The organism is Verminephrobacter aporrectodeae subsp. tuberculatae (genome assembly GCF_026127385.1).
Lineage (GTDB): Bacteria > Pseudomonadota > Gammaproteobacteria > Burkholderiales > Burkholderiaceae_C > Acidovorax > Acidovorax aporrectodeae.
This window is the reverse complement of the sequence record NZ_QZCX01000002.1, coordinates 1,375,137-1,490,479: the sequence shown is the minus strand read 5'-3', so window position 1 is coordinate 1,490,479 and position 115,343 is coordinate 1,375,137. Positions and strand designations below refer to the sequence as shown.

Sequence of the window (115,343 nt, the reverse complement as noted above, 5' to 3'; positions counted from 1 at the left end):
TTTTCCGCCCTTGCTGCAAGCCACCAGGGTCACCGGGGTGTACGGCGCATTTCCGGGGTTGCTTTCTGCCGTCGGGCTCAGGATGAAACGGGTCGACGTCACAGCGGATTGCGTACTGTCCGCGATGCCATCGCCATTGCCGTCACCAACCGCGTTCAAGGAACCGGCGATTCCGGGAGCATCGTCTTCCACGACATCGACTATGTTGTCGCGGTCAGTGTCCTTGCTCTTGTCCAGCCCTCCGAGTGGGTGTGCGGACCGGGTATCGATCGTGTAGTTATCGCTACTGGCTTGGCCCACTCCGGCGTTGCCTGCGGCGTCGCTCACCCCCGTCATCTCCATGCGGATCACATTGCTCGCGGCGTTGACGTTGGCCGTGGGCGTAAAGACCGCCGTCCAGGTGATTCCACCGTCGGTGCTGCTCAGTTGACCCAGCGTTCCGTTGGCGTCGCTCAGGTCGATGTCCCTGGCATCAAAATCATCGACCGCTTCGCTAAAGGTGAAGGTGACGATGGTGGCCTCGTCAAGCGTCAGGGAGGTGTTGGCCAGCGTAATGCTGTTGAGCGTGGGCCCCGTGGTGTCGGCTAGTCCGGGCGCCAGTCCCGTTCCAGGCGCCGGTGCTGGTCCAGGGGTCAGCCCCGCTCCAACCACCGGTCCCGGCCCAGGCGCCGGTGCCGGTCCAGGGGTCAGTCCCGCTCCAACCACCGGTGCCGGTCCAGGCGCCGGTGCCGGTCCAGGCTCCGGCATCGTGGATTCGCCAGTTGGAAAGCTGTCCACTCTTTGGTTCACCATGCCGCCCGCAGCATTGCCTGCCGTGTCCAGCGTGGCGCTATCACCACCGGCCATGCGGGATGTGTGGGGGGCGTAGGAAACAGTCACCGTCTGGCCATACTCCACGGCAGAGGTCAGCATCAGCGTGACCGTTTTGGCCGTTGCGTTCACGGAGACTTCGGTAACGGAGTTGACCACGCCGTTCACGAGCACCGTGAAGGCTCTGGTGGGCGCCTTGTGGTTTGCGTCCAGCGCAGTCTCTTCGGTGTAGGTAAACACCAATTGGTTTCCCTTCACCTTGGCGCTGTGCAGCACAGGCGCAATGGTGTCGACGACGTAGTTGGCACTGGCGAGGCCGTTGACGACGATGGCCGCGTTGTTGACTTCATCCTTTACGTTGTCGAGGTTGCGCACGCGAATGGTGTTGCCGATCACCGTGGTATTGGCCGCCGGGGTCAGGGTGCCGGTCCAGATCCGACCGTCGGGACTGCGCGTCAGCGCGCTGAGCGCGCCATTGGGCACGGTCAGGTGGTCCTTGGTAAAACCATCAACCGCTTCGCTAAAGCGGATGGTGACAGTGGCCTGGTCGCCGATTTTCAGCGCGGTGTCGTCGATCGTGATACTGAGCAGTTCGGGCGCCGTGCGGTCCAGGATGTAGGCAGCGCTGCTGGCGCTGGTCTGCAATGCATTTCCCGCCAGGTCGCGCACGCTGGCTGTGGCGGCGTTGAGCCTGATGTAGAAGTCTTTCCCTTTCTCGCCCGTAGCCGTCGGGGTCAGTGTGGCGGTCCAGGTCCTTCCGTCGGCGTTGGCCCTGAGATTGCTCAGCGTGCCATTGCCCACTGCGAGGTCTTCGAGCTCAAATCCAGTGACTCTCTCGCTGAACGCGATCGTGACCTCGGCCGTTTCTCCTGCTGCCAGCCGGTTGTCGCTGAGCGTAATGGTCGCCGTGGGCACCGTGTTGTCTACGCTGTAGCTCAGACCGGGCACGGTTACCGTATCAACGCCTGCGTTGCCCGCAACATCCATCACCCCTGCAAGGTTCACCGTGATGCCGTTGCCCGCGGCTGTTCCTGTGCCTCCGGCTATCGTGATCTCCCACGTGTCGCTGCTGCCGTCGGCGCCAGGGCTCACTGCGGTCACCGCGCTCACGCTGCCGCCGCCTGTGACCAGAGTCACGTCGTCCGTGCCAAAGCCCTTGACCGCTTCGTTGAATTTGATCGTGACGCTCGTCGTCGGCTGGTTTGGTCCAAGCACCGTATGGCTGATCGTTGGGTCGCTGGCGGCCAGTTGCGGTGCCATGCGATCCAGGGTGTATGCGGCGCTGCTGACGTTGGTCTGCAATGCGTTGCCCACCAAGTCGCGCACATTCGCTGTGGCGGCATTGAGCGTGACGTTGAACTCGGTTCCTTCGACGCCCGTGGCCGTTGGGGTCAGCGTGGCGGTCCAGGTCCGGCCTCCGTCGCTGCTGCTGAAATCGCTCAGCGTGCCGTTGCCCACGGTAAGGTCGCTGCGATCGAAACCGCTGACTTTTTCGCTGAATTGAACGGTGACCCCGAGCGTTTCTCCGATCGCCAGTCGGTTGTCGCTAAGCGTGATCGTCGCCGTGGGTACCGTGTTGTCTACGCTGTAGCTCAGGCCCGGCACGGTTACCGTGTCAACGCCTGCGTTGCCCGCAATATCGCGCACCCCCGCAAGGTTCACCGTGATGCCGTTGCCCGCGGCTGTTCCTGTGCCTCCGGCTATCGTGATCTCCCACGTGTCGCTGCTGCCGTCTGCGCCAGGGCTCACTGCGGTCACCGCGCTCACGCTGCCGCCGCCTGTGGCCAGGGTCACGTCGTCCGTGCCAAAGCCCTTGACCACTTCGCTGAATTTGATCCTGACGCTCGTCGTTGGCTGGTCGGGTCCAAGCGCCGTATGGCTGATCGTTGGGTCGCTGGCGGCCAGTTGCGGTGCCACGCGGTCCAGGGTGTATGCGGCGCTGCTGACGTTGGTCTGCAATGCGTTGCCCACCAGGTCGCGCACGTTGGCGTTCGCGGCATTGAGCGTGACGTGGAACTCGGTTCCTTCGGCGCCCGTGGCCGTCGGGGTCAGCGTGGCCGTCCAGGTCCTTCCGTCAGCGTTGGCCCTGAGATTGCTCAGCGTGCCATTGCCCACTGCAAGGTCTTCGAGCTCAAATCCAGTGACTCTCTCGCTGAACGCGATCGTGACTTCGGCCGTTTCTCCTGCTGCCAGTCGGTTGTCGCTTAGCGTGATCGTTGCCGTGGGCACCGTGTTGTCGATGCTGTAGCTCAGGCCCGGCACGGTTACCGTATCAACGCCTGCGTTGCCCGCAATATCGCGCACCCCTGCAAGGTTCACCGTGATGCTGTTGTCCACAGATGTCCCTGTGCCCCCGGCTATCGTCACCTGCCAGGTGTCGCTGCTGCCGTCTGCGCCCGGGCTCACTGCGGTCACCGCGCTCACGCTGCCGCCAGTCAAGGTTACGTCGTCTATGCCAAAGCCCCCGACCGCTTCGCTGAATTTGATCGTGACGCTCGTCGTCAGCTGGTCGGGTCCAAGCGCCGTATGGCTGATAGTTGGGTCGGCGGCCAGCTGCGGTGCCATGCGGTCCAGGGTGTATGCGGCGCTGCTGACGTTGGTTTGCAATGCGTTGCCCACCAGGTCGCGCACATTCGCTGTGGCAGCATTGAGCGTGACGTGGAACTCGGTTCCTTCAGCACCGCTGGCCGTCGGGGTCAGCGTGGCCGTCCAGGTCCTTGCGTCGGCGTTGGCTCTGAGATTGCTCAGCGTGCCATTGCCCACTGCAAGGTCTTCGAGCTCAAATCCAGTGACTCTCTCGCTGAACGCGATCGTGACCTCGGCCGTTTCTCCTGCCGCCAGCCGGTTGTCGCTTAGCGTGATCGTCGCCGTGGGCACCGTGTTATCTATGCTGTAGCTCAGGCCCGGCACGGTTACCGTGTCAACGCCTGCGTTGCCCGCAACATCCATCACCCCTGCAAGGTTCACCGTGATGCCGTTGCTCGCGGCTGTTCCGGTACCCCCGGCTATCGTCACCTGCCAGGTGTCGCTGCTGCCGTCTGCGCCCGGGCTCACTGCGGTCACCGCGCTCACGCTGCCGCCAGTCAAGGTTACGTCGTCTATGCCAAAGCCCCCGACCGCTTCGCTGAATTTGATCGTGACGCTCGTCGTCAGCTGGTCGGGTCCAAGCGCCGTATGGCTGATCGTTTGGTCGCTGGCGGCCAGTTGCGGTGCCACGCGGTCCAGGGTGTATGCGGCGCTGCTGACGTTGGTCTGCAATGCGTTGCCCACCAGGTCGCGCACGTTGGCGTTCGCGGCATTGAGCGTGACGTGGAACTCGGCTCCTTCGACGCCCGTGGCCATTGGGGTCAGCGTGGCCGTCCAGGTCCTTCCGTCGGCGTTAGCCCTGAGATTGCTCAGCGTTCCGTTGCCCACTGCAAGGTCTTCGAGCTCAAATCCAGTGACTCTCTCGCTGAACGCGATCGTGACCTCGGCCGTTTCTCCTGCCGCCAGCCGGTTGTCGCTTAGCGTAATGCTTGCCGTTGGCACCGTGTTATCTATGCTGTAGCTCAGGCCCGGCACGGTTACCGTGTCAACGCCTGCGTTGCCCGCAATATCCATCACCCCTGCAAGGTTCACCGTGATGTCGTTGCTCGCGGCTGTTCCGGTTCCCCCGGCTATCGTTACCTGCCAGGTATCGCTGCTGCCGTCTGCGCCAGGGCTCACTGCGGTCACCGCGCTCACGCTGCCACCGCCTGTGGCCAGGGTCACGTCGTCCGTGCCAAAGCCCTTGACCGCTTCGCTGAATTTGATCGTGACGCTCGTCGTCGGCTGGTCGGGTCCAAGCGCCGTATGGCTGATAGTTGGGTCGGCGGCCAGCTGCGGTGCCATGCGGTCCAAGGTGTATGCGGCGCTGCTGACGTTGGCTTGCAATGCGTTGCCCACCAGGTCGCGCACATTCGCTGCGGCAGCATTGAGCGTGACGTGGAACTCGGCTCCTTCGGCGCCCGTGGCCGTCGGGGTCAGCGTGGCCGTCCAGGTCCTTGCGTCGACGTTGGCCCTGAGATTGCTCAGCGTCCCATTGCCCGCTGCGAGGTCTTCGAGCTCAAATCCAGTGACTCTCTCGCTGAACGTAATCGTGACCTCGGCCGTTTCTCCTGTCGCCAGCCGGTTGTCGCTGAGCGTGATGGTTGCCGTGGGCACCGTGTTATCTACGCTATAGCTCAGGCCCGGCACGGTCGTCGTACCAACGCCTGCGTTGCCCGCAATATCGCGCACCCCTGCAAGGTTCACCGTGATGCCGTTGCTTGCGGCTGTTCCTGTGCCCCCGGCTATCGTCACCTGCCAGGTGTCGCTGCTGCCGTCTGCGCCCGGGCTCACTGCGGTCACCGCGCTCACGCTGCCGCCAGTCAAGGTTACGTCGTCTATTCCAAAGCCCCCGACCGCTTCGCTGAATTTGATCGTGACGCTCGTCGTCGGCTGGTCGGGTCCAAGCGCCGTATGGCTGATAGTTGGGTCGGCGGCCAGCTGCGGTGCCACGCGGTCCAGGGTGTATGCGGCGCTGCTGACGTTGGTCTGCAATGCGTTGCCCACCAGGTCGCGCACATTCGCTGTGGCGGCATTGAGCGTGACGTTGAACTCGGTTCCTTCGGCACCCGTGGCCATGGGGGTCAGCGTGGCCGTCCAGGTCCTTCCATCGGCGTTGGCCCTGAGATTGCTCAGCGTCCCATTGCCCGCTGCAAGGTCTTCGAGCTCAAATCCAGTCACTCTCTCGCTAAACGCAATCGTGACCTCGGCCGTTTCTCCTGCCGCCAGCCGGTTGTCGCTTAGCGTAATGCTTGCCGTTGGCACCGTGTTATCTATGCTGTAGCTCAGACCCGGCACGGTTGCCGTGTCAACGCCTGCGTTGCCCGCAATATCCATCACCCCTGCAAGGTTCACCGTGATGCTGTTGCTCGCGGCTGTTCCGGTTCCCCCGGCTATCGTCACCTGCCAGGTGTCGCTGCTGCCGTCTGCGCCCGGGCTCACTGCGGTCACCGCGCTCACGCTGCCTCCGCCTGTGGCCAGGGTCACGTCATCCGTGCCAAAGCCCTTGACCGCTTCGCTGAATTTGATCGTGACGCTCGTCGTCGGCTGGTCGGGTCCAAGCGCCGTATGGCTGATCGTGTGGCCGCTGGCGGCCAGCTGCGGTGCCACGCGGTCCAGGGTGTATGCGGCGCTGCTGACGTTGGTTTGCAATGCGTTGCCCACCAGGTCGCGCACATTCGCTGTGGCAGCATTGAGCGTGACGTGGAACTCGGCTCCTTCGGCGCCCGTGGCCGTCGGGGTCAGCGTGGCCGTCCAGGTCCTTCCATCGGCGTTGGCTCTGAGATTGCTCAGCGTCCCGTTGCCCACTGCAAGGTCTTCGAGCTCAAATCCAGTGACTCTCTCGCTGAACGCGATCGTGACCTCGGCCGTTTCTCCTGCTGCCAGTCGGTTGTCGCTGAGCGTAATGCTTGCCGTGGGCACCGTGTTATCTATGCTGTAGCTCAGGCCCGGCACGGTTGCCGTGTCAACGCCTGCGTTGCCCGCAATATCCATCACCCCTGCAAGGTTCACCGTGATGCCGTTGCTCGCGGCTGTTCCTGTGCCTCCAGTTATCGTCACCTGCCAGGTGTCGCTGCTGCCGTCTGCGCCCGGGCTCACTGCGGTCACCGCGCTCACGCTGCCGCCGCCTGTGGCCAGGGTCACGTCATCCGTGCCAAAGCCCTTGACCGCTTCGCTGAATTTGATCGTGACGCTCGTCGTCAGCTGGTCGGGTCCAAGCGCCGTATGGCTGATCGCTTGGTCGCTGGCGGCCAGTTGCGGTGCCATGCGGTCCAGGGTGTACGCGGCGCTGCTGACGTTGGTTTGCAATGCGTTGCCCACCAAGTCGCGCACATTCGCTGTGGCGGCATTGAGCGTGACGTTGAACTCGGCTCCTTCGGCGCCCGTGGCCGTTGGGGTCAGCGTGGCCGTCCAGGTCCTTGCGTCGGCGTTGGCCCTGAGATTGCTCAGCGTCCCGTTGCCCACTGCAAGGTCTTCGAGCTCAAATCCAGTGACTCTCTCGCTGAACGTAATCGTGACCTCGGCCGTTTCTCCTGTCGCCAGCCGGTTGTCGCTGAGCGTGATGGTTGCCGTGGGCACCGTGTTATCTACGCTATAGCTCAGGCCCGGCACGGTCGTCGTACCAACGCCTGCGTTGCCCGCAATATCGCGCACCCCTGCAAGGTTCACCGTGATGCCGTTGCTTGCGGCTGTTCCTGTGCCCCCGGCTATCGTCACCTGCCAGGTGTCGCTGCTGCCGTCTGCGCCCGGGCTCACTGCGGTCACCGCGCTCACGCTGCCGCCAGTCAAGGTTACGTCGTCTATTCCAAAGCCCCCGACCGCTTCGCTGAATTTGATCGTGACGCTCGTCGTCGGCTGGTCGGGTCCAAGCGCCGTATGGCTGATCGCTTGGTCGCTGGCGGCCAGTTGCGGTGCCATGCGGTCCAGGGTGTACGCGGCGCTGCTGACGTTGGTTTGCAATGCGTTGCCCACCAAGTCGCGCACATTCGCTGTGGCGGCATTGAGCGTGACGTTGAACTCGGCTCCTTCGGCGCCCGTGGCCGTTGGGGTCAGCGTGGCCGTCCAGGTCCTTGCGTCGGCGTTGGCCCTGAGATTGCTCAGCGTCCCGTTGCCCACTGCAAGGTCTTCGAGCTCAAATCCAGTGACTCTCTCGCTGAACGCGATCGTGACCTCGGCCGTTTCTCCTGCCGCCAGTCGGTTGTCGCTGAGCGTGATCGTCGCCGTGGGCACCGTGTTATCTATGCTGTAGCTCAGGCCCGGCACGGTTACCGTGTCAACGCCTGCGTTGCCCGCAATATCGCGCACCCCTGCAAGGTTCACCGTGATGCCGTTGCTCGCGGCTGTTCCTGTGCCCCCGGCGATCGTCACCTGCCAGGTGTCGCTGCTGCCGTCTGCGCCCGGGCTCACTGCGGTCACCGCGCTCACGCTGCCTCCGCCTGTGGCCAGGGTCACGTCATCCGTGCCAAAGCCCTTGACCACTTCGCTGAATTTGATCCTGACGCTCGTCGTTGGCTGGTCGGGTCCAAGCGCCGTATGGCTGATCGTTTGGTCGCTGGCGGCCAGTTGCGGTGCCACACGGTCCAGGGTGTATGCGGCGCTGCTGACGTTGGTCTGCAATGCGTTGCCCACCAGGTCGCGCACGTTGGCGTTCGCGGCATTGAGCGTGACGTTGAACTCGGCTCCTTCGGCGCCCGTGGCTGTCGGGGTCAGCGTGGCCGTCCAGGTCCTTGCGTCGGCGTTGGCCCTGAGATTACTCAGCGTGCCATTGCCCGCTACGAGGTCTTCGAGCTCAAATCCAGTGACTCTCTCGCTGAACGCGATCGTGACCTCGGTCGTTTCTCCTGCCGCCAGTCGGTTGTCGCTGAGCGTAATGGTTGCCGTGGGCACCGTGTTGTCTACGCTATAGCTCAGGCCCGGCACGGTTGCTGTACCAACGCCGGCGTTGCCCGCAACATCCATCACCCCTGCAAGGTTCACCGTGATGCCGTTGCTCGCGGCTGTTCCGGTACCCCCGGCTATCGTCACCTGCCAGGTGTCGCTGCTGCCGTCGGCGCCCGGGCTCACTGCGGTCACCGCGCTCACACTGCCGCCAGTCGAGGTTACGTCGTCTATTCCAAAGCCCCCGACCGCTTCGCTGAATTTGATCGTGACGCTCGTCGTCGGCTGGTCGGGTCCAAGCGCCGTATGGCTGATAGTTGGGTCGGCGGCCAGTTGCGGTGCCATGCGGTCCAGGGTGTATGCGGCGCTGCTGACGTTGGTCTGCAATGCGTTGCCCACCAAGTCGCGCACATTCGCTGTGGCAGCATTGAGCGTGACGTTGAACTCGGCTCCTTCGGCGCCCGTGGCCGTCGGGGTCAGCGTGGCGGTCCAGGTCCTCCCATCGGCGTTGGCCCTGAGATTGCTCAGCGTGCCATTGCCCACTGCAAGGTCTTCGAGCTCAAATCCAGTGACTCTCTCGCTGAACGCGATCGTGACCTCGGCCGTTTCTCCTGCTGCCAGCCGGTTGTCGCTTAGCGTAATGCTTGCCGTTGGCACCGTGTTATCTATGCTGTAGCTCAGGCCCGGCACGGTTGCTGTACCAACGCCGGCGTTGCCCGCAACATCCATCACCCCTGCAAGGTTCACCTTGATGCTGTTGTCCACAGATGTTCCGGTGCCCCCGGCTATCGTCACCTGCCAGGTGTCGCTACTGCCGTCAGCTCCAGGGTTCACTGCCCTTACCTCGCTCACGCTGCCGCCAGTCAAGGTTACGTCGTCTATTCCAAAGCCCCCGACCGCTTCGCTGAATTTGATCGTGACACTCGTCGTTTGCTGGTTAGGTCCAAGCGCCGTATGGCTGATCGTGTGGCCACTGGCGGCCAGCTGCGCCGCCATGCGGTCCAGGGTGTATGCGGCGCTGCTGACGTTGGCTTGCAATGCGTTGCCCACCAGGTCGCGCACATTCGCCGTGGCGGCATTGAGTGTGATGTGGAACTCGGTTCCTTCGACGCCCGTAGCCGTCGGGGTCAGCGTGGCCGTCCAGGTCCGGCCTCCGTCGCTGCTGCTGAAATCGCTCAGCGTGCCGTTGCCCACGGTGAGGTCGCTGCGATCGAAACCGCTGACTCTTTCGCTGAATTGAACGGTGACCCCGAGCGTTTCTCCGATCGCCAGCCGGTTGTCGCTTAGCGTAATCGTCGCCGTGGGCACCGTGTTATCTACGCTATAGCTCAGGCCCGGCACGGTCGTCGTACCAACGCCGGCGTTGCCCGCAATATCGCGCACCCCTGCAAGGTTCACCGTGATGCCGTTGCTCGCGGCTGTTCCTGTGCCCCCGGCTATCGTCACCTGCCAGGTGTCGCTGCTGCCGTCTGCGCCTGGGCTCACTGCGGTCACCGCGCTCACACTGCCGCCAGTCAAGGTTACGTCGTCTATTCCAAAGCCCCCGACCGCTTCGCTGAATTTGATCGTGACGCTCGTCGTCGGCTGGTCGGGTCCAAGCGCCGTATGGCTGATAGTTGGGTCGGCGGCCAGCTGCGGTGCCATGCGGTCCAGGGTGTATGCGGCGCTGCTGACGTTGGCTTGCAATGCGTTGCCCACCAAGTCGCGCACATTCGCTGTGGCAGCATTGAGCGTGACGTGGAACTCGGCTCCTTCGGCGCCCGTGGCCGTCGGGGTCAGCGTGGCCGTCCAGGTCCTTCCGTCGGCGTTGGCCCTGAGATTGCTCAGCGTCCCATTGCCCGCTGCAAGGTCTTCGAGCTCAAATCCAGTGACTCTCTCGCTGAACGCGATCGTGACTTCGGCCGTTTCTCCTGCCGCCAGCCGGTTGTCGCTGAGCATGATGGTTGCCGTTGGCACCGTGTTGTCTACGCTGTAGCTCAGACCGGGCACGGTTACCGTATCAACGCCTGCGTTGCCCGCAATATCCATCACCCCCGCAAGGTTCACCGTGATGCCGTTGCTTGCGGCTGTTCCTGTGCCCCCGGCGATCGTCACCTGCCAGGTGTCGCTGCTGCCGTCGGCGCCCGGGCTCACTGCGGTCACCGCGCTCACACTGCCGCCAGTCAAGGTTACGTCGTCTATTCCAAAGCCCCCGACCGCTTCGCTGAATTTGATCGTGACGCTCGTCGTTTGCTGGTTAGGTCCAAGCGCCGTATGGCTGATCGTTTGGTCGCTGGCGGCCAGTTGCGGTGCCACGCGGTCCAGGGTGTATGCGGCGCTGCTGACGTTGGCTTGCAATGCGTTGCCCACCAAGTCGCGCACATTCGCTGTGGCGGCATTGAGCGTGATGTGGAACTCGGTTCCTTCGGTGCCCGTGGCCGTCGGGGTCAGCGTGGCCGTCCAGGTCCTTCCGTCGGCGTTGGCCCTGAGATTGCTCAGCGTGCCATTGCCCACTGCAAGGTCTTCGAGCTCAAATCCAGTGACTCTCTCGCTGAACGTAATCGTGACCTCGGCCGTTTCTCCTGCTGCCAGCCGGTTGTCGCTTAGCGTAATGCTTGCCGTTGGCACCGTGTTATCTATGCTGTAGCTCAGGCCCGGCACGGTTACCGTGTCAACGCCTGCGTTGCCCGCAATATCGCGCACCCCTGCAAGGTTCACCGTGATGCCGTTGCTCGCGGCTGTTCCGGTACCCCCGGCGATCGTCACCTGCCAGGTGTCGCTGCTGCCGTCTGCGCCCGGGCTCACTGCGGTCACCGCGCTCACGCTGCCGCCAGTCAAGGTTACGTCGTCTATTCCAAAGCCCCCGACCGCTTCGCTGAATTTGATCGTGACACTCGTCGTTTGCTGGTCAGGTCCAAGCGCCGTATGGCTGATAGTTGGGTCGGCGGCCAGCTGCGGTGCCATACGGTCCAGGGTGTATGCGGCGCTGCTGACGTTGGCTTGCAATGCGTTGCCCACCAGGTCGCGCACATTCGCTGCGGCGGCATTGAGCGTGACGTTGAACTCGGCTCCTTCGGCGCCCGTGGCCGTCGGGGTCAGCGTGGCCGTCCAGGTCCTTGCGTCGGCGTTGGCCCTGAGATTGCTCAGCGTCCCATTGCCCGCTGCGAGGTCTTCGAGCTCAAATCCAGTGACTCTCTCGCTAAACGCAATCGTGACCTCGGCCGTTTCTCCTGTCGCCAGCCGGTTGTCGCTGAGCGTGATGGTTGCCGTGGGCACCGTGTTATCTACGCTATAGCTCAGGCCCGGCACGGTTGCCGTGTCAACGCCGGCGTTGCCCGCAACATCCATCACCCCTGCAAGGTTCACCGTGATGCCGTTGCTCGCGGCTGTTCCTGTGCCCCCGGCTATCGTCACCTGCCAGGTGTCGCTGCTGCCGTCTGCGCCCGGGCTCACTGCGGTCACCGCGCTCACGCTGCCGCCGCCTGTGGCCAGGGTCACGTCATCCGTGCCAAAGCCCTTGACCACTTCGCTGAATTTGATCCTGACGCTCGTCGTTGGCTGGTCGGGTCCAAGCGCCGTATGGCTGATCGTTTGGTCGCTGGCGGCCAGTTGCGGTGCCACACGGTCCAGGGTGTATGCGGCGCTGCTGACGTTGGTCTGCAATGCGTTGCCCACCAGGTCGCGCACGTTGGCGTTCGCGGCATTGAGCGTGACGTGGAACTCGGCTCCTTCGGCGCCCGTGGCCGTCGGGGTCAGCGTGGCCGTCCAGGTCCTTCCGTCAGCGTTGGCCCTGAGATTGCTCAGCGTGCCATTGCCCACTGCAAGGTCTTCGAGCTCAAATCCAGTGACTCTCTCGCTGAACGCGATCGTGACTTCGGCCGTTTCTCCTGCTGCCAGTCGGTTGTCGCTTAGCGTGATCGTTGCCGTGGGCACCGTGTTGTCGATGCTGTAGCTCAGGCCCGGCACGGTTACCGTATCAACGCCTGCGTTGCCCGCAATATCGCGCACCCCTGCAAGGTTCACCGTGATGCTGTTGTCCACAGATGTCCCTGTGCCCCCGGCTATCGTCACCTGCCAGGTGTCGCTGCTGCCGTCTGCGCCCGGGCTCACTGCGGTCACCGCGCTCACGCTGCCACCGCCTGTGGCCAGGGTTACGTCGTCCGTGCCAAAGCCCTTGACCGCTTCGCTGAATTTGATCGTGACGCTCGTCGTCAGCTGGTCGGGTCCAAGCGCCGTATGGCTGATCGTTTGGTTGCTGGCGGCCAGCTGCGGTGCCATGCGGTCCAGGGTGTATGCGGCGCTGCTGACGTTGGCTTGCAATGCGTTGCCCACCAGGTCGCGCACATTCGCTGTGGCAGCATTGAGCGTGACGTGGAACTCGGCTCCTTCGGCGCCCGTGGCCGTCGGGGTCAGCGTGGCCGTCCAGGTCCTTCCGTCAGCGTTGGCCCTGAGATTGCTCAGCGTGCCATTGCCCACTGCAAGGTCTTCGAGCTCAAATCCAGTGACTCTCTCGCTAAACGCGATCGTGACCTCGGCCGTTTCTCCTGCTGCCAGCCGGTTGTCGCTGAGCGTAATGCTTGCCGTAGGCACCGTGTTGTCTACGCTATAGCTCAGGCCCGGCACGGTTGCTGTACCAACGCCGGCGTTGCCCGCAACATCCATCACCCCTGCAAGGTTCACCTTGATGCTGTTGTCCACAGATGTTCCGGTGCCACCGGCTATCGTCACCTGCCAGGTGTCGCTGCTGCCGTCAGCTCCAGGGTTCACTGCCCTTACCTCGCTCACGCTGCCGCCAGTCAAGGTTACGTCGTCTATTCCAAAACCCCCGACCGCTTCGCTGAATTTGATCGTGACGCTCGTCGTTTGCTGGTCAGGTCCAAGCGCCGTATGGCTGATCGTGTGGCCGCTGGCGGCCAGCTGCGCCGCCATGCGGTCCAGGGTGTATGCGGCGCTGCTGACGTTGGTCTGCAATACGTTGCCCACCAAGTCGCGCACATTCGCCGTGGCGGCATTGAGTGTGATGTGGAACTCGGTTCCTTCGACGCCCGTGGCCGTTGGGGTCAGCGTGGCGGCCCAAGTCCGGCCTCCGTCGCTGCTGCTGAAATCGCTCAGCGTGCCGTTGCCCACGGTGAGGTCGCTGCGATCGAAACCGCTGACTCTTTCGCTGAATTGAACGGTGACCCCGAGCGTTTCTCCGATCGCCAGGCGGTTGTCGCTAAGCGTGATCGTCGCCGTGGGCACCGTGTTATCTATGCTGTAGCTCAGGCCCGGCACGGTTACCGTATCAACGCCTGCGTTGCCCGCAATATCGCGCACCCCTGCAAGGTTCACCGTGATGCCGTTGCTCGCGGCTGTTCCTGTGCCCCCTGCTATCGTCACCTGCCAGGTGTCGCTGCTGCCGTCTGCGCCCGGGCTCACTGCGGTCACCGCGCTCACACTGCCGCCAGTCAAGGTTACGTCGTCTATTCCAAAGCCCCCGACCGCTTCGCTAAATTTGATCGTGACGCTCGTCGTTGGCTGGTCAGGTCCAAGCGCCGTATGGCTGATAGTTGGGTCGGCGGCCAGCTGCGGTGCCATGCGGTCCAGGGTGTATGCGGCGCTGCTGACGTTGGTCTGCAATGCATTGCCCACCAGGTCGCGCACATTCGCTGTGGCAGCATTGAGCGTGACGTTGAACTCGGCTCCTTCGGCGCCCGTGGCCGTCGGGGTCAGCGTGGCCGTCCAGGTCCTTCCATCGGCGTTGGCTCTGAGATTGCTCAGCGTCCCGTTGCCCACTGCAAGGTCTTCGAGCTCAAATCCAGTGACTCTCTCGCTAAACGCAATCGTGACCTCGGCCGTTTCTCCTGCCGCCAGTCGGTTGTCGCTAAGCGTGATCGTCGCCGTGGGCACCGTGTTATCTATGCTGTAGCTCAGGCCCGGCACGGTCGTCGTGTCAACGCCTGCGTTGCCCGCAATATCGCGCACCCCTGCAAGGTTCACCGTGATGCTGTTGTCCACAGATGTTCCGGTTCCCCCGGCTATCGTCACCTGCCAAGTGTCGCTGTTGCCGTCTGCGTCCGGGCTCACTGCGGTCACCGCGCTCACACTGCCACCGCCTGTGGCCAGGGTCACGTCGTCCGTGCCAAAGCCCTTGACCACTTCGCTGAATTTGATCGTGACGCTCGTCGTCAGCTGGTCGGGTCCAAGCGCCGTATGGCTGATCGTTTGGTTGCTGGCGGCCAGCTGCGGTGCCACGCGGTCCAGGGTGTATGCGGCGCTGCTGACGTTGGCTTGCAATGCGTTGCCCACCAGGTCGCGCACATTCGCTGCGGCGGCATTGAGCGTGACGTGGAACTCGGCTCCTTCGGCGCCCGTGGCCGTCGAGGTCAGCGTGGCCGTCCAGGTCCTTGCGTCGGCGTTGGCCCTGAGATTGCTCAGCGTCCCATTGCCCGCTGCGAGGTCTTCGAGTTCAAATCCAGTGACTCTCTCGCTGAACGTAATCGTGACCTCGGCCGTTTCTCCTGTCGCCAGCCGGTTGTCGCTGAGCGTGATGGTTGCCGTGGGCACCGTGTTATCTACGCTATAGCTCAGGCCCGGCACGGTCGTCGTACCAACGCCTGCGTTGCCCGCAATATCGCGCACCCCTGCAAGGTTCACCGTGATGCCGTTGCTTGCGGCTGTTCCTGTGCCCCCGGCTATCGTCACCTGCCAGGTGTCGCTGCTGCCGTCTGCGCCCGGGCTCACTGCGGTTACCGCGCTCACACTGCCACCGCCTGTGGCCAGGGTCACGTCGTCCGTGCCAAAGCCCTTGACCACTTCGCTGAATTTGATCGTGACGCTCGTCGTCAGCTGGTCGGGTCCAAGCGCCGTATGGCTGATCGTTTGGTCGCTGGCGGCCAGCTGCGGTGCCATACGGTCCAGGGTGTATGCGGCGCTGCTGACGTTGGTTTGCAATGCGTTGCCCACCAAGTCGCGCACATTCGCTGTGGCGGCATTGAGCGTGATGTGGAACTCGGTTCCTTCGGTGCCCGTGGCCGTCGGGGTCAGCGTGGCCGTCCAGGTCCTTCCGTCGGCGTTGGCCCTGAGATTGCTCAGCGTCCCATTGCCCGCTGCGAGGTCTTCGAGCTCAAATCCAGTGACTCTCTCGCTGAACGCAATCGTGACCTCGGCCGTTTCTCCTGCCGCCAGTCGGTTGTCGCTAAGCGTGATCGTCGCCGTGGGCACCGTGTTATCTATGCTGTAGCTCAGGCCCGGCACGGTCGTCGTACCAACGCCTGCGTTGCCCGCAATATCCATCACCCCTGCAAGGTTCACCGTGATGCCGTTGCTCGCGGCTGTTCCGGTACCCCCGGCGATCGTCACCTGCCAGGTGTCGCTGCTGCCGTCTGCGCCCGGGCTCACTGCGGTTACCGCGCTCACACTGCCACCGCCTGTGGCCAGGGTCACGTCGTCCGTGCCAAAGCCCTTGACCGCTTCGCTGAATTTGATCGTGACACTCGTCGTTTGCTGGTCAGGTCCAAGCGCCGTATGGCTGATCGTGTGGCCGCTGGCGGCCAGCTGCGCCGCCACGCGGTCCAGGGTGTATGCGGCGCTGCTGACGTTGGTCTGCAATACGTTGCCCACCAGGTCCCGCACATTGGCGTTCGCGGCATTGAGCGTGACGTGGAACTCGGCTCCTTCGGCGCCCGTGGCCGTCGGGGTCAGTGTGGCCGTCCAGGTCCTTCCGTCAGCGTTGGCCCTGAGATTACTCAGCGTGCCATTGCCCACTGCAAGGTCTTCGAGCTCAAATCCAGTGACTCTCTCGCTGAACGCGATCGTGACCTCGGCCGTTTCTCCTGCCGCCAATCGGTTGTCGCTGAGCGTAATGGTTGCCGTGGGCACCGTGTTATCTACGCTGTAGCTCAGGCCCGGCACGGTCGTCGTACCAACGCCTGCGTTGCCCGCAATATCCATCACCCCTGCAAGGTTCACCGTGATGCCGTTGCTCGCGGCTGTTCCTGTGCCCCCGGCGATCGTCACCTGCCAGGTGTCGCTGCTGCCGTCTGCGCCCGGGCTCACTGCGGTCACCGCGCTCACACTGCCACCGCCTGTGGCCAGGGTCACGTCGTCCGTGCCAAAGCCCTTGACCACTTCGCTGAATTTGATCGTGACGCTCGTCGTCAGCTGGTCGGGTCCAAGCGCCGTATGGCTGATCGCTTGGTCGCTGGCGGCCAGTTGCGGTGCCATGCGGTCCAGGGTGTACGCGGCGCTGCTGACGTTGGTTTGCAATGCGTTGCCCACCAAGTCGCGCACATTCGCTGTGGCGGCATTGAGCGTGACGTTGAACTCGGCTCCTTCGGCGCCCGTGGCCGTTGGGGTCAGCGTGGCCGTCCAGGTCCTTGCGTCGGCGTTGGCCCTGAGATTGCTCAGCGTCCCGTTGCCCACTGCAAGGTCTTCGAGCTCAAATCCAGTGACTCTCTCGCTGAACGCGATCGTGACCTCGGCCGTTTCTCCTGCCGCCAGTCGGTTGTCGCTGAGCGTGATCGTCGCCGTGGGCACCGTGTTATCTATGCTGTAGCTCAGGCCCGGCACGGTTACCGTGTCAACGCCTGCGTTGCCCGCAATATCGCGCACCCCTGCAAGGTTCACCGTGATGCTGTTGCTCGCGGCTGTTCCGGTTCCCCCGGCTATCGTTACCTGCCAGGTATCGCTGCTGCCGTCGGCGCCCGGGCTCACTGCGGTCACCGCGCTCACACTGCCACCGCCTGTGGCCAGGGTCACGTCGTCCGTGCCAAAGCCATTGACCGCTTCGCTGAATTTGATCGTGACGCTCGTCGTCAGCTGGTCGGGTCCAAGCGCCGTATGGCTGATCGTTTGGTTGCTGGCGGCCAGCTGCGGTGCCACGCGGTCCAGGGTGTATGCGGCGCTGCTGACGTTGGCTTGCAATGCGTTGCCCACCAGGTCGCGCACATTCGCTGCGGCGGCATTGAGCGTGACGTGGAACTCGGCTCCTTCGGCGCCCGTGGCCGTCGGGGTCAGCGTGGCCGTCCAGGTCCTTCCATCGGCGTTGGCCCTGAGATTGCTCAGCGTGCCATTGCCCACTGCAAGGTCTTCGAGCTCAAATCCAGTGACTCTCTCGCTGAACGCAATCGTGACCTCGGCCGTTTCTCCTGCCGCCAGTCGGTTGTCGCTAAGCGTGATCGTCGCCGTGGGCACCGTGTTATCTATGCTGTAGCTCAGGCCCGGCACGGTTACCGTGTCAACGCCTGCGTTGCCCGCAATATCGCGCACCCCTGCAAGGTTCACCGTGATGCTGTTGCTCGCGGCTGTTCCGGTTCCCCCGGCTATCGTTACCTGCCAGGTATCGCTGCTGCCGTCGGCGCCCGGGCTCACTGCGGTCACCGCGCTCACACTGCCACCGCCTGTGGCCAGGGTCACGTCGTCCGTGCCAAAGCCATTGACCGCTTCGCTGAATTTGATCGTGACGCTCGTCGTCAGCTGGTCGGGTCCAAGCGCCGTATGGCTGATCGTTTGGTTGCTGGCGGCCAGCTGCGGTGCCACGCGGTCCAGGGTGTATGCGGCGCTGCTGACGTTGGCTTGCAATGCGTTGCCCACCAGGTCGCGCACATTCGCTGCGGCGGCATTGAGCGTGACGTGGAACTCGGCTCCTTCGACGCCCGTGGCCGTCGGGGTCAGCGTGGCCGTCCAGGTCCTTGCGTCAGCGTTGGCCCTGAGATTGCTCAGCGTGCCATTGCCCACTGCAAGGTCTTCGAGCTCAAATCCAGTGACTCTCTCGCTGAACGCAATCGTGACCTCGGCCGTTTCTCCTGCCGCCAGCCGGTTGTCGCTGAGCGTAATGGTTGCCGTTGGCACCGTGTTATCTATGCTGTAGCTCAGGCCCGGCACGGTTGCTGTACCAACGCCGGCGTTGCCAGCAATATCCATCACCCCCGCAAGGTTCACCGTGATGCCGTTGCTCACGGCTGTTCCTGTGCCTCCAGTTATCGTCACCTGCCAGGTGTCGCTGCTGCCGTCTGCGCCCGGGCTCACTGCGGTCACCGCGCTCACGCTGCCGCCAGTCAAGGTTACGTCGTCTATTCCAAAACCCCCGACCGCTTCGCTGAATTTGATCGTGACGCTCGTCGTTGGCTGGTCGGGTCCAAGCGCCGTATGGCTGATCGCTTGGTCGCTGGCGGCCAGTTGCGGTGCCATGCGGTCCAGGGTGTATGCGGCGCTGCTGACGTTGGTTTGCAATGCGTTGCCCACCAGGTCGCGCACATTCGCTGCGGCGGCATTGAGCGTGACGTGGAACTCGGCTCCTTCGGCGCCCGTGGCCGTCGGGGTCAGCGTGGCCGTCCAGGTCCTTGCGTCGGCGTTGGCCCTGAGATTGCTCAGCGTCCCGTTGCCCACTGCAAGGTCTTCGAGCTCAAATCCAGTGACTCTCTCGCTGAACGCGATCGTGACCTCGGCCGTTTCTCCTGCCGCCAGTCGGTTGTCGCTGAGCGTGATCGTCGCCGTGGGCACCGTGTTATCTATGCTGTAGCTCAGGCCCGGCACGGTTACCGTGTCAACGCCTGCGTTGCCCGCAATATCGCGCACCCCTGCAAGGTTCACCGTGATGCCGTTGCTCGCGGCTGTTCCTGTGCCCCCGGCGATCGTCACCTGCCAGGTGTCGCTGCTGCCGTCTGCGCCCGGGCTCACTGCGGTCACCGCGCTCACGCTGCCGCCAGTCAAGGTTACGTCGTCTATTCCAAAGCCCTTGACCGCTTCGCTGAATTTGATCGTGACGCTCGTCGTCGGCTGGTCGGGTCCAAGCGCCGTATGGCTGATCGTTTGGTTGCTGGCGGCCAGCTGCGGTGCCATGCGGTCCAGGGTGTATGCGGCGCTGCTGACGTTGGCTTGCAATGCGTTGCCCACCAGGTCGCGCACATTCGCTGCGGCGGCATTGAGCGTGACGTTGAACTCGGCTCCTTCGGCGCCCGTGGCCGTCGGGGTCAGCGTGGCCGTCCAGGTCCTTGCGTCGGCGTTGGCCCTGAGATTGCTCAGCGTCCCATTGCCCGCTGCGAGGTCTTCGAGCTCAAATCCAGTGACTCTCTCGCTGAACGTAATCGTGACCTCGGCCGTTTCTCCTGCTGCCAGCCGGTTGTCGCTGAGCGTGATCGTCGCCGTGGGCACCGTGTTATCTATGCTATAGCTCAGGCCCGGCACGGTTACCGTGTCAACGCCTGCGTTGCCCGCAATATCGCGCACCCCTGCAAGGTTCACCGTGATGCTGTTGCTCGCGGCTGTTCCGGTTCCCCCGGCTATCGTTACCTGCCAGGTATCGCTGCTGCCGTCGGCGCCCGGGCTCACTGCGGTCACCGCGCTCACGCTGCCGCCAGTCAAGGTTACGTCGTCTATTCCAAAGCCCCCGACCGCTTCGCTGAATTTGATCGTGACGCTCGTCGTTTGCTGGTTAGGTCCAAGCGCCGTATGGCTGATCGTTTGGTCGCTGGCGGCCAGTTGCGGTGCCACACGGTCCAGGGTGTATGCGGCGCTGCTGACGTTGGCTTGCAATGCGTTGCCCACCAGGTCGCGCACATTCGCTGTGGCAGCATTGAGCGTGACGTGGAACTCGGCTCCTTCGGCGCCCGTGGCCATGGGGGTCAGCGTGGCCGTCCAGGTCCTTCCGTCGGCGTTGGCCCTGAGATTACTCAGCGTGCCATTGCCCACTGCAAGGTCTTCGAGCTCAAATCCAGTGACTCTCTCGCTGAACGCGATCGTGACCTCGGCCGTTTCTCCTGCCGCCAGTCGGTTGTCGCTGAGCGTAATGGTTGCCGTGGGCACCGTGTTGTCTACGCTGTAGCTCAGACCCGGCACGGTTGCCGTGTCAACGCCTGCGTTGCCCGCAATATCGCGCACCCCTGCAAGGTTCACCGTGATGCCGTTGCTCGCGGCTGTTCCTGTGCCCCCTGCTATCGTCACCTGCCAAGTGTCGCTGTTGCCGTCTGCGTCCGGGCTCACTGCGGTCACCGCGCTCACACTGCCACCGCCTGTGGCCAGGGTCACGTCGTCCGTGCCAAATTCCTTGACCACTTCGCTGAATTTGATCGTGACGCTGGTCGTTGGCTGCACGGGCCCAAGCGCCGTGTGGCTGATCGTGTGGCCGCTGGCGGCCAGCTGCGGCGTCACACGGTCCAGGGTGTACACGGCGCTTCTGGCGAAAGGCCAGAGTGCGTTGCCCACCAAGTCACACACGGCGCCGTAGTTGGTCCCCATCCAGATGTGGAAGTCGGTCCCTTGCTCTCCGGTGGCAGTCGGGGTCAGTGTGGCAGTCCAGGTCAGGCCGTCGGCACTGGTTCTGAGATTGCTCAGACTGCCGTCGTCCGCCAAGATTTGGGAGAGGTTAAAGCCGGTGACTCTTTCGCTGAATTGGACAGTGACCTCTGCTGTTTCTCCGGCCGCGAGCCGGTAGTCGCTGAGTGTGATGGTGGCGGTGGGCGGTATGTTGTCGACGTCGTAGCGGATGCCGGGGACGGTCGCCGTCCTCACGCCCGCGTTGCCCGCGACATCGATCACACCACGGAGGTTCACCCTGACGCTGTCGTCGTTCTTCGCAGCAACGCCTCTCGCCGGGGCCTGTATCGTGACCCGCCAGGTGTCGCTGCGGCCGCCGGCGCCGGGGTTCACGGCGGTCACTTCGCTCACGCTGCCGCCGCCTGGCTCCAGGATCACGTCTTCCGTGCCAAAGCCCTTGACCGCTTCGCTGAATTGGATGGTGGTGATCGCTGGCTGGCCGGGACCGATGAGGGTATGGTCGATCGTGTGGCCGGTGGCGGCCAGTTCGGGCGGTGTGGTGTCTGGTGTCTCGTTGCGCACCGGCGAATTCGTGAAGCTGGCCGCGTCGTTGCCGGCAGCGTCCTGCGTGGCGCTGGTGTCGTCGCCGGTCGTGGGGTCGGCGTAGGAGACGCTGACCGTATCACCATGCGCCACGGCGCTGCTCAGCGTCAGCGTCACGGTCTTGGCCGCTGTGTTCACGGTGACGGTGGTGACGGCGTTGGCGTTGGCGTTGGCGTTGGCGTTGGTGCGCACCGTGAAGGCATTCGGAGCCGCCTTGTTGATCGCGTCCAGCGTGGTCACTTCGGTGTAGGTCAGCACCAGTTGGCGACCATTGACCATGGCGCTCGCGAGCGCGGGCCGCACGGTGTCGACGCTGTAGTTGCTGCTGCTGACGATGCCGTCCAATGCACCCGGTGCGTCTGCGGGGGCCTCGCCCGAGTTGCCCGCCAAGTCGGTCACCTGGAACATTTCCAGGGTGATTTCATTGTCGCGCGCCGTGGTGTTGGCTGCCGGGGTCAGGGTGAAAGTCCAGGTCCGGCCGTCGGTGCTGCGGGTCGGTGCGCTGAGCGTGCCATGGGACGCACTCACGGCGTTTTCCACGCCTTCCACGGCTTCGGTGAAGGTGATGCGGACAGTGGCTGTCTCCCCCTGTCTGAGGGTGGTGTCGGCAGTGTCGGAGTAGATGATCGTGATGCCGTCCGGGGCCAGTTGGGGCAACGTGGTATCGATGCTGTAGACGGCCTGGATGCTGCTCGTTGGTTCCGCGGCCGTATTGCCTGCAAGGTCCTGTACACCCACGAGATTTCTCACGCGGATGATGTTGTTATGCGCCGTGGCCACGTCATTCGGTGTCAGGTCGGCGAGCCAGATGGGCTTGTCGATCTGGCGCCGCAGGTTCGTCAGCCTGCCGTTCTCCACGGCAACGTTGCCCGCAGTGAGGCCGAACACTTCTTCGCTGAAGATGAACTTGACGGTGGTCATTTCGCCCCGTCTGAGGGTGTTGCGTTCGATCAAGATGTTCATCAACCGGGGCGCGTCGGTGTCTGGTGTCTCGTTCTCCACGTCCCGTGCCGTGAAACTGGCCGCTTCGTTGCCCGAAGCGTCCTGCGTGGCGTTGACGTCGTCGCCGGCCGTGGGGTCGGTATAGGCGACAGTGACACTATCGCCATGCACCACGGCCGCGGTCAGCGTCAGCTTGACGGTCCCAGCTATTGCGTCCACGGTGACGGCGGTGACGGCGTTGGCGCTGCCATTGACGCGCACCATGAAGGCGCTCGGCTCCGCTTTGTGGGTCGCGTCCAGCGGGAACGTATCGGTGTAGCGCAGCACCAACTCGCTTGCGTTGACCTCGGCGCTCTCCAGCACGGGCGCCGTGGTATTGCGTGTCACGTTTCCCACTGTCCGTGCCGTGAGACTGGTCGCGTCGTTGCCCACAATGTCCTGCGTGGCATTGGCGTCGTTGCCGGCCGTGGGGTCGGTGTAGGCAACAGTGACACGATCGCCATACGCCACGGCCGTGGTCAGCGTCAGCTTGACGGTCCTGGCCATTGCGTCCACGGTGACGGCAGTGACGGCGTTGGCGCTGCCATTGACGTGCACCGTGAAGGCATCGGGAGCCGCTTTGTTGCGCGCGTCCAGCAGGGACGTGTCGGTGTAGCGCAGCACCAACTGGATTCCGTTGACCGTAGCGCTCTCGAACACGGGCGCCACGGTGTCTCGTGTCTCGTTTTCCACGACCTGGGCCATCAAGCTGGCCGCGTCGTTGCCCGCAACGTCCTGCGTGGCGTTGACGTCGTTCCTGCCCGTGGGGTCGGTGTAGGTGACACTGACCCTGTCGCCATGCGCCACGGCTCTGGTCAGCGTCAACGTGACGGTCTTGGCCACCGCGTCCACGGTGACGGTGGTGACGGCGTTGGCGCTGCCATTGGCGCGCACCGTGAAGGCATTCGGAGCCGCTATGTTGTACGCATCCAGCGGGGACGTGTCGGTGTAGCGCAGCACCAACCGGGTTCCGTTGACCGTGGCGCTCTCGAGCACGGGCGCCATGGTGTCTGGTGTCTCGTTTGTCACGCCGTGGGGCGTCAAGCTGCCCACGTCGTTGCCCGCAATGTCTTGCGTGGCGCTGACGTCGTCGTCGTCCGTGGGGTCGGTGTAGGAGACACTGACCACGTCACCATGCGCCACGGCTCTGGCCAGCGTCAACAGGACGGTCTTGGCCGTTGCGTCCACGGTGACGGTGGTGACGATGTTGGCGCTGCCATTCACGCGCACCGTGAAGGCATTCGGGTCCGCTTTGTTGCGCTCGTCCAACGGGGACGTATCGGTGTAGCTCAGCACCAACTGGTCGCCGTGGACCGTGGCGCTCGCGAACACAGGCGCCGCGATGTCTGTGGTCCTGTTTTCCACTGGCCGTGCCGTGAAACTGACCGCGTCGTTGCCCGCAGCGTCCTGCGTGGCGTTGGCGTCGTTGTTCGCCGTGGGGTCGGTGTAGGTGACGGCGACCACATCGCCATACACCGCAGCCGTGGCCAACGTCAAGGTGACGGTCTTGGCCGTTGCGTCCACGGTGACGGCGGTGACGGCGTTGGCGTTGCCATTGACGCGCACCGTGAAGGCATTCGGGTCCGCTTTGTTCCCCGCGTCCAGCGTCGACGTGTCGGTGTAGCTCAGTACCAATTGGTTGCCGTTGACCGTGGCGCTCGCGAGCACGGGTACCGCGGTGTCTGGTGTTTCGTTTTCCACGGGCCGTGCCGTGAAACTGGCCGCGTCGTTGCCCACGGCGTCCTGCGTGGCGTTGATGTCGTCGCCGGTTGCGGGATTGTTGGAGACAGGTGTCGTGGGGTCGGTGTAGGCGACAGTTACCACATCACCGTGTGCCACGGCTCTGGACAGTGTCAGCGTGACGGTCTTGGCCACGGCGTTCACGGTCACGGTGGTGACGAGCGTCGCAGCGTTCCCGATGAGCACCGAGAAGGCACCGGGTGGCGCCTTGTTCGTCGCGTCCAGCGTGCTTGCTTCGGTGTAGTAGAGCACCAACTGCTCACCGCTGACCGTGGCGCGCTCGAACACGGGTCGCACGGAGTCGACTATGTAACTGGGGTTGGTGAAGTCGTTGGCGAGTGCAGCGGTTTGTCCTGCCTCATTCCTCACACCGATGAGGTTGCGTACGATGATGGTGTTGCCGTCAGCGGTGACGCCGCTTGACGGGCGCAGGCGGCCTATCCAGATCCGGGAGTCATCGGGAATCCGCATCAGGCTGGTGATGTAGCCATTGGGCACGATCAGGTTGCGCAAGGAGAAGCCGTCCACCGCTTCGCTGAAGGTGAAGGTAATGACAGGCCGGCTGCCGATTTTCAGCACGGTATTGTCGATCTCAATGCTGAGCAATCGGGGCGCCGTGGCGTCTGGTGCCATGTTGTTGCTCACCGACCAGGCCGAGAAACTCCCCGCGTCGTTGCCCTGCTGGTCCTGCGTGGCGTTGGCGTCGTCATTCGCCGAGGGGTCGGTGTAGGAGACGCTGACCGTCGCGCCATATTCCACGGCACGGGTCAGCGTCAGCGTGACGGTCTTGGCCACGGCGTCCACGGTGACGGCGGTGACGGCGTTGGCGGCGCCATCGACGTTCACCTCAAAATTTGCGCCGACCGCTGTGTGGGCCGCGTCCAGCGGGTTGGCTGCGGTGTAGTTGAGCACCAACTGGTTGCCGTTGACCGCGGCGCTGCTCAGCATGGGCCCCGTGCCGGCTGGTGTGTCGTTTCGCACCGGCTGGGCCGTGAAACTGGCCGCGTCGTTGCCGACAGCGTCCTGCGTGGCTCTGCTGTCGTCGCCGGTCGTGGGGTCGGCATAGGAGACGGTTACCGTATCGCCATGCCCCACCGGGCGGGCCAGCGTCAGCGTGACGGTCTTGGCCACGGCGTTCACGGTGACGATGATGACCGCGTTGGCGGTATTCCCAACGAGCACCGTGAATGCGTCGGGGGTCGCCTTTTGGTTTGTTTCCAAACCGAACGAGCTGGCTTCGGTATAGCTGAGCACCAACCGGTTTCTATTCACCGTGGCGCCGTTCAGCACCGGCCTCTCGGTGTCGATGATGTAGTTTTCGCTGCTGAAATCTCTGGCGAGCGTGGCGTTGTTCCCGGCAGCGTCTCGTACGCCGTCGAGATTGACCACGCTGATGGCGTTCGTCTCAGCGACGATGTTGGCCGTCGGGGTCAGTCGGGCGTTCCAGATCTGGCCGCCACCACGGGAACGCAAATCGCTGAGCGTGCCATTGGGCACGGTCAGGTGCGCTACGGTGAGGCCGGTCACCGGTTCGCTGAACTGGAGTTCGACATCGAAAACCTCGCCGATCGCCGCAGCGGGGTGCATGATCAAGAGGCCGTTCCTGATGCGCAGCAACTGGGGCGGCGTGGTATCTGCCTGGGTGTCGCGGCTCACCGGACTGGTATGGGTGTCGTTGTTCATGGTGCTTTTGTTTGTTCGGTAAGGACCTCTGGATTCCGCTTTGGCGCCGCATGCCAGCCAGGGATGGGGCGCCCGCGGCGTGCCGTTGCCCCATGACCCAGTGCGCGCAGCGATGCCTGGGGATTGGTGTCGTTCGACCCGTCAGGGGCGGTCGGCCGCGTCGGACGACTTCCCGACACGGGGGCTGCGCCGCAGCGGATGCGGCGTGCCGGGTCAGCCAAGCGATTCGCCGATTGCAAGGGGAGCCACCGGTACGTCAAGCTGTTTGTCAGACATCTGCTTTCAACTCATACAGTTGTAGATACAAATAGGATGTAGCATATTTTTCCCCGTCACCCTGTACAAAATAGTCAACTTGCCAAGGTTTTTGCTTGCTCTCATCGCCTAGTCATTGGGCAGGTGCCAGGCCCGGGACACCGGGGACCATGAGTTGGTGTGAAAACGCGGGGCGTATCGCTCCTCGGAAGACTCCGAGCGTCGCCTTGGCGCGACAGGCCACCGGCGGGCGGGCGGCTGGCCCTTATCGGCCCGGCGCGTGGCGGAGTGGGGGCGGTCCCTGGCATGGCCAAGCGACGCTCCAACCTGTCGTAGCGCTGAGCTTCAGAAGCCGGGGCGCATGCAGGCGTAGCGCGGTGAGCAGGGATTTTTGCGAGGGCGCTGGCCCCGGCGCGCAGGAATACTTGCGGGACGCAAGCGGTGGTGGACGATCCCGCACCCGCGCCGCGCCTATCGAGGGGGCTCGGGTCGTGCTTGCACAGGCTGGGTCCGTCAGCACCCGGTGTGTTCGGGCCACATGTCCGGTCAGGCTGCTACGGCAAGAGGTTGGGCAACCAGCCGCACGCCGAGCGCGGTGCAAACACGGCTAATGGTCTCGAAACGCGGCTCGCTTTCATGCCGCAAAGCCCTGTACAGAGCTTCTCGCGTGATGCCTGCGGCCTTGGCGATTTCCGTCATGCCGCGAGCGCGGGCGATATCGCCGAGCGCGGCGGCCAGCAGGCCGGTATCGTTTGCTTCAAGAATGTCGGTCAGGTATGCCGCCATGGCTTCCTCGCTGTTCAGATATTCACTGGCGTCAAACACGGGCAGTTTGTCCACATCGATGATGCGTTGCTTCTTGCTCATTGCCGTTTCTCCTGTAATTTCTTCAGCATCGCGGCCAGTTCCTTGGCACGCTTGATATTTGCATCAACGTGGCCGAGGCCAAGCCGGGGGTGTCCCGTTCGACCATCTACCGCCCGGTCAAGGAAAGCCCGCTTGATCTGGCGCAGATCGACAAGCGTTCCAGCGGCATCACGGCCGACAGCACCCACACTATGATTGCGCGGAACAAGGCCCCCCGCCAACACCATGGTGCTGGCACATCCACGCAGCAAGTACCTGAAATCAAAAAGAAAACGCTTGAACCATGAAGATTGCCACCTGGAACGTGAACTCCCTGACGGTGCGCCTGCCCCAGGTGCTGGCCTGGTTGGCCGCGCACCCGGTGGACGCGCTGTGCCTGCAGGAGCTCAAGCTCAGCGACGACAAGTTTCCGCACGCCGCGCTGAAGGAGGCGGGCTACGAGGCGGCCGCGTTCGGGCAAAGGACCTACAACGGCGTCGCGATCCTGAGCCGCCACCCGTTGCACGCGGTGGTGCGCAACATCCCGGCCTTTGGCGACGAGCAGGCGCGCACCATCACGGCCACGCTGGACCTGCCCACGGGGCCGCTGCGCCTGCTGAATGCTTACTTCGTCAACGGGCAGGCGCCTGGCTCGGAAAAATTTGCCTACAAGCTGCGCTGGTTGCAGGCGCTGCAGGACATGGTGCGCGCCGAACTGGCGGCGCACCCGCGGCTGGTGCTCGCGGGCGACTTCAACGTGGCGCCGCAGGACCGCGACTCCTTCGACCCCGAGGGCCTGCGCGAGACCATTCACCACACCAGCGAAGAGCGCGCGCATTTCCAGGCCCTGCTGGCGCTGGGGCTGACGGACGCCTTCCGCATGTTCGAGCAGCCCGAGAACAGCTACTCGTGGTGGGACTACCGCATGCTGGGTTTCCAGAAGAACCGGGGCTTGCGCATCGACCATATTCTGGTGAGCGATGCGCTGCGCAGCAGCGTGAACGCCTGCGTGGTGGACCGCGCCCCGCGCAAGAACCCGCAGCCCAGCGACCACGCGCCGGTGGTGCTCAGCCTGCATTGAGAACTGCGGGTCTCAGGTTCCGCCCGACAGGGCCTGCGCGGGCCGCCTGCCTCAGGTGATCAAGACTTTCAGCCCCAGGCCGATCAGCACGGTGGCAATCACCAGGCGTGCCGCGATGACCATGGATTTGCTCGTGCCCATGCGCCTGCGGTAGCGATCGAAGCCGACGATGAGCAGCGCATACCAGCCGAACGCGAAGGAGGCGTGAATCGTCACCAGCAGCAGGGACTTCGCGTATACCGATTCGTTCGGATCGATGTACTGGGGAAAGATGGCGAGGTAGAACAGCCCGACCTTGGGGTTGAGGGCATTCGTCATGAAGCCCTCGAACAAGGCTCCCTTGGTGGAGTGCGTCGCTGCCGCGGTGGGTGCCGCCGCACTCTCCCTGCCCGCCGCGCGCCATGCCATGCGCAGGTTCATCGCGCCCAGGTAGATCAGGTAGGCGGCACCGAGCGCTTTCACGGCGGTGAATAGCGCGGGTGCCTGCCTGAGCACCAGCGTCAGGCCGATGACCGAGCACAGGGCGTGGAAGTAGAACGCTGCCGCGATGCCGAAGAGGTTGCCGAAACCACCCCGCCAACCCCGCGCCGCGACCGACTGAAGAATGACCGCGAGGTTCGGCCCGGGCGTGAGGACCATCATGGCCACCACGGCCAGGTAGGTCAGGATCGAGGCTTGTTCCATTTTTTTCGTGATGCGCGCCGGGCCGGCGCCGATGAGCAGGTCGCCGAACCGCCGCGCGTCCGCCGGCTCACTCCCCCTGGGCCTGGGCGCTCAGCACCTGCCGGAGTTCCCCGGACTCGTACATCTCCAGCATGATGTCCGACCCCCCGATGAACTCCCCCTTCACGTAGAGTTGCGGAATGGTGGGCCAGTGGCTGTATTCCTTGATGCCCTGGCGGATCGCGTCGTCTTCGAGCACGTTCACCGTGGTCAGGCCCTTGGGGTCCACGCCGCAGGCCTTGAGGATCTGGATGGCGCGGCCCGAAAAGCCGCACATGGGGAAGCTGGCGTTGCCCTTCATGAACAGCAGGATTTCGCTGGATTTCACGAGGCTGTCTATGCGTTGCTGGGTGTCGTTCATGGGGAATTCTCCTGGAATGGGGTCTGGGCGGCCGGGGCAGCCGCGCTGCCCGGGACGGGTGCGGTGGATTATTTCATTGTCTGGCCCGCAGGCCACTGCCCGCCGGTGCAGCGGGCGATGCCGGCGAGGTCGTTGCGGCTTTGCACCAGGGAAAAGCCCCGGGCCGTGAGCAGGGCGCGCACGGCGGCGGCCTGGTCGTAGCCGTGCTCGAGCAGCAGCCAGCCTCCGGCTGCGAGATGCTCGGGGGCCTGGGCCACGATGGCGCGGATGTCGTGCAGGCCGTCCGCGCCGCTGACCAGGGCCTGCAGGGGTTCGTGCTGCAGGGCCGCGAGGTGCGGGTCCTGCGCGCGGACGTAGGGCGGGTTGGAGACAATGGCGTCGAACCGGCCCCGGGTTGCGCGCAGCCAGTCGCCCTGCGCGAACTGCACGGGCAGGCCGAGCCGCCCGGAATTTGCCCGGGCGACGGCCAGCGCGTCGGCGCTGGCGTCCACGGCGAGCACCCGGGCGCCGGGGCAGTGTTGGCGCAGAGCCAGCGCGATGGCGCCGCTGCCGGTGCCCAGGTCCACGATGCGCGGCGCGGACAGGGGGGCGATCACCTCGCGCGCCCAATCGACCAGGGTTTCGGTGTCCGGGCGGGGGTCGAGCACGCGCGCGTCCACCTCCAGCAGCAGTCCGTAGAACGTTTTGTGCCCGGTCAGGTAGGCCACGGGCTCGCCCCTTGCGCGGCGCTGGCACAGGGCCAGGAAGCGCGCGTGCGCGGCGGGGTCGAGCGCGTCCGTGTCGTGCGCGAGCAGCCAGGCGCGGCCGGCGTCGGTGCGGCCCAGCGCGTGCAGCAGCAGCCACTGCGCGTCGATGCGCTCGAGGCCCAGCGCGCGGGCCTGCGCGAGCGCCTGCGCCAGGGTCGCAGGGGGCGCGGGCGTTTCTTCAGGCACCGGCGCCCCGCTCCAGTTCTTGCAACTGCTCGGCCTGGCGTGCGTGGGCCAGCGCCTGGAGCAGTTCGCCGAGATCGCCTTCGAGCACCTGCTGCAGCTTGTACAGCGTGAGGTGGATGCGGTGGTCGGTGATGCGCCCTTGCGGGAAGTTGTAGGTGCGGATGCGGTCGCTGCGCTCGCCGCTGCCGACCAGCCCCTTGCGCAGCGCGGCCTGCCGGGCGGCGCGCTCGCTGCGCTCCTTTTCCTGGATGCGCGCCTGCAGCACTTGCAGCGCCCGGGCCTTGTTGCCGTGCTGGCTGCGGCCGTCCTGGCACTCGGCGACGATGCCGGTGGGCAGGTGCACCACGCGCACGGCAGAGTCGGTCTTGTTGATGTGCTGGCCGCCCGCGCCGCTGGCGCGGAAGGTATCGATGCGCAGTTCGGCCGGGTTGAGCGCGATGGCCTGCGCCGCGTCCGGCTCGGGCATCACGGCCACGGTGCAGGCGCTGGTGTGGATGCGGCCCTGCGTCTCGGTCGCCGGAACGCGCTGCACGCGGTGGCCGCCGGATTCGAACTGGAGCGCGCCGTACACCTGCTCGCCTTCGATGCGCAGAACGGTCTCCTTGCAGCCGCCGAGCTCGGCCGCGCTCTCGCTGAGCACCTCGACCTTCCAGCCGACGCTCGCAGCGTGGCGCGTGTACATGCGCGTGAGCTCGCCGGCGAACAGGGCCGATTCGTCGCCGCCCGTTCCGGCGCGGATTTCCAGAAAGGCGTTGCGCGCGGCGTCCGGGTCCTTGGGCAGCAGCAGGCACTGCAGCGCGTCCTGCAATTGCTGTAATTCGGCCAGGCTGCTTGCGATTTCCTCCTGCGCCATTTCGGCCAGGTCGGGGTCGGCGAGCATCTGGCGCGCGCCGGCGAGGTCCGCCTCGCGCTGCAGATAGCGTGCGTAGCGGCCCGCGACCTGCGTGACTTCGGCATGCTCGCGCGCGATGGCGCGGTACTGCGCCATGTCGGCCATGATGTCGGCGCGCGAGAGCAGAAAATCGAGTTCGGTCAAACGCCGGGCATGGCGCTCAAGCTGGTTTCTGAGAAAGGGTTTCATGCGGGGAATCCATGTTGCTACTGAATTCGTAGCCAATGCTGCGGGATATTCAAGCGCTGCCCGCCGATCAGAGCCCATCAGGCGCGCCGGCGCGGGCGGAATCAGGGGAGCGCTACAGGCCGTTCTTGCTTTGCGCGCGCAGGAACAGGCGCGCGACGGTCTGCGCCGTCTGCGCGCGCACCTGGGCGTCGCTGGCGCGCAACTCGGCCAGCGTGCCGTGCAGCATTTTCTGCGCCATGCCGCGCGCCAGGGCATCGAGCACGGCGTCCACGCCCTCGCCCCGGGCGAGCCGCTTCTTGGCGCGCGCGATCTCGGCGGCGCGCCAGGTGTCGGTCTGCGCGTTGAGCTGCTGGATCAGCGACAGCACGCCGTCCACGGGGCTGCGCTGGTCCATCCAGTGCATGAAGCTTTGCACCCGCGCGTCGATGATCGCCTCGGCCTGCGCCACGGCGGCCTGGCGGCTGGCCTGCGCGGTCTGCACCACGCCCGCCAGGTCGTCCACGGTGTACAGGTAGACGTCGCCCAGGGCCTTCACTTCGGGCTCGATGTCGCGCGGCACGGCCAGGTCAACCATGAACATGGGCCGGTGGCGGCGCTTTCTGAGCGCACGCTCCACGGCGCCCAGGCCGATGATCGGCAGGCTGCTCGCGGTGCAGCTGACGACGGCGTCGAACAGGTGCAGGCGCTCGGGCAGATCGGCCAGGCGCAGCGCCTCGCCGCCAAAGCGCGCGGCGAGCTTTTCGCCGCGCTCGAGCGTGCGGTTCGCGACGCTCATGCCCAGGGGGTTCTTGGCCGCAAAGTGCGTGGCGCACAAACCGATCATCTCGCCCGCACCGATGAACAGCACGCGGATTTGGCTGAGGTCTTCAAACAGCTGGCCCGCGAGCCGCACCGCAGCCGCGGCCATGCTGATGCTCTGCGCGCCGATGGCGGTGCTGCTGCGCACCTCCTTGGCCACCGCAAAGCTGCGCTGGAAGAGCTGGTTCAGCGTGGTGCCCAGGGCGCCGGCGGTTTCCGCGGCGCGCACCGCGTCCTTCATCTGCCCCAGGATCTGCGCCTCGCCGAGCACCATGGAGTCGAGTCCGCTGGCGACGCGAAACGCATGGCGGGCGGCCAGGCCGTCCTGCAGGGCGTAGGCATGCGCGCGCAGCAGCGTGGGGCTCACGCCGCCGCTGTGGGCCAGCCAGCCGAGCGCATGGTCGATGGCCGACTGCCCGCCCGCGGCGCAATAAACCTCGGTGCGGTTGCAGGTGGAGATGATCGCCGTCTCGACCCCGGGGTGGCGGCTGGCGCTACCGAGCGACTGGCGCAGACCCTGCAGCGTGGGGGTCAGCTGATCGAGCGCAAACGCGAACCGGCCGCGCAGATCGAGCGGCGCGGTGGTGTGGTTGATTCCGAGGGCCCAGACTGCCATGGTGCGCGATTATAAAATCGCCAACCCGCCCGGCCGCTCCCGTCCCGTCAGGCCCTGATGGGCATCCGTTTCATGACGCTTCTGAACGTTCTCAACCACCTGCTCAACTTCGTCGCCCCCGCGGCCGCGCTGGCCTTGCTGCTGCCGCTCGCGGGGCGATGCATCCGGTTCAGGGCGCCCGCGGCGCTTGCGTGGAGGCGCCGCGCAGCCATCGTTTTCCTGGTCGGCGTCGCCACCTTGGTCGCCGGCCTGATGCTCTGGGGGCACGACGGCAAGATGCCGACCTACGCCGCCCTGGTGCTCGCCTGCGCGAGCTGCGAGTGGGTTTTGCTGCGCGGCTGGAAGCGCTGAGCCCGCGTGCGTATATTCGGCGCATGATCCGCCGTGCGTCACCACCCGCTTGCGCCCCACCCGTGCTACCCCGCCTCACCCGGGCCCAGGCCCCGCTCACGCACCTTGTGGAGGTGGTCAACGAGCAAGGCATGCACGAACAGGTGCAGCTTCCCGCGGAGCGGCCGCTCACGATCTATGTGGACCGGCGCGAGCTCGTCACGCTCATGACGCTGGGCGCGCGGCCCGAACTGCTGGTGCTCGGCTATCTGCGCAATCAGCGCCTGCTGGAATCCGTTTTCGACGTCGAATCCGTGACGGTCGATTGGCAGGTACAGGCCGCCGCTGTGCGCACGCGCCACGGCATGGCGCGCATGGAGGAGCGCACCGCGCGCAAGGTGGTGACCACGGGCTGCGGGCAGGGCAGCATGTTTGGCGGGTTCATGGACGCGGTGGAGCACATTGCCTTGCCCGCAGCGCGCCTGACGCAGGGCCAGCTCTACGCAATAGTCAACGCCATCCGCATCGAGGAGAGCACCTACAAATCTGCGGGCTCGGTGCACGCCTGCGCCCTGTTCCGGGGCGAGGAGTTGCTGATCTTTGTCGAAGACGTGGGACGCCACAACGCCATCGACACCATTGCAGGCTGGATGTGGATGCATTCCGGAGCGGGCGGCGCCGACGCCAACCCGGCAGGGCAGCTGCCCATGTCGGGCGCGGACAAGGTGTTCTACACCACGGGCCGGCTGACCAGCGAAATGATCATCAAGTCGGCGCAGATGGGCGTTCCCATCGTGGTCTCGCGCAGCGGCATGACGCAGATGGGCCACACGCTGGCGCAGCAGCTCGGTCTGTGCGCCATCGGGCGCGCAACCCACCGCCGCTTTGTCTGCTACAGCGGGGCGCACCGGCTCGTATTGCAGCCCGAACTGGCGCGGCCGCCGATCGTTCCTGCCGCGGACTGACCGGGTGGTCGCCGCCCGGATGGCCAAATGCACCAAGCTCAGGTAGCTGTTGCACCAAGTTGCGGGTTATGGCCCGCGGCGAAGGGGGCTGGATCGCTACGATGCGCGCATGAACGATCTGAACGCCGGTAGCGTCCTGGCTGAGGACGCGCAAGCCGAGAGTCCCGCAAGCGCACAGCCGCCCGACCGCCTGCCCCTGCGGGTCTGGGTGCGCGAAAGCCTGCGCACCACGCTGTTCCTGCCACCACGCACGGCGACCGCGAGCCCGACACCGGTGCAGTTGCTGGTTCTGGTCCTGTGTGGCCAAGCCCTGTTGCTGGCCTCTACCCGGCTCCTGGTAGCGGGCCCGGCCCTGTTCGAGCTGAGCGAATGGCTCGCGCCGATGTGGAGCGCTGTGCCGATGCTGTGGATCGCGTGGTGGGCCATGGCGCCGGCGCGCTCGCCCGGCCAGCCAGTTCCGCTGGGCAGGCTGGTCGCTTGGTATGCGTTTTGGATTTGGACCTCGCTGGCGCCCATGCTGATATATCCGCCGGTGTTTTCCGTAGTGCGGTGGTATGGGGACGTGGACCGGATCGTTATCCAGGTGGTCTACTGTGTGCTCGTCGCGTGGACGTTCGGAATCGTGGTGCGGATGAGCATGCTGTTCATCCGCTCGCTTGCACGCACGCTGGTCTTTGCCGTGGTGCTGGCTGCGGTCACCTGGGTCAGCCTGCGGCAGTTCTGGTATTCGCCGTGGCATACGGATCACGAGGCCGTGGCCAAAGCATCCACGCAGTCCGGTGATGCAGAGGAGGCGTTCGATTGGATAGCGCTTTCGCAGTCGGTGTTTGAAGAGCAGCAGGCGCTGTGGAAGCGCCAGATCGATGCGCTGCCGGCGCAGCGCCCGGACTTGGTCGATGTCTATGGCCTGGTGTTCTCCCCGTACGCCGAGGAAAACGTGTTCCGCCGCGAAAGCAGCATGGTCAGCGCGTTGCTGCAGGAGCGCTTCGACGCCCAGGGCCGTGTGCTCCATCTGCTCAACCACGCAGCCACCGCCGCCACCCACGTCTGGGCCACGCCAGAGAATCTGGAGCGGGCGATTGCCGCCCTGGGTCAGCGCATGGACCGGGAGCAGGACCTGCTCGTGGTCTACCTGACCTCGCACGGCGCGCGCAACCACGAACTGACGGCCGCGCACGGGACGCTGAAGGTCGATCCCGTGACGCCCGCGATGCTGCGCGCAGCGCTCGACGCGGCGGGGATCCGCAACCGCGTGATCGCCGTATCCGCCTGCTATTCGGGCGGCTGGATCGAGCCCCTGGCAACCGATTACAGCCTGATCATGACGGCATCGGACGCCACGCACACTTCCTACGGCTGCGGCAACGGCTCGAAGCTCACCTATTTTGGCCGGGCCGTTTTCGACGAGCAATTGCGCCAGACGCATTCGTTCACCAAGGCCTTTGCCAACGCCGTCCCGCTGATCCAGCAGCGTGAGCGCGAAGCGCGCAAGGACGATGGTTTTTCCAACCCGCAGATCCACGTGGGCGCGCAGATCGCCCCGATGTTGCAGGCGCTCGAGCAGCGCCTGGACGCGGCCCCCGTCAGCAGCGCGAGCGACGCCAAACCCTGAGCACATGAACGATCTGAACGCCGGCAGCGTCCTGGCCGACGCGCAAGCCGAGAGTCCCGCAAGCGCGCAGCCGCCCGATCGCCTGCCCCTGTGGGTCTGGATGCGCGAAGGTCTGCGCGTCGCGCTGTTCCTGCCGCCGCGCACGGCGACCGCGAGCCCGACACCGGTGCAGTTGCTGGTTCTGGTCCTGTTCCACAGCACCCTGTCGTTGACGGCTGCCTGGATTCAGGCGACGGGCCCGGTCCGCTTCAACCTGCACGGCTGGCTCGCGCCGATGTGGAGCCCTTTGCTGATGCTGTGGGTGGCGTGGTGGGCCATGGCGCCGGCGCGCTCACCCGGTATACCGACCCCTTCGGGCAGGCTGGCCGCCTGGTATGTCTTGTGGGTTTGGGCCTCGATACTGCCCTCGATGCTGTACTCGCTGGTGTGGCTCGCACTGCGCTGGCATGGGGGCGTGGGCAGTATCGCCTACTGGGTGGTCTACGGTGTGGCCACTGTGTGGGGACTCTGGGCCCTGGCGCGGATGAGCGCGCGCTTCATCCGCTCGTTTGCGCGCACGCTGACCCTTTTCGTGGTGCTGGGTGCAGTCAGCGGGATGCGCCTATGGCAGCTTTGGAGTTTGCCATGGCACTCGCCCTGGCTGCCGGACCACCGGGCCGTGGCCGAGGCATCCGCGCAGTCCGGTGATGCCAAGGATGATTCCGCGTGGATGGCGCTTTCGCAGTCGGTGTTTGAAGAGCAACAGGCGCTGTGGAAGCGCCAGATCGATGCGCTGCCGGCGCAGCGCCCGGACCTGGTCGACGTCTATGGCCTGGTGTTCTCCCCGTACGCCGAGGAAAACGTGTTCCGCCGCGAAAGCAGCATGGTCAGCGCGTTGCTGCAGGAGCGCTTCGACGCCCGGGGCCGTGTGCTCCATCTGCTCAACCACGCAAAAACCGCCGCCACCCACGTCTGGGCCACGCCAGAGAATCTGGAGCGGGCGATTGCCGCCCTGGGCCAGCGCATGGACCGGGAGCAGGACCTGCTCGTGGTCTACCTGACCTCGCACGGTGCGCTGGACCACGAACTGACGGCTGCGCTCGACCCGCTGGAGGTTGCCTCGGTGACGCCCGAGATGCTGCGCGCCGCGCTCGACGCGGCGGGGATCCGCAACCGCGTGATCGCCGTGTCCGCCTGCTATTCGGGCGGCTGGATCGAGCCCCTGGCGACCGATTACAGCCTGATCATGACGGCATCGGACGCCACGCACACTTCCTACGGCTGCGGCAGCGGCTCGAAGCTCACCTATTTCGGCCGGGCCGTTTTCGACGAGCAATTGCGCCAGACGCATTCGTTCACCAAGGCCTTTGCCAACGCCGTCCCGCTGATCGCGCAGCGTGAGCGCGAAGCGGGCAAGGACGATGGTTTTTCCAACCCGCAGATCCACGTGGGCGCGCAGATCGCCCCGGTGTTGCAGGCGCTCGAGCAGCGCCTGGACGCGGCCCCCGTCCGCAGCGCGAGCGACGCCAAACCCTGACCCCGAACCGCATGCGCTGCCCGGGCGTTCGCCGGGTGCCACGAACCTGACTACGATGCGCGCCATGAACCTGAATTTCTTGCGCCTCGGCGGGCGCACCCTGGTACGTGACCTGCGCGCGGGCGGCTTGCGGCTGCTCATCGTTGCGGTCGCCCTGGCGGTTGCCGCGCTCACCGCGGTGGGCTTTTTTGCCGACCGCCACCAGCGGGGGCTGCGCAACGGTGCCCTGCAACTGCTCGGCGGGGACGCCGTGGTGGCGAGCGACCACCCCACCCCCGCGGCCTTCGTCGAGCGCGCCCGGGCCCTGGGCTTGCAGTCGGTGAGCATGCTGGGCTTTGCGACCATGGCGCGCGCCAGCGACGCGCAGGGCGGCGCGAGCCGGCTGGTGGCGCTCAAGAGCGTGCAACCCGGCTACCCCCTGCGCGGCAGCCTCACGGTGGCCGATTTCCCCGGGGCGCCGGGGCAGAGCACGCGCAACATTCCTGCGCCCGGGCAGGTGTGGGTGGACGCGCCGCTGCTCGACGCGCTGAACCTCGCCGTGGGCGACCCCTTGCTGCTCGGCGACGCGCAGCTGCGCATCGCGCGCATCATCGTCACCGAGCCCGACCGGAGCACCGGCTTCATTGGCTTTGCCCCGCGCGTGATGCTCCACGCGCACGATCTGCCCGCGACCGGCCTGGTGCAACCCGCGAGCCGTCTGTCCTACCGCTTTGCCGTGGCGGGGCCGGCGCCGGCCGTCCAAACGTTCAGCGAATGGGCGGAGGCGGAAGCGAAGAAACCCGGGGTGCATGGACTGCGCCTGGAGTCGGTCGAGAGCGGCCGCCCCGAAATGCGCCAGGCGCTCGAGCGCGCGGAAAAATTCATGAACCTGGTCGCCCTGCTCGCCGCGCTGCTGTCCGCGGTTGCCGTGGCGCTGGCCGCGCGCAGCTTTGCTGCCGCGCATCTGGACAGCGCAGCGTTGCTGCGCGTGCTTGGCCAGAGCCAGCGCAGCATCGCCGGTGCGTACACCACCGAGTTTGCGCTCGTCGGCCTGATCGCCAGCGCCTTGGGCGCGGCGCTGGGCTACCTCGCGCACCACGCCTTTGTGCTGCTGCTCGCGGGCCTGATCGGCCCCGACCTGCCGCCGCCCGGCCTGTGGCCCCTTGCGCTGGGCCTGGGCATGGGGCTCACGCTGCTGCTCGCGTTCGGCCTGCCGCCGGTGCTGCAACTGGCCCGGGTGCCGCCGCTGCGGGTCATCCGGCGCGACCTGGGCGGGCTCAAGCCGGCGTCGCTCGCGGTGCTGGCCGCGGGAGTCGCCGGGTTTGCGGGCCTGCTGCTGGTGGTGAGCCGCGACCTGGTGCTGGGCCTGACGGCAGTGGGCGGATTCGCCGGCGCCGCGGCGCTGTTTGCCGGGCTCTCGTGGGTGGCGCTCAGGCTGCTGCGCAGGGGCGTGAACGAGCGCACCGCGCCGCGCTGGCTGGTGCTCGCGACCCGGCAGATTGCGGCGCGCCCGGCCTACGCCGTGCTGCAGGTCAGCGGCCTGGCCCTGGGCTTGCTGGCGCTGGTACTGCTGGTGCTGCTGCGCACCGATCTGATCAGCGGCTGGCGCCAGGCCAGCCCGCCGGATGCGCCGAACCGCTTCGTCATCAACGTGATGCCCGAGCAGTCGCAGGCCTTCCGGCAGGCGCTCGCGGACGGCGGGGTGGCGCGCTACGACTGGTACCCCATGGTGCGGGGCCGGCTGATTGCCGTGAACGGCAAACCCGTTGACCCCGGCAGCTACGCCGACGAGCACGCCGGGCAGTTGGTGGCCCGCGAGTTCAACCTCTCGAACGCGCTCGAGCAGCCCGCGCACAACCCGATCGTCGCGGGGCGCTGGACGCCCGGCGAAGAAGGCGCCGTGAGCGTCGAGGAAGGCCTTGCCAAGACGCTGGGTCTGCACCTGGGCGACCGCCTGCGCTTCGACATGGGCGGCGTGCAGAACGAGGCCCGCATCACCAGCCTGCGCAAGGTGGACTGGGGGTCCATGCGCGCGAACTTCTTCGTGATGTACCCCGTGGCGGCGCTCCGGGACGTGCCGCTGACCTACCTCGCGGCGTACCGCGCGCCCGCCACACCGGGGTTCGACAACGCGCTGGTGCGCCAATTCCCGAACGTCACGAACGTGGACATGAGCGCCACCATCGACCAGTTGCAGCGCGTTCTGGAGCAGGTCGTCCGGGCGGTGGAATTCCTGTTTGCCTTCACGCTCGCCGCCGGGCTGGTGGTGCTGTTTGCCGCCGTCAGCGCCACGCGCGAGGAGCGCGCGCGCGAGTACGCGATCATGCGCGCCGTGGGCGCCCGCGCCAGCCTGCTGCGCCAGGTGCAGCGCGCCGAACTCGCCGGCGTCGGCCTGCTCGCGGGCTTTCTCGCGAGTGCCGCGGCGCTGGCCGTGGGCTGGGCGCTGGCGCGTTTCGCGTTTGGCTTCAGCTGGAACATCAGGCCCTGGGTGCCGCTGGCTGGCGCCGCCGCCGGGGCCGTGCTCGCGCTGGCAGCCGGCTGGTGGGGGCTGCGCGCGGTGCTGCTGCGCCCGGTGGTGGACACGCTGCGCCGCTGCACCGAATAAGCCGAAGGCGCGATCGGGCGCGCTCAACCGCCCGGGTGGCGCACGCCGTACTGCAGCTTCATTCCCAGAATCGTTCCGGCCAGCGCGAGCGTGATGCTGTTGGACGCGACGATGGGCCAGGCGGCCAACGTGACCCCATAGATCAGCCACAGCACCAAGCCCGCCGTGAACACGCTGTACATGCCCAGCGAGATGCCGCTCACGTCGCGCGTGCGAAAGGTGTGCAGCGCCTGCGGAACGAAGCTGCAGGTCGTGAAGGAAGCGGCCAGATAGCCAATCAGTTCAGAGGTTTGCATGAAGCGGCTCGTGAGGGATGCGGTCCGGGGTCGTGCGGATTATCACCAGTCGCATGCGCTGCACGCCGCCGGGGAGTCGCCAAGGATGCGTTTATGCCGACTGCCTCAGGACCAGCGCCGGCGCTTGGACGAAGCGCCGCACCCGGGTGCCGGGCGCCTTGATGCGGGCCAGCAGGAGCTGCGCCGCTTCGGCGCCGATCACTTCGGACTTGACATCGACCGTGCTCAGCGGCGGGTTCGAGTGCGCCGAGTCCAGGATGTTGTCAAAACCGACGAGCGCAAAGTCGGTCCCGGCGCGCAGTCCGCAGTCCCCCAGGGCCGAGAGCGCACCGAAGGCGGTCAGGTCGTTGTAGCAGACGGCGGCTTTCACGCGCTTGTGGTTACTGAGCAAATGCAGCATGGCGGCGTGGCCGCCCTCGCGCGTGGGCGGGGACGTCACGATCAGGTCCGGGTCGAAGCCGACGCGGTGCGCGTGCAATGCGTCCTTGTACCCGTCGAGGCGCTGCTGAAGGACCGGGCCCGTGACGCCGCCCAGGAAGGCCACGTGCTCGTGCCCCCTGCCGATGAGGTGGTTCATTGCGTAGCGGACGCCGGCGCAGTTGTCGGACCCGGCGAAGTCGTAGCTTCCGACCCCCAGCGTGCGCACCATCACGACCATCGGGATGCCCCATGACTTGACGGTCCTGGGCAGCGAGGCCGGCGTTGCGAGCGCCGGGCAGATGGCAATGCCGGCAACGCCCTGCTCGCGCAAGACGGTCAGCAGGCGCTGCTGCCGGTTCAGGTCCTCGTTGGTATGCGCCATGAAGACGGTGTAGCCAGCGTCCGCAAGCCTGCGCTCGAGCCCCACGAGGACTTCGACGAAGAATGAATTCCTCAGGTCATTGATGACGACGCCAATGGTGTTCGACGACTGTCTGCGCAGCTCTGCTGCGCGCCGGTTGTAGACGTAGCCGATTTTGCTCGCGGCCGTGCGCACCCGGCGCGAGGTCTCCGCCGAAATGAGCTCGCTGCCGCGCAGCACCAGCGACACGGTGGACTTGGATACGTTGGCCGCAGACGCGACGTCGAGGATGGTCGCGGCCCGAAAGCCTGGCGTTTGCTTGCTCATGGCGTGCGTGTCATTTCCTGCAGGAGGCGGCGGCCCTTTCTCCAACTGACTGCTTGTGCGAAGCGTCGAAGAGAACGTTTTGGATCGTTCCAACAGTTTATCCTGATTGCGACATTCCGTGTGCATCGCCGGGGCGCTGCCTGCGGCCTGGCAAGGCGCGTTGCGTGGCGTCCCTCTGGCCATGCGCCATGGGAAACCGGACACAGGGAGCGCCCTGCCCCACGCCCTGCCCTGCTCCCGGCTAGCCTGATTCCTGGCGGGTTGGGTGCTCCTTTTTTCGCCATTTTTCTTACCCCTCTTGTCAGTGCTTACCCCTGGTTTCCGATTTTCCGGAGGATTGTTGTTGACATCCAATGGGAACGTTCCAATAATCCATTAAACCGTTCCAATAAGCCAGTGCATGAACTCGGAAAAGACCCCGGAGAACCCCGCACCCCCCATCGGCTGGGGACTCATCGGAGCCAGTACCATCGCCGCCGAGCACATGCTGGGAGCCATCCGCGCACAGGCCGGCCACGAGGTCGTCGCGGTAATGAGCAGCAGCGCGCAGCGCGGCCGTGAGTACGCGCGCAAGAACGCCATCGCTTCGGTTCCCGAGTCGCTGGACGCGCTCTTGGCGAACCCGCAGGTGCAGGCCGTCTACATCAGCACGACGAACGAGCTGCACAAGGCGCAGGTGCTTGCCGCCGCCGCTGCGGGCAAGCACGTGCTGTGCGAGAAACCCCTGGCGCTGACCGTGGCCGACGCGCACGAGATGCTCGCCGCCTGCCAGGCAGCCGGCGTGGTGATGGCGACGAACCACCACCTGCGCAACGCGGCAACGCACCGCAAGATGCGCGAGCTGATTGCGCAGGGGGCCATCGGCAGACCGCTGTTCGCGCGCGTTTTCCACGCGGTCTACCTGCCCGCGCATCTGCAGGGCTGGCGCCTGGAGCGGCCGCAGGCCGGCGGCGGGGTGATTCTGGACATCACCGTGCACGACGCGGACACGCTGCGCTTCCTGCTCGGCGCCGAGCCGGTCGAGGTGGTTGCCCTGTCGCAATCGACGGCGCTGGCCAAGCAGGGTCTGGAAGACGGGGTCATGGCCGTCGTGCGCTTCGACAACGGGGTGCTGGCGCAGATCCACGACGCCTTCAGCGTCCGGCACGCGCAGACCGGAATCGAGATCCACGGCGAATCCGGCTCGCTCGTCGGCCGCAACGTCATGACCCAGCACCCCGTGGGCGAGGTCGTGCTGCGCGATGCCCGCGGCGAAACCCTGCTGCCCATCGCGCACGAGAACCTCTACGTGCGCGGCGTCGCCGCGTTCTGCGCCGCAATGCGCGGGGACGGCCCGCCCGCAGCCAGCGCCGAGGACGGGGTCCGTTCGCTGGCCACCGCCGTGGCCGTGCTGCACGCCTGCAAGACGGGCCAGCGCACGCCCGTGATCCTTTGACCGTGACAGGGCGAGCAACGTGAGCAAGCTCATCGAGCCGGAACAGGCTGCCGCGCTCGTGCGCGACGGCGACATCGTCAGCATCAGCTCTTCCAGCGGTCTGGGCTGCCCCGACAAGGTGCTCGAGGCCATTGGCGCGCGCTTCGAGAGAGAAGGCGCGCCAAGAAACCTCACCGCCCTGAGCCCCATCGCCGCCGGCGACATGTACGGAATCCGGGGGATAGACCACTTGGCCCGGCCGGGGCTGCTGCGGCGCATTCTTGCGGGCTCCTATCCCAGCGGCCCGTCTTCGCTGCCCATGCCCGCGATCTGGCGCATGATCGAAGGCGACACGGTCGCGGCCTACAACATTCCCAGCGGAATCCTGTTCGACATGCACCGCGACGCGGCCGCCAGGCGCCCCGGTGTCTTGACGCAGGTGGGCATGGGAACCTTCGCCGACCCCGCGCAGCAGGGCTGCGCGATGAACGCCAGCGCAGCGGCGCAGCCCGTCGTGCGCAAGGAGCGTTTCGACGGCCGCGACTGGCTGTACTTTCCCGCCGTCGTCCCGCAGGTGGCGATCATCCGCGCGACCACGGCGGACGAGCGCGGCAACCTGACTTACGAGCACGAGGGCGCACTGCTCGGCGGGCTCGAGCAGGCGCTTGCCGCGAGGAACAACGGCGGTATCGTGATCGCGCAGGTCAAGCGGCAAGTCCTGGATGGAACGCTGCGTCCGCACGACGTGCGCGTGCCCTGCAATCTGGTGGACTACATCGTCCTCGACCCCGGGCAGATGCAGACCACCCAGACGCTCTACGACCCCGCGATCAGCGGCGAGATTTTTCAGCCACTGGCGCACTTCGCGCCGCAGCCCTGGGGCGCGGAGAAGGTCATCGCGCGCCGCGCGGCGTTGGAACTCAGGGCGGGCCACGCGGCCAACCTCGGCTTCGGCATTTCCGCGAACGTGCCGCGCATTCTTCTGGAAGAGGGCCTGCACGGCGCGGTCACCTGGGTCATCGAGCAGGGCGCCGTCGGCGGCATGCCGCTGCTGGGCTTTGCGTTTGGCTGCTCCGCGAACGCCGACGCCATCATGCCCTCGCCGCAGCAGTTCAGCTACTTCCAGGGCGGCGGCTTCGATATCGCGCTGCTGTCGTTCCTGCAGGTCGATGGCAACGGCAGCGTGAACGTCTCCAAGCTCGGCGCGAAGCCCTATCTGACCGCCGGCTGCGGGGGCTTCGTGGACATTACCGCGCACGCCCGGCGGATCGTTTTTTCCGGCTTCTTCACCGCCGGCGCGCGGCTCGAAGTCGGCGGCGGCAGGCTGCGCATCGTGCAGGAAGGCCGCACGCGCAAGTTCGTCCGCAGCGCCGAGCACATCACCTTCAGCGGTCTGCTCGGGCGCGAGCGCGGGCAGCAGGTGTGCTACGTCACCGAGCGCTGCGTCGTCGTTTTGCGCGACGGCGCGCTGGTGGTCACGGAAATCGCTCCCGGCGTCGATCTGCAAAGGGACGTGCTGGACCAGGCGGAAGTGCCGCTGCAAGTCGCCGACGACCTGCGGCCCATGGACGCCGCCCTTTTCATGGAGCAGCCCATGGGGCTGGTGCTCCAGACTGCCGGGGTGCGCCGTGGTGGATGAGAGCGTCCAGATCGCCATCGACGCGCAGGTGGCGACGGTCACCCTGAACCGTCCGCAGAAGCTCAACACGCTCACGCCCACGATGCTCGACGCGCTCGAGGGCGCGGCGCGCAGGCTTGAGGCCGACCGCAGCGTGCGCGCCGTGGTCCTCACGGGAGCGGGCGAGCGGGCGTTCTGCGCCGGCGCCGACGTCCATGCCTGGGCCGCGCTCGGGCCGCTCGACATGTGGCGCAGCTGGGTGCGCCGCGGGCACCAGGTTTTTGACCAGTGGGCGCGCCTGCGCCAGCCGGTGATCGTGGCGCTCGGCGGGCACGCCTTCGGCGGCGGGCTGGAACTGGCGGTCGCGAGCGACGTCCGGATTGCCGCCGAGGGCGCCCAATTTGCGCTGCCCGAGGCAAGCATCGCCACCTGCCCCGGCTGGTCGGGAACCCAGCGCCTGGTGCGCCTGATCGGCCCGGGGCCGGCGAAGTACCTGGCCCTGAGCGGGGAGCGCCTGGACGCCGCCGGCGCGCTGCGCTGCACCCTGGTGCACGAGGTCGTCGCGCAGGGGACTGCGCTCGCGCGCGCGCAGCAGCTGGCGCGCCAGATGTGCGCCAGGGCGCCCGTGTCCATGCAACTGAGCAAGCAACTCATCAACGCGGCCGCAGGGGAGGACGCTGCGGCCAGCATGGAGGCCATGGCCGGAGCCCTGGCGGCCTTTACCGACGACGCCAAAGAGGGTGTCCTGAGCTTCCGGGAGAAGCGCGCGCCCCACTACACCGGGAACTGACTCCCGCCCCATGGAACGGACATGAACGCAAGAACGAATCAGGAATCCCCCTACCAGGGCCGGCTGCTCATCGATGGCCAGTGGTGCGACGCGGCCGACGGGGCCCGGCTCGAGCGCCGCTCCCCGGCGCACGACCAATTGGTCGCGGTCTACGCGCAGGCCGGCGTGCAGGACGCGCAGCGCGCCGTCGCCGCCGCGCGGCGCGCCTTTGACCAGGGACCGTGGCCGCAGATGAAGGGCGCCGAACGCGCGCGCATCCTGCGCCAGGTGGCCGACACCATCCTGGCGCGCAAGCAGGCGCTGGCGCGCATGGAGTCGCTGGAGAACGGCAAGCCGCTGGCGCAGTCGCTGGCCGAGATCGAGGGCGCGGCCGACCTGTGGCAGTACGCAGCCAGCCTGGCGCGCACCCTGCACGGCGACAGCTACAACACGCTGGGCCAGGCGACGCTGGGCGTGGTGCTGCGCGAGCCCATCGGCGTGGTGGGGATCATCACCCCCTGGAACTTCCCGTTCCTCATCGTCAGCCAGAAGCTGCCGTTCGCCCTGGCCGCGGGCTGCACCTGCGTGGTCAAGCCCGCGGAGGTGACCTCCGGCACCACGCTGATGCTCGGCGAGATCCTGCTCGAGGCCGGCGTTCCGGCCGGCGCCGTGAACATGCTCGTGGGCGAGGGCAGCGTGGTCGGCGAAGCGCTGGTCACGCATCCCGACGTGGACATGCTCTCCTTTACCGGATCGACGGCCGTGGGCAAGCAGGCGCTTGCGCAGTCGGCCGCCACGCTCAAGAAGGTCGCGCTGGAGCTCGGCGGAAAGAATCCGCAGATCATTTTTGCCGACTGCGACTGGGAGGCCGCGGTGGATGCGGTGGTCTACGGCGTCTTCTTCAACGCCGGCCAGTGCTGCAACAGCGGCAGCCGCATCCTGGTGCAGGACGCGATTGCCGAGAAGTTCTCGGCGGCGGTCGTCGAGCGCTCCCGGCACGTGCGTGTCGGCGACCCGTTTGCCGAGGGCACGCAGGTGGGCGCGATCACGACGCACAAGCAGTTGGCGAGCATCCTCGCGCACATCGAGGGCGCGCGCAGGGACGGCGCGCAGCTGGCGCTCGGCGGCGCACGCATGAACCGCCCGGGCCTGTACATCGAACCCACGGTGCTCACCGGCGTGACGCGCGATATGGCGATTGCCAAGCAAGAGGTGTTCGGCCCCGTGCTCTCGGTGCTGCGCTTCGGCACGCTGGCCGAGGCCATCGAGCTCGCGAACTCCACGCTCTACGGCCTGTCCGCGGCCGTGTGGAGCCGGGACTTCGATACCTGCCTGACGGCGGCGCGCCGCATCCGGGCCGGAACGGTCTGGGTGAACACATTTCTCGAGGGTCATGCGGAGCTCCCCTTCGGGGGTTACCGCGAGAGCGGCATTGGCCGCGAATTGGGTCGACTTGCCACGGAGGACTACACCGAAACGAAAACCCTGCACATGCACCTGGGCGCACGCGCCGACTGGTATCTGGCGCAAGCCTGAGCCGCTTCCCTTGAGCCTTTCCTGTTCCATTCCATTTCATTCAGAGAGACCGTCATCATGAAAAAACAAATTCTTGGACTGAGCATCGCAACCGCCTTCGCACTTCCCGTCGCCGCGCAGCAGAGCGTCGAGGTCCTGCATTGGTGGACCTCGGGCAGCGAGGCGGCGGCGTTGAGCGTCCTCAAGGACAATTTGGAGAAGCAGGGCGTGAAGTGGAACGACATGCCGGTCGCCGGCGGCGGCGGCGAGGCCGCGATGACCGCGGTGCGCGCGCGCGTGACCTCGGGCAACCCGCCGACCGCCGTGCAGATGATGGGCTTTGACCTGTCGGACTGGGCCAAGCAGGGGGTTCTGAGCGACCTCAACGAGCTGGCCATGAAACAGGGCTGGGACAAGGTGGTGCCGGCCGCGGTGCAGCGGTTCTCGAAGTTCAACGGCAAGTGGATCGCCGTGCCCGTGAACCTGCACTCGACGAACTGGATCTGGGCGAACAAGGAGGTGCTCACCAAGGCCGGCGTCATGACCGAGCCCATGACCTGGGACGAATTCATCGCCGCGGCGGAAAAGGTGCAAAAAGCCGGCTTCATCGCCATCGCGCACGGCGGCCAGCCCTGGCAGGACGCCACGGTGTTCGACGGCGTGGCGCTGGCCACCGGCGGCCCCGACTACTACCGCAAGGCCTTCGTCGAACTCGACCCCAAGGCGCTGAACTCGCCGACCACGGAGAAGGTCTTCGAGCGCATGGCGCAGCTGCGCCGATTCGTGGACAAGGACTTTTCCGGGCGCGACTGGAACGTTGCCTCCGGCATGGTCATCAGCGGCAAGGCGGGCTTTCAGATGATGGGCGACTGGGCCAAGGGCGAATTCATCAACGCCAAGAAGATCCCGGGCAAGGATTTCCTGTGCTTTCGCACGCCCGGCAGCCAGGGGAGCGTGTCCTTCAACACCGACCAGTTTGCGATGTTCAAGGTCGGCGGCGACAAGGGGGCGGCGCAGATCAAGCTCGCCAGCGCGATCATGGATCCCGCGTTTCAGACCGCGTTCAACGTCGTCAAGGGTTCCGTTCCCGCGCGCACCGACGTGCCCGACACGGCTTTTGACGACTGCGGCAAAAAGGGCATGAAGGACCTGGCCGAGGCGAGCAAAAAGAACACGTTGGTGGGGTCGATCGGCCATGGCCACGCGGTTCCGGCGTCGATCAAGAACGCGTTCTACGACGTCATCACGCGCCACTTCAACGGCCAGATCGACAGCAAGAAAGCCGTCGCGGAAATGCTTTCCGCGGCCAAGAACTAAAGCCGGCTGCACCCGGACGGGGAACACTCCGCGTCCGGGTCATGGAGAGACGGTCATGAAAGCGCAACTGCTGCCCCGGTTATTGATCACCCCGAGCGCCCTGCTGGTGCTGGTCTGCGTCTACGGCTACATGATGTTCACGTTCTATCTGTCGTTCACGAACTCGACCATGATGCCGAGCTACGCGATGGTCGGGACGGCGAACTACCAGCGCCTGCTGGGTTTGGAGAACTGGTGGGTGGCGGTCTCGAATCTGGGCCTGTTTGCGACCCTGTACATCGGCTGCTCGCTCACGCTGGGTCTGGGTCTGGCGATTCTCATCGACCAGAAGATTCACGCCGAGGGCGCGCTGCGCTCCATCTTCCTGTACCCCATGGCGCTGTCCTTCATCGTCACGGGGACGGCCTGGAAATGGCTGCTCGACCCCGGCGTGGGCCTGGAGCGATCGATCCATGGGCTGGGCTGGGAGGGCTTTTCCTTCGGCTGGATCAAGGACAGCGGGATGGCCATCTACTGCGTGGTCATCGCCGCCGTCTGGCAGACCGCGGGCTTCGTCATGGCCATGTTCCTCGCGGGTCTGCGCGGGGTGGACTTCGAGCAGGTCAACGCCGCGCGCGTAGACGGCGCCAAGACCTGGCAGATTTACCTGCACATCGTCGTCCCGCAGCTCGGCCCGGTCTTCGTTTCGTCGTTCGTGATCCTCGCGCACATGGCGATCAAGTCGTATGACCTCGTGATCGCGCTCACGAATGGTGGCCCGGGGCGCTCGACCTGGCTGCCGTCGGTCTTCATGTACCAGTACTCGTTCACGCGCAACGAGATGGCGGTGGGCGCCGCGAGCTCGGTGCTGATGCTGCTCGCGATCGCCACCGTCGTCCTGCCGTACCTCTACAGCGAAATGAGGAAGCTGAAAAATGGCTGACGCCGCCACCGCCGCCCCTGCCCATCGCGCCGGCGCGTTGCGCCCGGGCCGCGTCGCCCTGTACTTGGTGCTGCTGGTTTTTGCGCTGGTCTTTCTGTTGCCGGTCTACGTGATGCTCGTGAACTCGCTCAAACCGCTCGACGAAATCCGTGGCGGGGGCCTGCTCGCATTGCCCATGAACTGGACCATCGAGCCCTGGACCACGGCCTGGGGAACGGCGCAGATCGGCGTGCAGCCCACGGGGCTGAAGCCGTATTTCCTGAACTCGTTCCTGCTCGTGGTGCCGGCCGTGCTGCTGTCCACGCTCATTGGCGCGGTCAACGGCTACGTCCTGACCCAGTTTCGCCTGCGCTTTGCGCCCGCGCTGTTTGCGGCCATGCTGTTTTCGGTGTTCATTCCGTTCCAGATCGTCCTCATCCCCATGGCCAAAACCCTGGGTTTTCTGGGCCTTGCCGGAACGGTGACGGGCCTGGTCTTCGTGAACGTGGTGTACGGCATCGGCTTTACCACGCTGTTCTTTCGCAACTACTACGCGGCCTTTCCGAATGAGCTGGTGCGCTCGGCGCGCATGGACGGGGCCGGCTTCTTCGGCGTCCTTGGCCGCATCCTGCTGCCCAACAGCGCGCCCATCATCGTGGTCACCGTGATTTGGCAGTTCACGAATGTCTGGAACGAGTTCCTGTTTGGCGCGTCGTTCAGCGATTTCAGCTCGTACCCGCTGACCGTGGCGCTGAACAATCTGGTCAACAGCAGCACCGGGGTCAAGGAATACAACGTGCACTTTGCGGGCGCGTTCATCGCCGCGTTGCCCACGCTCTTTGTCTATCTGCTCTCGGGCAAATACTTCGTTCGCGGCCTGATGGCCGGGTCGGTGAAAGGTTAAGGGTTCCATGGCCTCGCTCGAATTGATCCATGTGCAAAAGAGTTTTGGCCCGGTCAAAATTTTGCATGACATCTCCATTGACCTGGCGGACGGCGAATTCCTGGTTCTGGTCGGCCCCTCGGGCTGCGGCAAGAGCACCTTGATGAACATCATTGCCGGCCTGGAAGAGCCGAGCAGCGGCAGCCTGAAGCTGGACCAGCGCGACATCACGCAGATGGGGCCGGCGGACCGGAACATCTCCATGGTGTTCCAGTCCTACGCGCTGTACCCGAACATGACGGTGGCCCGGAACATCGAATTTCCCTTGCAGATGCGCAAGGTGCCGAAGGAGGCCCGCGCCGCGCGCGTCCAGTCGGTCGCCAAGATGCTGCAGATCGAACATCTTCTGGAGCGCCGGCCGCGCCAGCTCTCGGGCGGTCAGCGCCAGCGCGTCGCCATCGGCCGGGCCCTGGCGCGCGAGCCGCAGCTGTATCTGTTCGACGAGCCGCTGTCGAACCTGGACGCACAGCTGCGCGTGGGCATGCGCACGGAAATCAAGAAGCTGCACCAGCGCCTGAAGGCGACCATCGTCTACGTGACGCACGACCAGATCGAGGCCATGACGCTGGCGACGCGGATCGCGGTGATGAAGGGCGGCGTCCTCCAGCAGCTCGGAACCCCGGCGCAGGTCTACGACCAGCCCGCAAACACCTTCGTCGCCGGTTTCATGGGCTCGCCCCGGATGAACCTGCTCAAGGGCCGCTTGCAGGCGACGGGCGCGGCTGCGCCGTGCATCGTGCTCGACGACGCAGCCCATCCCGGCTGCGCCGCGCAGATCGCGCTGCCGCAGGCGCTGCTCACGCCGGCGTTGGCCGGCTACGTCGGCCAGCCGGTGATTGCCGGAATCCGCCCCGAGGCGGTGGCGCTGGCCGCGCCGGACGCGGTCGCGGGTGCGCAGCAGGCGATCGTCGAGGCGCGGGTCGAGGTCGTCGAGCCCACCGGCGCGGATACGCTGGCGCTGCTCGATCTGGGAGGGCAGGAGTTCACCGTGCGCCTGGACCCCGACGTCACGCTGCACGCGTCCGAGCGCGCCCGGTTCCTGATCGACCTGCGCAAGCTGGTGTGCTTCGACGCGCAATCCGAGGAACGGATTGCCTGATGTCGTCCGTACAACGCGAACTGAGCGACGTCGTCATCATCGGCTCCGGCGTCGGTGGCGGCAGCGTGGCCTGGCAACTCGCGGGCTCGGGCGCGCAGGTGCTGGTGCTCGAACGCGGCCCGTTCTTACCCCGCGAGGCGCAGAACTGGGACCTGGAGGAGATCTTCGTCCGGCAGCGCTACAAGACGCAGGAACTCTGGTACGCCGACGGCCGCGCCTTCCGCCCCGGCATGTTCTACTTCGTCGGCGGGCTGAGCAAGTTCTACGGCACGGCGATGTTCCGCTTTCGCGAGCGCGATTTCGAATGCGTGCAGCACGAGGAGGGCGAGTCCCCCGCATGGCCGATCCGGTACGCGCAGCTCGAGCCGTGGTACGCGCTCGCCGAGCGCCTCTTCGGCGTGCGCGGGCAGGCCGGGATCGACCCGACCGAGCCCGCGCGCAGCGCGGGCTTCGAGCACCCACCGATTCCCCACGAACCCGTGCTGCAAGCGATTCATGAGCGGCTCCAGGCGCAGGGGCTCGCGCCCTTTGCCATGCCCAGCGCGATCGACTTCGGCGCCGGTGGCCGCTGCCTGCGTTGCAGCAACTGCGACGCGCTGCCCTGCAAGGTGGACGCGAAGGGGGACGCCGAAATGCGGCTCATCCGGCCGGCGCTGGAGCACGCGAACGTCGAACTGCGCACCGGGGTGCGCGTCGAACGCCTGCTGACGGACGACTCCGGCCGGCGCATCACGGCCGTGGACGTGTTGCACGACGGCGTGCGCAAGCGCATCTGCGGCAAGCTGTTCGTGCTCAGCGCAGGCGCCATCAACTCCGCGGCCCTGCTGCTGCGCTCGGCCAACGGGGCGCATCCCCGGGGCCTGGCGAACAGCAGCGACGTCGTCGGGCGCCACTACATGACGCACAACACCACGGCGCTGATGGCCGTGCACCCGCTCAGGCGCAACCGCACCCACTTCCCCAAAACGCTCGCGGTGCATGACTTCTACTTTGGCGACCCGACGCACGGCTACGGCTACCCGCTGGGCAGCCTGCAACTGCTGGGCAAAATCCGCGAGCCCATGCTCAGGGGCCCGCTGGGCCATCTGCCGAAAATGCTGCGCAGCCTGCTGGCGCAGCACAGCGTCGATTGGTACGCGCAGAGCGAGGACCTGCCGGACCCGGACAGCCGCGTCAGCGTGCGCGAGGACGGCGCCATCAACCTGCACTGGAAGCGCAGCAACCTCCGGGCGCATCAGCGCTGGGTCGCCAAGTGCCGGGAGATTCTGCGCGCCACGGGCTATCCGCTGGTGCTGGCCAAGGGCTTTGGCACCGAGGTGGTCTCGCACCAATGCGGAACGGTCCGCTTTGGCGCGGACGCGAAAACCTCCGCGCTCGACGCGCTGTGCCGGGCCTGGGACCACGAGAACCTCTACGTGGTGGACGCGGGCTTTTTCCCTTCTTCGGCGGCGGTGAATCCCGCGTTGACCGTCGCTGCGCAGGCGCTGCGCGTGGGCCAGCATATCCGGGAGCAGGTGCTCTGATGCACGCCGCAAGGGCCTTGGCCGTGGTCACCGGAGCGCGCCGCGGAATCGGGGCGGCCATTGCCATCGACCTGGCGGCGCAGGGGTTCGACCTGGCGATCACCGACCTGGGCCCGGAGGGTGCGGACGCGACCCTGGACGCCATCGGGGCGCACGGAGGCCGCGCGCGCTTTTTCGCTTCGGACCTGGCCGAGGTCGGCGCGCACCCGGCGCTGGTGGACGCGATCACCGACTGGGGCGGGCCGATCGTGGCCCTGGTGAACAACGCGGGAATCGGCTCACCGCGCCGTGGCGACCTGCTCGAGGTCCCGCCCCAGACGTTTGACCGGGTGCTCGGCGTGAACCTGCGCGGCACGTTCTTCATGACCCAGGCGGTCGCGCGCCACATGCTGCAAACGCCGGCGCCCGCGGCGGCGCCAGCGCGCAGCATCGTCACGCTGTCCTCGGTGAGCGCGGACATGGCCTCGGTCGAGCGCGCGGAGTACTGCCTCTCGAAATCGGGCCTGTCCATGCTCACCAAGCTCTTTGCGCTGCGCCTGGCGGCGGCGGGGATCGGCGTGTTTGAAATCCGGCCGGGCGTCATCCGCACGCCCATGACGCAGGCAGTGTCTGCCGACTACGACCAGCGCATCGCGCAGGGCCTGGTCCCCATGCACCGCTGGGGCCAGCCCGACGACGTGGCGCGCGCGGTGCGCGCGCTCGCGCTCGGGCAGCTGGCGTTTGCGAGCGGCAGCGTCCTGTGCGTGGACGGCGCGCTCTCGATTCCACGGCTATGAAGATGGAACATTACGACTACGTCATCGCGGGCGGCGGCTCCGCGGGCTGCGTGCTCGCCAACCGCCTGAGCGCAGACCCGGCGCTGAGCGTGCTGCTCATCGAGGCCGGCGGTTCGGACTGGCACCCGTTCTTCCACTGGCCCGCGGGCTTTGCCAAGATGACCCGGGGCATTGGCTCCTGGGGCTGGAACACGGTGCCGCAAAAGCATCTGCAGGACCGGGTGCTGCGCTTCACCCAGGCCAAGCTCATCGGCGGCGGCTCGTCGATCAACGCCCAGCTCTACACCCGCGGCGCGGCCGCGGACTACGACGACTGGGCGCGCACCGCGGGCGCGTCCGGCTGGAGCCATGCCGACGTGCTGCCGTACTTCAAACGCTCGGAAAACAACCAGCGCTTTGCCAACGACTACCACAGCTACGGCGGCCCGCTGGGGGTGTCCAACCCCATCAGCCCCTTGCCGATTTGCGAGGCTTTTTTTCAGGCCGGGCAGGAGCTTGGCATCCCGTTCAACCCCGATTTCAACGGCGCTGCGCAGGACGGCCTGGGCTACTACCAGCTCACGCAGCTGAACGCGCGCCGCTCGTCCGCGGCCACCGGATTCCTCGATCCGGCCCGGGGCCGTGCGAATCTGAAGGTCAGGCTGCACTCCCGGGTGCTCAAGGTCTTGCTCGAAGGCAGGCGCGCGGTCGGCGTCGAACTGCTGGTCGGCAAGAGCCGCACGCCCGTGACCGTGCGGGCCCGGCGCGAGGTGATCGTCTCGTCCGGGGCCATCGGCTCGCCCAAGCTGCTGATGCAGTCCGGCATCGGCCCGGGCGCGCACCTGCACAGCCTGGGCCTGGCCGTGCAGCACGAGCTGCCCGGTGTGGGCTCGAACCTGCAAGACCATCTGGACCTGTTCGTGATTGCCGAATGCACCGGCGACCACACGTACGACAAATACAACCGCCCGCACCACGCGGCCTGGGCCGGCCTGCAGTACCTGCTGCTGCACAAGGGGCCGGTGGCGTCGAGCCTGTTCGAGACCGGGGGATTCTGGTACGCGGACCCGGCGCACAAAGCGCGCTCCCCCGACATCCAGTTCCACCTGGGCCTGGGCTCGGGGATCGAGGCCGGAATGGCGAAGATGCGCAACGCCGGGGTGACGCTGAACACCGCCTACCTGCGCCCCCAGTCCCGCGGCAGCGTGCGGCTGGCCAGCGCCGACCCCGCCGCCGCGCCGCTCATCGACCCGAACTACTGGGCGCACCCGCAGGACCGCGAAATGGCCATCGCGGGCCTGCAGTGCGCGCGCGAAATCATGCGCCAGCCGGCCCTGCAGCGCTACGTCAGGGCCGAGGTGCTGCCGGGCCCCGGGCGGCAGAGCGCGCAGGAGCTGTACGCCTACGCCTGCGCCCACGCGAAGACCGACCACCACCCCGTCGGCACCTGCCGGATCGGCCCGGAAAGCGACGCGCACAGCGTCGTCGCGCCCGACCTGAGGCTCATCGGCATCGACGGCCTGCGCGTCGTCGATGCATCCGTCATGCCCTGCCTGCCCTCGTGCAATACCAACGCGCCGACCATCATGCTCGCGGAAAAAGCCGCCGACCACATCCTGGGCCGCATCTGAGCGGGCCGCGCACGTCCCCTGGAGAACGCCCGCATGCAAATCCACCTTCCCCAAGCCGACGGCTCGACTCGAGTCCACGCGCTCCAAGCCCGTCCGATCGGGCCCGCGGACCGACCGGCCCGATTCAACCGCAGCGTGTACGCCGCAGCGCACGTGGTCATCGACCCCTTGGCCAGCGCCGACCCCTGGGACGCATCGCCGACGCTGGACTGGGACGCGACGCTGGCTTTCCGCGAGCACCTCTACGGGCTCGGCTTCAGAGTCGCCGAAGCCATGGACACCGCGCAGCGTGGCATGGGCGTCGATTGGCCGGTGGCGCGGGAACTCATCCGGCGCAGCGTGCGCCACGCGCGCAGCGTCGGCGGAGAACTCGCCTGCGGGGTCGGAACCGACCAACTCGCCCCGGGGCCGCAGGTTGGCCTGGCGCAGGTCGAGGCCGCGTACCGCGAGCAACTGGACGTGGTCCAGGCCGAAGGCGGCCAGGTCATCCTCATGGCCAGCCGCGCGCTCGCCCAGGCGGCCCGGGGAGCCGACGACTACCACGCGCTGTACGGCCGCATCCTGCAAGACTGCGCGCAGCCCGTGGTACTGCACTGGCTGGGGCCCATGTTCGACCCGGCGCTGGCCGGCTACTGGGGCTCTGCCGACCTGGCGACGGCGCTCGACACCGTGGCGCGGCTGATTGCGGACCATGCGGCCAAGGTCGAGGGCATCAAGGTCTCGCTGCTCGAGGCCCGCTGGGAACTGGAACTGCGCCGCCGCCTGCCCCCGGGCGTGAAGATGTACACCGGCGACGACTTCAACTACGCGGAGCTGATTGCCGGCGACGGCGCGGGCCATTCCCACGGACTGCTGGGAATCTTCGACCCCATTGCCCCCGTTGCCGCAGCAGCGCTCGCCGAACTCGCCGCCGGGCGCACGCAGGAATTTCGCCGCCTGCTCGACCCCACGGTGGCCCTCTCGCGCGAAATCTTCCGTGCACCGACCCGCCACTACAAGGCCGGCGTGGTGTTCCTGGCCTGGCTCAACGGCCACCAAAAGCATTTCTCAATGGCCGCGGGCCTGCAATCTGCCCGCGGAGTCGTCCACTACGCCCGGGTCTTCGCGCTCGCCGACGCCTGCGGCGCACTGTCCAACCCGGACCTGGCCACTGCGCGGATGCGACAGTTCCTGTCCGTGCACTGTGGCATGGACGGCTAGACTGGGGGCCGGCTGTTGGCGTCGTCGTTGATCAACACCGGACAAATTAAAAAATCCAAATGGAAATCCGAAGGAAAGTCATAGTATTTGACATGATTTTGCCGTCCATCTTGTTCATCTTGTTGATGGCAACATTCCAGCAGACCACACTGGATCACACATTGGCATCTCATTTTTATAGCCCAAAACACAAATGGATTTACAGAAATAATACTTTTCTGGAAGTTGTACTTCATAAAGGAGGAGCGAAATTCGTCCTTGGAATTTTTATAATACTGCTTGGCTATCTCTATTATTCTTTCAAATTTGTACATGATAAAAAACCTTATAAACTTTGCAAGTTCGTCATAATTTCATCTTTGTTGGCGATAATTTTGACCAGCCTATTGAAAAATGTATCCACCTGGGCTTGTCCCTGGAATAGTTTGATTTTTGGCGGTCAGTCGTCAAATTTATCATTGTGGAATGTTTTTTCTACAAACTATCCACCCGCACATTGCTTTCCTTCGGGCCATGCTTCTGGGGGATATGGTTTCTTGTCCCTGTATTATGGATTTTGTTTCATCTACGGGAAACGCAATTTTTATTGTCTTATACCAGGCATTTTTCTGGGTGGTATATTTGGCATTACCCAACAGATACGTGGGGCTCATTTTATGTCTCATGATTTTGCCACAATAATCGTGAGTATTTTTTCTGCTTGGGTGACGTATTTAATCCTGAATTATTACAACAATCTACATGAATCATGATGGTCAAGCTCGAATCGAAGCCGTGCGCAAATTATTCTTGGAAATAATGTGCCAATTGAATTGGAGGATGGCAGTTCCTGCCCATGCACTGTGGCGTGGACGGCTGCGTTGGGGTTCGACCCCGGCAACGCGGGCCGGCGCGGCGCCACCGTCATCGGACGCCCTTCCCGTGGCTCTCGTCCTGAACATCCCAGTGCTTCCACATCAGGTATTCGACATGCAGGTCAACGCCCGTATCGCGATCGGGCAGGATGGGCACTTTGGCATACACGGTCCAGCCGCGTTTCCGGTATAGGTCGTATCCTGGCTGAAAATCGGACGTTGCAAGCCTGCCGCGCCGGATGCCACGGGATGCGGCGTAGCTTTCCATTTTTTCCAGGAGTGCGCTTGCAATACCGCGCCGGTGCATCGCCGGATCAACCCAGAGCAGGTGGATATATAACCACCCGAACCGCAACCAACCATACACCGCGCCGTGCAAATCACCGGATTCCGAGCGGGCAGTGATCAGAAGCGTCTCGGCGCCATAGTCGCCGAGTTGGGACGCGTTGAAGGCTTTCAGCGCGCTCCGCAAGGGCTCGACCTGTTCGGGTTCTGGTTCGACGATTTCTTCGTAGAAAGTATTCATTCATGCATCGTGCAACCCGGCTCCGTCAGCCAGGCAAATGCACCCTGTTTTCCGGCAAACCCGGCACTTCGCAGCGCAAGGCCCACAGAGAGCCCGCCAGACGCTCGCCGGGACCGCGACCGGCAGCGGCGCTGGTGATGTAGAGAGTGCGTCGGTCTGCGCCCCCAAAGGTGGCCGTGGTGACGTTGCTCACCGGCATATCGACCACGCGGTCAATCTCCCCGTTGGGGGCCACCCGAACGATGCAGCCACCGCCGTAACGGCAATTCCAGAGGTAGCCCTGAGCGTCCATGGCGGAGCCATCGGGCAAGCCGCGCCCAAAGCCGGACAGGTGCTCGCGCGCCGCGCCCAGGGTCGCGCTACCCTGATCGAAGGCATACGCCCAAACGCGGTTGGCCAGCGTGTCGGCGGTGTAGAAGGTACACGCTTGCGGGCTCCAGCAGATGGTGTTGGCGATGCCCAAGCCTTCGATATGCACGCTGACGCCGCCCTGGGGCGTGATCTTGTACATCTTGCCCTCGTTCCCCCCCGCTTCCCCCGCGTCGCCATTGGCCAGCACGTTGTTGCGCATCGAGCCGACCCAGAAATTGCCCAGAGGGTCGGCGCGGCCGTCGTTCAAGCGCACCTGCGGCCATCCGGGAAGTTGGAAACCATGGTCCTCGCGCCGATCGCCGACGGGCCACCACCAGATCAACCGCGACCCCAGCGCCACCAGCCACCGACCGGGCTCGTTGCTGAGCGCGAGCGCAACGACGGGCTCATCGAACTGCCATGTCAGTACCGCCGTGCTCGCCACATCAAAGCGGTGGATCAGGAAGCGGGGGATGTCCGTCCAGTAAACTGCCGCCTCCGTGCTGCTCCACACGGCGCCTTCACCGCAAAAATCTCCCGTGGGGGCGACACAACGCACATCGTCAATGGCCATGAAACTCTCTCCCGATTCGTATAAAAAAACTGGGGCATTGCCCGAGTCTACGGTGTTTTCAAAGATCGACAGAGCGATGGGCGCAGAAAAGGTTCAGTTCAGGTGATTTTTCTTTTGCCGCCATTTGTCGAGCATGACGGCCAAGGAACCGCCGCCGTATCGTGCCTCAGTACTTCACGGGTCGAGAGTCCGCAGGGTCCGCCCACCGGGTATTGGGCACGAGAGAGAACCAGCCTGGGCGTGCGGGATCCCGGTCATAGGGATAGCCACCGGTGGATTTGTAGTAGTCAGCGTATTGACCGAGTTTGTCCCGGTCCAATGCCACGCCCAGGCCCGGGCCAGTGGGAACCTGAATGGCGCCGTCCTGGTATTTCATCGGCCCTCCGAGAATGATGTCGTCCATCAGATGGTGGTAGTGGGCGTCTGCCGTGAAAACCAGGTTCGGGATGACGGCGCCCATGTGCAGCATGCTCGCAAGCTGTACGCCCAGTTCACCCGAGGAATGCACAGAAATACCGAGTTGGAACGTTTCGCAAACACCGGCCGCTTTGATGCATGGGCGTATGCCGCCCCAGAATGTGGTGTCCAGCAGGATGACATCGACTGCGGGATTCAGTATGTTTGCGGCCAATTGCTCGAAATTGATGACCACCGTGTTCGTGGCCAGGGGAATCTTCACGTTGGCGCGCACACGGCGCATGCCGTTCAATCCCCAGGTGGGGTCTTCAAAGTAGTCGTTCTTCAGATTCTCGATGCCGCGGCCGAATCGGATCGCGTCTTCGACACTGAGCGCGCCGTTGGGGTCGTAGCGGACCGGATCGGATCCGACTGCATGGGCCAATGCATGGAATGCTTCCAGTTCATAATCTGGCGGAAACACGCCCCCCTTGAGCTTGTGTGCCTGGAATCCATGCTGCTTTTTCAGCGCCAGAGCGTGCTCAACCAGTTGGTCGGCGGTGCGTACCTCGCCCTGTCCATTTTCCTGATTCGGCAAGCGAAAGAAAAGGTAGCTGGCAAACGGTATGGCGTCGCGCAGCTTTCCCCCCAGCAGGTCGTACGCCGGTATGTTCAGCACTTTCCCCACGATGTCGATGCAGGCGAATTCAAGCGCCGCGTGCAGCTGGGTCCGGTTGTTGTACAGGCTTGCCGTGGGGTTGGTGATTTTGAAGCGCATGGCTTCAAGCTCGAACGGATCGTGTCCGACGAGGTAGCTTTTGAGTGCACGGAACGCGGCTTCCGCACTCTCTCCACCCCCGCCCATTTCACCCAGTCCGGTGACTCCGACATCGGTGTCAACCTCGACGATGGTCCGGACGAATCGTCCCCAATGGGCACCGCTGGAATGGCGCAATGGTGCCTCCAGAGGAAGCGCAATGGTGGTGGCACGCACATCGGTAATTTTTGGACGCTTCATATTGTTTCGCTGCAAAGTCTTGGGATGTCAAATATTTATTCTGTACGGGCTGCTCATAGGGCTCATTCCGGCAACGCGATGCCCAGTTTCGACAGCACACCCCCGTCGATCTTCAATTCAGTCCCGGTAATGAATCGGGCGTTGCTTCCGGCCAGAAATGCGACCGCCTCCGCTATTTCCCACGCATGGCCGACGCGCCCCAGCGGATGGCCCTTTCCCCAGGCGGCCAGCGTTGCCTCGGAACTGGCTGTGCCTTTGTGGATGTCTGCGGCCCAGCGCAGCATGGGGGTGTCCACGGAGGCGGGGCATACGGTGTTCACGGTGATGTTGTCTGGCGCGTGGTCCAGTGCCATGGCACGGACCAGCGCGTTGATTCCGCCCTTGCTCGCGGTATAGGCGGCAACCTGCGTTTGTGAGGCAAAGGCCTGCACCGAGGAAATCGCGACGATGGCGCCGCCAGCGCGCGGCTTCATCCAGGGGATGGCGTGCTTGGCCGCGAGGAAGACGCCCTTGAGGTTGACGTCGATGACTTCGTCCCACGTCGCCTCGGGGGTGTCTACCACCGTGCCGTAGCGTTGAATGCCTGCGCTGCAAACCAGCACGTCGATTCCGCCCCATGCCCGGGCGGCTTGCGCCATGGCCTCTTCCATGGCCGCAGTGTGGCGGACGTCGGCCAGGAATCCCCGCACGGACGCGGGGATGTCCTCTTGCAACTGGCGCAGCGACGCCGCATCCGACGCGATCGCCAGGACCTGCGCCCCCCCACGGACAAACCGTTCGACGCAGGCCCGCCCCATGCCCATGCTGGCGCCAGTGACGACGACGGATTTACCGCAGAAATCATTCATCCCGTTTCCCTTTTCCTCGTAGGCCCCGATCCCGGACGGGGGTGCCGTTGCTTCGCTTCCTGCCCTGGGCCGCAGCGCCTGGATGCTAGGCCTGAGGGGCTGTTTGACAGCTTGGTAGTTGTACCAATACACCTCCCCGGATGCGTGCCGAAACGGTAGCTTGTGCGCGTAGATGGAGCGTCTCGTTGCATCCATCTTGGACCATGGACGCGAGCCAAAAGAAAGCCGCATTCCCATCGGACGGGAATGCAGCACTTGAATATGCGCGCAATCCTTTGATACTCCCCCCATGCCCAACCCCGAAGCGCGCCCCGTTGCCGCCGCCGACCGCGTACTGCACGTGCTCGCCGTGCTGGCGCAGCATGGCCGGTTGATGTCGGCCGCAGAGCTGATGGAGCGCACGGGTCTGGCGCGCAGCACGCTGTACCGCCAGTTGGCGCGGCTCAAGTCCTGGGGCTTCGTGCTCGAAGGCAATGGGCACTACGCGCCCGGGCCGCTCGGCCTGCAACTGGCGCTGGGCTTTGACATGGCATCGCATCTGGTGCAGCAGGCGCGCTCGGACATGCAGGCGCTGGCCCGGCAGTCGCGCGAAAGCGTGGGCCTGGTGGTGGCCGTAAACGACAGCGTGGTGTGCCTGGACATGGTCGAGAGCACGCAGGCGCTGCGCTGTTCGTTCGAGAAAGGGCGCAGCGTGCCCTTGCGCTTCGGGGCCTCGGCCCAGTGCCTGCTCGCGCACGCGGCCCCGGCCACGCGCGATGCTTTTTTGGACCGGCATTACGGCGCCGCCAGCGCTGAACGCCAGAGCGCGCTGGCCGCTCTCGAGGGCGTCGCCAGGGCCGGCTACGCCGTCAGTTCGGGCGTGGTCGATGCGGGCGTCTGGGGCGTCAGCGTGCCCCTGTTCGGCACGGCGCGGCAGGCCGCTGGCGCGATGACGCTGATGGCGCCGATCCTGCGCGCCCAGGGGCAGGAGGCCGCGCTCATCGGCATGGCCGCGGTCGCCGCGGCACGCATTTCGCGCAAGCTCGCTGCGCATTGATTCTTTCCCCCACCCACCAAGGAGTAGTTCCCCATGAACCTGCGTCGTCCCTTTTTTCTGCTCAGCCTGGCTGCCCTCGTCTTGTGCGGCCCGGGCGCGCAGGCGCAAGACAGTCCGCTGCGCGTGGGCACGGACGCCACGTTCGCGCCCATGGAGTTTGTCGACAACGGCAAGCGCACGGGCTTTGACATCGAACTGGTCGAGGCCGTCGCGAAAAACATGGGTCGGCGGCTCGAATGGGTGGACATCGACTTCAAGGGCCTGATCCCCGGCCTGCTCTCCAAGCGTTTCGACATGGCGGTCTCTGCCATCTACATCACCGACGAGCGCCGCAAGGTGGTCGATTTCAGCGCCCCCTACTACACCGGCGGCCTGGTGGTGCTGGTCAGGGAAGGCAATACGGCGATCAAAAAGCCGGCTGACCTGGACGGCAAAAAGGTCAGCGTGCAGGTCGGCACCAAGTCGGTGGGCTTTCTCACGCAGCAGCACCCCGGGGTGCAGCGCGTCGAGGTCGAGAAGAACCAGGAGATGTTCAACCTGGTCGATATCGGCCGCGCCGACGCCGCCGTCACCGGCAAGCCCGCCGCCTTCCACTATGTGCGCACCCGCTCCGGGCTGCGCGTGCTCGACGCGCCGCTGACCACCGAGGAATACGGCATGGCGCTGCGCAAGGACACGCCGGAGCTGACGCAGGCCGTGAACGCCGCGATCGCCAACCTCAGGGCCGATGGCACTTACGCGGAGATCGTCAAAAAATGGTTCGGCAGCAGCGCGGCCAAGCCCTGAACCCGCTGGCCCGAACTGCTTGCCGGAGCGCGTGATGGAACTCGATTTTTCTCCCGTCTGGGCGGCTGCACCGCAGCTGTTTTCGGGCGCGCTGGTGAGCGTGGAAATCACCGCCGCCGCGCTGTTGCTCGGCTGCGCCATGGGGCTGCTGGTGGGCATTGGCCGCCTCGATCCACGGCGCCGCGTGGTCTACGGCCTGTGCACGGCCTACGTGGCGGCGATCCGCGGCACGCCGCTGCTGGTGCAGTTGTTCATCCTGTTCTTTGGCCTGCCGCAGTTCGGCATTCTGTTGCCCGCGTTCGCGTGCGGTGTGATCGGTCTGGGAATCTACGCGGGCGCGTATGTGTCGGAGATCGTGCGCGGCGCGATCGCGTCCGTTGACAAGGGGCAGATGGAGGCCGCGCGCTCCATCGGCATGTCCTCGGGGCTGGCCATGCGCAGCGTGGTGCTGCCGCAGGCGGTGCTGCGCATGATTCCTCCGCTGGGCAACGAGTTCATCGCGCTGATCAAGAATTCGGCGCTGGTCTCGCTGCTCACCATCCATGACCTGATGCACGAGGGGCAGAAGATCATCAGCGTCTCGTACCGCTCGCTGGAGGTGTACCTGGCGATCGCCGTGGTGTACTTCCTGCTCACGGGTGCCACCGCGCTGCTGCTGCGCCGCATCGAGCTGCACCTGCGCGCCGGGGGGATGGTGCAATGACCGAGCCTCTGCCCGAGGGCTGCGATCCGGCCGCCCGGCCCATCGTGCACGTGCACGGATTGTGCAAATCCTTTGGCGACCAGCGCGTGCTCGACGGCGTGGACCTCGACGTGCTGCCGTCGCAGGTGGTCGTGCTGATAGGCCCCAGCGGTTCGGGCAAGAGCACCCTGCTGCGCTGCTGCAATGGCCTGGAGCGGCCGGAGAGCGGAACCGTCGAGGTCTGCGGGCGCCTGCTGGTGCAGGACGGCCGCATGCTCGACGAGTCCGGGCTGAACGCCCTGCGCGCCGAGGTGGGCATGGTGTTCCAGTCGTTCAACCTGTTTGCGCACCTGTCGGTACTCGACAACATCACGCTGGGCCCGCGCAAGCTGCGCGGCCTCACGCGCCGGGACGCCGAGGAGCGCGCCCGGGCGCTGCTCGCCAAGGTGGGCCTGGAGCACAAGGCCGCCGCCATGCCCGCGAGCCTGTCGGGCGGGCAAAAGCAGCGCGTGGCCATCGCGCGTGCGCTGGCCATGGCGCCGCGCGTGCTGCTCTTCGACGAACCCACGTCCGCGCTCGACCCGGAACTCGTCGGCGAGGTGCTGCAGGTAATGAAGCTGCTGGCCAGCGAAGGCATGACCATGCTGGTCGTGACCCACGAGATGGGTTTTGCGCGCGAGGTCGGCGACGTGGTCGCCGTGATGGACGGCGGAAAAATCATCGAGACCGGCGCCCCCGCGAGCATCTTCACCCGGCCCACGCAAGAGCGCACGCGCGCCTTTCTGCAGGCCGTTCTCGGGCGCACCTGAATCCGCCGATGCCTTTCTTCGATCTGGCCACCATCGCCGCCCTGCCCTGGAAGAATGGCGGCGGCAGCACGCGGGAGCTGGCCTGCTGGCCGCCCGCAGCGGGCATGGAGCAGTTTGCATGGCGCATCAGCGTGGCCCGCATCGCAGCGCCCGGGCCGTTCTCGGCGTTTCCCGGGGTGGACCGGCAGATCATGCTGCTCAGCGGCGGCGGCGTGCAGCTGCGCGCTGCCAACGGACGCTGGGAGCACGCGCTCGATACACGCTGGCAGCCCTTTGCGTTCTCCGGCGACGATCCGGTGGAATGCCGCCTGCTGGCAGGCACGTCAACCGACCTCAACCTGATGCTGCGCCGGGGCGTCTGGAGCGGCACGCTGCAACTGCTGCGCACCGCAGCGCCGCCCGCGCGCGCCGCTGCGGGCCTGGGCCTGGTGCTGCAAGGCGCGTGGCGATGCAGCACCGGCACCGGCGACACGCGCGTGCTGACGGCGGGACAGGGCCTCTGGTGGATGGACGGGCGCGCCGACGGGACAGAGCGCCTGGAGCCCCTGGACGCACCGGGCGACACGCAGGATGCGGGCGCCGCCCCGGCCCTGGCCTGGATTGCGCTGGAGCGCCGCACTGCGCGCGAAACAGGCATGCAAAATCCACCATGAACACAGGCATGCAGATGCACGACGCCGAGACGCGCCCTCCCCCGCCCCCCGACGCCGACGGCGTATGGCAGGGCCTGCGCCCGGTGGCCGAATTGACGCAGGCCGACGCGCCCATCCCCGCGGGCGCGGACGCCTGCCTGGTGGTACAGGGCGGCGTGCTGCGCTGGGTCGGGCCGCGGGCGCAACTGCCCGCGGCTTTCGGCGCCTTGCCGCACTTTGACGCGCAGGGCGCGCTGGCCACCCCGGGCCTGATCGACTGCCACACGCACCTGGTCTACGGCGGGCAGCGCGCGAACGAATTCGCCCTGCGCCTGGCGGGCGCGGGCTACGAGGAACTGGCCCGGGCCGGTGGCGGCATCGCGGCGTCGGTGCGTGCCACGCGCGCGGCCAGCGAGGACGCGCTGTTCGCGCTCGCCGCTGCGCGCCTGCAGGCGCTGCTGGCCGAGGGCGTGTGCGCCATCGAAATCAAATCCGGCTACGGCCTGGCGCTGGAGCACGAGCGCAAGCAGCTGCGCGTGGCCCGCCGCCTGGGCCAGGCGCTGGGCGTGACCGTGCGCACCAGCTTCCTTGGCGCACACGCGCTGCCGCCCGAGTACGCGGGCCGGCGCCAGGACTACACCGACCATGTCTGCCAACACATGCTGCCCACGCTCGCTGCCGAGGGGCTGGTGGACGCAGTGGATGTATTTTGCGAACGCATCGCGTTCACGCTGGCGCAAACCGGGCAGGTCTTCCGAGCCGCGCAGGCGCTGGGCCTGCGCGTGAAGCTGCACGCGGAACAGCTGTCGGACATGGGCGGCGCGGCGCTCGCGGCGCGCCATGGCGCGCTCTCGTGCGACCACCTCGAACACCTGTCGGCCGAAGGCATCGCCGCCATGCAAGCCGCCGGCAGCGTGGCCGTGCTGCTGCCCGGCGCCTACTACACGCTGCGCGACACGCAGCCGCCGCCCATCGAAGCCCTGCGCGCCGCGGGCGTTCCCATGGCCGTGTCCACCGACCACAACCCCGGCACCTCGCCCGCGCTAAGCCTGCTGCTCATGGCGAACATGGCCTGTACCTTGTTTGGCCTGACCGTTCCCGAGGCGCTTGCGGGAATCACCACGCAGGCGGCGCGCGCGCTCGGCCTGCAGGACTCGCACGGCCTCATCGCGTCGGGCCGGCCCGCGAACTTCGTCCTCTGGCCCCTGGCAGAAGCCGCCGAACTCGTTTACTGGTACGGGCACAAGCCCGCATGCACCATCGTGCGCCAGGGCCGCGTGGCCCGTGACGGCCTGGGAATCGCCGCCAAGGGGAGTCCCCATGATGGCGCCTGATCCGCAACGCAGCCTCTTCGCTGCCGACGCATTGCTGCCCGGCGGCTGGGCGCGCAACGTGCTCGTGCAGTGGGACGCGGCAGGGCGCATCACCGGCGTGGCGTGCGGGAGCAGCGACGCGGCGCCGCTGGCCGGCGTCCCCCAGGCCCCGGGGCCGCTGCTTGCGGGCATGCCCAACCTGCACTCGCACGCCTTCCAGCGCGCGTTTGCCGGCCTCACCGAATACCGCACGGCAGGCCAGGACAGCTTCTGGAGCTGGCGCGAGCACATGTACCGCTTTGCGGCGAGCATCACGCCCGAGCAGTTGGAGGCGATCGCCACCTGGCTCTACGTGGAGATGCTCGAGGCGGGCTACACCGCCGTGTGCGAGTTCCATTACCTGCACCACGACCGCGGCGGCCGACCCTACGCCGACGGCGCCACGCTGTCGCTGGCGCTGCTGCGCGCCGCGCGCACTGCGGGAATCGGCATCACACTGCTGCCGGCGCTCTATCAAAGCAGCGGCTTTGGCGGCCAGCCGCCGCGCGCGCAGCAGGCCCGCTTCATCCGCAGCACCGACGACATGCTCTCCTTGCTCGAGCGCCTCGCGCCCGCCGCGCAAGCGCAGGGAGCGGCGCTGGGCCTGGCGCCGCATTCGCTGCGCGCCGTTGCGCCGGACAGCCTGCGCGCCGCCCTGCAGGGCCTGGCCAGCTTGATCCCGCAGGCGCCCATCCACATCCACATTGCCGAGCAAACGCAGGAAGTGGACGACTGCCTGGCCTGGAGCGGACAGCGCCCCGTGCAATGGCTGCTCGAACACGCCCCCGTGGACGCGCGCTGGTGCCTGGTGCACGCCACGCACATGACGCCGCACGAATACGCCGCCGCCGCGCGCACCGGCGCCGTGGCCGGAATCTGCCCCAGCACCGAGGCCAACCTGGGCGACGGCATCTTCGACATGCCGCTGTGGTTGCAGCATGGCGGCCGCTGGGGCCTGGGCTCGGACAGCCACGCCTGCGTGAACGCGGCCGAAGAACTGCTGCTGCTCGAATACGGCCAGCGCCTGGTGCGCCGCCAGCGCAACCTGCTCGCCAACGCCGCGCAGCCCGAGACGGCCAGCGCCATGACCCTGCAAGCGCTGCAAGGCGGAGCGCAGGCCGCAGGGCGCCCCATCGGCGGCCTGGCACCGGGCCAGCAGGCGGACCTGGTGGTGCTCGACGCGCAGCATGCGGCGCTGCGCGAACTGCCCGCGCACCGCATGCTCTCGGCGCATGTATTCGGCAGCCCGCGCAGCGCGGGCATCGACAGCACCTGGGTCGCCGGCGTGCGCCGCACCTCCCGGGGCCGCCACGCGCTGCACGAGACCGCAGCCCGGGCCTTTGTCGCGGCCCGCTCGGCGATTCTTGCGGCGCAGTGATCGGGGCTTGGGATGAGGAGCCGACTGAAGTCAATCGCAGGACGCTGGCTTTGCAGTCAGCAAGAGTTCATCGTTCACCGACAATCGAACCCAAAGCCAACAAACAAGCAATGAACGACATCCAACTCAGCAAGCGATTGAGCTTTGTTTTGCGCCACAAGCCGGATTCCATAGGGCTGACGCTGAACCCCCATGGCTGGGCCAATGTTGACGAACTGATTGCAAAGGCCCGTGCCGCCGGAATGCAATTAGGGCACGAAGACCTGCTCAGATTGGTCCAGTCCAGCGACAAGCAGCGTTTCACATTGTCAGTGGACGGTTTGAATATCCGTGCTGCACAAGGGCATTCCGTTTCCATTGATCTTGGCTTGCCACCCAAAACACCTCCGACCCTGCTTTATCACGGGACAGCGGCAAGATTCCTGGACTCCATCTTGTCCGAGGGCTTGAAACCACAAGCCCGGCAACAAGTGCATCTGTCGCTGGAGGATGCAACAGCGCAACATGTCGGAGCACGGCACGGCGTACCCGTCGTTTTGAAAATTGAAGCACTCCGCATGCATGAAGAGGGCTTCAAGTTCTTCTTCGCGGACAATAACGTCTGGCTGACCGATCATGTGCCACCCGAGTTCTTGGCGCCTTCGTCCAGCAATGCAGACTCGGCAACGACCTCCAGGCAACCAAAGCTATCGACATAGATCATGAAATGGCGCGTGACCCAGTAGTCACGCTTATCAGGGCCCTTCGTCGTTTCGTGTGGAACACAACAACCTCATGTGACCCCACCGGGCGCGAAGGGACTGGCAGGCAGATGCTTGAGTTTGGACATGCGCAGATAGGCGATGGTGATGAAGTTGTCGCTCGTGCGCAACCCACGGGCTGCGCGCTTGGCCTGTTGCAAGAGTCCGTTCATGGCCTCCACGTAGGCGTTGCTGCGATGCCCCAACATGCCGCGCACCACCGCAGCAAAGCGTTCCTTGAGGCTTCTGGCCAGCTTCTTGAACGGCTCCAGCCGGCATCTGAACGCCCAACTCAACCAAGCCTGCAGTTCGACACTCGCCTGCTGTACGCTGTTGTGCTCCTTGGCCCTCGCATACACCGCGCGCAACGCCATCTTCAACCGCCACGCCCGCGCGCTCTTGAGCAAGGAGCGCTGCAACCAATGCATTGCGTCGGTTTGCTTGGCGCTCCAGCTTTCGGGGTTGCGCCGCATCCCCCACATCAGTTGCTTGAGCGTCTTGTGCTCATCGTTGTCAACTGCCGACTCCAAGGCCACTCGCACCGCCGGGGCGTCCTGTGCCATCTCCGTGCGCCGCACCTGGTCCATCGCATCCATGGCCATCGCCACAACGTGGAACCGGTCGTAGCTGATCTGCGCCTGCGGCAACGCCAACCCCACTCCCTTGGCGTAGGCCGCGCTCATGTCCATGCACACATGCTTGACCTGCTCGCTGTCGCCACCATGGGCCTTCAGATCGTCAACAAAATCGAGCACCGTCTTGTGCTCACGTCCCTTGGTGGCGAACAGCAGTCGTTTGGCATCGAGGTCATGCACGACGGTGGTGTAGTTCTGCCCCCGGCGCACACTGGTCTCGTCGATGCCCACAATGCGTACATCCGTAAACCGCTCCTGGGCGCGGGCTTGCTCGACATAAAACTCGATGCGCCGCCACAGTTGCTTGTCAGAACAGCGCAGCAATGTCGCCGTTTGGTTCACCGGCAAGTCACGACACAGGGCCAAGGCGAATGCTTCAAAGGCCACCGTGAAGCCCGAGCCTGGACGGGCCCAGGGCACCAGCATCTGCGTGGTCTTGCCACAGTCACTGCACACGATGCGCGGCACCTCGCAATGCAGCCAGGTCTCGAACTGGAAGAAGTCCAGATGACGCCAAGAGCGGAGCAGCCGGTCATGAATGGGCTGTGCTCCAGCACCACAGGCCGGGCACGCCAAGCCAGCGCCTTGGCAGCCAATCTCGAAGTCGATCCGGCGGTCGGTGGTGTTGAGCTTGACGTTCTCGACAACCCACGGCGCTTGCAGCCCCAGCGCATTGGTGAACAGCGCTTCCATTTCAACACCCATCAGACACTCCCATGCTCAACATCAACTTGGTGGACCTGTGGACAGGCCCGAGGCGACCTGTCCTCCAGCATCCATTACCAGCGGCTATTGTGCATGTTGGTTTCCACACGAAACGACGAGGAGCCCAAACGCCGGGCAAGCCATTGACGTACCGATGCCGGGGTTGCGGGTTTTCCGGCGGACCCTATTCCGTAGCCGAATCGGTGCAACTCGTATCCGCGCTTGGTTTGCAGGCCCTCACCCGGCCCGTGCGCGCCACGACGATGCGCCGTGTTTCCTCCGACGCGTTGGCGGCGTCGGTTCGCGCAATCGACAGGTTCAGGGCCACGGGCGACCCGGTCTGGTCAATGGTGTACCCGGAGCCGTTGAATTCGATATAGGGGGTCGAACCCGCAGCAATGCCAGTGCCCGTGATATTGAAATAAGCTTTTATCGCTTCCTGCGTCTGCACCGTGGTGTCCGTACCATTTGTGTATGTATTGTCACGGTTGGTGTCGACATAAATGATCCAACCACTTGTCCAGAGCGTTGCACGCGGTATCACAAAGGCATTTCTGCCGGTTTTCATGGCCTCGCTCTTGGCCGCGTTGATGGCCGCCAGGAGCGAGTTCGTGAGCGATGTCAGCTCGGAGTTGCGCTGATATTGGACGAAGCTTGGCGCAGCCAGTGTCATCAGCACTGCGGCAAGCGCAATGGTGATCATCAGTTCGATGAGCGTGAAACCGCCATTGCGGCCGCTCGGGTCAGTACGTTTTTTCATCATGGCCAGCAGAGTCTGGACGTGGTACCCGTGCAGTCTTTTGCCCCGGTACTGGTCATGCGCAGGTCTCCGCCAGCGGGATCCGGACGGATCGGGGTCGCGACCGCCTGCACACAATCCGTGAGGGACGGTGCCGTCGCAGCACTGGCCGCCGGGCAAGCTTGCGCGCTCAGTATGTAGTACGAGTTCGCCAATGCATCACCGGAAAAGGTTTTGAATGGCACGCTCGTCGCTGCGCTCACTCCACAGTCAGCAGACGCAGTGGCGGTGGCCGCACCTGTCGTTTGGTTGGTGCTGAAGGCAAGATAGCAGTTTCTCTGGGTCATATAGCGCTCCTGTTGCTGCAATAGCTGTACCACGGCGGTCCGGCCCTGGGCCCGGCGCCCTTTCAGGACCGAGTCCGTGTACGCGGGATACGCTATGGCAGCGAGTATCCCGACGACCGCCACCACGATCATGAGCTCGATCAGTGTGAACCCGCAGGAAGATTCCTTGCGGGCCCGCAGGGGGGATTTTTGACTCATTTCTTCATTTCTTGGTAGTTGAATATTTCTCGCCAACTCAGCCGGCCGATCACCTCGGTGAGTTTGACGGGCGGAGCACTGGTGTCGATGCCGCCCTGCATTTGCGTAAAGCGATGCAAGGTCGTCGTGCGAATGCGCCGGCCCGTGCTGTCACTGTCCGTCACCGTGACATCACTGTCACTGGACTGCAGGACCGGCGGGCCCAGCAGTCCCAGGTTGGAAGGCACATAACTTCCTGTGTTCTTGACGATATTCAGGAAATACTGATTTCCGCCGCCTGATCCGGCGGAACAGGATGCGGTGGATGCAGCACCCGTACCGGGGGGTATCTTCGTATGGATGGCAGCCGACAGGGCGCCCACGTTCAGAGCCGCTTGGTCCACGCGTTCACCGGGGGACAAATCAAAGTACCAACCCGCACGGGGACTGCTATCCACGTCGGCATCGACACGCGGACGTCCCCACTGAAAGTCCGCGACAGCCACGGTCTTGCTCGTCGCATCCACTGTCCCTTTCTGAAGGCGTTTGCGCCCCGTGATCACGCTCACCCCGGAGGTCGAGTCTGCCGTCGTGGAGCCGTTGTCATAAATGGCGTAGATGGTCTGCGTGGGCGTTTGGCCATTGTCCGACAGTTCCAGATATTTTCCGGTACCAAACACCACGTAGAACGACTCCTTCCCTTCAACGATGGGGCCGGTAAAGAGCGCCGGTGCGGCAAAGATGGGTTGCACCTGGGGTGTGGCATCACCAGTGCGCGCGATATACAGCGGATACGCGGCAGGACTGTCCTGTGTGCCCTTGTTGAAAAACGACAGTTTGTCCATGCTCCAGTCCGCCACCGGCTTGTCCGCAAACTGAAGTCTCCAGAGTGCGCCATGGAGATCACCCATGTAGATGTCGGTCATTTCGCCTTGTGTTCCGTACAAGGCGCTAAAATTCGCCAGGCCTGTGGCGGTGGCCTTCGGAGCCGTGTCGATGGGTACCGACACTTTGAAATAGTTTGTTCCCAGCGTCCAGGCTTCCGTTCCCGGTTTGTCGAGCGCCAGCAAAAATAGCGCGGGCTTGCCCGTTTTGCTGAACTTGCCGTCGCCGTCGGGTACGTAGTTGTTCACGCCGCCAGCCACTACGGCAAACCAACGATAGCTTGCGCTGGCGGTGGCCGTAGCGTTTCCGGTCTTGATTTTCATGACCTTTGGCGCGCCCACCACCTGACCAATGTCCGGGTCATTGGCGCGCGTAAATTCCCACAGGACTTTGCTCGCGTCGAACTTGTCCGGTTCCGTCACGTCGAGTGCAAACACGCCGGAGCCACCACCGCCCGTCCCGGAGACCAGCACCGTCTTCCAGTCGGTATCTTGACCGGTATTCGCTACCTGGGCTTCCGCAACCACCGAGGGGGCGTCCACGTAGTTTTGGTGATTGTCGACGAAGTCAGGGACTGTCAGAGCGGACAGATTGCGTCCCAGCCAACTGGGGATGTACGCAAACAATTCGTCTCCGGTTTTTGCATTGAAGGCATGGAGCATGCCATCGTTGGCGCCGGCAAACACGGCGGGGGTGCGTGCGTCGTATTTCTTGCGAAAAGCCACGTACCCATCACCACCAAAGGCCTTGGATGGCGCGCCGGAATACGAGACATTGGAGTTCACGATGTCCCCCAGCCGGGAGTCGCGCTTCCTGAACGGGTTGCCCTCTTTGCTGCGCTCACCGCGCAGGTACGCGAGTCGGTCCTTGGCCTTTCCATCCGCAGCAGCCGACGGGTTCACCTGGTCCAGAAACTCTTTCAAGGTCTTGTCGATTTTGTCCCACGTAAATTCGGTCGCCACGGGATAGGGGTTGGATGTGCTGCCTCTTGACTGACCCACAAAGATCTTTCGCTTGTCAACCGGCGATGACATGGTGTCCAACTGTTGCGCGGCACTCCAGCGGGGGGGGCCTACCACGAGTGCATTCGCATGACTCGCGTCCTGGGTGATCGGTTCGGCGATGACGTTACCGCTCCAATTGCTGGTGGAGAACGTGGCCGAATACGACACCGTGTCCTGGGTAATTTTGCTGCCCGTGCTCAGACCGCCACCCGCCACACTGTGCATGCTGGTCGACGTCCGGCTGAAGATGTCATTGAACGCCGAGAGGAGGTCCCGCGCGGGCGATGGCTTGTTTGTGTTGAAAAAATAGTAGGTGTCGGCCTCACCCGGTTCATTGGGTTTTTCCCAGACCTTGTTGTTGTCAGCGCCGGTCTGGTCCTTGAAGGGATTGCCCTGGGTGTTATAGGGCTTCCCGGCGGAGTTGGCGGGATCTGTTTCAAATCCGCCATATTTTGCCGCCAGGAAAAATTGATTCTTGGTACGGCGTCGTGTGTCATCATTTTGATTACCCCCCTCATTCACGTCGAAGGTAAATGTCTTGACCCGCAGGCCCGGACGCTGCATATCGACTTTGTTCGTCCAGTCAGTGCCTCGGATGTCATGCGTTCTGGCCCAGTACGCAGCACCCATGATCAAACCCATGGGACCACTTGGTGAATTGTTATTCGCACTGTTTGGGTTGGAAATTTTCTGCTTTGTGCCCTGCCCATCGAAATAATAGATAGTTTCTTCCTTGTTCTCGAAACTCCGAACGATGTCACGCCAGCCACGGACGTCCGGAATATTGTTTGGAATATCTTTTGTGGGCATTATGTCGGTATCGTGGGTGCCAACGTCTCCAATTACAACGATATTGCTCTTGACACATGAGTAATCGCTTCCATTCGTGCGTCCATCGCCATACGGGTCGTTCCATTGCTCGAAATAAGGAAATCCGTCTGCCATTGTGGAGTCGATGGTTTTTTTGATTGCAGCGGGGCTTGGTTGAAGTCCCTGAAGGTACCTCAGCGCCTCATAATAAAGCTCTCCGACAGGGTCGAAAGCTTTGTACAGACCGGAACGTCCAAACTTGTTCAGATAGTTGATGATTCCACTGTTTTTATAATTATTGTCCTTGTCAGGGTTCTCGAAAAATATGCCGGTTTGAGCATCCCATTCGGCATTCTGATTAGATCCGGATGCGAAATTTTCGTGACCGCTGATATCATAGGTCTTGCTGCCAACATATTTCATTGGAACGCGCAGGACACCACCATACCGTTGTGTTTCCAGAAGATAACCAAATGCTGCGAAACGCATTTTCTCACTGTATTTCTGGATGACACCCGCTGGTTTGTAATTTCCATTGGGATATTTTTCACAGAAATCATAGCTGCGGGAATCCTGGAGCTTGCCGGAAGAATCGACGTCGCATACCCGCACGCGTGCGTAAAAATAGCCATCGGAATTCAAACCCACGGCGTTCGTTGGTGCTGGAAATGCAGGGCGCCTCCAGCCGCCATTTCCAATGCCATTGAACTGAGTCATGAAGCATTTCCTGGATGTCCCCGGGCGGTTATTCGTGGACCCGGGACCAGGTTTGACCAATACGTCCTCCCTGCAGTCGACGCCATCGGTTGCGTAGGCAGAAAACCATTGGTTTCCTGCTCCAAACATGATTTGCCTATTTCCAGAGAAATTGCAGAATCCGCCTTCGTCAGCGCATTCTTGCCAATAAATTGTTGTAGTAAAATTTAGGGGAAGAGTCACCTGGTTCCAGACAGTGTTGATACGGATACGGGTATTGGTTTTTTTCGCCAGTGTATAACTCGACGTATCAGTGCAACTTCCTCCTTTGGTCGTTCCGAAATAAATACGGTTGAGCGCATTGGCGACGTAGATGTCATTGCCATTCGCAGCCGTAATCATGATTGCGGGGACTGCACCAAAATAAGTACCAGCGCCACCGCCATCTTTTTTGAGTTGTTTTGCCGGAAAGTAAAATGAATGATTCCACATGCAGTCGGAATTACCGTTCGGTATTACGGCGCGCTGCAGAATGGTCAAGTCTTTCGTATCGATGTAGCGGTCCCCCCCTGAAAGCGCCAATCGATGCATATCGATGGCAGAACCGGATGCCCAGTTCAAAAAATTTCCACTGAAGGCATCGGTACATTTTCTTCCATTTGCATTGCCCGTCTTGTCAAAGCGTTTGTAATCCGCTTTGCTCTGTGGTGCAGCGGGCGTTTCTTGCGGATCGTCGATGTACGTGTAGCAACTCTCTGCATCGTAATAACCAAGATATTCCTTGTCTGTCGTATACGTGTCATCATTTTCTTTGTTTCCAGGGATGTTGCTATGGGTGTTGTATTGAGCCCCTACCGTTGGATATTCTACGGACAGTGCGAGCGTCATGGCAGGTTTGTCTACCGTAGACGTGGCATACAGGGGGATGCTGGCCAAGGCGATTTTTTGAATCGTTGGAGGCGCTTCGCTGCCGATGGCCAGCCAAGAGGAGATAATGGCAATGGGCAGCACAGCCCAAACCAGCCAGACCGCAGGGCTTTGCAGGTAGCGCTTGTGCAAACTCGGCAGACCTGGCGTGCTTTTACGCACGGTGGATGCGGGCATATGAAACCCTCCCGAAAATTTTAATTACGGTAAATCATTTGCAGCACGACCTGTGTATCGCCACTGGGACCAAAACCCATGGTGGTCACGCGGTACACATAGGAAGGACCTGTGCCACTATTGGGAGCAGTCGTTCTGTATGAGTTGGATCCATGTTTGTCGGGAACGACTTCAATCACATAGCGTGGTGGTTTTTTCGGTTGTATGCCTTTTTCGCCCGCCGGGAAAGTGCGGCCTGTGAATTTTCCAAACTCCACTGTTTTGGCATCGGGACCGGTTTTTTCGAAATCAACAGCAAGCCAGGCTGCTTTCCCCGTGGCATTCAGATTGCACAATCCAGTGCTTTTGTCCGAGGAGCCGCAACCGCTGAGAAACTTGCTGAAATCGATCGCACCCTGCTTGAAGACATCATTTCTCTTGTTGGTGGAATTTGCAGGTTGACCTACAATATCCATTTCCGCGTCGACGAGTGCCGCTTCTGCTGCCTGCCAGGCGATTAGCTGGTTTCTATCATTGCGGGTACCCCGCTCCGCCATCATTGCAATCCGTACACCAGCTACCCCCAGCAGCGAAACCACGATCAGTATCAGCATGACGATGACCAATGACAAGCCGCGCGCTTGTCTGCCGCTCTTTGCGCCCGAGGAAGATAGGGACCGTAGCCCTGGAGTGCAGGTCACCATATCACCATTCACCCTGGGGGTTGCGCAAATGCACGGTGAAAGTCACCGTCTGGCGCAGGCGGCCATCGGCTACGGGAGTGTATGCGGTGCCAGGGTCATTGGTGCTGTCAGCAAAGGCGGAACCCTTGGTTCCACCCGCCGAGCTCTTTGAAATTCCGAATGGATAAAAGGTTTGGCTGCTCCGGTCGATTGCCGAGCCAGGGGGGCCCCGCAGCACGACACCGACGCGGATACTGCGCACCCGGTGCCAGTTCGCGTAAGTGGCCTTGTCATTATTGGCCACTGTCAGTTGGTCCGCGCGCAGATAGCGCTCAGGCACTGAATCTGGGGTACTCGCAGGTGGGACCGCCGTGTTGCCAGGGGCAACACCATCGACTCCGTAGAGCAGTTGGAAGTTTTCCACCCCGGAGAGCAGTGGGTAGGTGTCGTAGGTGGTGCTGTTGGCACCAAGCCGGGAACACATGAGGGTGGGTTCTCCGTTGCGCCCAATCCTCACATGAAAAATACTCAGTAATTCGTCGTCCACTTTCGTCGGTGCGGTTGTCGCCGCGACTCCGGCGCAGTCGATCATCGTCTTGTCGGATACCGTTGGATCGACGTCCATGGAATTGCTTTGGTAGCGGAGCACCAGAATGTCGCTGCCATAATCGATTTGGCCGACAGTGCGTTCAGTGCCTTGGTTCCATGCATCACCCGGAGCTCGTGAACGGTTGTTCAGACCGAAGATGTCCGGTGGCAGCAGAGCGCTGGCACCCGGTGCTTGTGCCGTGTCCACGGCAAACTGCAAGTCCTTGTAGCCTGCCTGCACCACCAACCGCTGGATGATGCTGCGCAGGAATCTGCCGTTGTCCTGCAATTGCGATCCGGCATCGACCGCGGTGAAACCCTGGCGCGCAACCAACAGGGCGGCAGCGGCAGCCAGTGTGATCAACAGGCCAAGCGCCATGGCTACCAGCAGTTCGATCAGGGTCATGCCTGCCGCTGCCTGCCGATGGCCCGGCGGGGGGGATGTCGGCTGCAGTGTCATGTGGTGATCCCGCCAGTCACCGGAATGATGACCAAGGGCGGGTGGGTGTCGGCTTTTTCCAGGGCGGCATCGCCGCTTGCACTTTTGTCGGTGCTCGCACGGGTCCAGCCGATCTTGATGAACACGATTCCATTCGTGGCAGCGGCCGAGCAGTCCCACTTCGCAAGGCCGCTCTGAGCGTCATAGGGCGCGCCGTCGAAGCAGACGCGGACCTTGGCGCCGGGCAATTCTGCGGCGACCCGGGCGAGCCAGTCGGTCATTTCTGCGCGTGCCACGTCGGTTGTGGACGTGCAACCCGTGGCGGCGTTGGAAACGCTGAGGCAGTAGCTCGGGGACGCCATCGTCGTCGACGCGACCAAGTAGGGGTTGTCCGCGCTATTCGGTTTGACGGCGATGACCTTGTTGCCGCGCATCATTTCCGCGAGTTCCGTCGCAAACGCAGCCGCTTGGGCCTCCAGGCGCGCGTCGCGGTTGGCCTGGATGGAGAATGCCTGCATTCCCACGGCACCCAGCATTCCGAAGGCCAATATAACGATGGCCACCAGCACTTCGATCAGGCTGAAGCCTCGCGCCGCGCGATTTTTTACCCCCCGATAAATCGGGATCAGAATGCAGGGGAAAGCATGGGAGGTCCGATTTTTCATACGGAACAGATTTTGGCTTCGTATTGGCAGTCACATTCATGTCGTTTGTACTGTCGATGTAACTATTTGGCCTCTGCGAAACGAGACAAGCAACTTGTCCACTGTACCCGCGCCATGCCGACACCCTCCGACGTTCCAAAGCCGGATTACGAGGGGAAGGATGCTCTACCCCGTAGCAATCGATGCAACCCCGTATCCGTGCCCGGTTTGCAGGCCCTCACCCGGCTCGTGCGCGCCACGATGATGCGCCGTGTTTTCTTCGACGCGTTAGTGGCGTCGGTTCGCGCAGGTTCAGGGCCATGGACGACCCGGCTTGGTCGATGGACCCGGAGCTGTTGAATCTGATGTAAAGAGTCAACAATCGTTGTTTCAATTATTGGTAGTTGAACATTTTTCGTCAGCTAGCAATCCATTGACGCACCGATGCCGGGGTTGCGGGTTTTCCGCATCTCGTTATACACAAGCCCCCTCGCATGAGCTATGCTACTCATTTCATAGCGAAAGCATACAATGAACTGGACAGTCACGGAATTCAAGAGCATGAACCTGGGGGACCCCAGGCGCAAAGAGCGTGCGATCCGCCTGATCGAGAGCTTGAGTGCCAAGCCCACAGCCAGCATTCCCCAAGCCTGCGGCGATTGGGCCGACACCATCGGGGCCTACCGCTTCTTTGGCAATGAGGCGGTTCAGTGGGAAGACATCCTGGCGCCGCACATCGAAAACTCGGTGGCCCGCATGGCGGCGCACGAGCATGTTTTGTGCATCCAGGACACCACCGAATTGAACTTCAATGGGCAAGAGGCCAAGGGGTTGGGGCCACTGAGCTACGAGGCCCAGCGCGGCATGTACCTGCACCCCACGTACGCCATCTCCACCTCGCGCGAGCCGCTGGGTGTGCTCGATGCGTGGATGTGGGCACGACAGCCGCGCCACAGCGATGGTAGCCGTCCTGGCGTCAGCGAAAGCCTGCGCTGGATCGAGGGCTACGAACGACTGGCCGAGATGGCCCCGCAGTTGCCCAATACACGACTGGTCTACGTGGCCGACCGCGAGGCTGACATCATGGCCCTGATGGTGCGAGCACGTGACTTGGGCAATCCAGTGGACTGGTTGCTGCGCAGCAAACACAACCGGGTTCTCGAAGAAGAAGACGACAAACAGTGGAACCGGGTGACGGCGGGCGAGTCGCAGGGAGAGATTCGTTTCACACTTGCCTCGCGCCAGGGGTCGCGCCCTCGTGAAGTGGTACAGCAAGTGTGGGCGCAAGCGCTGAAGTTGCCCGATGGCCACGGCGGGTTTGTGCAGGCCACATGCATCGTTGCCCGGGAAGAGGCGCTGGCGAATGGCGAAAAGCCCATCGAATGGAGATTGCTGACGAACTTGCCCGTGGAGACCCTGGAGCAGGCCGCCCGGATGATCGACTGGTACCGGGCGCGCTGGGAGATCGAAATGTTCTTCCATGTGCTCAAGAACGGTTGCCGGATCGAAGCCTTGCAGTTGGGCAGTGTCAGCAAGATAGAACGCGCGGTGGTGCTGTACATGGTGGTGGCGTGGCGCATTGCCCGGCTGATGCGGCTGGGGCGTAGCTGCCCGCAACTGGATGCGCAGCTGATGTTCGAGCCCGACGAATGGAAAGCGGCGTACATCCTGAACAAGCAAGAGTTGCCCAAGGAACCGCCCACGCTCAACGAGGTGGTGCGGCTGATTGCCAGACTGGGGGGCTTTCTTGCGCGAAAGTGCGATGGTGAGCCCGGAGTCAAGACCATCTGGTTGGGAATGCAACGCATTCTTGACTTTGCCGCTGGCATCAGGTTCTGTCGCGAGCTTCAGGTTCAGGAGACTTGTGTATAACGAAATGGGTTTTCCGGTGGACCCTATTGCGTAGCCGAATCGGTGCAACTCGTATCCGCGCTTGGTTTGCAGGCCCTCACCCGGCCCGTGCGCGCCACGACGATGCGCCGTGTTTCTTCCGACGCGTTGGCGGCGTCGGTTCGCGCAATCGACAGGTTCAGGGCCACGGGCGACCCGGTCTGGTCAATGGTGTACCCGGAGCCGTTGAATTCGATATAGGGGGTCGAACCCGCAGCAATGCCAGTGCCCGTGATATTGAAATAAGCTTTTATCGCTTCCTGCGTCTGCACCGTGGTGTCCGTACCATTTGTGTATGTATTGTCACGGTTGGTGTCGACATAAATGATCCAGCCACTTGTCCAGAGCGTTGCACGCGGCCTCACAAAGGCATTTCTACCAGTCTTCATGGCCTCGCTCTTGGCCGCATTGATGGCCGTCAGGAGCGAGTTCGTGATCGATGTCAGCTCGGAGTTGCGCTGATATTGAACAAAGCTTGGCGCAGCCAGTGTCATCAGCACCGCGGCAAGCGCAATGGTGATCATCAGTTCGATGAGCGTGAAACCGCCATTGCGGCCGCTCGGGTCGGTACGTTTGTGCATCATGGCCAACAGAGTCTGGACGTGGTACCCGTGCAGTCTTTTGCCCCGGTACTGGTCATGCGCAGGTCTCCGCCAGCGGGATCCGGGCGGATCGGGGTCGCGACCGCCTGCACACAATCTGCGATGGACGGTGCCGTCGCAGCACTGGCCGCCGGGCAGGCTTGCGCGCTCAGAATGTAGTGCGAGTTCGCCAATGCATCACCGGAAAAGATTTTGAATGGCACGGTCGTCGCTGCGGTCACTCCACATTCAGCAGACGCAGTGACGGTGGCCGCACCTGTCGTTTGGTTGGTGCTGAAGGCAAGATAACAGTTTCTCTGGGTCATATAGCGCTCCTGTTGCTGCAATAGCTGTACCACGGCGGTCCGGCCCTGGGCCCGGCGCCCTTTCAGGACCGAGTCCGTGTACGCGGGATACGCTATGGCAGCGAGTATCCCGACGACCGCCACCACGATCATGAGTTCGATCAGTGTGAACCCGCAAGAAGATTCTCGGGTGGCCCGCAGAGGGTGTTTTTGATTCATTTCTTCGTTTCTTGGTAGTTGAATATTTCTCGCCAACTCAGCCGGCCGATCACCTCGGTGAGCTTGACAGATGGAGCACTGGTGTCGATACCACCCTGCATTTGCGTGAAACGATGCAAGGTCGTCGTGCGAATGCGCCGGCCCGTGCTGTCACTGTCCGTCACCGTGACATCACTGTCGCTGGACTGCAGGACCGGCGGGCCCAGCAGTCCCAGATTGGAAGGCACATAGCTTCCAGCTCCCTTGCCGATATTCAGAAAATACTGATTTCCGCCGCCTGATCCGGCGGAACAGGATGCGGTGGATGCAGCACCCGCACCGGGGGGTATCTTCGTATGGATGGTAGCCGACAGGGCGCCCATATTCAGAGCCGCTTGGTCAACGCGTTCACCGGAGGACAAATCAAAGTACCAACCCGCGCGTGGACTGCTGACCCCGTCGGCATCGACACGGGGACGCCCCCACTGGAAGTCCGCGACAGCCACGGTCTTGCTCGTCGCATCCACCACCCCTTTCTGAAGGCGTTTGCGCCCCGTGATCACACTCAGCCCGGAGGTCGAGTCTGCCGTCGTGGAGCCGTTGTCATAAATGGCGTAGATGGTCTGTGTGGGCGTTTGACCATTGTCCGACGGTTCCATGTACTTTCCGGTACCAAACACCACGTAGAACGACCCCTTCCCTTCAACGATGGGGCCGGCAAAGGGGGTCGGTGCGGCAAAAATGGGTTGCACCTGGGGTGTGGCGTCGTCAGTGCGCGCGATGTACAGCGGATACGCGGTCGGACTATCCTGTGTGCCCTTGTTGAAGAACGACAGTTTGTCCATGTTCCAGTCCGCCACCGGCTTGTCCGCAAACTGAAGTCTCCAGAGTGCGCCATGGAGATCACCCATGTAGATGTCGGTCATTTCGCCTTGTGCTCCGTACAAGGCGCTGAAATTCGCCAGGCCTGTGGCGTTGGTGGCATTCGGAGCAGTGTCGATGGGTACCGACACTTTGAAATAGTTTGTTCCCAGCGTCCAGGCTTCCATTCCCGGTTTGTCGAGCGCCAGCAAAAATAGCGCAGGCTTGCCCGTGCTGCTGAACTTGCCGTCGCCGTCGGGTACATAGTTGTTCACGCCGCTAGCCACCACAGCAAACCAACGATAGCTTGCGCTGGCGGTGGCCGTAGCGTTTCCGGTCTTGATTTTCATGACCTTTGGCGTTCCCACCACCTGACCAATGTCCGGGTCATTGGCGCGCGTAAATTCCCACATGACTTTGCTCGCGTCGAACTTGTCCGGTTCCGTCACGTCGAGTGCAAACACGCCGGAGCCACCACCGCCCGTCCCGGAGACCAGCACCGTCTTCCAGTCGGTATCTTGACCGGTATTCGCTACCTGGGTTTCCGCAACCACCGAGGGGGCGTCCACGTAGTTTTGATGATTGTTGACAAAGTCAGGGACTGTCAGAGCGGACAGATTGCGTCCCAGCCAACTGGGGATGTACGCAAACAATTCGTCTCCGGTTCTTGCATTGAAGGCATGGAGCATGCCATCGTTGGCGCCGGCAAACACGGCGGGGGTGCGTGCGTCGTATTTCTTGCGAAAAGCCACGTACCCATCACCACCAAAGGCCTTGGATGGCGCGCCGGAATACGAGACATTGGAGTTCACGATGTCCCCCAGCAGGGAGTCGCGCTTCCTGAACGGGTTGCCCTCTTTGCTGCGCTCACCGCGCAGGTACGCGAGTCGGTCCTTGGCCTTTCCATCCGCAGCAGCCGACGATTTCACCTTGTCCAGATGCTCTTTCAAGGCCCTGTCGATTTTGTCCCACGTAAATTCGGTCGCCACGGGATAGGGATTGGATGTGCTGCTTCTTGACTGACCCACAAAGATCTTTCGCGTATCAGCCGGCGATGACATGGTGTCCAACTGATGCGCGGCACTCCAGCGGGGGGGGCCCAGCACGAGCGCATTCGCATGGCTCGCATCCTGGGTGATCGGCTTGGCGATGACGTCACCGCTCCAATTGCTGGTGGAGAACTTGGCCGCATACGACTCCGTGCCCTGGGTGATCTTGCTGCCCGTGCTCAGACCGCCACCAGCCACACTGTGCATGCTGCTCGATGTCCGGCTGAAGATGTCATTGAACGCCGAGAGGACATCCCGCGCGGGCGATGGTTTGCTTGTGTTGAAAAAATAGTAGGTGTCGGCCTCACCCGGTTCATTGGATTTTTCCCAGACCTTGTTGTTGTCAGCGCCGGTCTGGTCCTTGAAGGGATTGCCCTGGGTGTTATAGGGCTTTCCGGCGGAATTGGCAGGATCCGTTTCAAATCCGCCATATTTTGCAGCCAAGAAAAACTGATTTCTGGTACGGCGTTGTGCGTCATTATTTTGACGACCAGCCTCATTCACGTCGAAGGTAAATGTCTTGACCCGCAGGCCTGGACGCTGCATATCGACTTTGTTCGTCCAGTCAGTGCCTCGGATATCATGCGTTCTGGCCCAGTACGCAGCACCCACGATCAAACCCGTGGTACCACCTGGTGAATTGGGATTTGCACTGTTTGGATTGGAAATTCTCTGCCTTGTGCCCTGTCCATCGAAATAATTGACAGTTTCTCTCTTATTCTCGAAATTCCGAACGATATCACGCCATTCACGGATGTCCGGAATATTGTTTTGAATATCTACGGTGGGCATTCTATCGCTATCATGGGTGCCAACGTCTCCAATTACAACGATATTGCTCTTGACGCACGAGTAATCGCTTCCATTCGTGCGTCCATTGCCATACGGGTCATCCCATTTCTTGAAATAAGGGAATCCGTCTGCCATTGTGGAGTCGATGGGTTCTTTGATTGCATTGGGGCTTGGCTGAAGTCCCTGAAGATACCTCAGTGCCTCGTAATAAAGCTCTCCGACAGGGTCGAAAACTTTGTACACGCCGGGTACGATGCCGGAGCGGCCAAACTTGTTCAGATAGTTGATGATTCCACTGTTTTGATAATTATTATTCCTGTCGGGGTTCTCGATAAACACGCCGGTTTGGGCATTCCATTCGGTATTCGGATTATTTCCGGATGCAGAATTTTCGTAACCTCTGATATCATAGGTCTTGCTACCAACATATTTCATCGGAGCGCGCAGGACGCCACCATATCGACTATTATTATCCAGAAGATAACCAAATGCTGCGAAGCGCATTTTTTCGCTGTATTTCTGGATGACACCCGTTGGTTTGTAATTTCCATTGGGATATTTTTCACAGAAGTCATAGTTGCGGGAATCCTGAAGCTTGCCTGAAGAATCAACGTCGCATACCCGCACGCGTGCGTAAAAATAGCCATCGGAATTCAAACTCATGGCGTTCGTTGGTTCCGGAGATACCGGGCGCCTTCCCCAGGGGCCATTGTGCTGAGTAATGAAGCATTTCCTGAGTGTCCCTGGACGCCTGTTGGCGGACCCGGGACCAGGTTTTACCATTACATCTTCCGTGCAGTCGACGCCATTGTGTGCGTAGACAGAAAACCATTGGTTTGCTACTCCAAACATGACTTCCCTGTTTCCAGAGAAATCGCAGACTCCGCCTTCGTTAGCGCATTCTATCCAGGAAGGACCTTGAGTAACAGAACGAGGCTGAATCACCTGGTTCCAGACAGTGTTGACACGGGTGGTATTGGTTTTTGCCCCCAGTTTATAACTCGACGTATCGTTGCACCACCCTCCTCTGGTCCTTCCGAAATAAATACGGTTGAGCATATTGGCGACATAGATGTCATTGCCATTCGCAGCCGTAATCATGATTGCGGGGACTGCACCGAAATAGGTGCCGACACCACCGCCATCTTTTTTGAGTTGTTTTGACGGAAAGTAATCCAGGTTATTCCACATGCAATCGCGATTACCGTTCGGTAATACGGCGCGTTGCAGAATGGTCAAGTCTTTCGTGTCGATATAGCGATCCCCCCCCGAAAGCGCCAATCGATGCATGTCAATGGCAGAACCGGATGCCCAGTTCAAAAAATTTCCACTGAATGCATCGGTACATTTTCTTCCATCTGCATTGCCAACCTTGTCAAAGCGTTTGTAATCCGCTTTGCTCTGTGATGCAGTGGGCCTTTCTTGCGGATCGTCGATGTACTTGTAGCAACTCTCTGCATCGTAATAACCAAGGTATTCTTTATCTGTCGTATACGAGTCATCATCATCATCTTCGCTTCCCAGGATGTTGTATTGAGCCCCTACCGTTGGAAATTCCACGGACAGTGCGAGCGTCATGGTCGGTTTGTCTACCGTAGACGTGGCATACAAGGGGGCGCTGGCCAAGGCGATCTTTTGAATCGTGGGCGGCGCTTCGCTGCCGATGGCCAGCCAAGAAACGGCAATGGACATGGGCAGCACAACAGCCCAAGCCAACCAAGCCATAAGGCTTTTCGGGTGCCGCTTGTGCAGCTCTGGCACGTCTCTACGCACGGTGGATGCAGGCATATGAAGTCCTCTCGGAAATTTTAATTACGGTAAATCATCTGAAGCACAACCTGTGTGTCGCCCTTGGGACCAAAACCCATGGCGGTTATGCGGTACAGGAATTTTTTCTTTGCGGGGGTGTCGATCATTGTACTTTCTTCATCGGGAATGGGTTCAATCACATAGCGCGGGGGTTTTACCGGCTGTATGCCCGTTGCGCCCGCCGGGAAGTTTCGACCTGTGAATTTTCCAAATTCCACCGTTCTTGCATCGGTGCCGGTTTTTTCGAAGTTGACGGCCAGCCAGGCCGGTTTTTCTTCCTTGGGGTTCAGACTGCATAGTCCAATGCTTGTTCCCGTGGAGCCGCAACCGGAGACGAATTGGCTCAAATCGACGTCGCCCTGCTTGAAGACCGCGTTTCTCTTGTTGGTGGAACTGGCTGGCTGACCTTCGATATCCATCTCCGCATCGACCAGCGCCGCCTCTGCCGCTTGCCAGGCGATCTGCAGGTCCCTGTCATTGCGGGTACCGCGCTCCGCCATCATGGCAATCCGTGCGCCGGCAATCCCCAGCAGCGAAACCACGATCAGTATCAACATGACGATGATCAGTGACAAACCGCGCTCTGACCTGAGCTTTCTTGCGCTCGCGGAAGATGCGGGCCACAGCCCCGGCTTATAAATCGCCATATCAGCCATATCAGTCGCCCTGGGAGTTGCGCAAATGCACGGTGAAAGTTATCGCTTGGCGCAAACGGCCATCGGCTACGGGGGTGTATACGGTGCCTGGATCATTGGCGTTGTCTGCAAAGGCGGAACCCTTGGCTCCACCCGCCGAGCCCTTTGAAATTCCGAGCGGATAAAAGGTCTGGCTGCTCTGGTCGATTGCCGATCCGGGGGAGGCCCGAAGCACGACGCCGACGCGGATGCTGCGCACCCGACGCCAGTTTGCATACGTGGCTTGGTCATTACCAGACACCGTCAACTGGTCTGCACGCAAATAGCGCTCTGGCACCGAGTCTGCGGTACTTGCTGAAGGGACTGCCGTGTTGCCCGGAGCAATACCGTCGACTCCGTACAGCAGTTGCAAGTTTTCCACCCCCGAGAGCAGTGGCTGGGTATCGTAAGCGGTACTTCCGGTACCCAGTCGGGTGCACATGAGGGCTGGTTCTCCGTCGCTCCCGACCCCCACATGAAAAATACTCAGCAATTTGTCGCCCGCTGCCGTCGGTGCGGCTGTCGCCGCGACGCCGGCGCAGTCGATCATCGTCCTGTCGGACACCGCTGCATCGGCAGTCCTGGAACTGCTTTGGTAGCGAAGCACCAGAATGTCGCTGCCATAACCAACTTCGCCTGCCGTGCGTGCAGTCCCTTGATTCCATGCATTGCCCGAAGCCCGCGAACTGTTGTTCAGACCAAAGACGTCGGGCGCCAGCAGTGCGCCGGCGTTCGATTTTTGTGCCATTTCCGAGATGAACCGCAGGTCCCTGTAGCCTGCCTGCGCCACGAGCCGCTGGACGATGCTGCGCAGGAATCTGCCGTTGTCCTGCAATTGCGATCCGGCATCGACCGCAGTGAAACCCTGGCGTGCAACCAGCAGAGCGGCAGTGGCAGCCAGTGTGATCAACAGGCCAAGCGCCATGGCCACCAGCAGTTCGATCAGGGTCATGCCTGCCGCTGCCTGCCGATGGCCCGAGGAGAGGGAGGTCGGTTGCAGCGTCATGGGGTGGTCCCGCCAGTGACCGGAAAAATGACCGAGGGGCGGACGTCGGCTCTTTCCAGGGCGGCATCGCCGGTTGCACTTTTGTCGGTGCTTGCTCGGGTCCAGCCGATCTTGATGAACACAATTCCCTGCGTGGCAGTAGCCGAGCAGTTCCACTGAGCAAGGCCGCTCTGGGCGTCATAGGGCGCGTCGTCAAAGCAGATGCGGACCCTGGCGCCAGGCAATTCTGCGGCGACGCGGGCGAGCCAGTCGGTCATTGCTGCGCGTGCCACGTCGGTTGTGGATGTGCAGCCCGTGGCGGCGCTGGAAACGCTGAGGCAGTAGTTCGGGGACGCCATCGTCGTCGACGCGACCAAGTAGGGGTTATCTGCAATATTGGGTTTGACGGCGATGGCCTTGTTGCTGCGCATCATTTCCGCGAGTTCCACCGCGAGCCCAACGGCCTGGGCCTGCAGGCGTGCGTCGCGGGTGGCCTGGATGGAGAATGCCTGCATTCCTACGGCGCCCAGCAGTCCGAAGGTCAATATGACGATGGCCACGAGCACTTCGATCAGGCCAAAGCCTTTCGGCGCGCGCCTTGGGAACGCCCGGTATCCCGGGTTTCGGCGGGGGGGACAGGCTCGGTTTGTCATACGGGTTGATTTTTTGTGCCAAGGTGATGGATGGGGTTAATTGATTGTAAACTTTGTGCCTGTGAATCGGCACCTACCGTTCATGCACCCGGTTTGACCGCCGATCGCCGGCGTCAGGTTTCTTTGTTAGGCTTCTTGGTTCTATGTCGGACTCGGACTGCATTGCCCAAGCGCTGGAACTGGCCGCTGAGGGCCTGTACCGCACGTCGCCCAATCCGCGCGTCGGTTGTGTGATTGCCGATTCCGGCGGGCTTGTTCTCGGGCGCGGATCGACCCAGCGTGCAGGGGGCGCGCACGCCGAAATCATGGCCCTGCGCAATGCGGCGGAATGCGGGCACTGTGTCGTTGGTGCAACGGCCTACGTCACGCTCGAGCCCTGTGCGCACCACGGGCGCACGGGGCCCTGCTGCGATGCGCTGGTGGACGCGGGAATCGCCCGGGTCGTGGCGTCCATTGCCGATCCGAACCCTTTGGTCGCCGGACAGGGGTTTGCGCGTTTGCGCGCCGCTGGCGTGCTGGTCGAGGTCGGATCTGGCGCGCAGGCCGCGCGCGCGCTGAACATGGGGTTTTTCAGCCGCATGCTGCGCAAGACGCCCTGGGTGCGCATGAAGGTGGCGGCGTCGCTGGACGGGGTGACGGCGCTGCACAGCGGTGTCAGCCAATGGCTGACGGGGCCTGCCGCACGCGCCGACGGGCATGCCTGGCGGGCCCGGGCCTGCGCGGTGTTGACCGGTATCGGGACGGTGCTGGCCGATGACCCCCGGCTGGACGTGCGCGCGGTGCCAACGGATCGGCAGCCTGCGCTGGTGCTGGTCGACAGTGCCTTGCAGGTGCCGCTCGATGCGGCTCTTTTCGGCGCCGAGCGCGCCGTCCATATCTACGCCGCCGTCGCGCCTGACGCCAAAAGGCGCGCGCTCGAGGAGCGCGGCGCGACGGTGAGCCTGCTGCCGGACGTGCGGGGCAAGGTGGACCTGGTGGCCATGGTGCGCGACCTCGGACGCCGGGAGATCAACGAGTTGCACGTCGAGGCGGGGTACCAGCTCAATGGCTCGCTGCTGCACGCGGGATGCGTGGATGAACTGCTGCTGTACCTGGCCCCCCGGCTGGTCGGTGAGGGCTTTGGCATGGCGCAGCTTGCGCCCCTGGCCGCGTTATCGCAGGCGCAGACGCTGGCTTTTCATTCGCTGGACCGCGTGGGGGACGATGTGCGCATCCTCGCGCGTCTGCAGGGGCGGGATCACTTCTGAGCGCTTGCCGCGGACGCGGGGCTCACGGTTTCTTCGTATAGCCCAGGCAGGCGCCCGCGTTCGGGCGCCCCTGGCATTCCCGGTAGAGGCGCCGGTCCCGCTGCGCGCTGCTCTCTTCGGACGGACTGCGCTGGTGTTTGATTTTCGCGGATGGCTTTTTCGCCTGGGTCGGCCCGCCGGGTGCGGACGGGTCCGCTCTCTTGCTGCGCGCCTGCGCGTCTTGCGAGGCGGCTGCAGCGGCCAGTGCCATTGCCGCGGCCAGCAACAGGGGGGTCAGCCGCGACCGTGTGAGCGCGCAGGGGCTTGCGCGCGAGGAGAGGGAAGCGAAAGAGGCTGGCATGGCAGTGTGCATGGGTGTGCGTGGAGGGCGAAGGGTGGGCTCTGTCGGCGCGTCTCGTCTGGTGCAGGGGAGTTCAGGCCGTGCCACCCACCGTCAAGCCTTCGATGCGCAGGGTGGGCTGCCCCACACCGACGGGAACGCTCTGGCCTTCCTTGCCACAGGTGCCGACGCCGCTGTCCAGGCGCATGTCGTTGCCGATCATGCTGACCTTCTTGAGCGCTTCGGGCCCGCTGCCGATGATGCTCGCACCCTTCACGGGGTACTCGATCTTGCCGTTCTCCACCCAATAGGCCTCGCTCGCCGAGAACACGAACTTGCCCGAGGTGATGTCGACCTGCCCGCCGCCGAAGTTGCTCGCGTACAGCCCCTTTTTGATGCTGGCGATGATCTCCGCCGGATCTCTGTCGCCCCCGCGCATATAGGTGTTGGTCATGCGCGGCATGGGGATATGCGCGTAGCTTTCGCGCCGGCCGTTGCCCGTGGGCGCCACGCCCATGAGGCGGGCGTTGAGTGTGTCCTGGAGGTAGCCCTTGAGGATGCCGTCCTCGATCAGCACATTGCTCTGGCTTGCATGGCCCTCGTCGTCGATATTCAGCGAGCCGCGGCGCTCGGCGATGCTGCCGTCGTCCAGAACCGTGACGCCCCGGGCCGCCACACGCTGACCGACCCGACCGCTGAAGGCGCTCGACCCCTTGCGGTTGAAATCCCCCTCCAGGCCATGGCCTATGGCCTCGTGCAGCAAAATGCCAGGCCAGCCGGGGCCGAGCACCACGGTCATCTCGCCTGCCGGGGCGGGGCGCGCCTGCAGATTCGTCAGCGCGGCCTGCACCGCATCATCGACGTAGCGGTCAATCTGCGCGTCGTCGAAACAGCTCAGATCGAAGCGTCCGCCACCGCCCGCAAAACCCTGCTCGCGGCGCCCGCCCTGCTCGGCGATGACCGTCACCGACAGGCGCACCAGCGGACGCACGTCCGCGGCCAGCGTGCCATCGGCCCGGGCAACCAGCACCACGTCGTACTCGCTGGCCAGGCCCGCCATGACCTGCGTCACGCGCGGATCCTTGGCGCGTGCGCGCCGCTCCAGCTTCTCGAGCAGCGCCACCTTGGCCGTGCTGTCGAGCGAGGCGATCGGATCGACGCCCGGATAGAGGCTGCGGCCCGCAGCCAGCTTGGGGCGCGCCACCCGCACCCGGCCGGCCTGCGCTGCCGCGCAGATGGAGCGCACGGTGCGCGCGGCGTCGAGCAGCGCCGCCTCGCAGATGTCGTCGGAATAGGCAAACGCCGTTTTCTCGCCGCTTACCGCGCGCACCCCCACCCCCTGCTCGATGCTGAAAGAGCCCGTCTTGACGATTCCCTCTTCCAGGCCCCAGCCCTCGCTGCGCGTGTACTGAAAGTACAGGTCGGCGTCGTCCACCTGGTGGGCGCGGATCTCGGCCAGCGCGCGGGCCAGATGGCCTTCGTCCAGACCAAAGGGAGTCAGCAGCAGTTCGCGGGCAATATCGATGCGCTGGCGGGTGGCTGCGCGCCGGGGCGTGGCGTGGGGGGGGTGGAGAGTCATCGGGGGATTTTAGAACCTGTCTGCCCTGCGGCGCGCGCTGGTGCACGGGCGCAGCCGCCCTACCCTCCCGCTCAACACAGCACGCCGATAAAGCGCGGGGCTGTCTCCTGGCCAAACTCGGTGCAGGCCCGCTGCATCACCTGGGCCGCGGCATGGGTCAGCCCCTGCGCCTGGGCGTTGCGGCACAGGGTCACGGCGATCGCGGGCAGCGGTGGGAGCGGGGCCAACTCGACGAATTCCCCGCGGTCCAGGTAGTCGCTGACGAACAGGCCCGGGATCGCCGCGATTCCGTAGCCGTCCCTGACCAGGCGCACGATGGCGGCGACCGAGGGCGAGCAGGTGATCCGCGTCTGCGCCACCGGGACGCCCTCGCGCCCGGCGAGCTGCGCGACGACCTCTTCCAACGCGCGCTGCGGCACCGTTGCACGCGCGAAGCTCAGGATCGGGTGTTGCAGGACCTGCCTGGCCAATTGCTGCGGACGCGGTGGCAACAGGTCCCTGTGCGCAATCCACTGCACCGGGCAGATCGCCAACGCGGTCGAGACGATCTGCGGGCGATCGATCCCTTCCACACGCACGACCAGGTCCAGTTCGTCGCTCAGCAGGCGCTTTTGCAAGACGCTGCTCGTGTCCACCATGAGCTCGATCTCCACCTGCGGGTATTGCGCGCTCAGCAGCCCGACGAAACGCGACAACCAGCTGTGCACCACCGTTTCGATCACCCCCAGGCGCAGTCGGCCCTGGACCGGATTCTCCTTGTGCGCGGCGGCCCGCATGCTGCGCGCGGCGGCGACGACGGCCTTGGCGTGGCCGAGCAGGTATTCGCCGTTCGGTGTCAGGCGAAATTCTCTGCCGCTGCGATCGACCAACTCCGTTCCCAGCCCTTCCTCCAGGCTCCGGATGCGCAGCGAGATGGCCGCGGGTGTGGCGTGCAGGGCACGCGCAGTGGCGCGAAAGCTCTTGAGCTGCGCCAGCGTGACGAGGGTCTCGAGAAAGCGGATGTTCATTGCAGCGGACCGGTCGTTAACAAATCCTATACAGCAAGGGCCATAAAAAGTAGCTGGCGTCCATTTTTTCTTGCCCCTATCTTGCAGGGCGATCGTAGCCATTGCCCCACGAGACAAGCCATGACCCCAGCCGAATTCCGCCGTACCGTCCGCGCAGGGCGCTTTCGTGCGTCCACGGCGGGCCTCTGCGGCGATTTCGCGCAAGCCAACCTGGTGGTCCTGCCGCACGCCGTGAGCAGCGACTTCCTGCGCTTTTGTGCCCTCAACCCGAAAGCCTGCCCCCTGCTCGCGGTGGGCGAGCCCGGGCAGTGGGCGCTGCCGGCGCTGGGCGCCGGGATCGACGTGCGCAGCGACCTGCCGGGCTACTACCTGTACCGCAACGGCGAACTGGCGCAGGAACTGCCTTCGCTGGCCGAGGTATGGCAGGACGATCTGGTGGCGTTTGCCATCGGCTGCTCGTTCTCGTTCGAGCAGATGCTGCTGCGTGCCGGAATCGCGCTGCGGCACGTCGCGCAGCACAAGAACGTGGCGATGTACCGCAGCCAGATTCCGAACAAGGCGGCTGGGCCGTTCGGCGGCCAGCTGGTCGTGTCGATGCGCCCGCTCAGGGCCGCCGACGCGATCCGCGCGATCCAGATCAGCAGCCGCTTTCCCGCGGTGCATGGCGCACCGGTGCATTTCGGTGACCCGGCGCTGATTGGCATCGGCGACCTGCAGCGCCCGGACTACGGCGATGCGGTCGAGGTTCTGCCGGACGAAACCCCGGTGTTCTGGGCCTGCGGGGTGACCCCGCAGGAAGCGATCCGCAGCGCCCGGCTGCCCCTGGCCATCGCGCACAAGCCCGGGCACATGCTGATCACGGACATCCCGAACGAGCGCCTGGCGGTTTTCTGAGCATCGATGGCCAGCCTGCGCCGGCCGCACCGTAGAAACCAAGCAACGACATTGGAGACACAGATGACGACCCCAAATGAGCCTGCCCACAGGGCAACGGAACCCCGCAGCGGCTTTCTTTCCTGGTACCACCCGCTGTCCCGGCAGGAAAAACGCACCTTCTGGAGTTGCAAGGTCGGCTACGCACTCGACGCGATGGATACCCAGTTCCTCAGCTTCGTGATTCCGACGCTCATCGCCATCTGGGGAATCACCAAGGCGGACGCCGGGCTGATCGGCACCGCCACCCTGCTGGCGTCGGCGGTCGGGGGCTGGGCGGCCGGCATCCTGTCGGACCGGATCGGCCGGGTGAAGACATTGCAGCTGACCATTCTGTGGTTCGCCTTCTTCACCCTGTTGTGCGGTCTGGCACAGAATTTCGGGCAGTTGCTGGTGGCGCGCGCGCTCATGGGCCTGGGCTTCGGCGGCGAGTGGACCGCCGGCGCGGTGCTCATGGGCGAGATCATCCGCGCCCGGGACCGCGGCAAGGCCGTGGGCCTGGTGCAGGCCGGCTGGGCGCTGGGCTGGGGCCTGTCGGCGCTGCTGTTCGCACTGGTGTTCTCGCTGCTGCCCGCAGAACTCGCCTGGCGCGCGCTGTTCATCATCGGCGTGCTGCCTGCGGTCTTCGTGATCTTCATCCGGCGCTTCGTGCGCGAGCCGGAAATCTATCAACAGCACAAGGCGCACGAATCCGCCGCCCCCGGCACGGCGGCGCGCTTCACCGACATCTTTTCCCGCGATCTGCTCAGCGTCACGCTGCGCGCTTCGCTGCTCACCACCGGCGCGCAGGGTGGCTACTACGCGATCGCCACCTGGTTGCCGACCTTTCTGACGACCGAGCGCCACCTGACCGTGCTGGGCACCGGGGGCTACCTGGCCATGGTGATCGTGGGCTCCTACGCCGGCTACCTGAGCAGCGCCCTGCTGACCGACAGGATTGGCCGCAGGAACAACTTCATTCTGTTCGCGCTGGGTGCGCTGGGCATTGCGCTGACCTATACGAACGTGGTCGTGGGCGACACCGCCATGCTGTTCCTTGGTTTGCCGCTCGGCTTTTTCGCTTCCGGGGTTTTCAGCGGAATGGGCGCTTTCCTGACCGAACTGTTCCCGACGCGGGTGCGCGGCTCCGGCCAGGGGTTTTGCTACAACGTGGGCCGTGCCGTCGGCGCCCTTTTCCCCTTCCTGATCGGCCTGGCCAGCCAGCACATGCCGCTCGGTCATGCGATCGGCGTTTTCGCCGCGATTGCCTACGGTGTGCTGATCCTCGCCGCACTGACGCTGCCGGAGACGCGTGGCAAACAGCTCGAGCCCTGATCTACAGCGCCGGGAAAGGCGATCTCGCCTCCCGCGCCACCGACATCAGAATGCCCAGCGCCAAGCCGAGAACGACCATCGCGGTGCCGCCGTAGCTGATGAAGGGCAGCGGAACGCCCACCACCGGCAGGATTCCGCTGACCATTCCCATGTTCACGAAGGCATAGGTGAAGAAGGTCACCGACACCGCCCCTGCCATCAGCCGCCCGAACAGGCTACTGGCGCCTGCGGCAATGGTCAGACCGCGCCAGACCAGCAGCAGAAAGCAGACGATCAGGAACAGGTTGCCCGCGAGTCCGAATTCCTCGGAGAACGCGGCGAAGATGAAGTCGGTGGTGCGCTCGGGGATGAACTCCAGGTGCGTCTGCGTTCCCGCCATGAAGCCCTTGCCCCAGACACCACCGGAGCCGATGGCGATCATCCCCTGGATGATGTGGAAACCTTTTCCGAGCGGATCGCGGGTCGGATCGAGCAGGGTGCAGATGCGTTGCTGCTGGTAGTCGTGCAGCACCGGCCAGCGCACGCCCTCGGCACACAGCGAGTCCCCCAGCAGCACCAGGGTCAGGATCCCCGCGCCGCCGATCAGCGCGGGCGGGAGAATCAGCCGCCACGACAGGCCCGCAAAGAAGATCACCGACAGACCGGCCACCAGCACGAGCAACGCGGTCCCGAGGTCGGGCTGCTTCATGACCAGCCCGACCGGAAGCGCCAGCAGCAGCCCGGCCGCAACGAAATCCAGCGGACGCAAGGCGCCCTCGCGCTTTTGGAACCACCAGGCGAGCATCAGCGGCATGGCGATCTTCAGGATTTCGCTCGGCTGGATGACGACACCGACGTTCACCCAGCGCTGCGCGCCCTTCTTCGTGATGCCGAACACCGCCACCGCCACCAGCAGCAACACGCCCAGTGCGTACAGTGGCACGGCGCACGCCATGATTTTCTGCGGCGGCACCTGGGCCACCAGGAAGAGAATGGCGCCGGCGATGAGCATGTTGCGCCCATGGTCGGCAAAGCGCGTCCCATGGTCGTAGCCCGAGGAGTACATGCCCAGCAATCCGGCGCAGGCCAACAGGAACACCAGCAGGATGAGGGGCAGGTCGAACCCCCGCAGCAGGGGCGCAAGACGCTGCAAGAGCGTGGGCTGTTCAAATACGTCGGCCATCGCGCGATTATCTTATCGGGCGACCCGGGAGGATCGACTGCGCGCAGCAGCGCCCGCGGGCAAACCGTGCATCCGGCGCTGCCGCGCATTTTGCGCAAGAAAACTTCTTCCGGGCATGCTCGGCGCCTACACTTCCTGCCCATGGAAATCTGGATGCACCAACTGCTCGAATGGCTGGCGCTGCCGCAGTTCGGCCTGAGCACGGTGTTTGCCGTGTCGTTCGTCTCGGCCACGCTGCTGCCACTGGGATCGGAGCCCGCAGTCTTTGGCCTCGTGAAGATCAACCCCGATCTGTTCTGGCCCGCCATCTTCGTGGCCACGGCAGGCAACACGCTCGGAGGTGGCCTGAGCTGGTGGCTGGGCCTGGGCGCGCACAAGGTGCTCGACAAGGTCCGCAGGAATGCCACCGAGACCCGGGCGCTGAACTGGCTCAGGCGCTTTGGCGCCCGTGCCTGCCTGCTGAGCTGGCTGCCCATGGTGGGTGACCCGCTGTGCGCCGTGGCGGGCTGGCTGAAGCTGCCGTTCTGGCCCTGCCTGGCCTATATGGCCGTGGGCAAATTTTTCCGCTACCTGATCATGACCTGCGTGCTGCTGTACTTCATGCCGGGGAATCTGCGGCCATAGCCCCTGGCTTGCAGCGCGCGCCCGAGGGGCTGATCGCAGGCAGCGCAAGGTCAGACGTGCGCGGCACGCAGGCGGATCGAGAAATCGCGCAGCACGGCAACGCCGCTTTCTTCTGCGCGGCGGCACCAGGCCTGCAGGTCTGCCGTGAGCTGCGCGCGCGACTGCGCGGTGTCGCTCCACAACTGGCGCAGTTCCTCCCGCATGGTCACCAGCTTGTCGAGCGCAGGGTACGCGGCGCGTACCTGCGCGAGTTGCGGCAGGGCCCCGGCCGGAACCTTCTCCGCATCGCGGTGCAACCAGCGCCTGGCGGCCTTGAGGACCGAAGCGTCGGCCTGGCGCGCCTGCAGCGCGGCGATTTCCTCCTTGCACACCCGGCGGATACCGCGTGCGTAGCCGGCCATCACCTCGTAGCGGTTGGCAATCAGGGCTTCCAGGGTTTTTTCATCGGCAACGGGCCTGAGCTCGCCGAGTTGCAGCTTGGGCGGCACCTTGCGGACCGTGGCCCAACCGACTTTGCGCAGCATGCGGATGTAGACCCAGCCGAGGTCGAACTCAGCGCGCCGGACGGAAAACTTCGCCGAAGTGGGGTAGGTGTGGTGGTTGTTGTGCAGTTCTTCGCCGCCAATGAGGATTCCCCAGGGAAGGATATTCGTACTCGCGTCGCGCACTTCAAAGTTGCGATAACCCCAGTAGTGCCCCACGCCGTTGACCACGCCGGCCGCCCAGAACGGAATCCAGAGCATCTGCACGGCCCACACGGTCGCGCCGAGCGCGCCGAACAGGGCCAGGTTCAGAATCAGCATCAGGCCCACGCCTTGCCAGTCGTAGCGGGTGTAGACATTGCGCTCCAGCCAGTCGTCCGGCGTGCCGTGGCCGAATTGCCGGATGGTTTCCTGGTTCCCGGACTCGGTGCGGTACAGCTCGGCGCCACGCCACACCACGGTTCGCAGTCCGCGCGTCTGGGGGCTGTGGGGGTCGTCCGGGCTCTCGCACCGGGCGTGGTGCTTGCGATGGATGGCGACCCACTCCTTGGTCACCATGCCCGTGCCGAGCCACAGCCAGAAGCGGAAGAAATGCGCGGGAATCGCGTGCAGCCACAGCGCCCGGTGCGCCTGCGCGCGGTGCAGGAAGATCGTGACCGCCGCAATGGTGACGTGCGTCGTCGCCAGGGTGTACAGAACGACCTGCCACCAATCCAGGCGCCACAGGCCATGGCCCAGCCAGTCGATGGCGGCGTTCAGTACGGCCCAATCGGGTAGCAGCATATGTGCGCAAAAGCCTTATGAGAGCCGTCGATTGTGACATGCCCCGGGGCGCCCAGGGTTTTGCGCTGGTCTGAAGCGCCGCGCAGGATCGCCCTGTTGGTTTCCACATGCGTCGGCTGCCCGGCAAAAGAGCAGCGCCACCCCGGTCATGTCACGGAAGTGTCACGTCAAATTGTCACAATCGCTGACATGCTGTTGAAAAAAACGGAAAAAGCCCGTCTGGAGCTCTCACCCGGCATGCGCACCCTGAGCCTGCGCGAACGCTCGCTGTTGTTGCTGGCGCAGGACAAGCCGCTGTGCGAGTTGCAGGCCATGTACGACGGCGGCGGAGCGCAGATCGTCGAAAGCCTTTTGCGCCAGGGCTACCTCACGGCCAGTTTCGTTCGGAAGCCCAAACCCGGCAGCCCTGCGCGCTCGTTGGCCGGTGCGCGCATGTACCTGTTCGACATCTGCGAGCGGCTGTTTGCGCGCCGCGACCCCGCGCAGGCGCAGCATTTTCGTGAGGCACTGCGCGCCGCCAAGGACCCTGTGGGAATGCTCGACGTGGGCAACGCCCTGTTTGAAGAAGTCACTCTGGCCGCTGGCGCAGAGCGCGCCGCCGCCCTGCGGGAGCGGTTCAGGCGCTTGCTGCCCCACGGCGTCGTGCACCACGAGAGCGTTTGAATCGGGCAGGCCCCGTCCGGGAACGGTGCTTCAGGGCCCGATCTGTTCCACCCACTGCGCAAGCTCGTCCGCCAACTGCGTTGACGCCTGGACCAGCGCAGCCACCCCGCCCACGGCGTCCGCCGAGCCTGCGGGCCGTTGCACGCTGAATACGCGCTGCCCGCGCAGCGTTTCGCCCACGGGGCCGCGTTCGATCAGCGTGGCGCGCAGCTGGACCACGGCAGCGCTTTCGGTCGGGCTGCTGAACCGTTGGCTGAATTCCTCCAACTCCACGCGCAGCACCAGCGGCAGCCTGCCGCCCTGGGGGAGCGTGTCGCGCACCGGCGCCCCTGCGTCGTCGTCCCGGAGGATGGCGCGGCGCTGGCCAAGCCGTTCGCGCAGGCGTTGCTGCAGCAATTGCGCCGGCGGCTGGCTCCAGCGCGCCTGGCTGTAAGCGTGCAGCTGTCGGGCATCGGCGTAGGCCAGGCGGTAGAGCACGGCGCTGCTGCCCTCGGGCAGACCGGGTGCCTGCACGTCGGCCAGCGCCAACGCGGGCAGCGGTGCGCGCTGCTCGGCCGGCGCCGCAACCACGGAGCCGGGGCCGAAGTCGTAGTGCACGGGGCGCACGGGCGCGTCCAGCAGTGTCGAGCAGCCGCTGAGCGCCGGGAGGACGAGCCATCCCAGGCGGACGATTCTTCCTGCGCCGCAACCAGGTTTTTTTGCCGCTGTGTTTTGCATGGCGTTCATGGGGCTCTCTCAGGGCTGCGCAAAGCCGGGCTCGCCGGGGCCGGGCGGGACGTGACCCGTTCCCCGCAGGAGTATCTGCGGGTTGTCGCCGATTCCACCTGCGGCATGGCCGATCTGGCGTGCGGCGCGGGCCGTGGCGTCCGCCGCGCGGCCCACGCGCGGCAGCGTGCTCGTACTGAGTTGCTCGGCGGCGCGGGCCAGGGAGCGGGCGCCGACGCTGATCTGATCGATGGCGCCGCCTTCTGCGTCGAGGCGCTGCCGGGTCCTGCCCAGGTCCGCGGTCAGGGTGGATACGCTGGCGGCGGCCTGCTGCAACGTTTCCAGGGTCTGGCGTACGTCGCCGGCGAGCGGGGGCAGCGCGGCGAGTGCCGGATCGAGGCCCTGGGTGACGCTGGCGTCGAGCCGCCGGGTGAGCGTATCGACACTGCCCGCGGCTTGACCAATGCGCTCCAGCGCCGTGCGCAACCGCTGCTGGTTCTCGTCGCCGAGCATCTCGTTCAGGCGGCTCGCGGCTTCTGCCACCTGGCTCAGCGTGTCGGGCGCCTGCTCGGCGAGTCGGCCAAAGGGCGAGGGCTTGAGCCGCAGGCGCGGCAGGTCGCCGGGGCCCGGTGGCAGCGCGGGGTAGGGTTTGTCGGCGTCGTCGAGCAGCACGTGCGACAGGCCCGTGACGCCCTGGTAGCCGAGCATGGCGTAGGTGTTGAGGCCGATGGGCGCCTGCTTGTCGACGGCGATGCGGATCAGCACGTTGCCGCTGACCTTCGGGTCAAAGCCGATGTGCGTGACCTTGCCCACGGCCACGCCCTTGTAGCGCACGGCAGCCTGGGGCTGCAAGCCGCTGACGCCGTCCTCGGTGGAGATCTCGTAGTGCACGTAGGCGGCGACGTCGCGCGTGAGCCAGACGGTCAGCCCCACCAGCAAGGCGCTGACCAGCAGCACGAAGATGCCCGCAGCGAGGGCGTGTGATTTGTTTTCCATCAGATGGGTTCCTTGTCTGCCGCGCTGGCCTGCACAGGGGCCATGGCGCGCCGGCCGCGCTCGCCCATGAAAAACTGCGCGATGAAGGGGTGCGCGCACTGCGCGACCGTGCGCGGCGCTCCGCTGGCGATGACTTTCTTTTCGGCCAGCACGGCGACGCGGGTACTGAGCGCGAACAGGGTGTCCAGATCGTGCGTGACCATGACCACGGTCAGGCCCAGCGCCGCGTGCAGCGCGCGCAGCAGCGCGCAGAAGTCGTCGGCGCTGTTCGGGTCCAGCCCCGCAGTGGGCTCGTCGAGCAGCAGCAGCGGCGGGTCCATGATGAGCGCGCGCGCCAGCGCCACGCGCTTGACCATGCCGCCGGACAGGTCCGCCGGCATGCGCGCGGCGTGCCCGGGTTCGAGCCCCACCATGCGCAGCTTGACCAGCGCCGCGTCGCGCACCAGGTCGTCGGGCAGCGTGCCCTGCTCGCGCAGCGCAAAGGCCACGTTGTCGAGCACGTTGAAGGCGGAAAACAGCGCGCCGTGCTGGAACAGCATTCCCACGCGGCTTGCGGCGCCCGCGCGCCCGATCTCGCGGGCGGGGCGCCCGAGCACCGTGACCTGACCGCGCGTGGGCTGGGTCAGGCCCAGGATCTGGCGCAGCAGCACCGTCTTGCCGGTGCCCGAGCCCCCCACCAGCGAGAGCATTTCGCCGCGCTGCACACGCAGTTGCAGGTCCTGGTGCACGGTGAAGGCTGCGTCGCCCTTGCCGAAGCAGGTCCACAGGCCCTGCACGTCGACCACGGGCGGCTCGTGCGCCGCTGCGGGTTCGGCCGGCGCGACCTGCTGGAGCGGGGTGCTGTCGGGCATTGCCTGGAGCCGTCCGCCAAAGCCTGACGACACACCGTCCCCGCTTACTCGCCCAGGTAGGCGGCGCGCACCTTGGGGTCGTTCAGCAGGTCCCGGCCGGCCCCGGTCATGGTGATGAGTCCGGACTCCATCACGTAGCCGCGGTCGGCGATCGCCAGCGCGCGGCTCGCGTTCTGCTCGACCAGCAAGATGGTCACGCCCAGCGCGTAGACCTCGCGCACCACCTCGAAGATCTTGTCCACCATGAGCGGCGACAGCCCCATCGAGGGCTCGTCGAGCAGCAGCAGCTTGGGTCGGCCCATCAGCGCGCGGCCCATGGCCAGCATCTGCTGCTCGCCGCCCGACAGGGTTCCGGCGAACTGCCCCCGGCGCTCGCGCAGGCGCGGGAAGATGCCGAACACCTTCTCGATGTCGGCCAGGATCCCGGCCTTGTCGCTGCGCGTATAGGCGCCCATCTGCAGGTTCTCGGTGATGCTCATGCGGGAGAATACGCCGCGGCCCTCGGGAACCATCACCAGGCCCTTCCCGGCCAGTTCCCACGCGCCCCGGCCGGCTATTCCCGCGCCCAGGTATTCGATCTCGCCCTGGTTCATGGCCAGGATGCCGGTGATGGCCTTCATGGTGGTGGTCTTGCCGGCGCCGTTGGAGCCGATGAGCGAGACCAGCTCGCCCGCGCGCACCTCGAAATCCACACCCTTGACGGCCTGTATTGCGCCGTAGGCCACCTTCAGGCCCTTGACCCGCAGCAGCAACTCGCTGGATTTTTCGGTCATGCTCAATGTCCTCCGGTGCCCAGGTAGGCGGCGATGACTTTCTCGTCCTTCTGCACGGCGGCGGGCGTGCCCTCGGCAATCTGCCTGCCGTAGTCGAGCACCGTCACGCGGTCGCACAGGCCCATCACCAGCTTCACGTCGTGCTCGATGAGCAAGATGGTGCGGTTGTCGTTGCGGATGCGGTCGATCAGCTCGCGCAGTTGCAGTTTCTCGGTGGCGTTCATTCCGGCGGCGGGCTCGTCGAGCGCGATCAGCTGGGGGTCGGTGGCCAGCGCGCGGGCGATCTCCAGGCGGCGCTGGTCGCCGTAGCTCAGGGTGCGCGCCTTGTAGTCGGCAAACTTGCTGATGCCGACGTAGTCGAGCAGTTCCCGGGAGCGCCCGGCAATCGCCTGCTCTTCCTGCCGGAAGCGCTTGGTGCGCAGCACCGCGCCGAGCAGGCCCGAGCGGGTGCGGATATGGCGCCCGACCATCACGTTCTCGAGCGCCGTCATGTCGGGAAACAGGCGGATGTTCTGGAACGTGCGGGCGATTCCGGCCTTCGCCACCTCGTGCACTGCGGCGGGCTTGTAGGCCCGGCCGGCGAGCTCGAAGCTGCCGTCGTCGGGGCTGTACAGGCCGGTGATCACGTTGAAGAACGTGGTCTTGCCGGCGCCGTTGGGGCCGATCAGGCCGTAGACCTGACCGCGCTCGATGCAGACCCCCACCCCGCAAAGGGCTTGCAGGCCGCCAAAACGCTTGGAAACGCCGCTCACACGCAGCACTACCTCGCCCGCCGGATTCTTGCTGTGCTCTTCCATGCTCTTGCCTCCGCGGGGTTCAGGTCTTGCGCGCCAGGCTCTTGCCGTGCTCGGGAACCGGCCACAGGCCCCGGGGCCGCAGCAGCATGATGCTGATCATGGCCAGCGCAATGAGCAGCTGGCGCAGGATTGCCGAGTCCAGACGCCCGTCCGTCATCGCCTGCAACGGGCCGGCCACGTAGCGCAGCACCTCGGGCAGCGCCGACAGCAGCACGGCGCCCAGGATCACGCCGGGCAGGTGCCCGATGCCGCCGAGAACCACCATGGCGACGATCATGATCGACTCCATCAGGCCGAACGACTCGGGCGAGACGAAGCCCTGGAAGGCGCTGAACATGGCGCCCGAGACACCGCCGAACGAGGCGCCCATGGCAAAGGCCAGCAGCTTCATGTTGCGGGTGTTGATGCCCATGGCCTTGGCGGCGATCTCGTCCTCGCGGATGGCCATCCAGGCGCGGCCGATGCGCGAGTCCTGCAGGCGCTGGCAGATGACGATCGAGACCAGCACCAGGGCCAGGAACAGGTAGTAGTACAGCGTGACCGAGCTGAGGTCGAAGCCGAACAATTCCAGTGGCCGGCCCAGGTCCAGACCAAAGATCTTGACCGAGTCGATCTGGCCCAGGCCCTTGGGCCCATTCGTCAGGTTCACGGGGTGGTCCAGGTTGTTCAAAAAGATGCGGATGATTTCGCCGAAGCCCAGCGTGACGATCGCCAGGTAGTCCCCGCGCAGCTTCAGCGTGGGCGCGCCCAGCAGCGCCCCGAAGAACGCCGCAAGCATCGCCGCCAGCGGTATCACGAGCCACAGCGAGGTGTGCAGGCCGTTCGGGAACATCGCGGCGAAGGCGGGAAAAGTTTCCGCCAGGTGCGGCGAAGCCATGAGCGCGAACAGGTACGCGCCCACGGCGTAGAAGGCCACGTAGCCCAAGTCCAGCAGGCCGGCGTAGCCGACCACGATGTTCAGGCCCAGCGCGAGCAGCACGTACAGCAGCGCCAGGTCGGCGATGCGCACCCAGGCGTTGCCAAAGGATTGCAGGATCAGCGGCAGCACGAGCAGCGCGGCGGCGCCGATGATCCAGCGGGTTTTGCCGTATTTCATGGTGCGGGGCTCCTCAGGCGCGATCGGCCACGCGCTCACCGAGCAGACCCGAGGGGCGCAGGGTCAGGATGATGATGAGCACGATGAACGCAAAAATGTCAGTGTAGTGGCTGCCCAGCAGACCGCCCGTGAGCGTGCCGATGTAGCCCGAACCGATGGCCTCGATCAGGCCCAGCAGGATGGCGCCGACCACGGCGCCGGTCAGGTTGCCGATGCCGCCGAACACCGCCGCCGTGAAAGCCTTCAGCCCCGGCAGAAAGCCCATGGTGTGCTGCACCGTGCCGTAGTTGGACGCGTACATGATCCCGGCGATCGCGGCCAACACGGCGCCGATGATGAAGGTGGCGGAGATCACCATGTCCGGCCGCACGCCCATGAGCGCGGCGACGCGCGGGTTCTCCGCCGTGGCGCGCATCGCGCGGCCCAGGCGGGTGTAGTTCACCAGGTACACCAGCGTGGCCAGGGCCACGGCCGTGACGCCCAGAATCAGGATCTGCGTGGGCGTGATGTACGCGCCGCCGACCTCGAAGGGCGTGCTCGGCAGCAGCGTGGGGTAGGACTTGTAGTTCGGCTTCCAGATGATCATCGCCAGCGTCTGCAGCAGGATCGACATGCCGATGGCGGTGATCAGCGGAGCCAGCCGCGGGCTGTTGCGCAAGGGCCGGTAGGCGATTTTTTCGATCGCGAAGTTGAGCGCCGCTGCGACCACGCAGGCGCTGATGGTCGCGAGCAGCAGGATGAGCCAGCCGGGCGCGCCGGGCATGGCCGCCTGCATCATCCCGATGCAGCTCCAGCTGGTCAGCGCGCCGACCATGAGCACCTCACCGTGGGCAAAATTGATCAGCTGGATGATGCCGTACACCATCGTGTAGCCCAGGGCTATCAAGGCGTACATGCTGCCGAGGACCAGGCCATTGATGATCTGTTGGAGCAAGATGTCCATTTGAGGGGGTCTCCTTTGTCCGTTTCTCGTCCGTTGTGCACCCGGCGCGGGCATCGGGATCGCCGCACCCTGCCGGTTTTCCTGTGTAGCAAAAAACCCGCCAGGGATCAGGGATACCACCGTCACCGTGCGGGCTTGCGCGCCTGATTGTAGCGAGACACCACCGGCCCCGCCGCAGGGGATTCCCCTTGGCTGGCGCATGCTCGCAGGCCGTCAGGAATCCCCGCCGCCATCGTCCGCGCCGCCGGCCGACGCATTGCGCGCCTGCAGCGCGCGCATCTTCTGCGCGATCTTGATCTCCAGGCCCCGCTCCACGGGCTGGTAGAAACCAGGCGCGGGCATGCCTTGCGGCAGGTAGTTCTCACCGGCGGCGAAGCCCCCCTCCTCGTCGTGCGCGTAGCGGTAGCCCCGGCCGTAGTCGAGCGTCTTCATGAGCCGCGTGGGCGCGTTGCGCAAATGCAGGGGAACGGGGCGTGTGCCGTCCTTTGCGACCCAGGCGCGCGCGGCGTTGTAGGCCGTGTAGACCGCGTTCGACTTCGGCGCCACGGCCAGATACAGCACGCATTCGGCGAGCGCCAGTTCGCCCTCGGGGCTGCCCAGGCGCTCGTAGACCTCGCTGGCGTCCAGCGCCAGGCGCAGCGCGCGCGGATCGGCCAGGCCCACGTCCTCGGCCGCCATGCGCACCAGGCGGCGCGCCATGTAGCGCGGGTCGGCGCCACCGTCGAGCATGCGCACCAGCCAGTACAGCGCCGCGTCGGGGTCCGATCCGCGCACCGACTTGTGCAGCGCGCTGATGGTGTCGTAGAACTGCTCGCCCCCCTTGTCGTAGCGCCGCATGCGCTCGCCCAGCACCTCGAGCAGCCAGGCGTCGCTGATCTGCTCGCGCTGCTGCTGCGTCGCAGCCATGGACAGGGTTTCGAGCGTGTTCAGCAGGCGGCGGGCGTCGCCGTCCGCGTACGCCGTCAAGCGCTCGATCGCCGCGTCTTCCACCGCCGGCAGCGCGTCCGCCGCCTGCGCCAGCACCATGATCTGGCGCAAATCCTGCACGGACAGCGGTTGCAGCACGTAGACGGCGGCGCGCGAGAGCAGCGCGGAGTTGACCTCGAAAGAGGGGTTCTCGGTGGTCGCGCCGATGAAGGTGAACAGCCCGCTTTCCACGTGCGGCAGGAAGGCGTCCTGCTGGCTCTTGTTGAAGCGGTGCACCTCGTCGACGAAGACGATGGTGCGCTGGCGCATCAGCCCGTCGCGCGCGGCCTCGGCGCGCTCGACCGCCTCGCGGATGTCCTTGACCCCGCCGAGCACGGCGCTGATGCTGATGAACTGCGCGTCGAACGCGCCGGCCATCAGGCGCGCGATGGTGGTCTTGCCCACGCCCGGCGGACCCCAGAGGATGCAGCTGTGCGGGCGCCCCGATTCAAACGCGAGCCGTAGCGGCATTCCCGCGCCCAGCAGGTGCTGCTGGCCGACCACCTCGCCCAGGGCACGCGGGCGCAGCCGCTCGGCCAAGGGCTGGTGCAGGCAGGAGGCGGCGGTCGGTTTGGTCATCAGAAATCCCGAGGGCATGGTTATACCGATTGTTCACCACCGCCGGCATCGCACGACAATGGCCGACCATTCGCCGCACAGGAGAGAGCGCCATGCCGCTTCGCATCGTCCAACTCGGCAGCCCCCGGATCGACGGCGAAGGCGTGCGCATCGGCGCCGTGCGCCGGCCGCCGCGCGGGGTGCCCAAGGCGCAATTTGCGCTGCAGGACTGGTACGACGTGTGGTACCCCAACCTCGCGCCCAGCGCCGAGACCGTCAAGCAGGCCCAGCAGGCCTCCAGCCCGCGCGCATGGGAAGCCTTCGGCAAAAAATACCGCAGCGAAATGGCCACACCGGAGCAGCGCCACACGCTGGCGCTGCTGGCCCGTCTGTCGCACGACGCGTATTTTTCCGTGGGCTGTTACTGCGAGGATGCGACGCGCTGCCACCGCTCCATCCTGCGCGACCTGCTCGCCGAAGCCGGGGCCCAGTGGGCGTAGCGCCCGCCGCCGGGCCTGTCCCGGGAGGGCCATGGGCCATGGGGTTTCCCAGGTTGCGACACGCGCTTACAGAATGCGTAATTGCCGCCCATGCAAAGAGCACAGACTCGTGTCATGTCCCCCTCCCCCGCCGCCGCCCTGCTGGTCCAGGCCCAGGGCATTGCCAAGTGCTTCAACGGCGTGCCGGCGTTGCGCGACGGGCGTCTGACGCTGCGCGCCGGTTCGGTGCATGCGCTGTGCGGCGGCAATGGCGCGGGCAAGTCGACCTTGCTGAACATCCTGATGGGCCTGCTGCGCCGCGACGCGGGAACGATGCAGGTCGATGGCGTCGCCGTCGATTTCAGCAGCCCGGCCGAAGCGCTGGCGGCGAAGATTTCCATCATCACGCAGGAACTGTCGCCGATTCCCGGGATGACCGTGGCCGAGAACATCTTTCTCGGCCGCGAGCCGCGCAGGGCCGGCGTAGTGATCGACTACGCACGGCTGTTCGCGCAGGCCGGCGCGCTGCTGCAGCGGCTGCGCTTTGGCATCGATCCGCGCGCGCCCATGCATCGGCTGAGCCTGGCGCAGACGCAGTTGGTGGAGATCGCCAAGGCCTTCAGCCACGCGAGCCGCGTTCTCATCATGGACGAGCCGACCTCGGCCATCGGCGAGCAAGAGGTTGAAACGCTGTTTCGTGCCATCCGGGAAGTCACGGCGCAGGGCGCGGGCGTGGTCTATGTGTCGCACCGCTTGTCGGAGGTTTTCGCCATCGCCGACAGCTACACCGTGCTGCGCGACGGCGGCTTCGTCGAGGCCGGGCGGCTGGCCGACATCGACCGCCGCCACTTGGTGCGCCAGATCGTCGGGCGCGAATTGCAGAGCACGGCGCGCGAGCACAGGGCCCGCACTGCGCCGGCGCTGCTCTCGGTCCAGGGGCTGGGGCGCGCCGGCGAGTTCGACGCCATCAGCCTGCAGGTCGCCCCCGGTGAAGTGCTCGGAATCTATGGCTTGATGGGCTCGGGGCGCAGCGAATTCCTGCACTGCGTCTACGGCATCACCACGCCCGACAGCGGTTCGGTGCGGCTGGGCGGGAAGCCCCTGCCAGTCGGCCAGCCGCACCAGGCGATACGCCAGGGCCTGGCGCTGGTGACCGAGGACCGCAAGGCCACCGGACTGGTGCTGACTTCGTCGGTGGCCGACAACGTGAGCCTGGCGGCATTGCCTGCGCTGACCCGCGCCGGCGTGGTGCAGCGCAGCCGCGAGCGCGCTCTGGTGGCCAGCATGGTGGAGCGCCTGCGCATCCGGCTGGCGACGCCGCGCATGGCCGTCTCGGGCCTGTCCGGGGGCAACCAGCAAAAGGTGGTGCTTGCGCGCTGCCTGGCGACCCGGCCGGTCTGCCTGCTGTGCGATGAGCCCACGCGCGGCATCGACGAGGGCGCCAAGCGCGAGGTCTATGCGCTGCTCGAAGCATTCACCGCCCAGGGCGGCGCGGTGATCGTGGTCTCGTCCGAAGCGCCCGAACTGCTGGCCCTGAGCGATCGCATCGCCATCTTCAGAAAGGGCCGGCTGGCACAGACCGTTGCGATCGCCGATGCCACGCAGGAAGAATTGCTGCACCTTGCCTCCTGAGAGCCCCCCATGTCCACGCCAGCCGCCACCACACACGCAGCACCCCCCATCGACGCCAGGCCGCAGCCGCGCTGGCGCCATCTGCTGGCCGACTACGGCATCTTCATCGCCTTTGCCGTGCTCTGCATGGTCCTGGGCATCGTGGAGGAGAGCTTCCTGACCTGGGGCAACTGGGTCAACGTGCTGCGCCAGACTTCGATCAACGCCATCTTGGCGATCGGCATGACCTGCGTCATCCTGACCCGGGGCATTGACCTGTCGGTGGGATCGCTGCTGGCGTTCTCCGGCTTGGTCGCGGCCAGCTTCGCCAGCGGCAGCAGCGCCAACCTGCCGCTCGCGCTGGCCGCGGGGCTGGGCGCCGGCTTGCTGCTGGGAATGCTCAACGGCGCGCTGGTGGCGCGGCTCTCGGTGCAGCCCTTCGTGGTCACGCTGGGCATGCTGAGCGTGGCCCGCGGGCTGACCTTCATCTACAACGACGGCATGCCGATCGCGGGTCTGGCACCGTCCATGCGTTTCATCGGCCAGGGCATGGTCGGCGACCTGCCGGTGCCGGTATTGATTCTGGCCGTCACCTTCGCGCTGTTCTGGTTCATCCTCAAATACACGGCCTTTGGCCGGTACATCTACGCCGTCGGCGGCAACGAGAAGAGCGCGCGCACCAGCGGCATCCGCACGAAGTGGGTGATCTTCTGGGTGTACGCGATCTCGGGCCTGCTGTCGGCGCTGGCCGGGATCATTCTTGCCGCGCGCACCACCTCGGCGTTGCCGCAGGCCGGCGTGGCGTACGAGCTCGACGCGATCGCCGCCGTCGTCATCGGCGGCACCAGCCTCACCGGCGGCGTCGGCACGCTCACCGGAACGCTGGTCGGGGCCCTGATCATCGGCGTCATCAACAACGGCTTGGACCTGCTGGGCGTGTCCTCGTACTACCAGCAGGTCATCAAGGGCGTGATCATCGTGGCGGCCGTGCTGCTCGATGCGTCGCGCAAGAAGCAGGCCTGAGACCTGCCTATCCCGCGAAAAAACCCAAGGAGCACAGATTGAAAAAACCACCCGCCGCGCTGCACTGGCGCTGGCACTTTCCCTGCTCGCCACCGGGCCCGCGCTGGCCCAGCAGGCGGCGAAGAAAGCCTACAAGATCGGCGCTGCGGTGTACGGCCTGAAGGCCGAGTTCATGCAACTGTGGGTCCATGCGCTCAAAGAACACCCGCTGGTCAAGGACGGCAGCGTCAAGCTCACGGTGTTCGACGGCAAGTACGACGCGCTGACGCAGAACAACCAGTTCGAGACCATGATCACGCAAAAGTACGACGGCATCCTGTTCGTGCCCATCGACGTACAGGCCGGCGCCGAGGCCGTGTCCAAGGCGAGCCAGGCGAACATCCCGGTGGTGGGATCGAACGCCCGCGTGAACAGCGACAAGCTGTTGTCGTACGTCGGATCGAACGACGTGATCGCCGGCGAAATGCAAGCCGAGGCGGTCATCCGGGCCATGGGCGGCAAGGGCAACGTGGTGATCCTCGAAGGCCCGATCGGACAGTCGGGGCAGATAGAGCGGCGCCGGGGCAACCAGAACACGCTGGCGCAATACCCCAACGTGAAATTGCTGGAAATGAAGACCGCAAACTGGTCGCGCGCCGAGGCGTTGGCGTTGACCGAAAACTGGCTCACGGCGCATGCCGGCAAGATCAACGGCATCATCGGCCAGAACGACGAGATGGCGCTCGGCGCGATCGAGGCCGTGAAGGCCAAGGGCATCGATCCCAAGAGCATTCCCACCGCCGGCATCGATGGCGTCAGCGACGCATTGCGCGCGGTCAAGGTCGGCACCATGGTCAGCGTGCTGCAGGACGCCAACGCGCAGGCCCAGGGTTCCCTCGACGTGCTGCTGCGCAAGCTGATCGGCGCTGATTACAAGCCGCGCGCGGCCCTCTGGACGCAGTACGGCACCGCGGGGCTGAAGTGGGACGACGGCGCGGCCCGGGTCTACAACATTCCATGGACCCCGATCACGCCGCAGAACGCCGACGTGCTGCTGGCGCAGCGCAGGTAATGGAGATTCCCCTGCTGCGTCAGGCGCGCACCGTGCCCAGCATGCTCGCCGACGCAGGCGCCTACTTGGCCGGCGCACAGTGCGCCAAGCCCATGCGCGCAGCATGCAAGCCCTGCACCATGAAGCCATGCGCGTGCAGCGCCAGGTCCATTCCGTCGCCCCACAGATTGCGCCAGATGGCCAGCGCGTTGGAGAGCTCCTCGTTGACCACGGTCGAAGAGAAACTTTCAAAGGTGACCACGCCCTGGTAGTCGATCAGCGCCAAGGCCTTGAAGAATTGCGCGAAGTCGATCGTGCCCGAGCCGAGGTAGCCGCGATGGCTCTCACCGATATGCACGTAGCCGAGTTGCTCCCGGCAGGCCAGCACGGGCTGCATGAAATCGACTTCTTCGATGTTCATATGGTAGGTGTCCAGGTGGACCTTCACGTTCGGGGCGCCCACTGCGTCGATCATCGCGAGCGCCTGGGTGGATGTGTTGAGCAAGTTGCTCTCGTAGCGGTTCACGACCTCGAGGCCCAGGGTGACGCCGCGCTCGCCCGCGAACGCGGCCACCCGTTTCACCGCAGCGACTGCATTGCGACGCCCTTGCACGGTGCAGGGATGCGCGTACTTGGCCATCGCGCCATACAGGATGCCGCCGAAGTAATGGCCCCCGAGGGCATGGGTGATCGAGACGCCTTCCTCCAGCAGCGCCACACCCCGGGCCACCACGTGCGGATCCTCACTCGACACGTCGGCCGCAAACGTCAGTCCCCGCGAGCAGCCGACTTGCAGCCCGTGCTCTTGCAGCAGATCGCGGGTCAGGGCCAGGTCCATGAGCTGGGAGCCGTGCAGGGAGAGTTCGATCAGGTCGTAGCCCGCGCGGCGCGTTTGGCTGATGACCCGGCGGGTGGATTCGGGGCCGAGGTCACCGGCCCAGACAAGTGCGTGGATACCGAGCGGATTCATGAAAAGGCTCCTTGGGGCAATGCGTGGAAGGACAGAGGAAAAAGGGGTCAACAGGAATGCAATGCGTCAATCCGCAGGGGCGGTGTCCGGCGCGGGCGCGCGCTGCTCGCGCCGGCGCTCCGCCAGGTAGCGGACCGCCATCACGCCCACCATGGTTGCGCCCCACATGGCCTGGGTCAGCTGCGCGTTGACGCCCAGCAGGTTCACGCCACTGGAGATGACCTGCAGCACCAGCAGCGCGACAAACAGGCCAGACACCTTGCCGAAGCCGCCAAATGGATCCACGCCGCCCAAAACGGCCGCCAGCACGGTGACCAGCAGATAGGACTGGGCGTAGCCAGCGCTCGCGGAATTGAAGCGGGCCATCATCAGGATCGCCGCGATCCAGCAGAGCAGGGTCGAGAGCGTGTAGACGCCGATCAGCACGTGGCGCGTGTTCACGCCGCAATAGCGCGTCGCCTCCAGGTTCGAGCCCAGCATGTAGACAGCCAGCCCATACCGCGTGCGCCCCAGGTAGATGGCGAGCAGCACGGACGCGCCCATGAAGATCCAGAAAGGCAGCGGGATCCCGAAGAAGGCCAACGACCCGATCATCTGGAATTCCTCGGGGAAGCCCGCGATCGGCTTGCCGCGGGTGAGCCACACGCACACCCCGTTCACCAAGGACATCGTGCCCAGGGTCACGAGGATCGGGTGCGCCTGCATATTCGCCACGAGCCAACCCGAGAGCACCCCGACGACCAGGCACAGCAAGCCGCCCAGCAGCATTGCCACGGCGATCGCCAGACCGACCTGTCCGCCAAAGTCCCCCAGGCCGCCGGTGAGCACCCAGGCCATCGCCAGAGCGGCCATATTGGTGCTGGCAATGATCGCCAAGTTGATGCCGCCGCTGATCAAGGGCAGCAGCATGGCCAAGGCGAGCAGGCCCAGCTCGGGCACCTGCAGCAGAATCGATTCGACCGTCTGCCACGTGGGGAAACGGTCCGGCAGCGCAATCGAAAAGCCCGCGCACAGGAGCAGCAACAGCGCCAGCAAACCGCCCGGCCCGCCGCTGCGCAGCCAGGCATGCGTCCGGATGCGGCGGGAAGACCCGGCAGCAGAAGCCGACAACGCGGGATCGGGCATGTCCATGGTGCTCGGGCGCTCCCGCAGTCAAGCGATGGCGTCCCTGGGGCGCCGATGCTTGCGCCCGGTGGCTGCGGCAGACGCCAGCACCACCAAGCCCAGCAATACCTGGAAGAAGTAGGGCGAGATCCCCATGAGGTTCAAGCCGTTTCGCAGCACGGCCAGGAGCACGATGCCCAGCAGCACGCCGCCCACCGTTCCGGTGCCGCCCGTGAGGCTCGCGCCCCCCAGGACGGCCGAGGCCAGCACGAACAACTCGCCCCCGACCAGCGCATTCGGAACCGATTCGCCAACGCGATGGGCCTGGACAAGGCCCGCCAGGGCGGCCAGCAGGCCGAGGTAGCCGTAGGCGAACAGGTGCACGGCCAAGAGGCGCACCCCCACGCGGCGCGCTGCTTCCGGATTGCCGCCAACGGCGTGGACCTGCCGTCCCAGTGCCGTGCGGTTCAGCAGCCAGGCGGTGAGCGCCGCCACGACCAGCAGCACCAGAATCGGCAGGGTCACGCGCACCGTGGTGTCGCCCTCGCCGCTCCACTGCCAGAGCACGACGGGGTCGCTCCACCAGGCGGGCAGGTCATAAATCGAGCGTCCGCCGGTGAAGTACATGAGCAAGGCGAAGTACAGGCTCATGGTGGAGATGGTGATGATGATCGAGGTCGCACGCAGCCTGTCGATCAGCAGGGCATTCAAGCCCCCGAGCAGCGCTCCGGTGAGCAGATTCGCGGCGATCACCAGGGGCATCGGCCAGTGCGCCCGGGTCGCCAGATACCCCGCAAGGTACTGCGCCACGGACGCTGTGGCAGCAAACGAGATGTCGATGCCACCGACCACCAAGACCACCAACAGGCCAATGGCCATGATCGCGGTGACGCAGCAGCCTTCGATCAGGTTGACCGCGTTGCCCGAACTGAGAAAGCCCGGAGCCAGCGCACCGAAGAAGAGGACGAGCACTGCGAGCAGCGCGCTGAGGTAGCCCTCGGGGGTTTTCACGGTTCGGCGCAAACGGCCGGACCACGGCTCATGCATAGACGCGCTCCCGGATCTCCGACTCGGTATGGACACCGGGAACGAATTGCCCGACCAGTCGCCCGGCACGCATGTGCAGAACCCGGTCACAGTGGAAGAAGACCTCGGGCACCTCGTCGGAAATCATCAACACGGCCACGCCCCGGTGGGCCAGCGCGTGCACGATTTCGTAGATGCCCTGCTTGTTGCCGATGTCCACCCCCACGGTGGGCGCGTCGAGGATCAGCAGCCGGGGCTCCGTGGCCAGCCACTTGGCCAGCACCACACGCTGCGCGTTCCCGCCGGACAACTGCTGGACCGGTGCATCGAGCGAGGGAATCCTGATCCGCAGGCGCTCGCACCAACTGGCGGCCATGTCCGTGCGGCGCCGTGGTGGCAACCAGCCCCAGCGATTGCTCATGCGCCCCAGCACCGCCAGGACCATGTTGTCCTGGACCGACTGGCGCATGTTCAGGCCAATGCCCAAACGGTCCTCCGGCACGTAGGCGATGCCCGCGGCAATGGCTTGCGCATTGCTGCGCACACGCAAAACCTTGCCGTTGAAAAGCAGTTCTCCGGCGTCTGGCGCGCGCATGCCGAACAGCGTCAGCGCGAGTTCCGTGCGCCCGGCCCCGAGCAAGCCGAGCAGGCCGACGATTTCGCCCGGCTTCACGTCGAAACTCAGGTCCCGGTACTCGCCTTTGCGGCTCAGTCCCTTCACCTGCAGCAGGGGCTGCGTGTCCGGGAACTGGCGCGCGTGCACGGCGTGCTCGATGCGCAAGCCGGTCATCAGTTCACCGAGCTTGCGGTCGTCGAGTTCGCGAGCGGGCCAGGTGCCCCGTTTGCGGCCGTCACGCAGCACCGTGACGCGCTCGGCGATCTCGATCACTTCGTCCAGTTTGTGACTCACGAAGACCACGGCCACGCCATCCTGTTTGAGGCGACGAACCACGGTGAGCAGCGCGTTGACTTCGGTGCGCGTCAACGACGCCGTGGGCTCATCCATGATGAGCAGCCGGGCATGGCTGGCCATGCCGCGGCAGATCGCCACCAATTGGCGCGTGGCAATGGGCAGGTCACCGACCCGCGTCTCCAGGGGCAGAGTCACCCCCAGCGCCTGCATCACCGAGCGCGCCGTTTTGCTTTGCTCTGCCGGGCGGATCCGCCGGACGCAGGAACCCAGCGCGGCCTCCAGCGCAATGTTTTCCGCGACGCTGAGGTTTGGAAACAGCGCCAGGTCCTGGTAGATGACCTGAATTCCGAGCGCCTTCGACAAGGCCGGCGTGAGCCGCGCATGGCGCTTGCCGTCGATCTCGAGCACGGCCCCCGGTTCGGGCCGATGAATCCCCGCCAAGACCTTGATCGTGGTTGACTTGCCGCTGCCGTTCTCGCCCATCAGGCAGTGCACTTCAGCGGGGAAAACCTCCCAGTCCAACGCATGCAGCGCCGTTGACCCGCCAAACTTCATCGTCACGTTCGAGATGGAGATGAAGGGCGCGCTGGCGCTTGATGGGTTCACGTCAGCCAATGTGCAGCCCAGGTTCTCTTACAGGCCCATGCCGACCAGGCGGTCGATGGATTCCTTGTTGATGGTCTCGAGCTTTTGACCCAGGATGCTGCGACGCTCTTTGTCGACAAGCACCTTGCCCAGGCCCTGGATCTCCATGCCATCGCTCGGCTCCTGGCCATCCATCAGCATCTTGCCGACGCGCACGATGACCTCGCCGGCGAGCGACGGATTCCAGATGAAGCCCTCGCGGATGGCACCGGCCTTGACCAACTTGGCGCCCTGGCCCGGGGAGAACGGGCCCACGACGGCGACCTTGTCCGTCTTTCCGGCCTCGAGAACCGCACGGCCTGCGCCGATGGGGCCTTGGCTGCCGAAGGCCAGGAAACCCTTGAGGTCGGGGTGCGCGCGCATCAGGTCTTGCGCCGTGCGATGCGACTCGTCGAGGTTCTCGGCAACGCCAAAACGGTCGGCGACCAACTGCATCTTCGGAAAATTCTTCTTTTGGTGGGCGATGGCGGCGTCTGCCCAGGCGTTGTGCAACGGCACCGTCAGCGATCCCACGAACACGGCGTATTTGCCTTGGCCTGCCATGGCCTTGGCCAGCGATTCCATATGCCGCTCACCGAAGCCGGCGACCGTCGTCAGCTCGATGTTCCAGTCCGCCCCCTTTTGCTCCGGGGACTCGTGCGTGATGATCTTGATGCCCGCATCCCTGGCGCGCTTGAACACCGGCTCCAGGGCCTTGGCGTCGTTGGGCACCACGGCGATCACCTTGCTCTTTCGGGCGATCAGGTCTTCCACTGCGCGCACTTGCTGCGCGGCATCGGCTTCGGTCGGCCCGATCATGCCGGCTTGCACGCCGAGCTCGCTGCCGGCCTTCCGGATCCCTTGCTCCATGGCGTTGAACCATGGAATGCCGCCGATCTTCACGACCACCGACACGTCCTCGGCCGCTGCCAGGCTGCTGCCCACCCATAGCACGGTGAACGCCAGCAGGCGGGCGCTGCGCTTGAATGCGTGCTTCATTTTTTTGTCTCCATCCGGTTTCTTCAAGAGGCGTTCCTGCCCGTGGGAAGGGCCGATCGGTGCGCCAGATAGCGCTTTCGCTCCCGAGTCGTTCGGAGAACACAACCGATTGTGCAACTATAGGTGCAGGACTCGGGCGCGCGATCCGTGCTAACCCTGAAGCGGGAATGCGGGGTAAAAAAATTCAGCCGATGGCTGTTTGAATGAGGCGACAACTATCCTGACACGCGCCGGTGCGGGATGGTCGGGTGTCTTGGGCGTTTGGGCATCAACGAGGGATATCACCGAGTTGATTTCGGCTCTCCGACACCGTCTGCCAGCCAATTCTCAAACGCCAGGCTTTCAGGCTTGTCGTTCAACGCCGCATAGTAGATCAGGCGCAGATGGCGGTTTTCGTCAATCGTCAGCATGGTGCTCTCGAACTCCACTTGGCCGATGCCCTTGATCCGAAGATGGGGAAAGTCTCTGTGGGGTCCATGGATGTCCTGTTGTTGCCACCACGTCTTGAAATCGGGATCGACCTTTTCAAGGTCCTTGATCAGTGCGCAGATGTCGGGTTCCTGAGTCGCCTTGACGAAATCCTGCCGGAAGCGCGACAGCAACTGCAGCGCTTGTTCTTCCCATGGGTCGAAAAGTTCACGGGTGGCGGGATCAGTGAACAGCAACCACAACAGGTTGCGCCGCCCCGGCAAGCAGGAATCGAAATGGAAGACGCGCTCTGCAGCGGCATTCCATGCCAGAACGTCCCACCTCAGGTTGAGGACATAGGCCGGCCGCAGGACAAGGTCGCCCATCAGGCGGTGTACCAATTGCGGCACCACGCACCACGTTTTGCCAGGTTCCGGGGGCGGGCGCTGCTGGGTCAGCAGAAACAGGTAGCGACGTTCAGCCGCGTCCAGCTTCAGTACCCGCGACAGGCTTTCCAGGAAGGCGACAGATACGCTGATACCGCGTCCCTGCTCCAGCCACGTGTACCAGGTCAACCCGACGCCCGCGAGGGCGGCGACCTCTTCGCGTCGCAGACCAGGCGTGCGGCGACGGTTACATGAGGGCAATCCCACGTCTGCAGGCGTCAGCCGCTCTCGGCGGCTCCGAAGAAACTCGGACAGGTCACTGCGGGTGCGCTCCATGTTTCGAATGAGACTCATTCCATCACCTCTAGTAGCAGCATAAGTAGCTAAATTGTAATCCCCATAACATGTGAGCAGAATCCGTACAGAGCCGTCCCAGAAGCCGAAAGGGTTTCGCAAACGAGCGCACTCGCCCGGTGCAACTGAGTTCCTTCCCTGT

84 protein-coding genes (2 of these 84 cut by a window edge) are annotated in these 115,343 nt (G+C 64.7%); 39 read left to right on the top strand and 45 right to left on the bottom strand.

Features of this window, described 5'->3' with window-relative positions; all coding sequences use genetic code 11:
- Both D5041_RS14800 and D5041_RS14795 read right to left on the bottom strand, forming a co-directional pair.
- Positions 1-25,473 carry the 5' portion of an Ig-like domain-containing protein gene (locus D5041_RS14800; protein ID WP_265285036.1) on the bottom strand. 411 nt of this gene lie to the left of the window's left edge, so the window shows 25,473 of its 25,884 coding nt (coding positions 1-25,473); its start codon is at positions 25,471-25,473; its stop codon lies beyond the left edge, outside the window.
- Positions 25,474-26,274: 801 nt separating this feature from the next.
- A complete protein-coding gene (locus tag D5041_RS14795; protein ID WP_265285035.1) occupies positions 26,275-26,595 on the bottom strand; it encodes an addiction module antidote protein in 321 nt (106 codons plus the stop codon).
- A 68-nt stretch (positions 26,596-26,663) separates the two neighbouring features.
- Here D5041_RS14795 and D5041_RS14790 point away from each other — a divergent pair, with 68 nt between their 5' ends.
- Complete coding sequence (locus tag D5041_RS14790; RefSeq protein ID WP_265285034.1) at positions 26,664-26,882, top strand: hypothetical protein; 219 nt, start codon at positions 26,664-26,666, stop codon at positions 26,880-26,882.
- A complete protein-coding gene (locus tag D5041_RS14785) occupies positions 26,879-27,655 on the top strand; it encodes an exodeoxyribonuclease III (RefSeq protein WP_265285033.1) in 777 nt (258 codons plus the stop codon). Before D5041_RS14790 ends, D5041_RS14785 begins: the two co-directional genes overlap by 4 nt.
- 51 nt (positions 27,656-27,706) lie before the next feature.
- Here D5041_RS14785 and D5041_RS14780 read toward each other — a convergent pair whose 3' ends face one another.
- The 5 genes from D5041_RS14780 to hemA all read right to left on the bottom strand — a co-directional run bounded on the left by D5041_RS14780 (position 27,707) and on the right by hemA (position 32,166).
- Positions 27,707-28,339 carry a LysE family translocator gene (locus D5041_RS14780; protein ID WP_265285032.1) on the bottom strand — a complete coding sequence of 211 codons (633 nt, stop codon included), beginning with the start codon at positions 28,337-28,339 and terminating at the stop codon, positions 27,707-27,709.
- A 67-nt stretch (positions 28,340-28,406) separates the two neighbouring features.
- Positions 28,407-28,739 (bottom strand): Grx4 family monothiol glutaredoxin, encoded by a 333-nt coding sequence (gene grxD / locus D5041_RS14775; RefSeq protein ID WP_265285031.1) that lies wholly within the window; start codon positions 28,737-28,739, stop codon positions 28,407-28,409.
- A 68-nt stretch (positions 28,740-28,807) separates the two neighbouring features.
- Positions 28,808-29,671, bottom strand: coding sequence for a peptide chain release factor N(5)-glutamine methyltransferase (gene prmC, locus D5041_RS14770; RefSeq protein WP_265285030.1), 864 nt, complete (start codon positions 29,669-29,671; stop codon positions 28,808-28,810).
- The gene (gene prfA / locus D5041_RS14765) at positions 29,664-30,752 is read right to left on the bottom strand and encodes a peptide chain release factor 1 (RefSeq protein ID WP_265285029.1); all 1,089 of its coding nucleotides are present in this window, start codon (positions 30,750-30,752) and stop codon (positions 29,664-29,666) included. Before prfA ends, prmC begins: the two co-directional genes overlap by 8 nt.
- Before the next feature lie 112 nt (positions 30,753-30,864).
- Positions 30,865-32,166, bottom strand: coding sequence for a glutamyl-tRNA reductase (gene hemA, locus D5041_RS14760; protein WP_265285028.1), 1,302 nt, complete (start codon positions 32,164-32,166; stop codon positions 30,865-30,867).
- A gap of 72 nt (positions 32,167-32,238) precedes the next feature.
- On the opposite strand from hemA, the gene D5041_RS14755 reads away from it, so the two are divergent.
- The 5 genes from D5041_RS14755 (at position 32,239) to D5041_RS14735 (ending at position 39,173) form a co-directional block, all read left to right on the top strand.
- Positions 32,239-32,517 (top strand): hypothetical protein, encoded by a 279-nt coding sequence (locus D5041_RS14755; protein WP_029554327.1) that lies wholly within the window; start codon positions 32,239-32,241, stop codon positions 32,515-32,517.
- Positions 32,518-32,540: 23 nt separating this feature from the next.
- Entirely contained in the window at positions 32,541-33,461 is a 921-nt protein-coding gene (locus D5041_RS14750; RefSeq protein WP_265280993.1) for a formate dehydrogenase accessory sulfurtransferase FdhD, read from the top strand.
- 109 nt (positions 33,462-33,570) lie between these two features.
- Positions 33,571-35,073 carry a C13 family peptidase gene (locus D5041_RS14745; RefSeq protein ID WP_265285027.1) on the top strand — a complete coding sequence of 501 codons (1,503 nt, stop codon included), beginning with the start codon at positions 33,571-33,573 and terminating at the stop codon, positions 35,071-35,073.
- Positions 35,074-35,077: 4 nt separating this feature from the next.
- A complete protein-coding gene (locus D5041_RS14740; protein ID WP_265285026.1) occupies positions 35,078-36,589 on the top strand; it encodes a C13 family peptidase in 1,512 nt (503 codons plus the stop codon).
- 64 nt (positions 36,590-36,653) lie between these two features.
- Positions 36,654-39,173 carry an ABC transporter permease gene (locus D5041_RS14735; protein ID WP_265285025.1) on the top strand — a complete coding sequence of 840 codons (2,520 nt, stop codon included), beginning with the start codon at positions 36,654-36,656 and terminating at the stop codon, positions 39,171-39,173.
- Positions 39,174-39,196: 23 nt separating this feature from the next.
- Here D5041_RS14735 and D5041_RS14730 read toward each other — a convergent pair whose 3' ends face one another.
- On the bottom strand, positions 39,197-39,469 hold the full coding sequence (locus D5041_RS14730; protein ID WP_010105042.1) for an SWEET family sugar transporter: 273 nt from the start codon (positions 39,467-39,469) through the stop codon (positions 39,197-39,199).
- Between the two features lie 91 nt (positions 39,470-39,560).
- The gene (locus tag D5041_RS14725; RefSeq protein WP_265285024.1) at positions 39,561-40,577 is read right to left on the bottom strand and encodes a LacI family DNA-binding transcriptional regulator; all 1,017 of its coding nucleotides are present in this window, start codon (positions 40,575-40,577) and stop codon (positions 39,561-39,563) included.
- 400 nt (positions 40,578-40,977) lie between these two features.
- Here D5041_RS14725 and D5041_RS14720 point away from each other — a divergent pair, with 400 nt between their 5' ends.
- From D5041_RS14720 to D5041_RS14660, 13 genes are all read left to right on the top strand, one after another.
- On the top strand, positions 40,978-42,012 hold the full coding sequence (locus D5041_RS14720; protein WP_265280998.1) for a Gfo/Idh/MocA family protein: 1,035 nt from the start codon (positions 40,978-40,980) through the stop codon (positions 42,010-42,012).
- 19 nt (positions 42,013-42,031) lie between these two features.
- Positions 42,032-43,630, top strand: a complete 1,599-nt coding sequence (locus tag D5041_RS14715) for an acyl CoA:acetate/3-ketoacid CoA transferase (RefSeq protein WP_265285023.1) — start codon at positions 42,032-42,034, stop codon at positions 43,628-43,630.
- Positions 43,620-44,399, top strand: a complete 780-nt coding sequence (locus D5041_RS14710) for an enoyl-CoA hydratase/isomerase family protein (protein WP_265285022.1) — start codon at positions 43,620-43,622, stop codon at positions 44,397-44,399. The genes D5041_RS14715 and D5041_RS14710 overlap by 11 nt, the downstream gene beginning before the upstream one ends.
- Positions 44,400-44,420: 21 nt before the next feature.
- Positions 44,421-45,914: an aldehyde dehydrogenase family protein gene (locus tag D5041_RS14705; protein WP_265285021.1), complete on the top strand. Its 1,494-nt coding sequence runs from the start codon at positions 44,421-44,423 to the stop codon at positions 45,912-45,914.
- A gap of 57 nt (positions 45,915-45,971) precedes the next feature.
- A complete protein-coding gene (locus D5041_RS14700; RefSeq protein WP_010105033.1) occupies positions 45,972-47,210 on the top strand; it encodes an ABC transporter substrate-binding protein in 1,239 nt (412 codons plus the stop codon).
- A gap of 55 nt (positions 47,211-47,265) precedes the next feature.
- A complete protein-coding gene (locus D5041_RS14695; protein ID WP_010105031.1) occupies positions 47,266-48,132 on the top strand; it encodes a carbohydrate ABC transporter permease in 867 nt (288 codons plus the stop codon).
- On the top strand, positions 48,125-49,015 hold the full coding sequence (locus D5041_RS14690; RefSeq protein ID WP_265256917.1) for a carbohydrate ABC transporter permease: 891 nt from the start codon (positions 48,125-48,127) through the stop codon (positions 49,013-49,015). The genes D5041_RS14695 and D5041_RS14690 overlap by 8 nt, the downstream gene beginning before the upstream one ends.
- 7 nt (positions 49,016-49,022) lie before the next feature.
- A complete protein-coding gene (locus D5041_RS14685) occupies positions 49,023-50,153 on the top strand; it encodes an ABC transporter ATP-binding protein (RefSeq protein WP_265256918.1) in 1,131 nt (376 codons plus the stop codon).
- Complete coding sequence (locus D5041_RS14680) at positions 50,153-51,676, top strand: FAD-dependent oxidoreductase (protein WP_265256919.1); 1,524 nt, start codon at positions 50,153-50,155, stop codon at positions 51,674-51,676. The genes D5041_RS14685 and D5041_RS14680 overlap by 1 nt, the downstream gene beginning before the upstream one ends.
- Positions 51,676-52,452 (top strand): 3-ketoacyl-ACP reductase, encoded by a 777-nt coding sequence (locus tag D5041_RS14675; RefSeq protein WP_265285020.1) that lies wholly within the window; start codon positions 51,676-51,678, stop codon positions 52,450-52,452. The genes D5041_RS14680 and D5041_RS14675 overlap by 1 nt, the downstream gene beginning before the upstream one ends.
- Positions 52,453-52,454: 2 nt before the next feature.
- The gene (locus tag D5041_RS14670) at positions 52,455-54,062 is read left to right on the top strand and encodes a GMC family oxidoreductase (RefSeq protein WP_265281004.1); all 1,608 of its coding nucleotides are present in this window, start codon (positions 52,455-52,457) and stop codon (positions 54,060-54,062) included.
- 33 nt (positions 54,063-54,095) lie between these two features.
- Positions 54,096-55,262: a dihydrodipicolinate synthase family protein gene (locus D5041_RS14665; protein ID WP_265281005.1), complete on the top strand. Its 1,167-nt coding sequence runs from the start codon at positions 54,096-54,098 to the stop codon at positions 55,260-55,262.
- A gap of 125 nt (positions 55,263-55,387) precedes the next feature.
- The gene (locus D5041_RS14660) at positions 55,388-56,014 is read left to right on the top strand and encodes a phosphatase PAP2 family protein (protein WP_265285018.1); all 627 of its coding nucleotides are present in this window, start codon (positions 55,388-55,390) and stop codon (positions 56,012-56,014) included.
- 151 nt (positions 56,015-56,165) lie between these two features.
- Here D5041_RS14660 and D5041_RS14655 read toward each other — a convergent pair whose 3' ends face one another.
- From D5041_RS14655 to D5041_RS14640, 4 genes are all read right to left on the bottom strand, one after another.
- The gene (locus D5041_RS14655) at positions 56,166-56,642 is read right to left on the bottom strand and encodes a GNAT family N-acetyltransferase (protein WP_265285017.1); all 477 of its coding nucleotides are present in this window, start codon (positions 56,640-56,642) and stop codon (positions 56,166-56,168) included.
- Positions 56,643-56,667: 25 nt separating this feature from the next.
- On the bottom strand, positions 56,668-57,567 hold the full coding sequence (locus D5041_RS14650) for an SMP-30/gluconolactonase/LRE family protein (protein ID WP_265256925.1): 900 nt from the start codon (positions 57,565-57,567) through the stop codon (positions 56,668-56,670).
- A 166-nt stretch (positions 57,568-57,733) separates the two neighbouring features.
- Positions 57,734-58,981 carry an enolase C-terminal domain-like protein gene (locus tag D5041_RS14645; protein WP_265285016.1) on the bottom strand — a complete coding sequence of 416 codons (1,248 nt, stop codon included), beginning with the start codon at positions 58,979-58,981 and terminating at the stop codon, positions 57,734-57,736.
- 62 nt (positions 58,982-59,043) lie between these two features.
- Positions 59,044-59,829: an SDR family NAD(P)-dependent oxidoreductase gene (locus D5041_RS14640; protein WP_010100653.1), complete on the bottom strand. Its 786-nt coding sequence runs from the start codon at positions 59,827-59,829 to the stop codon at positions 59,044-59,046.
- 289 nt (positions 59,830-60,118) lie between these two features.
- On the opposite strand from D5041_RS14640, the gene D5041_RS14635 reads away from it, so the two are divergent.
- The 8 genes from D5041_RS14635 (at position 60,119) to D5041_RS14600 (ending at position 67,202) form a co-directional block, all read left to right on the top strand.
- The gene (locus D5041_RS14635) at positions 60,119-60,865 is read left to right on the top strand and encodes an IclR family transcriptional regulator (RefSeq protein WP_265281010.1); all 747 of its coding nucleotides are present in this window, start codon (positions 60,119-60,121) and stop codon (positions 60,863-60,865) included.
- A 33-nt stretch (positions 60,866-60,898) separates the two neighbouring features.
- On the top strand, positions 60,899-61,651 hold the full coding sequence (locus D5041_RS14630) for a glutamine ABC transporter substrate-binding protein (RefSeq protein ID WP_265281011.1): 753 nt from the start codon (positions 60,899-60,901) through the stop codon (positions 61,649-61,651).
- Positions 61,652-61,685: 34 nt separating this feature from the next.
- Positions 61,686-62,354 carry an amino acid ABC transporter permease gene (locus D5041_RS14625; RefSeq protein ID WP_265281012.1) on the top strand — a complete coding sequence of 223 codons (669 nt, stop codon included), beginning with the start codon at positions 61,686-61,688 and terminating at the stop codon, positions 62,352-62,354.
- The gene (locus D5041_RS14620) at positions 62,351-63,142 is read left to right on the top strand and encodes an amino acid ABC transporter ATP-binding protein (RefSeq protein WP_010100657.1); all 792 of its coding nucleotides are present in this window, start codon (positions 62,351-62,353) and stop codon (positions 63,140-63,142) included. The genes D5041_RS14625 and D5041_RS14620 overlap by 4 nt, the downstream gene beginning before the upstream one ends.
- A gap of 8 nt (positions 63,143-63,150) precedes the next feature.
- Complete coding sequence (locus D5041_RS14615) at positions 63,151-63,795, top strand: HutD/Ves family protein (RefSeq protein WP_265285015.1); 645 nt, start codon at positions 63,151-63,153, stop codon at positions 63,793-63,795.
- On the top strand, positions 63,792-65,108 hold the full coding sequence (gene hutI, locus D5041_RS14610; protein WP_265281014.1) for an imidazolonepropionase: 1,317 nt from the start codon (positions 63,792-63,794) through the stop codon (positions 65,106-65,108). Before D5041_RS14615 ends, hutI begins: the two co-directional genes overlap by 4 nt.
- Positions 65,098-66,504, top strand: a complete 1,407-nt coding sequence (locus tag D5041_RS14605; protein ID WP_138927775.1) for a formimidoylglutamate deiminase — start codon at positions 65,098-65,100, stop codon at positions 66,502-66,504. The genes hutI and D5041_RS14605 overlap by 11 nt, the downstream gene beginning before the upstream one ends.
- Before the next feature lie 110 nt (positions 66,505-66,614).
- Positions 66,615-67,202 carry an RNA 2'-phosphotransferase gene (locus tag D5041_RS14600; RefSeq protein WP_265281015.1) on the top strand — a complete coding sequence of 196 codons (588 nt, stop codon included), beginning with the start codon at positions 66,615-66,617 and terminating at the stop codon, positions 67,200-67,202.
- 74 nt (positions 67,203-67,276) lie between these two features.
- Here D5041_RS14600 and D5041_RS14595 read toward each other — a convergent pair whose 3' ends face one another.
- The 7 genes from D5041_RS14595 to pilV (D5041_RS14565) form a co-directional block, all read right to left on the bottom strand.
- Positions 67,277-68,584 (bottom strand): ISL3 family transposase, encoded by a 1,308-nt coding sequence (locus D5041_RS14595; RefSeq protein ID WP_265281016.1) that lies wholly within the window; start codon positions 68,582-68,584, stop codon positions 67,277-67,279.
- Positions 68,585-68,768: 184 nt separating this feature from the next.
- A complete protein-coding gene (locus tag D5041_RS14590; RefSeq protein WP_265281017.1) occupies positions 68,769-69,347 on the bottom strand; it encodes a GspH/FimT family pseudopilin in 579 nt (192 codons plus the stop codon).
- Entirely contained in the window at positions 69,344-69,868 is a 525-nt protein-coding gene (locus D5041_RS14585; RefSeq protein ID WP_265285014.1) for a type IV pilin protein, read from the bottom strand. Before D5041_RS14585 ends, D5041_RS14590 begins: the two co-directional genes overlap by 4 nt.
- On the bottom strand, positions 69,865-74,346 hold the full coding sequence (locus tag D5041_RS14580) for a pilus assembly protein (protein WP_265285013.1): 4,482 nt from the start codon (positions 74,344-74,346) through the stop codon (positions 69,865-69,867). The genes D5041_RS14585 and D5041_RS14580 overlap by 4 nt, the downstream gene beginning before the upstream one ends.
- A gap of 20 nt (positions 74,347-74,366) precedes the next feature.
- Positions 74,367-75,029: a pilus assembly PilX family protein gene (locus D5041_RS14575; RefSeq protein ID WP_265281020.1), complete on the bottom strand. Its 663-nt coding sequence runs from the start codon at positions 75,027-75,029 to the stop codon at positions 74,367-74,369.
- Position 75,030: 1 nt separating this feature from the next.
- Positions 75,031-76,056 (bottom strand): PilW family protein, encoded by a 1,026-nt coding sequence (locus tag D5041_RS14570; protein WP_265285012.1) that lies wholly within the window; start codon positions 76,054-76,056, stop codon positions 75,031-75,033.
- Complete coding sequence (pilV, locus tag D5041_RS14565) at positions 76,053-76,655, bottom strand: type IV pilus modification protein PilV (RefSeq protein WP_407702282.1); 603 nt, start codon at positions 76,653-76,655, stop codon at positions 76,053-76,055. Before pilV (D5041_RS14565) ends, D5041_RS14570 begins: the two co-directional genes overlap by 4 nt.
- A gap of 555 nt (positions 76,656-77,210) precedes the next feature.
- Between pilV (D5041_RS14565) and D5041_RS14560 the strand changes: the two genes are divergently transcribed.
- Positions 77,211-78,551, top strand: coding sequence for an IS4 family transposase (locus D5041_RS14560; protein WP_265258124.1), 1,341 nt, complete (start codon positions 77,211-77,213; stop codon positions 78,549-78,551).
- Positions 78,552-78,574: 23 nt separating this feature from the next.
- Here D5041_RS14560 and D5041_RS14555 read toward each other — a convergent pair whose 3' ends face one another.
- From D5041_RS14555 to pilV (D5041_RS14530), 6 genes are read right to left on the bottom strand one after another with little or no spacing between them, the layout of a single operon-like run.
- Positions 78,575-79,153 (bottom strand): GspH/FimT family pseudopilin, encoded by a 579-nt coding sequence (locus D5041_RS14555; RefSeq protein WP_265285010.1) that lies wholly within the window; start codon positions 79,151-79,153, stop codon positions 78,575-78,577.
- Entirely contained in the window at positions 79,150-79,674 is a 525-nt protein-coding gene (locus D5041_RS14550) for a type IV pilin protein (protein WP_265285009.1), read from the bottom strand. The genes D5041_RS14555 and D5041_RS14550 overlap by 4 nt, the downstream gene beginning before the upstream one ends.
- Positions 79,671-84,143, bottom strand: coding sequence for a pilus assembly protein (locus tag D5041_RS14545; protein WP_265285008.1), 4,473 nt, complete (start codon positions 84,141-84,143; stop codon positions 79,671-79,673). Before D5041_RS14545 ends, D5041_RS14550 begins: the two co-directional genes overlap by 4 nt.
- Positions 84,144-84,163: 20 nt before the next feature.
- Positions 84,164-84,820 carry a pilus assembly PilX family protein gene (locus tag D5041_RS14540; RefSeq protein WP_265285007.1) on the bottom strand — a complete coding sequence of 219 codons (657 nt, stop codon included), beginning with the start codon at positions 84,818-84,820 and terminating at the stop codon, positions 84,164-84,166.
- Position 84,821: 1 nt separating this feature from the next.
- Positions 84,822-85,844 (bottom strand): PilW family protein, encoded by a 1,023-nt coding sequence (locus D5041_RS14535; protein ID WP_010103787.1) that lies wholly within the window; start codon positions 85,842-85,844, stop codon positions 84,822-84,824.
- The gene (pilV, locus tag D5041_RS14530; protein WP_265285006.1) at positions 85,841-86,476 is read right to left on the bottom strand and encodes a type IV pilus modification protein PilV; all 636 of its coding nucleotides are present in this window, start codon (positions 86,474-86,476) and stop codon (positions 85,841-85,843) included. The genes D5041_RS14535 and pilV (D5041_RS14530) overlap by 4 nt, the downstream gene beginning before the upstream one ends.
- A 143-nt stretch (positions 86,477-86,619) precedes the next feature.
- Here pilV (D5041_RS14530) and ribD point away from each other — a divergent pair, with 143 nt between their 5' ends.
- Positions 86,620-87,723, top strand: a complete 1,104-nt coding sequence (ribD, locus tag D5041_RS14525; RefSeq protein ID WP_010103783.1) for a bifunctional diaminohydroxyphosphoribosylaminopyrimidine deaminase/5-amino-6-(5-phosphoribosylamino)uracil reductase RibD — start codon at positions 86,620-86,622, stop codon at positions 87,721-87,723.
- Between the two features lie 22 nt (positions 87,724-87,745).
- Here ribD and D5041_RS14520 read toward each other — a convergent pair whose 3' ends face one another.
- From D5041_RS14520 to D5041_RS14510, 3 genes are all read right to left on the bottom strand, one after another.
- Entirely contained in the window at positions 87,746-88,063 is a 318-nt protein-coding gene (locus D5041_RS14520; protein ID WP_081479780.1) for a hypothetical protein, read from the bottom strand.
- Between the two features lie 73 nt (positions 88,064-88,136).
- Complete coding sequence (gene tldD, locus D5041_RS14515) at positions 88,137-89,621, bottom strand: metalloprotease TldD (protein WP_265281028.1); 1,485 nt, start codon at positions 89,619-89,621, stop codon at positions 88,137-88,139.
- A 71-nt stretch (positions 89,622-89,692) separates the two neighbouring features.
- A complete protein-coding gene (locus D5041_RS14510) occupies positions 89,693-90,628 on the bottom strand; it encodes a LysR family transcriptional regulator (RefSeq protein ID WP_265285005.1) in 936 nt (311 codons plus the stop codon).
- A 120-nt stretch (positions 90,629-90,748) separates the two neighbouring features.
- Between D5041_RS14510 and D5041_RS14505 the strand changes: the two genes are divergently transcribed.
- On the top strand, positions 90,749-91,522 hold the full coding sequence (locus D5041_RS14505; protein ID WP_010106126.1) for a putative hydro-lyase: 774 nt from the start codon (positions 90,749-90,751) through the stop codon (positions 91,520-91,522).
- A gap of 63 nt (positions 91,523-91,585) precedes the next feature.
- Complete coding sequence (locus D5041_RS14500; RefSeq protein WP_265285004.1) at positions 91,586-92,875, top strand: MFS transporter; 1,290 nt, start codon at positions 91,586-91,588, stop codon at positions 92,873-92,875.
- A 1-nt stretch (position 92,876) separates the two neighbouring features.
- On the opposite strand, the gene rodA is transcribed toward D5041_RS14500, so the two are convergent.
- Entirely contained in the window at positions 92,877-94,037 is a 1,161-nt protein-coding gene (gene rodA, locus D5041_RS14495; protein WP_010106124.1) for a rod shape-determining protein RodA, read from the bottom strand.
- A 141-nt stretch (positions 94,038-94,178) separates the two neighbouring features.
- Between rodA and D5041_RS14490 the strand changes: the two genes are divergently transcribed.
- A complete protein-coding gene (locus D5041_RS14490) occupies positions 94,179-94,661 on the top strand; it encodes a YqaA family protein (RefSeq protein WP_265285003.1) in 483 nt (160 codons plus the stop codon).
- A gap of 50 nt (positions 94,662-94,711) precedes the next feature.
- Here the strand turns inward: D5041_RS14490 and D5041_RS14485 are convergent, their stop codons facing one another.
- Entirely contained in the window at positions 94,712-95,926 is a 1,215-nt protein-coding gene (locus D5041_RS14485) for a DesA family fatty acid desaturase (RefSeq protein ID WP_265256941.1), read from the bottom strand.
- A 189-nt stretch (positions 95,927-96,115) separates the two neighbouring features.
- Here D5041_RS14485 and D5041_RS14480 point away from each other — a divergent pair, with 189 nt between their 5' ends.
- Entirely contained in the window at positions 96,116-96,589 is a 474-nt protein-coding gene (locus D5041_RS14480) for a Rossmann-fold NAD(P)-binding domain-containing protein (protein WP_265285002.1), read from the top strand.
- 30 nt (positions 96,590-96,619) lie between these two features.
- Here the strand turns inward: D5041_RS14480 and D5041_RS14475 are convergent, their stop codons facing one another.
- The 8 genes from D5041_RS14475 to D5041_RS14440 form a co-directional block, all read right to left on the bottom strand.
- Positions 96,620-97,315 (bottom strand): ABC-type transport auxiliary lipoprotein family protein, encoded by a 696-nt coding sequence (locus tag D5041_RS14475; protein ID WP_265285001.1) that lies wholly within the window; start codon positions 97,313-97,315, stop codon positions 96,620-96,622.
- Positions 97,316-97,324: 9 nt separating this feature from the next.
- Positions 97,325-98,290, bottom strand: a complete 966-nt coding sequence (locus D5041_RS14470; RefSeq protein WP_010106119.1) for an MlaD family protein — start codon at positions 98,288-98,290, stop codon at positions 97,325-97,327.
- Positions 98,290-99,141 (bottom strand): ABC transporter ATP-binding protein, encoded by an 852-nt coding sequence (locus tag D5041_RS14465; protein ID WP_265285000.1) that lies wholly within the window; start codon positions 99,139-99,141, stop codon positions 98,290-98,292. Before D5041_RS14465 ends, D5041_RS14470 begins: the two co-directional genes overlap by 1 nt.
- 44 nt (positions 99,142-99,185) lie before the next feature.
- Positions 99,186-99,914 (bottom strand): ABC transporter ATP-binding protein, encoded by a 729-nt coding sequence (locus tag D5041_RS14460; RefSeq protein ID WP_265256943.1) that lies wholly within the window; start codon positions 99,912-99,914, stop codon positions 99,186-99,188.
- 2 nt (positions 99,915-99,916) lie between these two features.
- A complete protein-coding gene (locus tag D5041_RS14455) occupies positions 99,917-100,711 on the bottom strand; it encodes an ABC transporter ATP-binding protein (RefSeq protein ID WP_010106116.1) in 795 nt (264 codons plus the stop codon).
- Positions 100,712-100,730: 19 nt separating this feature from the next.
- Positions 100,731-101,807 (bottom strand): ABC transporter permease subunit, encoded by a 1,077-nt coding sequence (locus D5041_RS14450; protein ID WP_010106115.1) that lies wholly within the window; start codon positions 101,805-101,807, stop codon positions 100,731-100,733.
- A gap of 13 nt (positions 101,808-101,820) precedes the next feature.
- A complete protein-coding gene (locus tag D5041_RS14445; RefSeq protein WP_010106113.1) occupies positions 101,821-102,750 on the bottom strand; it encodes a branched-chain amino acid ABC transporter permease in 930 nt (309 codons plus the stop codon).
- Positions 102,751-102,963: 213 nt separating this feature from the next.
- On the bottom strand, positions 102,964-104,295 hold the full coding sequence (locus tag D5041_RS14440) for a replication-associated recombination protein A (protein WP_265284999.1): 1,332 nt from the start codon (positions 104,293-104,295) through the stop codon (positions 102,964-102,966).
- A 92-nt stretch (positions 104,296-104,387) separates the two neighbouring features.
- Between D5041_RS14440 and D5041_RS14435 the strand changes: the two genes are divergently transcribed.
- From D5041_RS14435 to D5041_RS14420, 4 genes are all read left to right on the top strand, one after another.
- Complete coding sequence (locus D5041_RS14435) at positions 104,388-104,774, top strand: DUF488 domain-containing protein (protein WP_265284998.1); 387 nt, start codon at positions 104,388-104,390, stop codon at positions 104,772-104,774.
- Positions 104,775-104,888: 114 nt separating this feature from the next.
- Positions 104,889-106,385, top strand: a complete 1,497-nt coding sequence (locus tag D5041_RS14430) for a sugar ABC transporter ATP-binding protein (protein WP_265284997.1) — start codon at positions 104,889-104,891, stop codon at positions 106,383-106,385.
- A gap of 9 nt (positions 106,386-106,394) precedes the next feature.
- Positions 106,395-107,387 (top strand): ABC transporter permease, encoded by a 993-nt coding sequence (locus tag D5041_RS14425; RefSeq protein ID WP_407702274.1) that lies wholly within the window; start codon positions 106,395-106,397, stop codon positions 107,385-107,387.
- Positions 107,362-108,438 (top strand): substrate-binding domain-containing protein, encoded by a 1,077-nt coding sequence (locus D5041_RS14420; RefSeq protein ID WP_407702273.1) that lies wholly within the window; start codon positions 107,362-107,364, stop codon positions 108,436-108,438. Before D5041_RS14425 ends, D5041_RS14420 begins: the two co-directional genes overlap by 26 nt.
- Before the next feature lie 61 nt (positions 108,439-108,499).
- Here D5041_RS14420 and D5041_RS14415 read toward each other — a convergent pair whose 3' ends face one another.
- From D5041_RS14415 to D5041_RS14390, 6 genes are all read right to left on the bottom strand, one after another.
- Positions 108,500-109,387, bottom strand: coding sequence for a sugar phosphate isomerase/epimerase family protein (locus D5041_RS14415; protein WP_265284996.1), 888 nt, complete (start codon positions 109,385-109,387; stop codon positions 108,500-108,502).
- A 66-nt stretch (positions 109,388-109,453) separates the two neighbouring features.
- On the bottom strand, positions 109,454-110,518 hold the full coding sequence (locus D5041_RS14410; protein ID WP_265284995.1) for an ABC transporter permease: 1,065 nt from the start codon (positions 110,516-110,518) through the stop codon (positions 109,454-109,456).
- A 21-nt stretch (positions 110,519-110,539) separates the two neighbouring features.
- Positions 110,540-111,502, bottom strand: coding sequence for an ABC transporter permease (locus tag D5041_RS14405; protein ID WP_265284994.1), 963 nt, complete (start codon positions 111,500-111,502; stop codon positions 110,540-110,542).
- A gap of 28 nt (positions 111,503-111,530) precedes the next feature.
- On the bottom strand, positions 111,531-113,036 hold the full coding sequence (locus D5041_RS14400) for a sugar ABC transporter ATP-binding protein (protein WP_265284993.1): 1,506 nt from the start codon (positions 113,034-113,036) through the stop codon (positions 111,531-111,533).
- Between the two features lie 27 nt (positions 113,037-113,063).
- The gene (locus D5041_RS14395; RefSeq protein WP_265284992.1) at positions 113,064-114,053 is read right to left on the bottom strand and encodes a substrate-binding domain-containing protein; all 990 of its coding nucleotides are present in this window, start codon (positions 114,051-114,053) and stop codon (positions 113,064-113,066) included.
- 281 nt (positions 114,054-114,334) lie between these two features.
- On the bottom strand, positions 114,335-115,201 hold the full coding sequence (locus D5041_RS14390) for a helix-turn-helix transcriptional regulator (RefSeq protein WP_265256949.1): 867 nt from the start codon (positions 115,199-115,201) through the stop codon (positions 114,335-114,337).
- A 119-nt stretch (positions 115,202-115,320) separates the two neighbouring features.
- Here D5041_RS14390 and D5041_RS14385 point away from each other — a divergent pair, with 119 nt between their 5' ends.
- On the top strand, positions 115,321-115,343 hold the start of the coding sequence (locus D5041_RS14385; RefSeq protein ID WP_201766103.1) for an MFS transporter. 1,210 nt of this gene lie beyond the right edge of the window; only the first 23 of its 1,233 coding nucleotides appear in the window; the start codon lies at positions 115,321-115,323; its stop codon lies off the right edge, out of view.

Bases quoted from the DNA above. Each gene is read 5' to 3' on its own strand.
- D5041_RS14520 (WP_081479780.1), bottom strand. From the start codon at position 88,063: ATGCCAGCCTCTTTCGCTTCCCTCTCCTCGCGCGCAAGCCCCTGCGCG.
- D5041_RS14390 (WP_265256949.1), bottom strand. From the start codon at position 115,201: ATGAGTCTCATTCGAAACATGGAGCGCACCCGCAGTGACCTGTCCGAG.
- D5041_RS14720 (WP_265280998.1), top strand. From the start codon at position 40,978: ATGAACTCGGAAAAGACCCCGGAGAACCCCGCACCCCCCATCGGCTGG.
- D5041_RS14445 (WP_010106113.1), bottom strand. From the start codon at position 102,750: ATGGACATCTTGCTCCAACAGATCATCAATGGCCTGGTCCTCGGCAGC.
- D5041_RS14430 (WP_265284997.1), top strand. From the start codon at position 104,889: ATGTCCCCCTCCCCCGCCGCCGCCCTGCTGGTCCAGGCCCAGGGCATT.
- D5041_RS14470 (WP_010106119.1), bottom strand. From the start codon at position 98,290: ATGGAAAACAAATCACACGCCCTCGCTGCGGGCATCTTCGTGCTGCTG.
- D5041_RS14695 (WP_010105031.1), top strand. From the start codon at position 47,266: ATGAAAGCGCAACTGCTGCCCCGGTTATTGATCACCCCGAGCGCCCTG.
- ribD (WP_010103783.1), top strand. From the start codon at position 86,620: ATGTCGGACTCGGACTGCATTGCCCAAGCGCTGGAACTGGCCGCTGAG.
- D5041_RS14685 (WP_265256918.1), top strand. From the start codon at position 49,023: ATGGCCTCGCTCGAATTGATCCATGTGCAAAAGAGTTTTGGCCCGGTC.
- D5041_RS14750 (WP_265280993.1), top strand. From the start codon at position 32,541: ATGATCCGCCGTGCGTCACCACCCGCTTGCGCCCCACCCGTGCTACCC.
- D5041_RS14785 (WP_265285033.1), top strand. From the start codon at position 26,879: ATGAAGATTGCCACCTGGAACGTGAACTCCCTGACGGTGCGCCTGCCC.
- D5041_RS14505 (WP_010106126.1), top strand. From the start codon at position 90,749: ATGACCCCAGCCGAATTCCGCCGTACCGTCCGCGCAGGGCGCTTTCGT.
- D5041_RS14545 (WP_265285008.1), bottom strand. From the start codon at position 84,143: ATGCCTGCATCCACCGTGCGTAGAGACGTGCCAGAGCTGCACAAGCGG.
- D5041_RS14660 (WP_265285018.1), top strand. From the start codon at position 55,388: ATGGCAACATTCCAGCAGACCACACTGGATCACACATTGGCATCTCAT.
- D5041_RS14630 (WP_265281011.1), top strand. From the start codon at position 60,899: ATGAACCTGCGTCGTCCCTTTTTTCTGCTCAGCCTGGCTGCCCTCGTC.
- D5041_RS14420 (WP_407702273.1), top strand. From the start codon at position 107,362: ATGCGTCGCGCAAGAAGCAGGCCTGAGACCTGCCTATCCCGCGAAAAA.
- D5041_RS14455 (WP_010106116.1), bottom strand. From the start codon at position 100,711: ATGGAAGAGCACAGCAAGAATCCGGCGGGCGAGGTAGTGCTGCGTGTG.
- D5041_RS14740 (WP_265285026.1), top strand. From the start codon at position 35,078: ATGAACGATCTGAACGCCGGCAGCGTCCTGGCCGACGCGCAAGCCGAG.
- D5041_RS14460 (WP_265256943.1), bottom strand. From the start codon at position 99,914: ATGACCGAAAAATCCAGCGAGTTGCTGCTGCGGGTCAAGGGCCTGAAG.
- hemA (WP_265285028.1), bottom strand. From the start codon at position 32,166: ATGGCAGTCTGGGCCCTCGGAATCAACCACACCACCGCGCCGCTCGAT.
- D5041_RS14435 (WP_265284998.1), top strand. From the start codon at position 104,388: ATGCCGCTTCGCATCGTCCAACTCGGCAGCCCCCGGATCGACGGCGAA.
- D5041_RS14650 (WP_265256925.1), bottom strand. From the start codon at position 57,567: ATGGCCATTGACGATGTGCGTTGTGTCGCCCCCACGGGAGATTTTTGC.
- D5041_RS14755 (WP_029554327.1), top strand. From the start codon at position 32,239: ATGACGCTTCTGAACGTTCTCAACCACCTGCTCAACTTCGTCGCCCCC.
- D5041_RS14665 (WP_265281005.1), top strand. From the start codon at position 54,096: ATGCAAATCCACCTTCCCCAAGCCGACGGCTCGACTCGAGTCCACGCG.
- D5041_RS14670 (WP_265281004.1), top strand. From the start codon at position 52,455: ATGGAACATTACGACTACGTCATCGCGGGCGGCGGCTCCGCGGGCTGC.
- D5041_RS14590 (WP_265281017.1), bottom strand. From the start codon at position 69,347: ATGATGAAAAAACGTACTGACCCGAGCGGCCGCAATGGCGGTTTCACG.
- D5041_RS14550 (WP_265285009.1), bottom strand. From the start codon at position 79,674: ATGAATCAAAAACACCCTCTGCGGGCCACCCGAGAATCTTCTTGCGGG.
- D5041_RS14640 (WP_010100653.1), bottom strand. From the start codon at position 59,829: ATGAATGATTTCTGCGGTAAATCCGTCGTCGTCACTGGCGCCAGCATG.
- D5041_RS14440 (WP_265284999.1), bottom strand. From the start codon at position 104,295: ATGACCAAACCGACCGCCGCCTCCTGCCTGCACCAGCCCTTGGCCGAG.
- D5041_RS14615 (WP_265285015.1), top strand. From the start codon at position 63,151: ATGCCTTTCTTCGATCTGGCCACCATCGCCGCCCTGCCCTGGAAGAAT.
- pilV (WP_265285006.1), bottom strand. From the start codon at position 86,476: ATGACAAACCGAGCCTGTCCCCCCCGCCGAAACCCGGGATACCGGGCG.
- prfA (WP_265285029.1), bottom strand. From the start codon at position 30,752: ATGAAACCCTTTCTCAGAAACCAGCTTGAGCGCCATGCCCGGCGTTTG.
- D5041_RS14675 (WP_265285020.1), top strand. From the start codon at position 51,676: ATGCACGCCGCAAGGGCCTTGGCCGTGGTCACCGGAGCGCGCCGCGGA.
- D5041_RS14540 (WP_265285007.1), bottom strand. From the start codon at position 84,820: ATGGCTGATATGGCGATTTATAAGCCGGGGCTGTGGCCCGCATCTTCC.
- D5041_RS14560 (WP_265258124.1), top strand. From the start codon at position 77,211: ATGAACTGGACAGTCACGGAATTCAAGAGCATGAACCTGGGGGACCCC.
- D5041_RS14485 (WP_265256941.1), bottom strand. From the start codon at position 95,926: ATGCTGCTACCCGATTGGGCCGTACTGAACGCCGCCATCGACTGGCTG.
- grxD (WP_265285031.1), bottom strand. From the start codon at position 28,739: ATGAACGACACCCAGCAACGCATAGACAGCCTCGTGAAATCCAGCGAA.
- D5041_RS14490 (WP_265285003.1), top strand. From the start codon at position 94,179: ATGGAAATCTGGATGCACCAACTGCTCGAATGGCTGGCGCTGCCGCAG.
- D5041_RS14645 (WP_265285016.1), bottom strand. From the start codon at position 58,981: ATGAAGCGTCCAAAAATTACCGATGTGCGTGCCACCACCATTGCGCTT.
- D5041_RS14510 (WP_265285005.1), bottom strand. From the start codon at position 90,628: ATGAACATCCGCTTTCTCGAGACCCTCGTCACGCTGGCGCAGCTCAAG.
- D5041_RS14600 (WP_265281015.1), top strand. From the start codon at position 66,615: ATGAACGACATCCAACTCAGCAAGCGATTGAGCTTTGTTTTGCGCCAC.
- D5041_RS14745 (WP_265285027.1), top strand. From the start codon at position 33,571: ATGAACGATCTGAACGCCGGTAGCGTCCTGGCTGAGGACGCGCAAGCC.
- D5041_RS14475 (WP_265285001.1), bottom strand. From the start codon at position 97,315: ATGAACGCCATGCAAAACACAGCGGCAAAAAAACCTGGTTGCGGCGCA.
- D5041_RS14395 (WP_265284992.1), bottom strand. From the start codon at position 114,053: ATGAAGCACGCATTCAAGCGCAGCGCCCGCCTGCTGGCGTTCACCGTG.
- D5041_RS14575 (WP_265281020.1), bottom strand. From the start codon at position 75,029: ATGGTGACCTGCACTCCAGGGCTACGGTCCCTATCTTCCTCGGGCGCA.
- D5041_RS14580 (WP_265285013.1), bottom strand. From the start codon at position 74,346: ATGCCCGCATCCACCGTGCGTAAAAGCACGCCAGGTCTGCCGAGTTTG.
- D5041_RS14410 (WP_265284995.1), bottom strand. From the start codon at position 110,518: ATGGACATGCCCGATCCCGCGTTGTCGGCTTCTGCTGCCGGGTCTTCC.
- D5041_RS14680 (WP_265256919.1), top strand. From the start codon at position 50,153: ATGTCGTCCGTACAACGCGAACTGAGCGACGTCGTCATCATCGGCTCC.
- D5041_RS14620 (WP_010100657.1), top strand. From the start codon at position 62,351: ATGACCGAGCCTCTGCCCGAGGGCTGCGATCCGGCCGCCCGGCCCATC.
- D5041_RS14450 (WP_010106115.1), bottom strand. From the start codon at position 101,807: ATGAAATACGGCAAAACCCGCTGGATCATCGGCGCCGCCGCGCTGCTC.
- tldD (WP_265281028.1), bottom strand. From the start codon at position 89,621: ATGACTCTCCACCCCCCCCACGCCACGCCCCGGCGCGCAGCCACCCGC.
- D5041_RS14705 (WP_265285021.1), top strand. From the start codon at position 44,421: ATGAACGCAAGAACGAATCAGGAATCCCCCTACCAGGGCCGGCTGCTC.
- D5041_RS14780 (WP_265285032.1), bottom strand. From the start codon at position 28,339: ATGGAACAAGCCTCGATCCTGACCTACCTGGCCGTGGTGGCCATGATG.
- D5041_RS14465 (WP_265285000.1), bottom strand. From the start codon at position 99,141: ATGCCCGACAGCACCCCGCTCCAGCAGGTCGCGCCGGCCGAACCCGCA.
- D5041_RS14655 (WP_265285017.1), bottom strand. From the start codon at position 56,642: ATGAATACTTTCTACGAAGAAATCGTCGAACCAGAACCCGAACAGGTC.
- D5041_RS14585 (WP_265285014.1), bottom strand. From the start codon at position 69,868: ATGAGTCAAAAATCCCCCCTGCGGGCCCGCAAGGAATCTTCCTGCGGG.
- D5041_RS14690 (WP_265256917.1), top strand. From the start codon at position 48,125: ATGGCTGACGCCGCCACCGCCGCCCCTGCCCATCGCGCCGGCGCGTTG.
- D5041_RS14595 (WP_265281016.1), bottom strand. From the start codon at position 68,584: ATGGGTGTTGAAATGGAAGCGCTGTTCACCAATGCGCTGGGGCTGCAA.
- D5041_RS14415 (WP_265284996.1), bottom strand. From the start codon at position 109,387: ATGAATCCGCTCGGTATCCACGCACTTGTCTGGGCCGGTGACCTCGGC.
- D5041_RS14730 (WP_010105042.1), bottom strand. From the start codon at position 39,469: ATGCAAACCTCTGAACTGATTGGCTATCTGGCCGCTTCCTTCACGACC.
- D5041_RS14480 (WP_265285002.1), top strand. From the start codon at position 96,116: ATGCTGTTGAAAAAAACGGAAAAAGCCCGTCTGGAGCTCTCACCCGGC.
- D5041_RS14570 (WP_265285012.1), bottom strand. From the start codon at position 76,056: ATGACACTGCAGCCGACATCCCCCCCGCCGGGCCATCGGCAGGCAGCG.
- D5041_RS14735 (WP_265285025.1), top strand. From the start codon at position 36,654: ATGAACCTGAATTTCTTGCGCCTCGGCGGGCGCACCCTGGTACGTGAC.
- D5041_RS14605 (WP_138927775.1), top strand. From the start codon at position 65,098: ATGGCGCCTGATCCGCAACGCAGCCTCTTCGCTGCCGACGCATTGCTG.
- D5041_RS14425 (WP_407702274.1), top strand. From the start codon at position 106,395: ATGTCCACGCCAGCCGCCACCACACACGCAGCACCCCCCATCGACGCC.
- D5041_RS14700 (WP_010105033.1), top strand. From the start codon at position 45,972: ATGAAAAAACAAATTCTTGGACTGAGCATCGCAACCGCCTTCGCACTT.
- D5041_RS14555 (WP_265285010.1), bottom strand. From the start codon at position 79,153: ATGATGCACAAACGTACCGACCCGAGCGGCCGCAATGGCGGTTTCACG.
- rodA (WP_010106124.1), bottom strand. From the start codon at position 94,037: ATGGCCGACGTATTTGAACAGCCCACGCTCTTGCAGCGTCTTGCGCCC.
- D5041_RS14795 (WP_265285035.1), bottom strand. From the start codon at position 26,595: ATGAGCAAGAAGCAACGCATCATCGATGTGGACAAACTGCCCGTGTTT.
- D5041_RS14725 (WP_265285024.1), bottom strand. From the start codon at position 40,577: ATGAGCAAGCAAACGCCAGGCTTTCGGGCCGCGACCATCCTCGACGTC.
- hutI (WP_265281014.1), top strand. From the start codon at position 63,792: ATGAACACAGGCATGCAGATGCACGACGCCGAGACGCGCCCTCCCCCG.
- D5041_RS14535 (WP_010103787.1), bottom strand. From the start codon at position 85,844: ATGACGCTGCAACCGACCTCCCTCTCCTCGGGCCATCGGCAGGCAGCG.
- D5041_RS14625 (WP_265281012.1), top strand. From the start codon at position 61,686: ATGGAACTCGATTTTTCTCCCGTCTGGGCGGCTGCACCGCAGCTGTTT.
- D5041_RS14635 (WP_265281010.1), top strand. From the start codon at position 60,119: ATGCCCAACCCCGAAGCGCGCCCCGTTGCCGCCGCCGACCGCGTACTG.
- D5041_RS14500 (WP_265285004.1), top strand. From the start codon at position 91,586: ATGACGACCCCAAATGAGCCTGCCCACAGGGCAACGGAACCCCGCAGC.